99 protein-coding genes, 1 tRNA gene and 1 pseudogene (2 of these 101 cut by a window edge) are annotated in these 114,301 nt (G+C 58.7%); 50 read left to right on the plus strand and 51 right to left on the minus strand.

The genetic code is table 11. From position 1 onward, the window contains the following. From ACQZ5Y_RS11065 to ACQZ5Y_RS11075, 3 genes are all read right to left on the minus strand, one after another. On the minus strand, nucleotides 1-639 hold the 5' portion of the coding sequence (locus ACQZ5Y_RS11065) for a substrate-binding periplasmic protein (protein WP_174049819.1). Its footprint begins 75 nt before the window's first position; the window shows 639 of its 714 coding nt (coding positions 1-639); the start codon lies at nucleotides 637-639; its stop codon lies beyond the left edge, outside the window. Nucleotides 640-655: 16 nt separating this feature from the next. Then, nucleotides 656-3,040, minus strand: a complete 2,385-nt coding sequence (locus ACQZ5Y_RS11070) for an EAL domain-containing protein (protein WP_174049817.1) — start codon at nucleotides 3,038-3,040, stop codon at nucleotides 656-658. 306 nt (nucleotides 3,041-3,346) lie between these two features. After that, nucleotides 3,347-3,958, minus strand: a complete 612-nt coding sequence (locus ACQZ5Y_RS11075; RefSeq protein ID WP_003513485.1) for a 50S ribosomal protein L25/general stress protein Ctc — start codon at nucleotides 3,956-3,958, stop codon at nucleotides 3,347-3,349. 300 nt (nucleotides 3,959-4,258) lie between these two features. Here ACQZ5Y_RS11075 and ACQZ5Y_RS11080 point away from each other — a divergent pair, with 300 nt between their 5' ends. The 3 genes from ACQZ5Y_RS11080 (at nucleotide 4,259) to adh (ending at nucleotide 9,101) form a co-directional block, all read left to right on the plus strand. Continuing rightward, on the plus strand, nucleotides 4,259-6,343 hold the full coding sequence (locus ACQZ5Y_RS11080) for a putative bifunctional diguanylate cyclase/phosphodiesterase (RefSeq protein WP_026330768.1): 2,085 nt from the start codon (nucleotides 4,259-4,261) through the stop codon (nucleotides 6,341-6,343). A gap of 107 nt (nucleotides 6,344-6,450) precedes the next feature. Continuing rightward, on the plus strand, nucleotides 6,451-7,410 hold the full coding sequence (locus ACQZ5Y_RS11085) for a helix-turn-helix domain-containing protein (protein ID WP_080800320.1): 960 nt from the start codon (nucleotides 6,451-6,453) through the stop codon (nucleotides 7,408-7,410). Nucleotides 7,411-7,583: 173 nt separating this feature from the next. Beyond that, entirely contained in the window at nucleotides 7,584-9,101 is a 1,518-nt protein-coding gene (gene adh / locus ACQZ5Y_RS11090; protein WP_174049815.1) for an aldehyde dehydrogenase, read from the plus strand. Between the two features lie 143 nt (nucleotides 9,102-9,244). Here adh and ACQZ5Y_RS11095 read toward each other — a convergent pair whose 3' ends face one another. After that, nucleotides 9,245-11,512 carry a methyl-accepting chemotaxis protein gene (locus ACQZ5Y_RS11095; protein WP_174049813.1) on the minus strand — a complete coding sequence of 756 codons (2,268 nt, stop codon included), beginning with the start codon at nucleotides 11,510-11,512 and terminating at the stop codon, nucleotides 9,245-9,247. A 190-nt stretch (nucleotides 11,513-11,702) separates the two neighbouring features. Between ACQZ5Y_RS11095 and ACQZ5Y_RS11100 the strand changes: the two genes are divergently transcribed. From ACQZ5Y_RS11100 to ACQZ5Y_RS11115, 4 genes are read left to right on the plus strand one after another with little or no spacing between them, the layout of a single operon-like run. Further along, complete coding sequence (locus tag ACQZ5Y_RS11100; RefSeq protein ID WP_025594139.1) at nucleotides 11,703-12,542, plus strand: glycosyltransferase family 2 protein; 840 nt, start codon at nucleotides 11,703-11,705, stop codon at nucleotides 12,540-12,542. Between the two features lie 20 nt (nucleotides 12,543-12,562). Continuing rightward, nucleotides 12,563-12,850 (plus strand): lipid-A-disaccharide synthase N-terminal domain-containing protein, encoded by a 288-nt coding sequence (locus tag ACQZ5Y_RS11105; RefSeq protein ID WP_019565216.1) that lies wholly within the window; start codon nucleotides 12,563-12,565, stop codon nucleotides 12,848-12,850. Next, entirely contained in the window at nucleotides 12,825-14,333 is a 1,509-nt protein-coding gene (locus ACQZ5Y_RS11110) for an ArnT family glycosyltransferase (RefSeq protein WP_174049811.1), read from the plus strand. Before ACQZ5Y_RS11105 ends, ACQZ5Y_RS11110 begins: the two co-directional genes overlap by 26 nt. Further along, a complete protein-coding gene (locus tag ACQZ5Y_RS11115; protein ID WP_065662230.1) occupies nucleotides 14,323-15,171 on the plus strand; it encodes a phosphatase PAP2 family protein in 849 nt (282 codons plus the stop codon). The genes ACQZ5Y_RS11110 and ACQZ5Y_RS11115 overlap by 11 nt, the downstream gene beginning before the upstream one ends. Nucleotides 15,172-15,401: 230 nt before the next feature. On the opposite strand, the gene ACQZ5Y_RS11120 is transcribed toward ACQZ5Y_RS11115, so the two are convergent. From ACQZ5Y_RS11120 to lgt, 6 genes are all read right to left on the minus strand, one after another. Continuing rightward, a complete protein-coding gene (locus ACQZ5Y_RS11120; RefSeq protein ID WP_003513466.1) occupies nucleotides 15,402-16,334 on the minus strand; it encodes a ribose-phosphate pyrophosphokinase in 933 nt (310 codons plus the stop codon). A gap of 220 nt (nucleotides 16,335-16,554) precedes the next feature. Next, nucleotides 16,555-17,331 carry a hypothetical protein gene (locus ACQZ5Y_RS11125; RefSeq protein ID WP_025594133.1) on the minus strand — a complete coding sequence of 259 codons (777 nt, stop codon included), beginning with the start codon at nucleotides 17,329-17,331 and terminating at the stop codon, nucleotides 16,555-16,557. A 90-nt stretch (nucleotides 17,332-17,421) separates the two neighbouring features. Continuing rightward, complete coding sequence (locus ACQZ5Y_RS11130) at nucleotides 17,422-18,573, minus strand: M24 family metallopeptidase (protein WP_025594132.1); 1,152 nt, start codon at nucleotides 18,571-18,573, stop codon at nucleotides 17,422-17,424. Further along, the gene (gene pgeF / locus ACQZ5Y_RS11135; protein ID WP_174049809.1) at nucleotides 18,574-19,368 is read right to left on the minus strand and encodes a peptidoglycan editing factor PgeF; all 795 of its coding nucleotides are present in this window, start codon (nucleotides 19,366-19,368) and stop codon (nucleotides 18,574-18,576) included. A 160-nt stretch (nucleotides 19,369-19,528) separates the two neighbouring features. Continuing rightward, complete coding sequence (locus ACQZ5Y_RS11140; protein ID WP_174049807.1) at nucleotides 19,529-20,629, minus strand: class I SAM-dependent methyltransferase; 1,101 nt, start codon at nucleotides 20,627-20,629, stop codon at nucleotides 19,529-19,531. 15 nt (nucleotides 20,630-20,644) lie between these two features. After that, nucleotides 20,645-21,457 carry a prolipoprotein diacylglyceryl transferase gene (gene lgt / locus ACQZ5Y_RS11145; protein WP_162633723.1) on the minus strand — a complete coding sequence of 271 codons (813 nt, stop codon included), beginning with the start codon at nucleotides 21,455-21,457 and terminating at the stop codon, nucleotides 20,645-20,647. 308 nt (nucleotides 21,458-21,765) lie between these two features. Between lgt and ACQZ5Y_RS11150 the strand changes: the two genes are divergently transcribed. The 4 genes from ACQZ5Y_RS11150 to ACQZ5Y_RS11165 all read left to right on the plus strand — a co-directional run bounded on the left by ACQZ5Y_RS11150 (nucleotide 21,766) and on the right by ACQZ5Y_RS11165 (nucleotide 24,152). After that, nucleotides 21,766-22,029 carry an accessory factor UbiK family protein gene (locus tag ACQZ5Y_RS11150; protein ID WP_003513446.1) on the plus strand — a complete coding sequence of 88 codons (264 nt, stop codon included), beginning with the start codon at nucleotides 21,766-21,768 and terminating at the stop codon, nucleotides 22,027-22,029. Nucleotides 22,030-22,461: 432 nt separating this feature from the next. Further along, nucleotides 22,462-22,962: a type III secretion system chaperone family protein gene (locus ACQZ5Y_RS11155; RefSeq protein ID WP_006311131.1), complete on the plus strand. Its 501-nt coding sequence runs from the start codon at nucleotides 22,462-22,464 to the stop codon at nucleotides 22,960-22,962. A gap of 2 nt (nucleotides 22,963-22,964) precedes the next feature. After that, complete coding sequence (gene proC, locus ACQZ5Y_RS11160) at nucleotides 22,965-23,783, plus strand: pyrroline-5-carboxylate reductase (protein ID WP_013636581.1); 819 nt, start codon at nucleotides 22,965-22,967, stop codon at nucleotides 23,781-23,783. Between the two features lie 27 nt (nucleotides 23,784-23,810). Beyond that, complete coding sequence (locus ACQZ5Y_RS11165; protein ID WP_003513443.1) at nucleotides 23,811-24,152, plus strand: tRNA-binding protein; 342 nt, start codon at nucleotides 23,811-23,813, stop codon at nucleotides 24,150-24,152. Nucleotides 24,153-24,273: 121 nt separating this feature from the next. Here the strand turns inward: ACQZ5Y_RS11165 and ACQZ5Y_RS11170 are convergent, their stop codons facing one another. The 4 genes from ACQZ5Y_RS11170 to ACQZ5Y_RS11185 all read right to left on the minus strand — a co-directional run bounded on the left by ACQZ5Y_RS11170 (nucleotide 24,274) and on the right by ACQZ5Y_RS11185 (nucleotide 27,729). Further along, on the minus strand, nucleotides 24,274-25,653 hold the full coding sequence (locus tag ACQZ5Y_RS11170; protein WP_003513442.1) for an ATP-binding protein: 1,380 nt from the start codon (nucleotides 25,651-25,653) through the stop codon (nucleotides 24,274-24,276). A 30-nt stretch (nucleotides 25,654-25,683) separates the two neighbouring features. Further along, complete coding sequence (locus tag ACQZ5Y_RS11175) at nucleotides 25,684-26,397, minus strand: response regulator (protein WP_019565223.1); 714 nt, start codon at nucleotides 26,395-26,397, stop codon at nucleotides 25,684-25,686. Between the two features lie 2 nt (nucleotides 26,398-26,399). Beyond that, complete coding sequence (locus tag ACQZ5Y_RS11180) at nucleotides 26,400-26,927, minus strand: MarR family winged helix-turn-helix transcriptional regulator (protein WP_003513440.1); 528 nt, start codon at nucleotides 26,925-26,927, stop codon at nucleotides 26,400-26,402. Between the two features lie 202 nt (nucleotides 26,928-27,129). Next, nucleotides 27,130-27,729: a DUF1236 domain-containing protein gene (locus ACQZ5Y_RS11185; protein WP_003513439.1), complete on the minus strand. Its 600-nt coding sequence runs from the start codon at nucleotides 27,727-27,729 to the stop codon at nucleotides 27,130-27,132. Nucleotides 27,730-27,963: 234 nt separating this feature from the next. Here ACQZ5Y_RS11185 and ACQZ5Y_RS11190 point away from each other — a divergent pair, with 234 nt between their 5' ends. Beyond that, on the plus strand, nucleotides 27,964-28,608 hold the full coding sequence (locus tag ACQZ5Y_RS11190; RefSeq protein ID WP_025594124.1) for an MBL fold metallo-hydrolase: 645 nt from the start codon (nucleotides 27,964-27,966) through the stop codon (nucleotides 28,606-28,608). A gap of 92 nt (nucleotides 28,609-28,700) precedes the next feature. On the opposite strand, the gene ACQZ5Y_RS11195 is transcribed toward ACQZ5Y_RS11190, so the two are convergent. From ACQZ5Y_RS11195 to ACQZ5Y_RS11210, 4 genes are all read right to left on the minus strand, one after another. Then, entirely contained in the window at nucleotides 28,701-28,916 is a 216-nt protein-coding gene (locus ACQZ5Y_RS11195; RefSeq protein ID WP_003494703.1) for a cold-shock protein, read from the minus strand. 443 nt (nucleotides 28,917-29,359) lie between these two features. Then, nucleotides 29,360-30,262, minus strand: coding sequence for a DMT family transporter (locus ACQZ5Y_RS11200; protein WP_003513435.1), 903 nt, complete (start codon nucleotides 30,260-30,262; stop codon nucleotides 29,360-29,362). Between the two features lie 141 nt (nucleotides 30,263-30,403). Then, complete coding sequence (locus ACQZ5Y_RS11205) at nucleotides 30,404-30,715, minus strand: hypothetical protein (RefSeq protein ID WP_081307400.1); 312 nt, start codon at nucleotides 30,713-30,715, stop codon at nucleotides 30,404-30,406. A 145-nt stretch (nucleotides 30,716-30,860) separates the two neighbouring features. Continuing rightward, a complete protein-coding gene (locus ACQZ5Y_RS11210; RefSeq protein WP_035198647.1) occupies nucleotides 30,861-31,790 on the minus strand; it encodes an EAL domain-containing protein in 930 nt (309 codons plus the stop codon). Between the two features lie 209 nt (nucleotides 31,791-31,999). Between ACQZ5Y_RS11210 and ACQZ5Y_RS11215 the strand changes: the two genes are divergently transcribed. Beyond that, complete coding sequence (locus ACQZ5Y_RS11215) at nucleotides 32,000-33,202, plus strand: pyridoxal phosphate-dependent aminotransferase (protein WP_003513431.1); 1,203 nt, start codon at nucleotides 32,000-32,002, stop codon at nucleotides 33,200-33,202. Nucleotides 33,203-33,261: 59 nt separating this feature from the next. Here the strand turns inward: ACQZ5Y_RS11215 and ACQZ5Y_RS11220 are convergent, their stop codons facing one another. Next, nucleotides 33,262-34,368, minus strand: a complete 1,107-nt coding sequence (locus ACQZ5Y_RS11220) for a calcium:cation antiporter (protein WP_111783583.1) — start codon at nucleotides 34,366-34,368, stop codon at nucleotides 33,262-33,264. Nucleotides 34,369-34,565: 197 nt separating this feature from the next. Here ACQZ5Y_RS11220 and ACQZ5Y_RS11225 point away from each other — a divergent pair, with 197 nt between their 5' ends. Then, entirely contained in the window at nucleotides 34,566-34,832 is a 267-nt protein-coding gene (locus ACQZ5Y_RS11225; RefSeq protein WP_003513427.1) for a DUF2188 domain-containing protein, read from the plus strand. Between the two features lie 109 nt (nucleotides 34,833-34,941). Here ACQZ5Y_RS11225 and ACQZ5Y_RS11230 read toward each other — a convergent pair whose 3' ends face one another. Next, the gene (locus ACQZ5Y_RS11230; protein ID WP_019565231.1) at nucleotides 34,942-35,913 is read right to left on the minus strand and encodes a LysR family transcriptional regulator; all 972 of its coding nucleotides are present in this window, start codon (nucleotides 35,911-35,913) and stop codon (nucleotides 34,942-34,944) included. A 63-nt stretch (nucleotides 35,914-35,976) separates the two neighbouring features. Between ACQZ5Y_RS11230 and ACQZ5Y_RS11235 the strand changes: the two genes are divergently transcribed. Then, a complete protein-coding gene (locus ACQZ5Y_RS11235) occupies nucleotides 35,977-37,014 on the plus strand; it encodes an NAD-dependent epimerase/dehydratase family protein (RefSeq protein ID WP_065702319.1) in 1,038 nt (345 codons plus the stop codon). Then, nucleotides 37,014-37,403 (plus strand): DUF6220 domain-containing protein, encoded by a 390-nt coding sequence (locus tag ACQZ5Y_RS11240; RefSeq protein WP_174049805.1) that lies wholly within the window; start codon nucleotides 37,014-37,016, stop codon nucleotides 37,401-37,403. The genes ACQZ5Y_RS11235 and ACQZ5Y_RS11240 overlap by 1 nt, the downstream gene beginning before the upstream one ends. A gap of 56 nt (nucleotides 37,404-37,459) precedes the next feature. On the opposite strand, the gene ACQZ5Y_RS11245 is transcribed toward ACQZ5Y_RS11240, so the two are convergent. The 4 genes from ACQZ5Y_RS11245 to trxB form a co-directional block, all read right to left on the minus strand. Next, nucleotides 37,460-38,572 carry an alkene reductase gene (locus ACQZ5Y_RS11245; protein ID WP_174049803.1) on the minus strand — a complete coding sequence of 371 codons (1,113 nt, stop codon included), beginning with the start codon at nucleotides 38,570-38,572 and terminating at the stop codon, nucleotides 37,460-37,462. Nucleotides 38,573-38,699: 127 nt separating this feature from the next. After that, nucleotides 38,700-38,990 (minus strand): ArsR/SmtB family transcription factor, encoded by a 291-nt coding sequence (locus ACQZ5Y_RS11250; RefSeq protein ID WP_003513408.1) that lies wholly within the window; start codon nucleotides 38,988-38,990, stop codon nucleotides 38,700-38,702. A gap of 576 nt (nucleotides 38,991-39,566) precedes the next feature. Continuing rightward, entirely contained in the window at nucleotides 39,567-40,463 is an 897-nt protein-coding gene (locus ACQZ5Y_RS11255; protein WP_003513405.1) for a LysR family transcriptional regulator VtlR, read from the minus strand. Nucleotides 40,464-40,487: 24 nt separating this feature from the next. Next, nucleotides 40,488-41,462: a thioredoxin-disulfide reductase gene (gene trxB, locus ACQZ5Y_RS11260; RefSeq protein WP_003513403.1), complete on the minus strand. Its 975-nt coding sequence runs from the start codon at nucleotides 41,460-41,462 to the stop codon at nucleotides 40,488-40,490. A 254-nt stretch (nucleotides 41,463-41,716) separates the two neighbouring features. Between trxB and ACQZ5Y_RS11265 the strand changes: the two genes are divergently transcribed. Next, nucleotides 41,717-42,184, plus strand: a complete 468-nt coding sequence (locus ACQZ5Y_RS11265) for an Lrp/AsnC family transcriptional regulator (protein WP_003513401.1) — start codon at nucleotides 41,717-41,719, stop codon at nucleotides 42,182-42,184. A gap of 31 nt (nucleotides 42,185-42,215) precedes the next feature. Here ACQZ5Y_RS11265 and ACQZ5Y_RS11270 read toward each other — a convergent pair whose 3' ends face one another. Further along, on the minus strand, nucleotides 42,216-43,271 hold the full coding sequence (locus tag ACQZ5Y_RS11270; RefSeq protein WP_174049800.1) for a glycosyltransferase family 4 protein: 1,056 nt from the start codon (nucleotides 43,269-43,271) through the stop codon (nucleotides 42,216-42,218). Between the two features lie 91 nt (nucleotides 43,272-43,362). Further along, the gene (greA, locus tag ACQZ5Y_RS11275; RefSeq protein WP_003513396.1) at nucleotides 43,363-43,839 is read right to left on the minus strand and encodes a transcription elongation factor GreA; all 477 of its coding nucleotides are present in this window, start codon (nucleotides 43,837-43,839) and stop codon (nucleotides 43,363-43,365) included. A 221-nt stretch (nucleotides 43,840-44,060) separates the two neighbouring features. On the opposite strand from greA, the gene ACQZ5Y_RS11280 reads away from it, so the two are divergent. From ACQZ5Y_RS11280 to ACQZ5Y_RS11290, 3 genes are all read left to right on the plus strand, one after another. Beyond that, nucleotides 44,061-45,293, plus strand: coding sequence for a putative DNA modification/repair radical SAM protein (locus tag ACQZ5Y_RS11280; RefSeq protein ID WP_013636565.1), 1,233 nt, complete (start codon nucleotides 44,061-44,063; stop codon nucleotides 45,291-45,293). Then, the gene (locus ACQZ5Y_RS11285) at nucleotides 45,293-46,738 is read left to right on the plus strand and encodes a UdgX family uracil-DNA binding protein (RefSeq protein ID WP_174049799.1); all 1,446 of its coding nucleotides are present in this window, start codon (nucleotides 45,293-45,295) and stop codon (nucleotides 46,736-46,738) included. The genes ACQZ5Y_RS11280 and ACQZ5Y_RS11285 overlap by 1 nt, the downstream gene beginning before the upstream one ends. 151 nt (nucleotides 46,739-46,889) lie before the next feature. Then, nucleotides 46,890-48,029, plus strand: coding sequence for a GGDEF domain-containing protein (locus ACQZ5Y_RS11290; RefSeq protein ID WP_115062231.1), 1,140 nt, complete (start codon nucleotides 46,890-46,892; stop codon nucleotides 48,027-48,029). An 83-nt stretch (nucleotides 48,030-48,112) separates the two neighbouring features. On the opposite strand, the gene carB is transcribed toward ACQZ5Y_RS11290, so the two are convergent. Next, complete coding sequence (gene carB, locus ACQZ5Y_RS11295) at nucleotides 48,113-51,601, minus strand: carbamoyl-phosphate synthase large subunit (protein ID WP_003513392.1); 3,489 nt, start codon at nucleotides 51,599-51,601, stop codon at nucleotides 48,113-48,115. A 156-nt stretch (nucleotides 51,602-51,757) separates the two neighbouring features. Beyond that, entirely contained in the window at nucleotides 51,758-52,624 is an 867-nt protein-coding gene (locus ACQZ5Y_RS11300) for a LytTR family DNA-binding domain-containing protein (protein WP_174049797.1), read from the minus strand. 48 nt (nucleotides 52,625-52,672) lie between these two features. Here ACQZ5Y_RS11300 and ACQZ5Y_RS11305 point away from each other — a divergent pair, with 48 nt between their 5' ends. Continuing rightward, on the plus strand, nucleotides 52,673-53,161 hold the full coding sequence (locus ACQZ5Y_RS11305) for a DUF2306 domain-containing protein (protein ID WP_174049795.1): 489 nt from the start codon (nucleotides 52,673-52,675) through the stop codon (nucleotides 53,159-53,161). Between the two features lie 95 nt (nucleotides 53,162-53,256). Next, the gene (gene ypfJ, locus ACQZ5Y_RS11310; protein WP_003513383.1) at nucleotides 53,257-54,186 is read left to right on the plus strand and encodes a KPN_02809 family neutral zinc metallopeptidase; all 930 of its coding nucleotides are present in this window, start codon (nucleotides 53,257-53,259) and stop codon (nucleotides 54,184-54,186) included. Nucleotides 54,187-54,226: 40 nt separating this feature from the next. Here the strand turns inward: ypfJ and ACQZ5Y_RS11315 are convergent, their stop codons facing one another. Both ACQZ5Y_RS11315 and mcpU read right to left on the minus strand, forming a co-directional pair. Next, the gene (locus ACQZ5Y_RS11315; protein WP_013636558.1) at nucleotides 54,227-54,706 is read right to left on the minus strand and encodes a DUF2938 domain-containing protein; all 480 of its coding nucleotides are present in this window, start codon (nucleotides 54,704-54,706) and stop codon (nucleotides 54,227-54,229) included. Nucleotides 54,707-54,906: 200 nt separating this feature from the next. After that, complete coding sequence (mcpU, locus tag ACQZ5Y_RS11320; protein WP_112290460.1) at nucleotides 54,907-56,997, minus strand: methyl-accepting chemotaxis protein McpU; 2,091 nt, start codon at nucleotides 56,995-56,997, stop codon at nucleotides 54,907-54,909. 329 nt (nucleotides 56,998-57,326) lie between these two features. On the opposite strand from mcpU, the gene ACQZ5Y_RS11325 reads away from it, so the two are divergent. Further along, nucleotides 57,327-58,724, plus strand: a complete 1,398-nt coding sequence (locus ACQZ5Y_RS11325; protein WP_003513377.1) for an MATE family efflux transporter — start codon at nucleotides 57,327-57,329, stop codon at nucleotides 58,722-58,724. Nucleotides 58,725-58,763: 39 nt separating this feature from the next. Here ACQZ5Y_RS11325 and carA read toward each other — a convergent pair whose 3' ends face one another. Then, entirely contained in the window at nucleotides 58,764-59,969 is a 1,206-nt protein-coding gene (gene carA, locus ACQZ5Y_RS11330) for a glutamine-hydrolyzing carbamoyl-phosphate synthase small subunit (RefSeq protein ID WP_174049793.1), read from the minus strand. A gap of 339 nt (nucleotides 59,970-60,308) precedes the next feature. Here carA and ACQZ5Y_RS11335 point away from each other — a divergent pair, with 339 nt between their 5' ends. From ACQZ5Y_RS11335 to ACQZ5Y_RS11350, 4 genes are all read left to right on the plus strand, one after another. Next, nucleotides 60,309-60,758 carry a GatB/YqeY domain-containing protein gene (locus ACQZ5Y_RS11335; protein WP_026330775.1) on the plus strand — a complete coding sequence of 150 codons (450 nt, stop codon included), beginning with the start codon at nucleotides 60,309-60,311 and terminating at the stop codon, nucleotides 60,756-60,758. Nucleotides 60,759-61,140: 382 nt separating this feature from the next. Then, nucleotides 61,141-63,126, plus strand: a complete 1,986-nt coding sequence (gene dnaG, locus ACQZ5Y_RS11340; protein ID WP_003513370.1) for a DNA primase — start codon at nucleotides 61,141-61,143, stop codon at nucleotides 63,124-63,126. Between the two features lie 394 nt (nucleotides 63,127-63,520). Continuing rightward, nucleotides 63,521-65,575 (plus strand): RNA polymerase sigma factor RpoD, encoded by a 2,055-nt coding sequence (rpoD, locus tag ACQZ5Y_RS11345; RefSeq protein ID WP_003513359.1) that lies wholly within the window; start codon nucleotides 63,521-63,523, stop codon nucleotides 65,573-65,575. 195 nt (nucleotides 65,576-65,770) lie between these two features. After that, nucleotides 65,771-66,691, plus strand: coding sequence for a DUF930 domain-containing protein (locus tag ACQZ5Y_RS11350; RefSeq protein ID WP_174049791.1), 921 nt, complete (start codon nucleotides 65,771-65,773; stop codon nucleotides 66,689-66,691). A 178-nt stretch (nucleotides 66,692-66,869) separates the two neighbouring features. On the opposite strand, the gene ACQZ5Y_RS11355 is transcribed toward ACQZ5Y_RS11350, so the two are convergent. Beyond that, complete coding sequence (locus ACQZ5Y_RS11355) at nucleotides 66,870-69,422, minus strand: HWE histidine kinase domain-containing protein (protein WP_003513355.1); 2,553 nt, start codon at nucleotides 69,420-69,422, stop codon at nucleotides 66,870-66,872. 252 nt (nucleotides 69,423-69,674) lie between these two features. Here ACQZ5Y_RS11355 and ACQZ5Y_RS11360 point away from each other — a divergent pair, with 252 nt between their 5' ends. Then, nucleotides 69,675-70,100 (plus strand): secondary thiamine-phosphate synthase enzyme YjbQ, encoded by a 426-nt coding sequence (locus ACQZ5Y_RS11360; protein WP_038491704.1) that lies wholly within the window; start codon nucleotides 69,675-69,677, stop codon nucleotides 70,098-70,100. A 159-nt stretch (nucleotides 70,101-70,259) separates the two neighbouring features. Beyond that, nucleotides 70,260-70,637, plus strand: a complete 378-nt coding sequence (locus ACQZ5Y_RS11365; protein WP_003513350.1) for a hypothetical protein — start codon at nucleotides 70,260-70,262, stop codon at nucleotides 70,635-70,637. 171 nt (nucleotides 70,638-70,808) lie between these two features. Here the strand turns inward: ACQZ5Y_RS11365 and ACQZ5Y_RS11370 are convergent, their stop codons facing one another. Then, on the minus strand, nucleotides 70,809-71,552 hold the full coding sequence (locus ACQZ5Y_RS11370) for an SIMPL domain-containing protein (protein WP_174049789.1): 744 nt from the start codon (nucleotides 71,550-71,552) through the stop codon (nucleotides 70,809-70,811). Between the two features lie 178 nt (nucleotides 71,553-71,730). Here ACQZ5Y_RS11370 and ACQZ5Y_RS11375 point away from each other — a divergent pair. Next, nucleotides 71,731-71,806: transfer RNA gene (locus ACQZ5Y_RS11375), tRNA-Ile, on the plus strand. 156 nt (nucleotides 71,807-71,962) lie between these two features. Here the strand turns inward: ACQZ5Y_RS11375 and ACQZ5Y_RS11380 are convergent. Continuing rightward, a complete protein-coding gene (locus ACQZ5Y_RS11380; RefSeq protein ID WP_003513347.1) occupies nucleotides 71,963-72,325 on the minus strand; it encodes a hypothetical protein in 363 nt (120 codons plus the stop codon). A gap of 212 nt (nucleotides 72,326-72,537) precedes the next feature. Then, the gene (locus ACQZ5Y_RS11385; protein WP_003513345.1) at nucleotides 72,538-73,170 is read right to left on the minus strand and encodes an outer membrane protein; all 633 of its coding nucleotides are present in this window, start codon (nucleotides 73,168-73,170) and stop codon (nucleotides 72,538-72,540) included. Nucleotides 73,171-73,522: 352 nt separating this feature from the next. Here ACQZ5Y_RS11385 and ACQZ5Y_RS11390 point away from each other — a divergent pair, with 352 nt between their 5' ends. Both ACQZ5Y_RS11390 and ACQZ5Y_RS11395 read left to right on the plus strand, forming a co-directional pair. Continuing rightward, nucleotides 73,523-73,975 carry a hypothetical protein gene (locus ACQZ5Y_RS11390; protein ID WP_003513344.1) on the plus strand — a complete coding sequence of 151 codons (453 nt, stop codon included), beginning with the start codon at nucleotides 73,523-73,525 and terminating at the stop codon, nucleotides 73,973-73,975. 202 nt (nucleotides 73,976-74,177) lie between these two features. Next, nucleotides 74,178-74,738 (plus strand): dual specificity protein phosphatase family protein, encoded by a 561-nt coding sequence (locus ACQZ5Y_RS11395; RefSeq protein ID WP_174049787.1) that lies wholly within the window; start codon nucleotides 74,178-74,180, stop codon nucleotides 74,736-74,738. A 99-nt stretch (nucleotides 74,739-74,837) separates the two neighbouring features. Here ACQZ5Y_RS11395 and ACQZ5Y_RS11400 read toward each other — a convergent pair whose 3' ends face one another. Further along, nucleotides 74,838-76,097 carry an AGE family epimerase/isomerase gene (locus tag ACQZ5Y_RS11400; RefSeq protein WP_174049785.1) on the minus strand — a complete coding sequence of 420 codons (1,260 nt, stop codon included), beginning with the start codon at nucleotides 76,095-76,097 and terminating at the stop codon, nucleotides 74,838-74,840. A 179-nt stretch (nucleotides 76,098-76,276) separates the two neighbouring features. Between ACQZ5Y_RS11400 and metH the strand changes: the two genes are divergently transcribed. After that, nucleotides 76,277-80,050, plus strand: coding sequence for a methionine synthase (gene metH / locus ACQZ5Y_RS11405; protein WP_019565253.1), 3,774 nt, complete (start codon nucleotides 76,277-76,279; stop codon nucleotides 80,048-80,050). A 69-nt stretch (nucleotides 80,051-80,119) separates the two neighbouring features. Here the strand turns inward: metH and ACQZ5Y_RS11410 are convergent, their stop codons facing one another. Further along, nucleotides 80,120-81,451 carry an MFS transporter gene (locus ACQZ5Y_RS11410; protein WP_174049783.1) on the minus strand — a complete coding sequence of 444 codons (1,332 nt, stop codon included), beginning with the start codon at nucleotides 81,449-81,451 and terminating at the stop codon, nucleotides 80,120-80,122. Between the two features lie 79 nt (nucleotides 81,452-81,530). Further along, entirely contained in the window at nucleotides 81,531-82,307 is a 777-nt protein-coding gene (locus ACQZ5Y_RS11415; protein ID WP_115062214.1) for an AAA family ATPase, read from the minus strand. 200 nt (nucleotides 82,308-82,507) lie between these two features. On the opposite strand from ACQZ5Y_RS11415, the gene ACQZ5Y_RS11420 reads away from it, so the two are divergent. Next, nucleotides 82,508-83,152, plus strand: coding sequence for a hypothetical protein (locus ACQZ5Y_RS11420; protein ID WP_174049781.1), 645 nt, complete (start codon nucleotides 82,508-82,510; stop codon nucleotides 83,150-83,152). Nucleotides 83,153-83,199: 47 nt separating this feature from the next. Here the strand turns inward: ACQZ5Y_RS11420 and ACQZ5Y_RS11425 are convergent, their stop codons facing one another. The 6 genes from ACQZ5Y_RS11425 to ACQZ5Y_RS11450 all read right to left on the minus strand — a co-directional run bounded on the left by ACQZ5Y_RS11425 (nucleotide 83,200) and on the right by ACQZ5Y_RS11450 (nucleotide 89,530). Next, the gene (locus ACQZ5Y_RS11425) at nucleotides 83,200-84,243 is read right to left on the minus strand and encodes a zinc-dependent alcohol dehydrogenase family protein (protein WP_003513334.1); all 1,044 of its coding nucleotides are present in this window, start codon (nucleotides 84,241-84,243) and stop codon (nucleotides 83,200-83,202) included. 75 nt (nucleotides 84,244-84,318) lie between these two features. Beyond that, nucleotides 84,319-85,377: an ABC transporter ATP-binding protein gene (locus tag ACQZ5Y_RS11430; protein ID WP_003513332.1), complete on the minus strand. Its 1,059-nt coding sequence runs from the start codon at nucleotides 85,375-85,377 to the stop codon at nucleotides 84,319-84,321. A gap of 13 nt (nucleotides 85,378-85,390) precedes the next feature. Beyond that, nucleotides 85,391-86,173: an ABC transporter permease gene (locus tag ACQZ5Y_RS11435; protein ID WP_003513330.1), complete on the minus strand. Its 783-nt coding sequence runs from the start codon at nucleotides 86,171-86,173 to the stop codon at nucleotides 85,391-85,393. After that, on the minus strand, nucleotides 86,170-87,054 hold the full coding sequence (locus ACQZ5Y_RS11440) for an ABC transporter permease (RefSeq protein WP_003513327.1): 885 nt from the start codon (nucleotides 87,052-87,054) through the stop codon (nucleotides 86,170-86,172). The genes ACQZ5Y_RS11435 and ACQZ5Y_RS11440 overlap by 4 nt, the downstream gene beginning before the upstream one ends. 202 nt (nucleotides 87,055-87,256) lie before the next feature. Beyond that, nucleotides 87,257-88,363: an ABC transporter substrate-binding protein gene (locus ACQZ5Y_RS11445; protein ID WP_003513325.1), complete on the minus strand. Its 1,107-nt coding sequence runs from the start codon at nucleotides 88,361-88,363 to the stop codon at nucleotides 87,257-87,259. A 288-nt stretch (nucleotides 88,364-88,651) separates the two neighbouring features. Beyond that, complete coding sequence (locus ACQZ5Y_RS11450; RefSeq protein WP_003513323.1) at nucleotides 88,652-89,530, minus strand: MurR/RpiR family transcriptional regulator; 879 nt, start codon at nucleotides 89,528-89,530, stop codon at nucleotides 88,652-88,654. 177 nt (nucleotides 89,531-89,707) lie between these two features. Between ACQZ5Y_RS11450 and ACQZ5Y_RS11455 the strand changes: the two genes are divergently transcribed. The 7 genes and pseudogenes from ACQZ5Y_RS11455 to ACQZ5Y_RS11485 all read left to right on the plus strand — a co-directional run. Next, entirely contained in the window at nucleotides 89,708-90,481 is a 774-nt protein-coding gene (locus tag ACQZ5Y_RS11455; RefSeq protein WP_013636542.1) for an N-formylglutamate amidohydrolase, read from the plus strand. A 212-nt stretch (nucleotides 90,482-90,693) separates the two neighbouring features. Next, a complete protein-coding gene (locus ACQZ5Y_RS11460) occupies nucleotides 90,694-92,208 on the plus strand; it encodes an amino acid permease (protein WP_003513319.1) in 1,515 nt (504 codons plus the stop codon). Between the two features lie 64 nt (nucleotides 92,209-92,272). Next, the gene (locus tag ACQZ5Y_RS11465) at nucleotides 92,273-93,637 is read left to right on the plus strand and encodes a glutamine synthetase family protein (protein ID WP_013636540.1); all 1,365 of its coding nucleotides are present in this window, start codon (nucleotides 92,273-92,275) and stop codon (nucleotides 93,635-93,637) included. Between the two features lie 18 nt (nucleotides 93,638-93,655). Beyond that, nucleotides 93,656-95,044 (plus strand): aldehyde dehydrogenase family protein, encoded by a 1,389-nt coding sequence (locus ACQZ5Y_RS11470; protein ID WP_003513315.1) that lies wholly within the window; start codon nucleotides 93,656-93,658, stop codon nucleotides 95,042-95,044. Beyond that, nucleotides 95,041-96,186 carry an iron-containing alcohol dehydrogenase gene (locus ACQZ5Y_RS11475; protein ID WP_003513312.1) on the plus strand — a complete coding sequence of 382 codons (1,146 nt, stop codon included), beginning with the start codon at nucleotides 95,041-95,043 and terminating at the stop codon, nucleotides 96,184-96,186. Before ACQZ5Y_RS11470 ends, ACQZ5Y_RS11475 begins: the two co-directional genes overlap by 4 nt. Nucleotides 96,187-96,204: 18 nt before the next feature. After that, nucleotides 96,205-96,579: a hypothetical protein gene (locus ACQZ5Y_RS11480; protein ID WP_236762896.1), complete on the plus strand. Its 375-nt coding sequence runs from the start codon at nucleotides 96,205-96,207 to the stop codon at nucleotides 96,577-96,579. Nucleotides 96,580-96,740: 161 nt separating this feature from the next. Next, nucleotides 96,741-97,442 (plus strand): annotated as a pseudogene (locus tag ACQZ5Y_RS11485) (AAA family ATPase); the annotation flags it as partial. A gap of 31 nt (nucleotides 97,443-97,473) precedes the next feature. Here the strand turns inward: ACQZ5Y_RS11485 and ACQZ5Y_RS11490 are convergent. Then, nucleotides 97,474-97,992 (minus strand): Spy/CpxP family protein refolding chaperone, encoded by a 519-nt coding sequence (locus tag ACQZ5Y_RS11490; protein WP_174049776.1) that lies wholly within the window; start codon nucleotides 97,990-97,992, stop codon nucleotides 97,474-97,476. 57 nt (nucleotides 97,993-98,049) lie between these two features. Between ACQZ5Y_RS11490 and ACQZ5Y_RS11495 the strand changes: the two genes are divergently transcribed. The 3 genes from ACQZ5Y_RS11495 to ACQZ5Y_RS11505 are packed head-to-tail and all read left to right on the plus strand — an operon-like array spanning nucleotide 98,050 to nucleotide 100,532. Continuing rightward, on the plus strand, nucleotides 98,050-98,604 hold the full coding sequence (locus tag ACQZ5Y_RS11495) for a Crp/Fnr family transcriptional regulator (protein ID WP_174050023.1): 555 nt from the start codon (nucleotides 98,050-98,052) through the stop codon (nucleotides 98,602-98,604). Between the two features lie 28 nt (nucleotides 98,605-98,632). Beyond that, complete coding sequence (locus ACQZ5Y_RS11500; protein WP_174049775.1) at nucleotides 98,633-99,280, plus strand: TetR/AcrR family transcriptional regulator; 648 nt, start codon at nucleotides 98,633-98,635, stop codon at nucleotides 99,278-99,280. Nucleotides 99,281-99,326: 46 nt separating this feature from the next. Further along, nucleotides 99,327-100,532 (plus strand): MFS transporter, encoded by a 1,206-nt coding sequence (locus ACQZ5Y_RS11505; RefSeq protein ID WP_174049773.1) that lies wholly within the window; start codon nucleotides 99,327-99,329, stop codon nucleotides 100,530-100,532. Nucleotides 100,533-100,602: 70 nt separating this feature from the next. Here ACQZ5Y_RS11505 and ACQZ5Y_RS11510 read toward each other — a convergent pair whose 3' ends face one another. Then, complete coding sequence (locus ACQZ5Y_RS11510) at nucleotides 100,603-101,994, minus strand: L,D-transpeptidase family protein (RefSeq protein ID WP_111783570.1); 1,392 nt, start codon at nucleotides 101,992-101,994, stop codon at nucleotides 100,603-100,605. A 156-nt stretch (nucleotides 101,995-102,150) separates the two neighbouring features. Between ACQZ5Y_RS11510 and ACQZ5Y_RS11515 the strand changes: the two genes are divergently transcribed. The 3 genes from ACQZ5Y_RS11515 (at nucleotide 102,151) to ACQZ5Y_RS11525 (ending at nucleotide 103,856) form a co-directional block, all read left to right on the plus strand. After that, nucleotides 102,151-102,984, plus strand: a complete 834-nt coding sequence (locus ACQZ5Y_RS11515) for an aldose 1-epimerase family protein (protein ID WP_112154036.1) — start codon at nucleotides 102,151-102,153, stop codon at nucleotides 102,982-102,984. A gap of 142 nt (nucleotides 102,985-103,126) precedes the next feature. Beyond that, the gene (locus tag ACQZ5Y_RS11520) at nucleotides 103,127-103,465 is read left to right on the plus strand and encodes a protein tyrosine phosphatase family protein (RefSeq protein ID WP_003513297.1); all 339 of its coding nucleotides are present in this window, start codon (nucleotides 103,127-103,129) and stop codon (nucleotides 103,463-103,465) included. A 49-nt stretch (nucleotides 103,466-103,514) separates the two neighbouring features. Next, entirely contained in the window at nucleotides 103,515-103,856 is a 342-nt protein-coding gene (locus ACQZ5Y_RS11525) for a RidA family protein (RefSeq protein ID WP_003513295.1), read from the plus strand. Between the two features lie 211 nt (nucleotides 103,857-104,067). Here ACQZ5Y_RS11525 and ACQZ5Y_RS11530 read toward each other — a convergent pair whose 3' ends face one another. From ACQZ5Y_RS11530 to ACQZ5Y_RS11545, 4 genes are all read right to left on the minus strand, one after another. Next, nucleotides 104,068-104,832, minus strand: coding sequence for a HugZ family pyridoxamine 5'-phosphate oxidase (locus ACQZ5Y_RS11530; protein ID WP_174049771.1), 765 nt, complete (start codon nucleotides 104,830-104,832; stop codon nucleotides 104,068-104,070). 67 nt (nucleotides 104,833-104,899) lie between these two features. Further along, nucleotides 104,900-106,567, minus strand: coding sequence for a thiamine pyrophosphate-binding protein (locus tag ACQZ5Y_RS11535; RefSeq protein WP_174049769.1), 1,668 nt, complete (start codon nucleotides 106,565-106,567; stop codon nucleotides 104,900-104,902). Next, entirely contained in the window at nucleotides 106,564-107,766 is a 1,203-nt protein-coding gene (gene caiB, locus ACQZ5Y_RS11540) for a succinate--glutarate CoA-transferase (RefSeq protein WP_111798747.1), read from the minus strand. The genes ACQZ5Y_RS11535 and caiB overlap by 4 nt, the downstream gene beginning before the upstream one ends. 100 nt (nucleotides 107,767-107,866) lie before the next feature. Next, a complete protein-coding gene (locus ACQZ5Y_RS11545; protein ID WP_174050021.1) occupies nucleotides 107,867-108,838 on the minus strand; it encodes an alpha/beta fold hydrolase in 972 nt (323 codons plus the stop codon). Between the two features lie 127 nt (nucleotides 108,839-108,965). On the opposite strand from ACQZ5Y_RS11545, the gene ettA reads away from it, so the two are divergent. The 3 genes from ettA (at nucleotide 108,966) to metF (ending at nucleotide 112,699) form a co-directional block, all read left to right on the plus strand. Continuing rightward, nucleotides 108,966-110,615, plus strand: coding sequence for an energy-dependent translational throttle protein EttA (ettA, locus tag ACQZ5Y_RS11550; RefSeq protein WP_003513287.1), 1,650 nt, complete (start codon nucleotides 108,966-108,968; stop codon nucleotides 110,613-110,615). A gap of 163 nt (nucleotides 110,616-110,778) precedes the next feature. Further along, nucleotides 110,779-111,792 carry an ArsR/SmtB family transcription factor gene (locus ACQZ5Y_RS11555; protein WP_019565268.1) on the plus strand — a complete coding sequence of 338 codons (1,014 nt, stop codon included), beginning with the start codon at nucleotides 110,779-110,781 and terminating at the stop codon, nucleotides 111,790-111,792. Between the two features lies 1 nt (nucleotide 111,793). Continuing rightward, nucleotides 111,794-112,699 carry a methylenetetrahydrofolate reductase [NAD(P)H] gene (metF, locus tag ACQZ5Y_RS11560; protein ID WP_162803564.1) on the plus strand — a complete coding sequence of 302 codons (906 nt, stop codon included), beginning with the start codon at nucleotides 111,794-111,796 and terminating at the stop codon, nucleotides 112,697-112,699. Between the two features lie 465 nt (nucleotides 112,700-113,164). Here metF and ACQZ5Y_RS11565 read toward each other — a convergent pair whose 3' ends face one another. Beyond that, nucleotides 113,165-114,301: the 3' portion of a lytic murein transglycosylase gene (locus ACQZ5Y_RS11565; protein ID WP_003513276.1), read on the minus strand. Its footprint extends 90 nt past the window's final position; the window shows 1,137 of its 1,227 coding nt (coding positions 91-1,227); the start codon falls outside the window, past its right edge — the gene reads right to left on this strand; it ends in the stop codon at nucleotides 113,165-113,167.

Here is a 114,301-nt window from a genome sequence, read left to right on the forward strand (position 1 = left end):
CTGCAATTTTGCAATGACCTCGTCTGGAACGCTTTTGTTGCAGGCAAGACCCAGCTGTTGCCGCGCCAGCGTTATCACTTCCCTGAACTTGCCTGGGGGTTGGCTTTTGAAAGTGCTTTCCGACATGGGCATCAGGTCGATGCGGCCTGCGTTCAGCTTGTGAAGCGTGATCTGGAAATCAGCACCGACATCCACATGCTCGAAACCGAGGTTGCCAAGAAGGACCTCGGTGTAGTCGCCACGCTGGGTGCCGACCCGGTATTTCCTCGCGTCTTCCAGACTGGAGACGTTGATATCCGCATTCTGGCGCGCCACGAGGATGTTGCGGTCGCTATGGATCGGCGAGACCCATTTGAATAATTTTTCCCGTTCGGACGTTCTTGCCGTGGCAAAGACGCAATGCATGGCCTTCGTTGTGGCCAATGCGATCGCCCGCGCCCAGGGCATGACGGCAACCTCGTAATCGGTGCCGGTATCCTCAAGCACGATCCTGAGCTGGTCGATATAAACACCCGCCACGCTGCCATCGTCGTTTTGCAGATTATAAGGTGGGTAAACCTCGGTGGTCAGGAAAAGCTTGGCTGCGCTGGCCGGGCCGGCAAGAGCAAGAAAGATCAGACAAAAGCGGATCAATCCCATGGTTGCTCCCACCCGTTTACGCCTGTCGCGCCGCGGCGCGGTCTGCGCCGTTATCCGCATTCAATGCAGCGATCAGCCGTTCGATGGGCTGCGGTCGCGCAAAATAATAGCCCTGTCCGTAATCCGCGCCTATCACTGTCAGAAGCTCCTTCTGCTCTTCCGTCTCGACGCCTTCGGCGATGACGGAGCAATTCATCTTGTGTGAGATTGCGGCGATACCCTCGACCAGCATGCGGCTGCGCTGCCTTATCTCCACCGTGTCGTCGCAGATCGAGCGCGTGAAGGACTGATCGATCTTGACGATGTCGACCGGAAAGCGGCTGAGATAGCTTAGCGACGAATAACCCGTGCCGAAATCGTCCAGCGCGATGCGGCAGCCCAGCTGGTGAATGGCATTGAGGATCGCCCGGATTTGCGGATCGTCCTTCATGATGACCGCCTCGGTTATCTCGATAATCAGCCGATTGGGGAGAATGCCGTAGCGGTGAAGGACGCCGGCGATACGGGTCGGCAATCCCGGTTCGAACTGCAGCGGCGAAAAATTCACCGCCACATAGGATTGCTCCATGCCGGGCAGGTGCGACAGTCTGGCCAGATTGGCGATTGACTGGTCGAGGATGACATTGCCGATGCGATGGATGGTACCGTTTTCTTCCGCAAGGCTGATGATCGTGGCGGGAGAAAGCAATCCCTTTTCCGGATGGTTGAGACGCAACAGTGCCTCGAAACCCGCCGTCTGGCCCGTTGCAAGATCTTGAATCGGCTGGAAATAAGCCTCGAACCAATTGTCGGAAAGCGCCTGCGCAATATCCCTTTCCAGTTCCGCATGTTCGCGGGCGCGGTCCATGATCGAGCTGTCGAAGATCTGCGAGCCGTTCTTGCCCGTTCTCTTGCGGGTATACATGGCCATGTCGGCATTCTGCAAAAGTTCGGATGCGCTTGCGGCATGCAGCGGGTAGATCGCCATGCCGATGCTGGCGCTGAGACGGATGCTGTTGCCTTCGATCTCGAAGGGCGTGTCCAGCATTGTGCAGATCCGCTCGCAGAACAGCTGGGCGCGCTCCTCCACCTTGTCGCCGGCAAGCAGGATGGCGAATTCGTCGCCGCCCAGACGCGACGCGCTGTCCAGCGGTGTCAGCAGTGGTTCGATTTTCAGCGTGAATTCCCGCAGAACCGCATCGCCCGCCGCATGGCCGAGATTGTCGTTGATGGCCTTGAACCGGTCGAGGTCTATGAAAAGGCATGCCAGTTCGCTGCCGTTCCTGTCGGCGTCACGGATCTGCACGTCTAGAATGGCCTCGAAACCCTGGCGATTGAAGAGACCGGTCAAATGGTCGGAAATAGCCTGCTGGCGGTTGCGCTTTTCCGACTGGCGCAACTCCGTCACGTCAGTCATGACGCAGAGATATGTGCCCTGATGTGCGTTGCCGGAATCAAGGGCTTTTTCAAGGATGAGGGCGTCCATAACGCTGCCATCCATGCAATGAAAACGCACCGTGATACCCGCATGTGCGGCGTCGGGCGAATGTTGCGCCGCCTTGCGCTGCAGGAAAAGGGACCGGTCATCCGGGTGGATGAGGTCGGCGAAATTCAGGCCGAGTATTCTGGCCCGATCATAACCGGTCGCCTGCACCCAATAGTCGCTGACCGCGGCAATCCGGTCGTATCTGTCAAGCGAGAACAGCATGGCGGGTGTGCGATTGTAGATTTCCGTCTTCCGCTCATGGGCATGCTTGATTTCCAGCTCTTCCTTTTCAAGCTGGGTCTGCATTTCGTTGAAGCTTTTTGCCAGCCTGCCGATCTCGTCCTTCGAGCGCCAGTCGACATGGTGGCGGGAGCCGACGCGGCGTGTCGCTTCTATCGCTGCCGCCAGCCGCATCAGCGGACGGATGACCATGAAGCGGTTGCCGGCGATGGCCGCAAGAACGGTGGTGAGAATGGCGAGAATGAAAATTGTGATGAACGCCAGTTCGGTGCGGCTGAGAGAGGTCAGAAGACCGATATCGTCGTAATAGACTGTCAGTTGCCCGACGGTGACGACACCGTTTGTGGTTTTGTAGGTCACTTCGCGGGTCGTGGAGGCTGCATCCTGAATGATGTCGCTGCCGGCCGTCTGGATGATGTCTAGCTGGCCAGAGGTATCCTTGACCTCGACCATGCGGATCACGGGGTCGGAAACGAGGGTGCCGGTAATCTGATTTATGGTGTCGTCGTCGAGATCCCATAGCGGGCGGGCAAGCGCCTGCGCATTGGTTGACAGCAGGATCTCAAGGTGATTGCGCTGGCTACGGATAGCCTCGTGATAGGAGAGGGTCAGCAAAAGGGTGAAAAGCGGGGCGACCACTGTGAGAAGTGCACCGGAAACAATCGCGATAAAGCGACTTTCGACGGAATGAGCCATGTTCTATTGCAGTACCCTCTACCCCAGATAACTGCGCCCCGTTTCCGCCCCGTCCGGAGAGACATCCTTGAGGTTTTCGGCAACGGCCTTGTATCCTCACTGTATTTCTTCAACCCGTCCGGTGTTTTCACGATAACGCAATGGGCATCGTTTCATGGAATTGTTAATTCACGCTGAAACGGGACCGGCATCCTGCACGCGGCGAGAGGTTTTTGCTTTTAAAGTTCATAAAAACTAAAAGGCCCGTTCCGAAAAACGGAACGGGCCTTTTAGCTCAAATCTATCTGGCCTTATGGCCGCAGATTATTATTCAGAAGCTTCGCCGGCTTCTTCTTCTTCTTCAGCAACGCCGCCAGCCGGAGCAACGATCGTTGCGATCGTGAAGTCACGGTCGGCGATTACAGGCGTGATGTTCTTCGGCAGCTTCACATTCGAAATGTGAACGCTGTCGCCGATCTTCAGACCGGAGAGATCAACCGTGATGAATTCCGGAATGTCGTTGGCCGGGCAGTGGAATTCCACCGTGTGGCGAACGATGTTCAGAACGCCGCCGATCTTGATTTCCGACTTTTCTTCGTTTTCGAAGTGAACCGGAACTTCAACGTTGACGAGCGTGTTGCCCGAAACGCGCAGGAAGTCGACGTGCATGGTGAAGTCGCGGACCGGATCAAGCTGGTAGTCCTTCGGCAGGACCTTGATCTTCTTGCCGTCGACGTCGATTACCGCCACAGTCGTCATGAAGCCGCCAGCGTGGATACGCTTGGTTACTTCGTTGGTCGACAGAGCGATGGAAATGGGGGCCTGCTTGTCACCATAGATGACAGCGGGAATCAAACCGTTGCGGCGAAGTTCACGAGAGGACCCCTTACCAACTCGTTCGCGCGCCTCGGCCTTGAGCTCATACGATTCTTTGCTCATGGCAATTCCTTTCGAGGTTATATGGAGAGTTCATGCCCGCGGGCGCTGAACTGGAGAGGCTAAAAGCCATCTCGCCCGCGTTGCCTCCAAGGGTGTCTACACGGGTGCGGGCGCTATAATACAAACGGAAGACAAAGACAAGAGCGGCCGTTTTCCACGGATGCTATGCTGTGATTTTATTAGACTTGTCTAATTCACTCGTGCATTGCAACTTTTAATATATGCTTATCCATTCATATAAACCGGCTGCAAACTTGGCAAGTGATAAGGCTGCCTGGAATTCCAATTGCGTAGATGACAATGCTTAAAGTTCTCCAGTGCCTTACCGTCGATCATGACTTCCGATACACCACAGCAGCGGTCCTCGTCTGCATGCTGGGGAGCTTCGTCACGATGCGTCTTTTCTCGAGGGCGCGTCAGGCGAGGGGTTGGCAAAAGGTCAACTGGCTGTTTCTGGCTGGTGTCAATGGTGGGTCGGCGATATGGACCACCCATTTCGTGGCGATGCTGGGTTATGTCGCTGCCGGGGAGGTGGGGTACGATCCCTATCTGACCGGGCTTTCGCTTCTCATCGCCATTGCCACAACGACAACCGGCTTTGCCATTTCCGCCTATGGCGGACGCACAGCGCTGGTGGAAGCGGGTGGTGCGACAGTCGGTCTCGGTATTGCGGCCATGCATTATACCGGCATGGCTGCCTATCAGATCCAGGGTATGATTTTCTGGAACCAGACCTACGTCATCGCTTCGCTGGTGCTCGGGGCTGTATTCGGCGCGCTCGCGGTCAATCGCATCGCGCGCCCAGTCAACCGGTTTTGCCAATATAGCTCTGTTGCGTTCCTCATCCTGGCCATCGCCTCCATGCATTACACCGGCATGGCCTCGATGTTGTTCGAGTTCGATCCGCGCATCGTCATTTCGGAAAGTCTGCTGCCGCCCGCCATCATGGGTGGGGGCGCCATCGCCGTGACGCTTCTCCTGCTGGCGCTCGGGCTTTCCACCTATGTCATCGACGCCCAGTCCACCCAGCAGGCGGTCGCCCGCTATCGTCATCTTTCGTTGCACGATCCGCTGACGGGCATTCCGAACCGCGCGGCATTTATCGAACATCTCAACCGCCGCACGCGCCATCTCTCCATGGGCGCACACACGGCGCTTTTGTCCATCGATCTCAACCGCTTCAAGGAAATCAACGACGTTCACGGCCATGCGGCGGGCGATGCCGTGCTGCGCGCCATTGCCGACCGCGCAAGTTCCGTTCTGAAAGCCGGGGAGTTTCTGGCGCGTATGGGCGGGGATGAATTCGTGGCGATGACCCATTCCTATTACACCCGCGCCGATGGTGCGGAATTCGCCCAGCGGCTGATCGAGCAGATCAGCAGGCCGGTCGAATGGAACGGGCAGACATTTTCGGTCGGCGCGAGTGTGGGCATATCGGTGCGCAATACCGGCGCCATCGACGCCGACACGCTGATGGCGCAGGCCGATGTCGCCATGTATAGGGCAAAAGGCGGGAATTCCGACACGATCTGCTTTTACGACAAATCCATGGATGAAGCCGCACGCGAACGCAACGCGCTTGCCGTGGCCATGCGCAGCGGTCTCGCCAACAGCGAGTTCGAGCTTTATTACCAGCAGCAGAATGATACCAAGAGCGGCAGCATCGTCGGTTTCGAGGCACTGTTGCGCTGGAAACATCCGGAACGCGGTATGATCTCGCCCGTCGAATTCATTCCGATCGCGGAGCAGACCGGCTTTATCGTCGAATTGGGCGAATGGGTTCTGCGCGAAGCCTGCGCGCAGGCGGCTCTCTGGAAAAAATCGCTTTCCATCGCCGTCAATGTCGCCCCGCAGCAGCTTGCGGACAATGATTTCCCCGAGAAGGTCGAGAAGATTCTTAGGGAGACGGCGCTTGCGCCTGAGAGGCTTGAGCTTGAAATCACCGAAGGCAGCATCATCGCCGACCACCGCCACGCGCTGATCACGATCCGCAAACTCAAGGCGCTCGGCGTCAAGATCGCCATGGACGATTACGGCACGGGCTATTCCTCCCTGTCGACCCTGCAGAGCTTTCCCTTCGACAAGATCAAGATCGACCGGGCCTTTATCGATGGCCTGTCGACCAATGTGCAGTCGGAGGCGATCGTTCGCTCCACGCTCATTCTGGCGCATAGCCTCAATATTCCGGTGCTTGCGGAAGGTGTCGAGACGAAGGCCCATATCGAGTTCCTTCGCCGCGAAGGCTGCCTGCAGGTGCAGGGCTTCTTCTTCGGCAGGCCCGGTCCCTTGACCTCCATCGCCAATCTCGTCGACGACACGTTCCTCTCGACGGAGGACGAGCCGGAGGTCACCACCACCGGCCAACGCTATTTCAAGGCGGTATGATATCAGGCGCAGCCCGCGGTTGCGCTGACGGATGCGGGTCGCAAAGTTTTTAGTTGAAACGTGAACGCTTCCAGCGCACCATTGCCGAAAAGCTTTGGGAGGAGCGAATGCCGACAGACGTCGCCCATGCGGACCGCGTGTATGAAACAGCGCGCCAACGTTCCGCAGCCGCAAGTTCTCCGATCATCGCCTCATGGCGCCGTTGCATGGTCACGCACCGTCTTGCGCCGGAGGAAAACCGCAAGCCGATCTTTCTCACCGACGTCGAATTCCGCCGCGCACGCGAAAGTGCGGCGGGCCTGATTGCCGAAAGCACGGATGAACTCGACCGCATTTTTCACAGTGTCGGCAAATCCGGCTGCTGCCTGCTTTTGACAGACGCCCAAGGCGTCGCGCTGGAGCGCCGGGGTGCTGCCGGCGACGATCGTGATTTCCGGGCGCTCGGTCTCTGGTCCGGCGCCGTCTGGAGCGAAGCGAGCGTCGGAACCAACGGTATTGGAACGGCACTTGCCGACGAACGTTCGGTGGTGGTCTATCGCGACCAGCATTTCTTCACATCGAACACGGAACTGTGCTGCACCACGGCCCCGATCCGCGACCATACCGGCCGGGTGACGGGCGCTCTCGATATTTCCACGTGCCGCGACGACATCAACGAAATGACGTTTTCTTTCGTCACGCAGGCGGTGCGGGATGCGGCCCAGCGTATCGAGGGCAATCTCTTCCGCCGGGCCTTTCCCGGCGCGCGCATCGTCGTGGTGCCTACGGGTTTCAGTCCGGCACTTTCGTTGCTTGCGGTCGATCAGGACGATCTCGTGCTTGGGGCGACGCGCGCGGCGCGGCTTGCGCTGAAGCTCGATGACCATCGCATTGCGCAGGGGCTGCCCGCCGCCGATGTCTTGCAGGAACAGCGTCACGACGGCGGTTCCGATCTTGAGGAGGCGGAACGTTCGGCTTTGCGCCGGGTTCTGTCGCGCACCAATGGCAATGTCACGCAGGCCGCGTCCCTGCTCGGCATCAGCCGCGCCACGCTTCATCGCAAGATGAAGAAATTCGACGTGCATTGAGGCTACCCGAGAGGATACCCGGTCAATTCAGCGGGATCGGAGCGGGTTTGTCGCAGATGTGAGACAATGTGCGCTGCGGAACCGCGCGGTGCCACTACCCGCCACGATCATCTAGGCCCACCTTCCTGTCATGCGGTCCGTCGCGGATCGTTTTCATCAGGGAGGATGAAATCATGAATATTCAGGTTCAGCACAAAGCTGGCGAAGCGCCCTTCAAGCTGAAATACGGAAATTTCATCGGCGGCAAATGGGTGGAGCCGAAATCCGGCCTCTACATGGACAATCTGTCGCCGGTAACGGGTCACAAGATTTGTGAGGTTCCGCGCTCCGATGCGGCCGATATCGAACTCGCACTGGATGCCGCCCACCAGGCGCGGGAGAAGTGGGGCAAGACGAGCGTTACCGAACGTTCCAACATCCTGCTCAAGATCGCTCAGCGCATCGAGGACAATCTGGATCTCATCGCACGGGCCGAAACCTGGGATAACGGCAAGCCGCTACGCGAGACCACCAATGCGGATATTCCGCTGACGATCGACCATTTCCGCTATTTCGCGGGCTGCATCCGCGCGCAGGAAGGCACGATCGGCGAAATCGACAATGACACGGTCGCTTATCATTTCCATGAGCCTCTCGGCGTCGTCGGCCAGATTATTCCGTGGAACTTCCCGATCCTTATGGCCGCATGGAAACTTGCACCGGCACTCGCCGCGGGCAACTGCGTGGTACTGAAGCCGGCGGAACAGACGCCTGCTTCTATTCTGGTGGTGATGGAGCTTATCGAAGACCTGCTGCCGCCGGGCGTGCTCAACATCGTCAACGGCACTGGTGTTGAAGCGGGCAAGCCGCTGGCGCAGAGCAAGCGCATCGCCAAGATCGCCTTCACCGGCTCCACCCCGGTCGGCAAGGAAATCATGCGTTATGCGGCCGACAATGTCACAAACATCACGCTGGAACTGGGCGGCAAGTCGCCGAACATCTTCTTTGCCGATGTGATGAATGAAGACGACGCTTTCCTTGACAAGGCGCTTGAAGGTTTCGCCTTCTTCGCGCTTAATCAGGGCGAAGTCTGCACATGCCCGTCGCGTGCGCTGGTGCATGAATCGATCTACGACCGCTTTATGGAAAAGGCGATCAAGCGCGTTCAGGCCATCAGCCAGGACGACCCGCTCAATCCGTCGACCATGCTGGGTGCGCAGGCCTCGCAGGAACAGTTCGACAAGATCATGCGCTATCTGGATATCGGCAAGAAGGAAGGCGCAAAGGTTCTGACTGGCGGTGACCGCAAGACGCTCACGGGCGATCTTAAGGACGGTTATTACATTCAGCCGACGGTCTTCGAAGGCAACAACAAGATGCGGGTTTTCCAGGAGGAAATCTTCGGTCCTGTCGTTTCGGTCACCACCTTCAAGACGGTGGAAGAAGCGCTCGAAATCGCCAATGACACGGTTTACGGTCTTGGCGCTGGCGTCTGGAGCCGCGATACCAATATCGCCTATCGCGCTGGCCGTGGCATCGAAGCGGGCCGCGTGTGGACCAATTGCTACCACGTCTATCCGGCCGGTGCCGCTTTTGGTGGTTACAAGCAGTCTGGCATTGGTCGCGAGACCCACAAGATGATGCTCGATCACTATCAGCAGACCAAGAACCTGCTCGTATCCTACAGCCCGAACAAGGTTGGCTTCTTCTGAGTTCCTCCCCGGAAGCCGGCGACGGATCGTCCTGATTTCCGGCCGCCGGCGAGTTCCCAGGGGCTTCGGTCCCTGGGAACCCGGATGAAGTTCAGCAAAATAAAAGGCCGGAGGTTTTGCCTCCGGCCTTTTTTTGCTGCGGACTATGCCGCGTAACGCTGGTCGCGGTTTCGGGTGGCACCTACGGAGAACTGGCCCACCTGTTCGGTCAGGCCATCAGCTTCGCTTGCGAGCGAGAAGGCCGCAGCCGTCGTTTCCTCCACCATCGCCGCGTTCTGCTGCGTCACATGGTCGAGTTCGTTGACGGAGGCGTTGATTTCGCCGAGGCGGCCGGATTGTTCGCGCGAAGCTGTGGCGATTTCACCGATCTGATCGTTGACCGACTGGATGCGTTTCTGGATCTGCTCGAGGCTTTCTCCGGTTTTCAGCACCAGTGCCACGCCGCTTTCCACATCGCCCGCAGAGGTAGCGATGAGCGTCGTGATATCCCGTGCGGCAGCCGCCGATTTCTGCGCGAGTTCCCGCACTTCCTGTGCCACGACCGCAAAGCCCTTTCCGGCCTCACCGGCGCGGGCGGCCTCAACCCCGGCGTTCAGCGCCAGAAGATTGGTCTGGAAGGCAATCTGGTCGATGACGTCGATGATCTGGCGGATCTTTGACGACGACGTCTCGATACGCTCCATGGCGACGATCGCTTCTTTGACGACAGCGGTGGATTTATGGGCATCCTGCATGGTTTCCGCCGTCGTTCCGACTGCGACGTCGCAGCGGGAGAGTGAAACGTTGACGGCCTGCGTCATGTCTCCAAGTGCGGCGGCTGCTTCTTCAAGGGCGGCTGCCTGGCGTTCCGTGCGCCGCGACAGATCTTCCGATGCGCTTTTCAGCTCGCCGGAGCCGGAGCGGATGGCATTGGCGCTTTCGCCGATGCTGGAGATCGTCGCATCCAGCCCCGCTATGGAGTTGTTGAAATCGATGCGCAGATGGTCGAGCGACGGCACGAAGGGTTTTTCAATGCGAAGATCGAGCCTGCCCGCAGCAAGATTGGCAAGGCCGGTCGCAAGCGCATCGACTGCTTCTTCCAGCTCCTTTGCACTTCTTGCCTTTTCCATCTCACGCTGTGCACGTTCCTCGTCCAGTTCCTCGCTTTTGCGATGGGACTCGGTTTCCATGCGCTGCTTGTCGAGAATGCCCTGGCGGAAGGATTCCAGTGCGCGCGCCATGGTGCCGATTTCGTCACCACGGGAAACGGCCTTGATCTCAATATTATGGTCACCACCGTTCAGACGTTCCATCAACCCGGCAAGGCCGGTCAGCGGCTTGGTCAGGCTGGCGGAAACGAAAATGCCGATGAGTGTCATGACGGCAAGCACCGCAAGTGTTGCAAGCGTTGCCCAGAAGGCGAGATCATTGGCCGCTGCCAGCACCTTGCTCTCCTGCTGGCCGATGGCCAGAAGATGCTTCTGTCCGAAAACGGAGACCGGACGATAGGCGTAGAAGATGCTGCCCGCAGGGGTCTTCGCCATGACCGTTCCGGCTTCGCTGGCACCTGTAAGTGCCGCGAGGCTTTCGGAAACGGCGACACCAGCCCCACCGGAGAGCACGCCCGCGCGAAGTTTGCCTTCAGCGCTCAGAAGAACGGCGTCGTCGATGGACTTGCCGGTTTCCTCAGGTGTTACCACCGCACCGATACGGTCTGCGGAAATGCGCATGATGACGGCGCCCTTGCGCTGCAACTGGCCCCAGTTCGAGACCGCAAGCGGCATGCCGATCAGGGCCGAGTCATTGGTGCCGCCATCGCTGAACCCAGTTGTGCTGATGACACCGTCCTTGCCGGCCTCGATGCGGTCGAACAATTCCTTGATCGTGCTGTTTTGCGGTTCCGTCACATTGGTCAGGAAGTTCTTGCCCTTGGTCACGGAATAGATAATGAGGCCTGCCTTGTCGATGACGTAGATGTCGCTGACCCGGGTGTTGCGCCAGACGCTGGCGATGGCCGCGTTGATCGTGGCGTGGCGAATGGCATAGAGCAGCCGCAAACCTTCACCGTTGAAGGAGGCGCGCTCCTCCTCGGATACGCCCTCGCGGCGGAATGCCTGAATGATCGCATCCTTTTCCGTCGGTACGACCGTGGTCATGGTTTCCAGCGCCTGAGCGATCGCAGCGTTCTGCGACAGCTCGGAAATGCTTTGTTCGACGCGCAGCGTATAGGCATCAAGCTGTTTGGACTGGTTTCCCGCAACCGTCTCGAGCCTGATCTTGCTGGCGTCGATCAGGCCGGACTTGCCCATTTCGTATGACAGCAGCCCAACGGCCAGGCACGAAACCAGCGTCGCGCCCGTGACGAGCGCTGCGAATTTGGCCTTGATTGACAATGATTTAGCTTTGACAGCAGTCGGATTTGCACCCGGCATCCTGTTTCCTCCCCCCAAAAGAACGTTGCGGTACCGTCGCAACAATTGTTTACGGTCGCGTTAAGCTTGGCGGGGAATTGTATGATTATTTCCCGCATACCGTGAAAAAATCCAAGGCCCTGGCCGGCCATTCTCCGTAATAAAACTGCAATGGAACGGGCGCATACCGTGCGAAGTTCAACGGCTGTTCATATTCATGCAAGCTTTTCGCGCTCCTGCTCTTGCCACTATCGACGATGTTTGCGGAACACCCGCGGATGGATATGACGGAGCCCCTTTGAGATCGATCCCGGATTTCGCGGTTATCGTACCCATGCACAATGAGGAAGCGAGCGTGGAAACGCTTGTCGCTGAGATCGTTGCTGCCTGCCAGCCGGTCGGTCCGTTCGAGATTATCGTGGTGGACGACGCATCTTCCGATCGCACGGCGGATGTGGCGCTTTCGCTTGCCGGGCGTTATCCGATGCTGCGGCTGGTGCGGCATGACCGGCAGGGCGGGCAATCGGCTGCGATCCACAGCGGTGTGCAGGCAGCGCGCGCGCCGGTTGTCTGTATGCTTGACGGAGACGGGCAGAACCCGCCGGACAATCTGCCGGCGCTTCTTGCGCCGCTTCTTGCCTCGAACGCGCCGAGCCGGCTTGCGCTTGTGGCCGGGCAGCGCGTCGGCCGGCGCGATACGCTTGCAAAACGTCTTTCCTCCCGCTTCGCCAATGGCTTGCGGGCGCGGATATTGAAGGACGGCACGCGGGATACCGGCTGCGGCCTCAAGGCTTTCCGTCGCGACGCCTATCTCGCCTTGCCCTATTTCGATCACCACCACCGTTATTTTCCGGCGCTCTTCAATCGCGACGGCTGGCAGGTTGCCCATGTCGACGTCACGCACCGGGCGCGCCTGCATGGCAATTCCCATTACACCAATATCGGCCGCGCGCTTGTCGGCATCCACGATCTGATCGGCGTTGCCTGGCTGTTGCGGCGGCGCAAGCGGGCAAGTTGGGCCGAAACCTTCAAAACGGAGACATCGCCGTGAACGCACCGGCCTTATGGTCCATGCTGCATGTGAACAGCTGGAAGGAATTTCTCTGGGTCTGCACCGGCTTTATGGGCCAGATGCTGTTCACCATGCGTTTTCTGGTTCAATGGATTTCGTCGGAACGGGCGAACCGCTCGGTCATTCCGGTAGCCTTCTGGTATTTCTCCATCGTCGGCGGCCTTGTGCTGCTATTATACGCGATCTGGCGTCGCGATCCGGTTTTCATTCTGGGACAGGCCTCCGGCCTGTTCATTTATGCCCGAAATCTCTGGTTGATCCATGCAGAACGCCGCCAGCATGCATGAGGCCGCAGCTCTGCCTTACGCGCAGGCGAATGAGCAGCGCCAATGGATGACGTTTGCGCTTGCGGCAATCGTGCTCGTCACCGTGCTGCGCGTCCTCGGGCTTGCTTTCAACCGCACCGATCTTTTCGTTGATGAGGCGCAATATTGGCTGTGGGGCCGGGAGATGGCGTTCGGCGCCTATTCCAAGCCACCGCTGATCGGCTGGATCATTCGCGCCGCCACCACTCTGAGCGGCGGCGAGAGCACCTTCGACGTGCGGCTCGCCGCCCCGGTCATCCATGGCATAGCGGCCGCGGCGATCCTTGCGCTCGGGCGCATGATCTATGATGCGAAGCTCGCCTCGCTTGCCGCTGTCATCTACCTCACGCTGCCCGCCGTGACGCTCGGCAGTCTTCTGATCTCGACCGATACGCCGATGATGCTGTTCATCGTGCTGTCGATGATCTGCGTGCGCAAGCTTGCGGAAGCACGCGCTGCCGGTGTGTCCGCGATGCTCTGGAGCATTGCGCTCGGTCTAAGCTTCGGCCTCGGGCTGATGTCTAAATATGCGATGATCTATTTTCTGCCCTGCTTCATCGCTGCCGGCTGGCTGTGCGTGGGCTGGCGCATCCGTTGGCGTGACGCCGGTATTGCTGTAGTTGTCTGCGCCGCCGTCATCGCTCCCAATCTGTGGTGGAATGCTGCGCATGATTTCATGACCGCGCGCCACACGGCGGACAATGCCAACTGGCATGGCGTTAAGCTGAAAATCGGTCCGGCGCTCGAGTTCTTCTTCTCGCAGGCGGGTGTTGTCGGGCCGTTCGTCTTCATCGGCATGATCGTCGCGACGTTCAGGGCCAAAACCGCTGAAACCCGGGCGCTTGTCGCCCTTTCGGTACCGATCGTGCTTCTGATCACGGCACAGGGGCTGATGTCGCGGGCGCTCGCCAATTGGGCGGTGGGGGCTTATGCCGCGGGCGTGCTTCTGGCGGTGCCTGTCCTGGCATCCCGGCGCTGGCTTACCGTCTCCACCCTTGTGCTCGGCGGCATCGTTGCCATCGCACTGCCGCTGATGACGATTGCCGGAACGGAATTGCGCTTGCCGAATGGCGACCTGGCGATGAAGCGTTATCTCGGCGGCTCGGAGCTTGTGTCGACCGGCCTTTCAAGGGCGCGAGAGGCGGGGGCGGATGCAATCGTCGCTGCAGATCGCTCCATTCTGGCCGAGCTCTTTTATCAGCTGCGGGACGAAAAGCTGCTCATGCCGCGCGCTCTGCCTGAAACCGGCGTTCCTTCCAGCCACTACGCGCTTCTTTACCCGCTGAAAGCCGGAGAGGCGACAAATCCCGTCTATCTTGCGAGGGCGGACAGCCTGCCGGGCTGTCTCAATGGCGAGGCGCCGCTATCGACCTGGGTTGCCGGGCCGGGCTCGTTCGAGGGCAAGGAAATCGGTCTCTGGCGTCTGCCGCCACAATGCATCCCGAGGGTTGCCGATGGACAATGATCTTTCGCATATGCGGATCACGATCTGGGTTACGTTCGCCACATTGGCGCTCGTCATCCTGTTCGCGACCTTCCCGTCCATCGACCTCGAGTTTTCTTCCCTGTTTTTCTCGCCCGAAGCGCGCCTGTGGGCTGGAAGCCTGCCGGTTCCGGAATGGTTTCGCGATACGTTGCGGGAGTTAACGGAACTGGCCGCACTTCTGGCCTTCATCGTTCTGGTCGGCAACATCAGGCTGGGCGCGATGCAGCGCACCGGCTGGCGCGTCTGGGCCTTTCTCTGCGGGCCTGTGGTGCTCTGCGCCGGGCTTCTGGTAAACGGGGTGCTGAAGGCCAATATCGGCCGCGCCCGCCCGTTCAGCGTCAGCGATTTCGGTGGACATCAGCTTTTTACGCCGCCTTTCCAGTTCAGCACGCAATGTTATTCAAACTGTTCGTTTTCCTCCGGGGAAACGGCGCTCATAGCGAGCTTTTTCCTGCCGCTCTGCGCGCTTGTCTGGAACCGCCTGCAATGGGGCGGGCGTCTTTTCATGGGCAGCACTGCCGCCGGCGCCATCATCCTCATGTCCGGTCTGCGTATTGCAGCTGGCGGGCATTTTCTCAGCGATGTGGTGATGTCCGTGCTGTTTTCCGCACTGACGACGCTGTTCCTTTACCGGGCGCTGGCAATTGCCCGTCATCGTCATCTATTTACCGGCGATGCCGTTACGGCCGATGCCATCAGCCTTTGGCGCAATGGCAGCCATGCTGTTCGCACCCGCGCTCGGCGCTGGTGGCCGAAAATCAAGGCCGCCGCCACACGGCTGCAACGACCGCCGGATGCGGGCACGGCATCTTCCTGAGTGGTGCAGATGGAGTGCTGCGATCTCTGCGGATGCTGAGATAGCTGGCAAAATTGATAAGCCTTCTTCTCATCATGCCAATCTTTAACCGGCATCCAGCCACGGCGCGGACGCGCCGTAAGAAAGGATCTTACGCGATCAAAGACTTGATCGCACTGGACCCCGGACTAATCCGGGGTGACAGTATGCGGATGCAGTGATTTTGCAGATGTACGAGAGAAACGATTGCTTCAGTCGAACAGGCCGGAAACCGACTGTTCCTGCGCGGTGCGGTTGATCGCTTCGCCCAGAAGGCCCGCAGTGCTGATCACGCGGATATTGTGCGCGGACTGGACGCTGGTGGTAGGCTGGATGCTGTCGGTGATGACGAGTTCGCGCAGCTTCGATGAGGCCACGCGGGCAACGGCGCCGCCGGAAAGCACGCCGTGCGTGATATAGGCAGTGACGCTGGTTGCGCCCTTTTTCAACAGCGCTTCGGCAGCATTGCAGAGCGTGCCGCCGGAATCGATGATATCGTCGATCAGGATGCAGTCCTTGCCGGATACGTCGCCGATGACGTTCATGACTTCGGATTCACCCGGACGGTCACGGCGTTTGTCGACGATGGCCAGCAGACAGTCCAGACGCTTCGACAGGGCACGGGCGCGCACCACACCGCCAACGTCAGGCGAAACGACCATGACGTTGTTGGTGTCGTAGTGGTCCTTGATATCGCGGGCCAGAATGGGCGCTGCGAAGAGGTTGTCGGTCGGAATATCGAAAAAGCCCTGGATCTGGCCGGCGTGAAGATCGAGCGTCAGAACGCGGTCGGCGCCGGCTTCGGTGATCAGGTTGGCGACGAGCTTGGCGGAAATCGGTGTGCGGGGGCCGGCTTTGCGATCCTGGCGGGCGTAACCGAAATAGGGGAGTACTGCCGTGATGCGTTTTGCCGAGGAGCGGCGCATGGCATCGATCATGATGAGCAGTTCCATCAGATGATCGTTTGCCGGAAACGAAGTGGACTGGACGAGAAAAACGTCCTCCCCGCGTACGTTTTCACTGATTTCTACGAAAATTTCCTGGTCAGCAAACCGCTTTACGGTGGCATTTCCCAAGGGAACGTTGAGATACTTGCAGATCGCTTCGGCAAGGTGCCGGTTCGAATTGCCTGCGAAAACCTTCATTGCGCCCGCCTGTTTCCATGCAATCGCCTTGCGCCACGGGAAAGTGTCTGCCGTAACCAAGCGTCGTTCAAGGGGAGGAACATCCGGCTGAAAAGCCTTTGCCGGATACGCCTTGTTGCCATGCGCGCCTTAATAGCGTTGTTGCTTCCGATTGCAAGAGGACTCCGTGCTTTCGCAATGATTTTCATGAAATCTCTGTGACTTCTCCCGCCGTTTCATCTCATCCCCTTTGAGACTGCTTCCATGACGAATACTCGTTGAGCGTTTTTGCGGCGATATCCTGCATGACCCTGTCGGTCGCGGCGGCCCAGGGATCGCTGCCCTTGGCTGCCACCGTTTCCTGCCCCTGCAGGCGATGGAGCCTGACACCATTGGCATCCAGAACGTCCCAGACGTAGATGATGTTGACCTTGCTGCCATCGGCGAAGGCGGAGAAATATCCCTTGAGGATGTTCTCTGCCGAATTGTCGTTGGAGGCGCGGATTGTCAGCCCCTTTGCCCGCGCCTCGGCGCCCAGTTGCCGCGAAAGCGGCGTAACAGCCTGAACGGGCGCGCCGATGATCGGCAGGAAGCGGATGGTGTTGCCGGAAGCGGCGGGGGCAAGTGCAGCCGTCTGCTGTGGAGGCGGCGGCTGGGTGCTGGCGGGTGAGTGGCCTGCAGATTGTGCGGTAGACTGGGTCTGACCAAGAGGTTCGCCGTACTCATTGCCGTTGGAAAGCGCCTGTGCCTGCGCCTGCAGGGAGTTCTGCGGTGCGTAAGCGGGCACGGAAGAGGCGGTTGCCGGTGCGCCTGCGGGCGCGCGGTCGGCGGCGGCAGCCATCTGGTCGAGATCGCCCTGCGTCACCGGTGTCGATTGCGAGCTATTGTGGCCGACATTCACCTGCGGCGTCAGCGCCTCCGTGGTGTTGCAGGCCGACAGGGTCAACGCCAGCGCCGGAATGACGAGGACCGAAACGACAAACGTCTGGAAAGGGCGGGTAAACCCTGTCCGGCTCATGCGACGTTTCCTCTCATGTTCCGCTCCTTCTTGCCCAAGGTGGCGGCAATGTAGGGCCGGTTTTCCCGCTCTGTCAAACCCGGTGCAGATTTAAGCTGTGAGAAGATCGAGGCTATGGCGCGAGAGCGGTTCCGGCGCGCCTTCCGTGGTGAGGTAGGTCTGGCCGAGGGTCATGGCGGTGCCGGAATCGGAATCCATCACGATCATGTGCACGAACAGGGTCATGTCGCTGGCGATTTCCTGCGAGTTGCCGGCATGGAACATCTGATGCTCCATCCATGACGGTGAGAAACGCGCGCCCAGCGAATAACCGCAGGAGTTCAGGCGATGGCGGGTCAGTCCACGCTCGTCCATGACGCGGGCGTGCACGTCGAAGACATCGCCGAAGGTCTTGCCGGGCCGCAGCACCTCTTCGATGTCGGTGAGGTTTTGCAGGCAGGCGCTGTAAAGCTCCTTCTGGCGGAAGTCCTGTTCGCCGATCACCACCGTGCGCATCATGGCGGCGTGGTAGTGGGCGCTGACACCCGCCCATTCCAGCGTCAACTGATCCTTGTCATCGAGCCTGCGGCGCCCGGCCTTGTAACGGCACAGCAGCGCGTCCGCGCCGGAGCCGATGATGAATTCATTGGCGGGATAGTCACCGCCGCCGGCCAGAACCGCTCCCTGCATTGCCGAGAGGATCGCGGCTTCGTCCGCACCGGGCTTGATGAGTTCCAGTGCAGCGTCCAGAGCCTCGTCCGCAAGTCTGCCTGCCTTCCTCGCATAGGCGATCTCGGCTGGGCTCTTGATGAGCCGCAAGCTGCTGACCAGATAGGAGGCGTCGATCATCTGGCAGAAGCTGGCAAGCTGGTTGTCCAGCAGGCGGGCGACGCGCCCGGTCATGCCGTGGGTGTCGTATTCCACGCCGATCTTGGCGCCAAGGAGATCGAGATCGCTGAGGAGGTTCTTAAGATCGAGCGTCGGGTCGGCATTGGGCCGGTCGACCCAGACGAGAATATTTTCGATCGTCGAAGTATTTCGGGCCTGCCGCATATCCGCCGAACGGGTCAGAAGCATCATGGAGCCGTCCGACTTGACCACCAGCGTCTGGAAGAAGCAGTAGCCGAAGGTGTCATAGCCGGTAAGCCAGTACATGCTTTCCTGGGCGAAAAGCAGAATGGCGTCTAGCTTCTCTTCCGCCATCTTCGCAATCAGCCGTTCGCGGCGGGCATCGAATTCCGAGAGCTCGAAGTGCAGGGCCATTTAGTCCTCCAGAATTGCGATTGCGGAAATCTGCCGCCCGTAGTCGGGCTCGGCACGGTGGGTCGTGCGTCGGTAGGAATAGAAGCGTTCTTCATCAGGATAGGTGCATAGGCCGAGGTTTTCCGCTCTCACGCCCGCATTGACCAGCCGGTCTACTGTAAATTGCTTGAGGTCGAATAGCGCATGGCCGCCTTTGTCCGAAGCGGTGAAATAGGCCGCATAGGCGGGATCGAAATCGGTGAAGCGCGCCACATATTCAGGCCCGACCTCATAATTGGCCTGGCTGATGGAGGGGCCGAGAGAGGCAGAGATGCGCTCGCGGCTGGCGCCCAGCTTCCTCATGGTCTCGATCGTGTTTTCGAGCACGCCGAACAATGCACCCTTCCAGCCGGCATGGGCGGCACCCACAACGCCCGCTTCAGCGTCAGCAAAAAGGATCGGGCCGCAATCGGCGCTCAGAACGCCGAGCACGAAACCCGGTGTCGCCGTCACCATCGCATCGGCCTGCGGGCGGCTGCCGTCATAGCTTTCATCGACCACAAGGACATCAGGAGAATGGACCTGATGCACGGTGGCGAGACGTTCCGGAGACAAGCCGAACCATTGCGTGACGCGCCGGCGGTTTTCCCGCACCAGTTCCGGCTCGTCATTCGAACCGAGGCCGACATTGAGGCCCTGATAAAGCCCCTCGGAGACACCGCCTTGCCGCGTGAAGAAACCGTGACGGACACGGTTTTCACTCAAGGCGGCAAGCAGGGGGCTCTGGATGGGGAGCGGCAGCGTTTCGTTCTGCATGGTGCGGGAGTTCCTTGGAGAATGTCGCTGTTGGCCAATGGGATGCGTTAAGCGAGATGTTTCCTGTTGCCGCGGCGTTGCGCGGCGTTTGTCTGGTGCAGTGTGTCTGCGTTCGCTTGCTTCGTTCTGGGCCGATGTTGGCCCAGAGGTGATTGCACTGTCAATCCACCGCGCGAAACGGCATGAGATGGAGCGCGGGACTTGAAACGGCGATGACCTTGAAAAGTTCCCCCATCCTGCCAGCCCCTTCGCCAGCGAGACGGTTGACCGCTTCGGCGATTTCAAGCGTCTGGTCGGGTGTAGCTTTTGCGGCAAGGGCGGTTGCCCGTTCCTTCAGGCCAAGACCATAAAGAAAGTCGCCCTGCCTGATGCCGCCGTTGACATGAACGCCGTTTGCCTCAGCCGTCCTGATAAGGCTTTCGAAATCGACATGGCTGGTCAGATCGGCTTGCCCGGGATGAGAAAGCGGCGGGTCGAAGGCATGGTTGCGCATGGCCTGCAATGTGTCGCCATACCCGGCGACCAGATGGCCGTAGTCGATCGCGAGTGCGGTGCCGCCATATGCGGACAGGCGCTGGCAGATTGCAGTCATTACGGCTTCGCGGGCGGGTGAGATCTCGAATATGCTGCCAATCGGCTGCCGTTCCGGGCCGGGCGGCAGCAGCGTCGGGTCGATGCCGGCAAGCCCAGTCGAGAAGACCAGTTCACCATCGGTACCAAGACTGACCACCCGTTCGCGGAAACCCTGCGGCGTTTTCACGAATTGCCGGATTGGGATGGCGTCGAAAAGCTCGTTGGCGACGAGGAGCAGGAAACCTTCAGGCACCGCATCGAAACTGTCATGCCATGTCAGCCGTTCGGCATGCGCAGCGAGCGTCTCTTTCTGGATGGCGCAAAGGCGAGGGCTGGTATCCACCAGATGCACCCGCATCGTCTCGTAAAGCGGTGGGGCGATGCGGCGGATGACGCGCAGCATGTCAGACATCATGGTGCCGCGGCCGGGGCCGATTTCCACCAGACGAATATCTGCGGGTGCGCCATGGCGCTGCCAGGCGTGAACCACGAAAACGCCGAGCATTTCGCCGAAAAGCTGACTGACTTCCGGAGCGGTGATGAAATCGCCCAATCGGCCGAAAGGCTCGCGGCTCCGGTAATAACCGTGTTCAGGATCGGCAAGGCAAAGCGAGAAGAAATCGGTGACGCTGAGCGGGCCGTTCAGGCGGATGAGGGATTTGATGCGTTGCGCAAGCGGTGTCGTCATGGCAGGCCATTCCGCTTAAGCGCGTATTTTCGCGCGCCGCGCACGCAAGACGGCCCAGAGGCCAAGAAGGAACATCGGCGTGGAGAGTACCATGCCCATGGTCAGCCAGTTGCCCGCGAGATAACCGATCTGGGCGTCCGGCTCGCGGAAGAATTCCACGAAGATGCGCGACAGCGCGTAACCGCAAACGAAGATGCCGGTTACGATGCCAGGTGTTTTGAGCGCCCTGAAAACGTAGATGGTGACCGCCAGAATGACGAGGAGAACGAGGCCTTCAAGTCCCGCTTCGTAAAGCTGGCTGGGGTGACGCGCAAACGGCCCGCCGGTCGGGAACACGACGGCCCAGGGAACGTCGGCGATACGTCCCCACAATTCGCCATTGATGAAATTGGCGATGCGTCCGAACAGCAGGCCGACAGGTGCGACGGCTGCGATGATATCGAACATGCTCCAGACAGGGATGCCGTTCTTGCGGGCGAAGAGGATCATGGCGATGGTCGTGCCGATCAGGCCGCCATGGAACGACATGCCGCCGTTCCATATCTCAAGTGCTCTTATAGGGTTTGCGGCGACGGCGCCAAGATCGTAAAACAGGATGTAGCCGATGCGCCCGCCAAGCACGATGCCGCCGGCTGCCCACAGGATGAAGTCGTCAAGATGCTGCGCCGAGATTGGCGATGTATCGTTTGGCCACAGGCGAGGCGTAAGCGCAATGCGGCGGGCATAAAACCAGCCGAGCATGATGCCGGCGACATAGGCAATGCCGTACCAATGGATCGCCAGAGGCCCGAGAGACAGGGCAACCGGATCGATATTCGGAAATGGCATGATGGCAAGTTGGGTGGGAGCGGCTAACAATCCGTATATTCCGTCATCGTTGCTGGGCGGACAACAGAATGACCCATTGCCTCAAGGAGCCGGGCGATGATGCTCTCCGGTCTCTTTACGCGAGGAAAATGGCGATTGCCGCAGCGCCGGTCAAGATTATTCTTCAAGAGACGCTTTGCGATGCCGAAGGCCATTGCAAGCCATGCGGATTTTTCGATTTTGCTTGCAAGGCGGCTGTCGAGTGCCTACCTGAAAGGCATCAACAGCAGGGAACGGAACGCTCCCTGAACCGACGAAGGAACAGGGCCATGAGCACGACAGGCACCAATCGTTTTCTGGATGAATTCGCCAAGCTGATGACCGATGCGGCGGGCGCTGCGCAGGGAATGCGCAAAGAGGCCGAGGCTGCCTTGCACGCACAGGCGGATCGCTGGCTGAACAGCCTCGACGTGGTCAAGCGCGAGGAATTCGACGCGGTGCGCGAGATGGCGATCAAGGCGCGCGATGAAAACGATGCGTTGCGCGCTCGCATCGAGGCTCTGGAAGCAAAGCTTTCTGCTGCCAAGGATTGATTCTTTTCGCGCTTTTTCATCAAGAGTTCCCGGATCGCCTGCGATTCCGGGACTTTTTGTTTGCGGGCCATGCAACCCGAAATTATTCCCTGTCGATCCGGACCTGCCTCCATCGTTAATTTTTTGAGGCCTGTGGACACTTCCAAAAAACGCAATTGCCAGAGTCGCTTATGTATCTCGCCTGAGGTGATGGGGGAGAAGATATCCACTGTTCAAAAAGTAAAAATGCTGCCCGAGGGGTGGCAGCAGGACTCGGCCATTATACACTGATTTTAAATGATGATTCGAAACGAACCTGGTAAGCTCCACACAGGGTGAATGTGTAACTCTGTTGGTGTCGGGCAATCGTCTCAAGTGTTGAATCCGGTTTGTGTGTGCGTTTTGTGCCCGGCGTTCAAAACAGAACATCCATACCGGATGAGAAGGTGCCGCATGAGCCTGATAGAATTTGAAATTGAGCGCCAGTCCAATCCCGTGGACATGATCGAGATTGTCGCCGCCTCGAACGACTGGTCGTTCGAACGTTCTGGCGAAGACGAGATCGCCATGACGGTGGCGGGCCACTGGGCCGATTATCACGTTTCCTTTTCCTGGATGGAAGATTTCGAGGCACTGCATCTGGCCTGCGCCTTCGACATCAAGGTGCCCGATCAGCGCGTCAACGAAGTCATTCGCCTGTTGTCTCAGGTCAACGGCCAGGTACTGATGGGTCATTTCGATCTGTGGCGGCAGGAAGATGTTGTGATCTTCCGCCAGTCGCTGCTTCTGGCTGGCGGTGCGGAGCCTAACAACCAGCAGGTGGAAGTGCTGCTTTCCAGCGCGCTTGAGGCATGCGAACAATATTATCAGGCATTCCAGTTCGTCGTATGGTCGGGGCTGGATGCGAAAAGTGCAATTGAAGCGGTCATGTTCGAGACCGTCGGAGAAGCTTGAAAATGGTCTATAGGGCTTCCGGTCCTCTCGTCCTCGTTGGGGCGGGCAATATGGGCGGCGCTTTGCTTTCGGGCTGGCTGAAAAAGGGCGTGCCGGGTTCGCAGGTTATCGTCATCGATCCGCGCCCCTCCGACGCCATGCGCACGACAATTGCGGAAGCGGGCGCCACGCATAGCGAAAGCGTGCCTGACGGCGTGAAGGCGGGCATTCTGTTTGTCGCGGTAAAACCGCAGATGATGGAAGCAGTGCTACCCTCCCTCAAGCCCTTGCTCGGACCCGAGACCGTGGTGGTTTCGATTGCGGCCGGCACCACCATCGGCACTTTCGTTTCGCATTTCGGCTCGGTCGCCGCCGTGCGGGCCATGCCGAACACGCCGGCCATGGTTGGCCGTGGCGTGACGGGCGCCTATGCCAACGAATTGGTGACGCCGGCACTTAAAGCCGTGGTGGATGGATTGCTGAAGGTCAGCGGTCCGGTCGAATGGGTGGAAACCGAAAGCGATATCGACGCGGTTACCGCGGTTTCGGGAAGCGGTCCGGCCTATGTCTTCTATCTGGTTGAATGCATGGCGGAAGCCGGTCGCAAGGCAGGTCTGCCGGCGGATATAGCCATGCGGCTGGCGCGTGAAACCGTGGCCGGTGCTGGCGAACTCCTGCATCAGTCTTCTGACGAGGCGGCGCGCCTGCGCCAGAACGTTACCTCGCCGGGCGGTACAACGGCCGCCGCACTTTCGGTGCTGATGGCCGAAGACGGCATGCAGCCCCTGTTTGACAAGGCGATCGCTGCGGCGAAAAATCGCGCCGAAGAACTGGCTGGTTGAAGACGAGCAGGCTGGCGGGAGCATGGCATGAGCAGTGAAATTTCCTATGCCGATTTCGAGAAGGTCGATATCCGTGTCGGCACGATCGTTGAGGCAGAGCCTTTTCCGGAAGCACGCAAGCCGGCGATCAAGGTGAAGATCGATTTCGGCCCCGAGATCGGCATCAAGAAATCCTCGGCGCAAATCACGGTGCATTATACCCCGGAAAGTCTGATCGGCCGACAGGTGCTGGGTGTGGTGAATTTTCCACCGCGCCAGATTGGCCCGTTCCGCTCCGAAGTTCTGACACTGGGGTTTGCCGATGGCAACGGCGACATCGTGCTTGCCGCGGTGGAGCGGCCGGTGCCGAACGGCGAGAAAATGTGCTGAGAACGCACAACAACACGCAACCAGAAGATTGCGCAGGCTGAACATTCTTTCTCCGTCGTTCCGGTTCAAGGCTGGAATGACGCAAGCGGGCGAGCCGCGTCACATTTTTCTCTCCGCTGCTCTACGCCGGAATTTTGACGATTACCCGCAATCCGCCCATCGGGCTGTCGTCCAGCGATACGTCACCGCCATGGCTGCGGGCGATGTCGCGGACGATGGAGAGGCCGAGCCCGGTGCCAGAGGCGTTGAGGTTGCGTGCCTCGTCCAGCCGGAAGAACGGCTTGAAGACATCCTCCCTTGACGCTTCCGGAATACCCGGCCCGTCATCATCAAACGTCATGATGATGGAGCGTGGAGCCTTGCGGATGTCGATATGGAGCTTGCTGGCATAGCGCCGGGCATTCTCCGCGAGATTGGCGACGAGGCGGGAGAGGGCATTCGGGCGCGCGATGATCTGGTCGATATTATATAGCTCGTAGCTGAATTTCTTGCCGTGCAGCTCGAAATCATAGTCGATTTTTTCCAGAAGTGCCGGAAGCTCCAGCGTGCCGACATCCTCCTCGACATCGGTGCGGGCAAAGGTGAGGTAGGCCTCCAGCATCGACTGCATGTCCTCGACATCCTTGTCCAACCCTTCCAGATCAGGATTGTCGCCGGCAAGCGCGAGTTGCAGCTTGAAACGGGTGAGGATGGTGCGCAGGTCGTGGCTGACACCGTTCAGCATGGCAGTGCGCTGTTCCATCTGCCGCTCGATGCGTTCGCGCATCAATATGAAAGCAAGACCCGCCCGCCGCACCTCGTCTGCGCCGCGTGGGGAATAGGCGCTGATCTTCTGGCCCCTGCCGAAATTTTCGGCCGCCTTGGCAAGCGCTTCGATAGGCTTGATCTGCCCGCGCAGGAACAGGATGGAAATGGCGATCAGAACCAGCGATGCACCGACCATCCAGACAAGGAAGATATGCGTGTTGGAGGCATAGGCGGCGCTGCGACTGGTAAAGACGCGGAGCGTCTTGTCTTCGAGCTGGACACGTATTTCAACCAGGGAACCGTTGCCATAAGTATCGATCCAGAATGGCCGGCCGATTTGCTGGGTCAGCTGATTGGCGAGGATCGTATCCAGAATGGAAAACAACGGTTCTGGTCTCGGGGCCGGCAAATCGGCCTTCGGCTCGATGTAGATGCTGAGACCCAGCTTCTCGCGAGCGATGCGGATGACGCGCTGATAGTCGTCTTCTTCCTCATCAGTTTGCAGAAGCTCGATGATCGCTGCGATATCGCGCGTTACGGCTGAGGAAAGGCGCTCGGTAACCAGCTGCCAGTGACGCTCCATGAAAACGGCCGCGACAACGCCCTGAAGCAGGATCATCGGCAGGATGATGATCAGCAGCGAGCGTGTATAAAGCCCGGTGGGCAGCCAGTGGCGAAGCCATCTGGTAAATGCGCGCCAGGTCTTCGCTACGCCGCTATTCCTGACAGTGATTAGAAAATCGAGGCTCGCCATGGCTGTGCGCCCGCCTTTCGTTTGTCCTTGTCAATCCACGCTCAGGCGGTAGCCGATGCCACGCACCGTTTGCAGGTAGACCGGGTTGGCAGGGTCGTCCTCGATCTTGCGGCGAAGGCGGTTGATCTGCACGTCGATTGTTCTTTCGCCCACTTCGGATTCCGCCTCGACCAGCTCGTGCCGTGGAATGGTATCGCCGGCGCGAAGTGCAAAGAGCAGCATGATCTCCTGTTCGCGATCCGTCAGGCGGATCGTTTCAGGGCCGCGCCGCAATTCCTTCCTGGGGATAGAGAAGCTGTAGGGGCCGAACATGATCTGTTCGATCTTGGGCGTATCCGGCGAAGTGTTGCGCCGCAGGATGTTGTTGATACGAAGGACAAGTTCGCGCGGATCGAAAGGCTTTGCTAGATAATCATCCGCGCCGGCTTCCAGCCCAGCAATTCGGGAATCCGCCTCCGAGCGGGCGGTCAGGAGAATGACCGGCACGGATTTGTTCTCGTTCAGCGACCGGGTGAGCGAAAGCCCGTTTTCCCCCGGCATCATCACGTCGAGAATGAGAAGGTCGAAACGGATGCCGACCATCTTGCGCCGGGCTTCTGCCGCATCGGCTGCGACGGAGATGCGGTATCCCTTGTCGCCGAGGAAACGTTGCAGAAGATTGCGAATGCGGGCGTCGTCATCGACGATCAGAAGGTGGGCCGCATCGTCATCAGCGGGGGGGAGTTTTGTCGTTGCCGTGGCCATCGTCAGTCGCCTTCCCCCGGTGTCGGGCTGCGCATCTGCGCCAGAAACTTGCGAACGCAAGCGCGGGCGTCGGGTCCAAGCCCTTCCAGCGCACGGTCGATCCGGCGCGACTGCGGCTCGCTCAGCGCCAGCGCCAGTTCGCGCCCTGTCAGCGTCGGATAGAGCCTGCGCTGGCGGCGGTCTTCCGGGCCAGCCATCTGACGGATATAACCGTCGTCGATCAATTGCTTGAGCACGCGGGCAAGGCTCTGCTTGGTGATCTGCAGGGTGTCGAGCAGATCCGCCACCGTCATGCCGGGCTGCCTGCTGACGAAATAGACTACCCGGTGATGCGCGCGCCCATATTCCAGTTTCGAAAGAATGACATCTGGATCGGAGACGAAATCGCGATACGCGAAGAACAGCGCCTCTATCGTATCGAAGTCGATCTTGCCGTCGTCAACCTTCGGGAGTGCCGGTGTCTGCCTGGCGGCTGCGGTTTTGAGCGATTGCGGTGGCACTGCGGTTCCTTCATATTCTGCGGCTGACATACGTCGATGCGCCAATATTCTGTAAACATAGCCGAAAATGCGTCCGCTCGGGAGGATGCCGCGATCATTTTCTGTTGCGGTGGATAATATGCTGCGGGTGCCGGTGCAACTGGAATCCTGACTGACCTTTACCGGAAATAGAAAAGAGCGCGGAAAGCCCGCGCTCTTCATTGGTTTCATGCTGCCGGTATCGAGTTCGCGTCTACTGGTAGACGTAGACAATCCGGCGCGTCGATGGCTCCACCAGAACAGGCACGTCGTTCACCTGAACGTAGCGATACTGGTAATCAGGGATTTCCACGAGCCGGGTATCGGAGGGCAGGGTGCTGCCGACCGCTACCTCGCCATCAAAGGTGACAGTGTCCGCAGGGTGCTCGTCAATATAGGAGATGACTGTTTCGGGCGGATTGACTTCACCAACGCGGCCAAGGTTCGGGTCGCCGGGGTTGGGTTCTGCCTGTACGCTCGAGGTCTTCTCGTAAGTCACGACCGGCACGCTGATATCGGAGCGGCGCTGTTCGAGAATGACGGGAGAGCCCTCATACATGACATTCAGATAATCCGCATGTGCCCAGCCGCGCAGGCCGTTGACTTCGATGCGGCACCAGCTGCTGCCGTCCATGCAGCCATCCAGAACCGCGTTGCTGCCACGGGTGGCAAGGCCAAGCTCGGGATAATCCTCGCCTGGGCCCGAGCGAACGGAAACGTCCGATGCTGTTGTGGCGACCATGGCGGCGTTTGCGTAACCGGCCATCAGGGCGAAAGCGCCGCCAGCCATGAGCATTTTAAGCGTCTTGTCCATGTGTCTCACTCCTTTAAAGACTGGACCTACAACGTCGCAGCCTTCAGGGCGTTCCACATTTTTCACAGATACCTCCCGTCTCGAGCGGGAAAATTTCCGATATCTAATTGGATTAACTCATAGTTTTTAGAAGTAGCAAGGTCACTTGAAACCGTTGCTTTTTCCTCCGCCATTGTGCCGGAACCGGCCGCAGGCTATAGGAGGCCGGATTTGTTAGACAGGGAGACACGGGATATGGGAAAGTTGCAGGCGGGCATTATTCCGGTCACGCCGTTCGAGCAGAACTGCACCATTCTCTTCGATGAGGATACGAAGGAAGGCGTTGTCGTCGATCCCGGTGGGGATGTGGATGTCATTCTTCAGGTGGTTTCCGAAAACGGCATCGCGCTCAAGGAAATCTGGCTGACGCACGGCCATCTCGACCATGCCGGCGGCGCCAAGGAACTGCGCGAGAAGCTTTCCCTGCCGGTGATCGGCCCGCATGAGGACGATCGGCCGCTGCTCGAGAGGATCGAGACCCAGGCTGAGAAATACGGCATCAGCGGTCTTCAGAACGTTTTGCCGGACAGGTGGCTGAATGAGGGCGACACGGTATCGTTCGGGGATCATGTCTTTGAAGTCTACCATTGCCCGGGCCACGCTCCAGGTCACGTCATCTACTATAATCGCGACCAGCAATTCGCCCATGTCGGCGATGTGCTGTTTGCGGGGTCGGTGGGGCGTACCGACCTGCCGGGCGGAAACCACGAGCAATTGATGGCGTCCATTCGCGACAAGCTGCTGCCGCTGGGTGATGATGTCGGATTTATCTGCGGCCATGGCCCCGGCGGGCGGCTTGGCGAGGAGCGGCGCACCAACCCCTATCTCAAGGGGATCTGAATTTCCGGGCGCGTATTGACGCCTCCGGATTGGGCATAAAAAAACCCGGCATTCCTGCCGGGCTTCAACTAGAAATGAAAGCCGTTTTAGGGTTAGCCAGCAATCTGCAGATTGACTGCCTTCGGGCCCTTGCCGCGACGATCCGGTTCCGTGTCGAAGCTCACTTTCTGATTTTCTGAAAGTCCGGACAGGCCGGAAGCCTGTACGGCAGAGATGTGAACAAAGATATCAGCGCCACCATTGTCTGGCTTGATGAAGCCGAAGCCTTTGTCTGTGTTGAAGAATTTTACGGTGCCAGTTTCGGCCATGCATCAGGTCCTTTTCGCTCTGCCCGCGTTCAGCTACAGGCAGCATTACAGTTTTGCCCCGCGAGGGCGTTGGCAGGCAGCTCTTGACTATTGAGAAAAAGGACCTTCACAGCGGGAAGTAATGGCGTTCTCATCCAACGTTTTTCGTCCCACCGCCCGAGGTTTATAGCGTCCCCAGTGCGCAAATTTATAGGCCTTCCCATGCTCGCAAATTGCCCGAACCGCAGTAGATTGCTGCGTTTATGGAAAATTGGCAAGCAAAAGTTTTCACGGGCTTTTTGTCGGATAAAAACCTGCGGTAGAATTCCTGCGCGTAGTCGCACATTTTTTCCGCATATTTGATAATTGATGAAATAATTGCCGGTTGCCTTCGGTTTCCGGGCAAAATTTTGAATGCGGTGGTACGATTTTTCCTCGAAACAGAAAAATCAGTTCTTTCTGCGTCAGGCCGTTCCAACGACGGTTTTTTGCCGTTTACGCGTCAGTTCCGGCACCAGTTCGACGATCAATATAGCGGCGAAAATAATCACGCAGCCGATATAACCGGCGTTGGAAATGGTTTCCTTCAGGAAAATCGACGCAAGCAAGGCACCGAAAAGCGCCTCTGAAGACAGAAATATCGCAGCCTGCGGCGCGGTCGTATACCGCTGGGCGACGACCTGCAAAACGAAGGCGAGGCCGGAGGATACGAGGCCGACGTATAGAATTTCCGCCAGCGACCCCTCTATGGACGCCATGCTGATGGGTTCTACCGCAAGGCCGATCATGCAACTCAAGAGAGAGCAAATCGCAAACTGAGTGCATGAGAGCGCAAGCGGCCGTCCGCTTTCGGAAACGAAACGACCTGCAAGCGTAATCTGGATTGCCCAGAAGAAGGCGCAGATGATGCTGAGAATATCGCCCTGAGTCAGCGCCTCGAATGCGCCGCCCGAGAGCAGGAATATTCCACCCAGCATCATCAGGGCGCCGGGCCAGACGATCCAGTGGGGATGGCGCCGGTAAAGAACGACGGCGATCACGGGCACGAAGATGACGTAAAGTCCCGTCAGGAAGCTGGAATTCGTGACGGTCGTAGTCAAAAGCCCGACCTGCTGCGTCGTCGCGCCGCCGAACAGGGCGAGGCCCACAAGGATGAAGCCGCCGATTTCCCTGCGACGTGGCGGCGATTTTTTCGAGCGGTTTTCCATCAGGGCGAATGGCAGCACGGCGATGGCGGCAATGGCGAAGCGTAAACCGACGAACCAGAATGGCCCGATCGAGGCCATGGCGGATGATTGTGCGACGAAACCGCCTCCCCAGATCGCCGCGGCGAGCAGAAGCAGCATGTTGGCCTGAATACGCGTCATTGATGGCACCAGCACAGCAGGGGCCCGAAGATCATTCCGTCGCGGCCTTGGCATTTCGGGGATTTTTGAAACGTCGTTCTGACGACTTCCCCTGTGCTTTAGCAGCAACACGCCGATGCCGCAAGTCGAGGAGAGGGCGGCTTACTTGTGGCGGCGGGCCTCGTCCTTCAGGCTTCGCCGGGTAAGCGCGAGGCCGCCTATGCCGAGGCTGATGAAGGCTGCGGCCGAGAAGATAACCAGCAACAGGTGCCCGCCCGCCCGCGCGGTTGCCGTCACCTGCGGAATAGAGGATGTCTGCAGGGTGTCGATTGCCTGAGGGGCTGCATTGGCCGAGGTTGCGATCCCGGCGGCCATGGTGACGACGACAAGAAAGGCGGCAATGGCCATCCAGAGGGAAAACAGCGTTCTCTGCGCCCTTAACCGTTCAACTGATGTCCTGTCGTTGGTAAACATGGCGATCGCCTCTTGTCCCTGTTCTCAAAGGATAAAAGAGGCTTCGAAATGGACGGCTTGGAGACCGAATTCAGGCGTTCCGCAGTATTTATTGTGGCAATATCGTGGCAAAGCCGATTTCGGGACAATTTCGCTGTCAACCGCCTTAAAGGCCGCGTTTTCCGAAGGTTCTGGTCTGGCGCAGGGTATGCGGCTCGGCGAGGCGGTCTTCACGCGGGAATGCCGGTGTCGCAGTACTTCTATCCGACCTTGGCGAGGGTGAAAAATATCCGCTGCCGAGTTCGGGAAAGCGCGCATCGAAACTCGTCGGCGCGAGTTCGGGTTTTGCCAAAACGTATCCCTGCATCAGCAGGACGCCGAGGTCCTCGCAGATATCCACCTGCCTGCCGGTTTCCAGTCCTTCGAACACCGGCTCTATCCCATCGTCGCGAAACTGGCTGACGATGACGCGCAGAAGGGCGGCGCCTGCCGAATTCTGCATGAAATCACGCACCCAGCCTGCCTCGAATTTCACATAGTCCGGCTTGATGAGTTTCACCCGGTCAATGTCGGAATCGCCCGCGCCATAATCGTCCAGCGCCACACGAAAACCGATGTCGTGCATATGATAGGCGAAGTCGGCGACCATCTGCGTATCGGAGACTTTTTTCTCGGAGATTTCGCAGACGATGCGGTCTGCCGTCATGCCGGCCTCGTGGGCGGTAAGGCGCATGCGCTCCACTTCCTGACGCATCTTGGCCGGGGTCTGGAACAGGCCCGGATGGAAGTTAACGAAAACGCGGGCGCGCGAACGATTGAGCCTGCCGGTATTGAGAATGTGGATCGTGCGCAGAATACTGTCGATATTCTCTATATCTTCCGGCGCCACCAGCGAGAAGAATTCACCCGGTGTCACAGGTTCGCCGTTGCGATGGGGACGCACCAGACCCTCGAAGGAATCGATGTCGAGAGCGCCGTTCATCGTTCGGCGAAAGATGGGCTGCAGGGCGGATTTCAAGTTGAAGGTGCCATAGGCCGTGGACCATGTGCCATCGACCTCGCGGACAAGACTGGAAAAGATGCTTTTGGGCGCCATTTTTCAACCAGCTACAGAGACACGACCTCTAGCCGGAGAATATAGCGCATCAAGCGTTACTTCCGGGTTAAGGAAGGTTTAAATTCTTCCCCGTGTCACATATGCTGCTTTTGACCTTGAAAGAGCGCCTGTCTTTCGACATAGAAAATGCCGCAGAAGACAGGATTTTCCGCCTCTGCCGATGTCAACCACAACAGGACCGATTAAAAATGGCCTTCCTTGCCGACATTCTCTCCCGCGTAAAGCCATCCGCCACCATCGCTGTTACCCAGAAAGCCCGTGAGCTTAAAGCGAAGGGCCGCGATGTGATCAGCCTTGGCGCCGGCGAGCCGGATTTCGATACGCCCGAAAACATCAAGGAAGCCGCCATTGACGCCATCAAGCGCGGCGAAACGAAATACACGCCCGTTTCAGGTATTCCTGAACTGCGCAAGGCGATTGCCGACAAGTTCAAGCGCGAAAACGGTCTGGACTACAAGCCGGAGCAGACCATCGTCGGCACCGGTGGCAAGCAGATCCTTTTCAACGCCTTCATGGCCACCCTCAACCCGGGTGACGAAGTCGTCATTCCTGCACCTTACTGGGTCAGCTATCCGGAAATGGTGGCGATCTGCGGCGGTACGCCTGTCTTCGTCGACACGACGCTCGAAGACAATTTCAAGCTGAAGCCGGAAGCGCTGGAAAAGGCGATCACGCCTAAGACCAAGTGGTTCGTTTTCAACTCGCCGTCCAACCCTTCGGGCGCTGCCTATTCGCATGACGAGCTGAAGGCATTGACGGACGTGCTGGTCAAGCATCCGCACGTCTGGGTGCTGACTGATGACATGTACGAACACCTGACCTATGGCGACTTCAAATTCGTCACGCCGGTTGAGGTGGAGCCTTCGCTCTATGACCGCACGCTTACGATGAACGGCGTCTCCAAGGCCTATGCCATGACCGGCTGGCGTATCGGCTATGCAGCCGGCCCGCTGCCGCTCATCAAGGCCATGGATATGATCCAGGGCCAGCAGACCTCGGGCGCCAGCTCGATTGCTCAGTGGGCGGCTGTCGAAGCGCTGAACGGCACGCAGGATTTCATTCCGGCCAACAAGAAGATTTTTGAAGGCCGCCGCGATCTCGTCGTCTCCATGCTCAACCAGGCGAAAGGCATCAATTGCCCGGCTCCGGAAGGCGCATTCTACGTCTATCCGTCCTGCGCCGGCATGATCGGCAAGACCGCGCCGTCCGGCAAGGTCATCGAGTCGGATGTGGATTTCGTCTCCGAGCTTCTGGAAGCCGAAGGTGTTGCCGTCGTGCAGGGATCGGCGTTCGGCCTCGGCCCGAACTTCCGCATTTCCTACGCCACGTCGGAAGCACTGCTGGAAGAGGCCTGCAAGCGCATCCAGCGCTTCTGCGCCGATTGCCGCTGATCGGTTTGCGATCTTTAACGAAGAAGCCCGGCAGCGATGCCGGGCTTTTTTTGTTGCGGCTAAAGCCCGAGAAACAACAGCATGATGAAGGTGGCGAAGAGGATGAAATGCGTCATTCCCTCGATCGCGTTGGTTTCACCGTCATTGAGGTTGATGGCGGCGGCGATGAGGGTGATGAAGACCATGACCGTCTGAACCGGGGTCATCGCCATGATGAACGGCTGACCGGTGTAGAGTGCGATGCCCTCCATCACGGGGACGGTGAGGATGACCGTCGAAAGCGATGCGCCCATGGCGATATTGACCACGGCCTGCATGCGGTTGCGCAATGCGGACCTGAGCGCGGTCAGGATTTCCGGTGATGCGGAGATCGTCGCGACCACGACGGCCATCAGTGCCGGTGGCGCGCTTGTGCCCTCGAGGCTCTGGCTTAGGAAGGCCGCCATGAATTCCGCCAGCACGCCGATCAGTACGACGCCCGCGATGATGAGACCGATGGAGAGGGACACGCTGCCCTCATCCTCGTCCTCCGTGTGATCGCCGGATGGATGACCGCTGGGATGAGCCTTGCGGGGATAGGCGTAGCTGAAGAAATAGCTGTGCGGACCAACCTGCATTTTCAGGAACAGCGCATAAAGCGCGATCATTGCGAAGATGGTGAAGGCGGAATAGACGTGCCAGCTTTCCTTTGGGATGAATTCCGGCACGATCATCGAGATGCCCATGGCAGTCAGGATCATGACGCCGTAGGTCTTGCCTGAATCGTCATTGTAGGGCTGCTCGCCGTGGCGAAGGCCTCCCAGCAGGGCGGCCAGTCCCAGAATGCCGTTGATGTCGATCATCACGGCGGAATAGATCGTGTCACGCACGAGCGTCGGCGAATTGGATTCGCTCATGATGATGGCAAGGATCAACACTTCCACCGCCACGGCAGACAGCGTCAGTATCATCGTGCCATAGGGGTCGCCGACCTTGGCGGCGAGGATTTCGGCGTGGTGGGCAACCCGCATCGACACCAGAACGATCATCCCGATCAGGGCGATCGCGGCAATCAGCGACGCCGTTTTGCCGGCCTCGAATATCGCATGTTCGGCCATATAGGCGACGGCTGCCACCGGTATTGCCAGCAGCAACATGCGCTCCTGCTTTAAAATAGAACCGGCCATCGATTTCCCTTCCCCTGAGAGTGTGAGGCTGTGACGTATCGTCGTTAAGATCAAGCAGGATTTGCGCTTGAGTGCTTTTGGTAGGATAGTGTTACGGTCGAGGACATGCTGCTCATGCCGTGTTGTCCCCAGTTGGGTGCAATGCTTGAAGCGCGGTTGTGGTTGCGATGTCGCCTACTGAAACAGGAGGAACATGCATGACAAAAGTGGTATATGAAGTCGTGGAACATGATGGTGGCTTCGCCTACCGCATGAACGGCGCTTATTCCGAAACATTTCCTACCTATGCCGATGCGGTCGAGGCCGCGCGCATCGTTGCTGCCGAACAGCAGGTGGGCGGCGATGATGAGGAAATCAGCTATCAGGACGAACGCGGCCAGTGGCATGAGGAATACAGCCAGGGCGGCGACCGGCCGGAGGCGGAAGTGGTCGACAAGATTTCACCGCCGGCCAGACCGTTTTGATGGAGTGCGTCAACATTTCCGGTGAGAACAGCATCACCCTCCATGCTTCGCCGGTCTGTCTTGCGGATTTGCGGGCGCAAGGCCGTGCGGCATCGATGCTGTAATGGCGCTAGCGTCGTTGCGGCGGGGCGCCCGGATCGGTTTCCTTCAGGTGGGCCTTCAGGCCGTCGACAAGGGCGCTGAACACGGCACGGCATCGCGGCGAGGTCTTGAGATTTTCATGCATCGCGACCCATGCGTGCAGCGGGATGTCGGTTTTCGGAAGGACCTGGACAAGCCGCGGATCCTTGCGCGCCAGGCCGATCTGACAGACGCCGATGCCTGCGCTGGCGCGGATCATGGCAAGCTGGGCGAGGTTGCTGTCGGCGCGAATTTCGAAAGAAATTTCTTCGATATCGGGTATTTCCGGATCAAGCGAGCGCATGCGCTGGATCGCCGCCCTGATGAAAGGCGTCTTGCGGTCGAAACCGATCATACGGTGGTTGTTCAGTTCTTCCATGTTTTTCGGGATGCCGGCTCTTGCCAGATAATCGCGTGTGGCATGAAATCCCAGACGGAAATTGCCGATATAGCGCATGACGATGGCATCCTGCTGCGGTTCGGTCATGCGGATGGCGATATCAGCCTCGCGCCGCAAAAGGTCTTCCAGCGTGTCGGAGAGTGAAAGTTCTATTTCAAGCCGGGGGTGAATCTCCTGCATGGCAGCGATGATCGGCGGCAGCATTTCAACGCCGATGATGTCCGATGCGCTGATACGCACGGTTCCTTCGATCTTGCCGACCTCGCCGGAGGCCGCCCGCATAAGGGCCGCAGCCGTCGCCGCCAGATTTTCCGCATAGGGCCGGAGCGCCAGTGCCGCTTCCGTCGGCATCAGCCCGTGCGGCGAGCGGATGAACAGCGGAAAGCCGATGGCCTCTTCCAGCGCTCCGATATGGCGCCCAGCTGTCGGTTGGGTAATGCCGAGTTCGCGGGCGGCGGCGGAAAGCGAGCCGTCGCGCAGCACGCTGAGGAAGGTGCGGTAAAAATCCCAGCTGACATCGCGGCTTCTGATTATAAGGTTTTGTATAGCGGCTCCACTCATTTGGACAATTTCGTATATCGCCTGATGGCCCGATACTCCAGCCCAGAAGAAGGAGTAATGGCAATGATATATGAAATCCACGCAAATACAGCAGAGAACAACCGGCCTCTGGCGCTGATTGTTGGGGCGAATGGTGGCGTCGGCAGCCATGTCTCAAAGATGTTATTGCAGCGCGGCTGGCGGGTGCGGGCGATGACTCGCCGATCGGCACCAGTTGATGCCGTCGATGGCGTCGAGCGCGTGACTGGCGATGCCATGAACCGGGAGGATGTGGTGAAGGCGGCAAAAGGCGCCGGGCTCATCGTCCATGCGGTCAATCCTCCGGGATATCGCAACTGGAACAGCCAAGTGCTGCCGATGCTCGAAAATACCATAGCCGCTGCCGAGGCCTGCGGGGCAAGGATCGTGTTTCCAGGCAGCATCTATAATTTTGGCCCGGATGCCTTTCCGCTTCTGACGGAGGACAGTCCGCAAAAGCCTTTCACCCGCAAGGGCGGCTTGCGCGTTGAAATGGAGCGGCGTTTGAAAATGGCGTCGATGCGCGGCGTGCCGGTCCTGATCGTCCGCACCGGTGATTTCTTTGGTCCTGACGCGAAGAACAACTGGTTTTCGCAGATGCTGGTGCGACCGGGCAAGCCGGTTCGCAGTGTTCAGAATCCAGCAGTACCGAATGCCGGGCATCAATGGGCCTATCTGCCGGATGTTGCGGAGATAATCGGACGGCTGCTCGATCGCTCGGACGAGCTTCAGACGTTTGCCGTCTACCACATGGAGGGTGTCTGGGATTTCGACGGGCTGCAACTGGTTGGGGCAATCGAGCGGGCCGTCGGCCATCCGGTCAAGATGCGGCGGCTTTCGTGGTTAGCCGTCGGGCTGGCTGCACCGTTCGTTCCCCTGTTCCGCGAAGTCATGGAAATGAAATATCTCTGGCAGATGCCGATCCGGATGAGCAACCGCAAGCTTGTCGAATTCCTCGGGGCGGAACCGCGAACGCCGATCGATGCGGCGGTATCGGCAACATTGGCGAGCCTTGGGTGTCTCGCCGAGGTGCAGCAACCGGCGGGCCTTCATCATGCGACCGATGCCGGGGGTAGGGTGTGATGGTCACAGTGGCTAATGGATTTTCCCGGCGGCGCCGTATGTTCGCCGTGATTTCGGCAGGCGTGCCGGTGTTGATTTTCGCGCAGGTGCTGCTGGCCGGGCTGTCGATCTATTATGACGGATCGCTGCTTGTGGTTCACAAAGGGCTTGGCATGCTGATCGCCGTTCCCATTGTATCTCTAGTCGTGCTCGCCCTTCGTCATGATGACCTCCGGCCAAACCTTGGGCGCGCGCTCGTGCTGCTCGCTCTCTACTGCCTTCAGGTGGCGTTGATGAGCATCGGTCGGGAAACGGGCAGTGGCTTTCTGCAGGCGCTGCATGTGGCCAACGCCTTCGTGATGGGCGCATTTTCAGACTTTGCTTCGCGGCAGGCGCGAGGCCTGTCCTGAAACGGCAAAACGCCGCACCGCTGTGGAGCGGTGCGGCGTTTCAAGTTTGGCACTGATCAGCCAAGAGCCGGGTAGTCGGTATAGCCTTCAGCCCCGCCACCATAGAAGGTCGGCTGGTTCGGCTCGTTCAGCGGCGCGTTGTCCTTGAGGCGGCGCACCAGATCCGGGTTGGCGATGAAGGCCTTGCCGAAGGCCACGGCATCAACCTTGCCGCTTTCCACCGCCTCGATGGCGCTCTCACGGTCGTAGCCATTGTTGGCGATCCACAGGCCCTTGCCGCCCGCATTGCGATAAGCGGCCTTGAAGGCTGCGTAATCGAAGGGCTTGTCGCCCTGCTTGAAGTCGCGCGGACCACCGGTCGCACCTTCAACAACATGGATGAAGGCGAGATTGCGTTTGCCGAGTTCTTCCGCAACGTAATTATAGAGCGGCTGCGGGTCGGCCTCGAAAATGTCGTTGGCGGGTGTGACGGGTGACAGGCGAATGCCGGTGCGGCCTGCGCCAATCTCTTCCGCAACCGCATCGACGACTTCGAGAAGGAAGCGGGTGCGGTTTTCGATCGAGCCGCCATATTCGTCGGTGCGCTGGTTGGTGCTGGACTTCAGGAACTGCTCGATCAAATAACCGTTGGCGGCATGGATTTCGACACCGTCGAAACCGGCCTCAAGTGCGGCGCGCGCGCCGGTCCGGTAATCTTCAAGGATAAGACCGATATCGTCGATGGTCAGTGCGCGTGGCTCGGAGGTTTCCGCAAACGCGCCGGTGCCGTCATCATTGATGATATAGGTCTTGGACTTGGCGATAATCGCGGAAGGGGCGACCGGCTGTCCGCCATGCGGCTGGAGCGAGGTGTGGGAAATGCGTCCCACGTGCCAAATCTGCGCGACGATCTTGCCGCCGGCGACATGCACGCCATCCGTGATCTTTTTCCATCCCTCAACCGCTTCCTTCTTATAGAGGCCCGGAACATCCGCGTAACCCTGACCTTGCTGGGAAATCGGCGTGCCTTCGGTCACGATCAGCCCGGCTGTTGCGCGCTGCTCGTAATAGGTGGCGTTGAGATTGTTGGGAATTGCCCCCGGCGAGCGGTTGCGGGTGAGGGGAGCCATGACGATACGGTTGGCGAGTGCGATATCGCCGGCCTGTGCCGGTTCGAAAAGACTTGTCATGCGACTTCACTTTCTGGTCGGTTGGCGAAATTGCGCGGCTGGCGCGCTTTCCTAATGTATGGGCATCGGAGAGAAAACCGCCTTGCAGTTTCCGGTCCGACGCCCCGGTCTTATAAGCTTGGGAGGCTCAAAGATTGGCTTGCAGATAATTGCGGAAGGCGTCGATGGTTTCCTCGTTGCGTTCGAAAAACACCCATTGCCCGACTTTCTTTGACCTTATCAGGCCAGCTGCCTGCAAAACCGCCAGATGTGAGGAGACCGTCGATTGCGACAGGCCGCTGATCTGGAACTGATTGGCGCATACGCCCATGCTGAGCGGATGGTCCTGACAGAAGTGACTTTCAGGGCTCTTCAGCCACTCGAGGAACTTCAGCCTTGCGGGGTGTGAAAGGGCTTTGAGGATTTCCTCCGGGTTCATCTGCGTTTCTCTAATATCTGACATGTTCGATATTTATATCGATAGTTTCCGATATACAATTCACGTCTCTGTGAGGTAGTCACCCGGGCCGAGAACAGCGCGCAAAAAAATGGCCGCCGGATTTCTCCGCGGCCAATGAGTTTGAAGGTTAAAACCTCCAGAGGGGAACAGCTGTCGCGTGCATAGGCAGGCGTAACAGCTGATTGAAATATGGGAGTGGCAAGAATGCAAAACAAGGTTGCATCATGCGATATTTCGCCAAATTGGAGAAAATTCTTGCGGGTAAAAAAAGAGGGCCGCCGGATAAATCCAGGGCCCTTTAAGTGTGAAGGTCAAAAACCTCCAGAGGGGAACAGCTGATGCGGTGGAACTGGGAGGAAAAGCCACCGTGTGCATCAACTGAGAGCGATATGGTGCTTTTTTGTGCACGAAACAACTCTTTTTTGTGCAGGTCAGGCATGCGTGCGATGCAGGTCTGGATATTTCCGGTATAATTTATGTGCAAAGCTGAAGCGCGGCGCGTCTGGCGCGCCGCCATCTTGGTATGATATTTTGTGGCGCTGGCCTATTTAAACGTCAGAAGTTCCAGTTCCGTGCCTTGGCAACGACGAAGTCGCGGAAGGCTTTCAGTTTTGCAGCGTTTTTCATCTCGTCCGGGTAACAGAAGTAGGTGTCGAACGAGGGAATATCGGCGGCAAGCGACAACTGAATCAATCCCGGATCGCGCCCGACGATGTAATCCGGCAAACAGGCGATACCTATTCCCAGCAGGCAGGCGCGCTTGATCGAGGTCTGGCTGTTGATCTGAAGATGCGGAATGCGGGTGTTGTCCGACGAGCGTCCCGCATTTTCCAGCCAGTTGACATCAAGCAGATAGTTTGGTGCCGGTTCGCCGAAGGAGATGATGCGGTGGTTGTCCAGATCCTCGATCGACTGCGGCTCGCCGTGGCGGTTGATGTAGGACGGCGCCGCATAGACGTGCATGTGAACCGTGAACAGCTTGCGCTGGATAAGGTCGGACTGTTGCGGCTGGCGCAGGCGGATGGCGCAATCGGCGTGGCGCATGTTCACATCCAGCTCCTCATTGTCGAGGATGAGCTGGATCGACATTTCCGGATAGAGCTGCAGGAATTCCTGCACCTTGTCCGTGAGCCAGCCCTGGCCGAGACCAACCGTCGTCGTCACGCGCAGCTTGCCGCTCGGCTTCTCCGTCGTTTCGGTCAGTTGCATCTTGACGGTTTCGAGCTTTAGCAAAACGTCATGGGCGGTGCGATACAGCAGTTCGCCCTGCTCGGTGAGGATAAGACCTCTGGCGTGGCGGTGAAACAGCTTCACGCCAACATCCTGTTCCAGCGCGCTGACCTGGCGGCTGATGGCCGACTGGGACAAATGCAGCTTGTCGGCAGCGTGGGTGAAAGACCCCGCTTCGGCTGCGGCATGAAAAATGCGCAGTTTATCCCAGTCCAATGGCATTGCCATGCCTATCCTGCCTTTCGGTTATTCGGCTGCTACCGCAAGCGGCTGCTGCGCGGTGAGGTACCGTTCTGCTTCGAGGGCGGCCATACAGCCCATACCGGCGGCGGTGATGGCCTGACGGTATATGTCATCGGTAACGTCGCCGGCGGCGAAAATACCTTCCACGTCGGTAGCGGTGGAATCGGGAGCGGTCCACATGTAGCCATTGTCCTTGAGCTTCACCTTGCCCTTGAACAGTTCGACGGCCGGCGCGTGGCCGATGGCGACGAAGACGCCGTCGATGGGCGTATCGCTGATCACACCGGTCTTGGTGTCACGCAGTCGCACACCCGAAACAGAGGGTGGCATTGGTGGCTTGGCGGGAGCGCCGGTGATTTCGGCGATTTCCGTGTTCCACAGGATCTTGACGTTTTCCTTGGCGAAGAGCCGTTCCTGAAGGATTTTCTCCGAGCGGAAACTGTCGCGGCGGTGCACGACGGTTACGGACTTGGCGATATGGGCGAGATAGAGCGCTTCCTCCACGGCAGAGTTGCCGCCGCCGACCACGATCACATCCTTGTTGCGATAGAAGAAACCGTCGCAGGTGGCGCAGGCGGAAACGCCGAAGCCCTGAAAGTGCTGCTCACTCTCTATACCGAGCCACTTGGCCTTTGCGCCTGTTGCGATGATCAGCGTGTCGGCGGTCCAGACCTGACCGGAATCGGTCTTGACCACGAAGGGGCGCGTGTTGGTTTCGACTTCGGTCACGAGGTCGCTGACGATTTCCGCACCCACATGCGTCGCCTGCTTCAGCATCTGGTCCATCAGCCAAGGGCCTTGGATCGGATCGGCAAAGCCCGGATAGTTTTCGACGTCGGTGGTGATCATCAGCTGGCCACCCTGTTCCATGCCGGCAATCAGCACGGGTTTCAGCATTGCGCGGGCCGCGTAGATCGCCGCGGTATAACCGGCGGGACCAGAGCCAATGATCAATACCTTGGTATGGCGGGCAGACATGGAAACAATCCTTTTTAAAGTAGCGGGGCCTTTCGGCAGCAGAACATTCCAGCCGAAGCACGGTGGACAGGCCGCAACCCCTTCGTTGCCCGGTATTTAAGGTTGTCTAGTGCCTTTATTCAAGGGCAGCCTTGCGTTACCAACAAGGCAGTTGTGGATGCGCGCGCAATTTTGTGACCGGCCGGCGGCATATTGTTGCGAATCCTGCGCCTGGTAGTACAAGGAAGTTCTCCGGCTTAACGAGGAACCTCTCCGTGACCAGCGTCGAACTCGATGCCATCGATCTGAAAATCCTGCGCGAATTGCAGCGCGACGGGCGCATGACCAACGTGGAGCTGGCCGAAAGGGTCGGTATTTCCGCGCCGCCGTGCCTCAGGCGCGTCCGCAAGCTGGAAGAAGCCGACGTGATCGAGGGTTATCACGCCATGTTGAACGCGCCGAAGCTCGGTTTCGATCTCGTTGCCTTCTGCATGGTCGGCCTCAAGCGCCAGTCGGACAGCAATCTGAAAGCCTTTGCAGCGGCGACGGCCGGATGGTCGCTGGTGCGCCAGGCCTGGATGGTATCCGGCGAAAGCGATTTCCTTCTGCATTGCATCGCCAGAAACCTGACCGAGTTTCAGGACTTCGTCATAGAGGTTCTGACAGCGGACGAAAACGTCGACACCGTGCGCACCATGCTCACCATCCGTCAGGTCAAGCGCGTCGGTCTGGTGGAAATCTGATCGGCGGACCTATGAGTGATTGCGCCGGCGCTTACCCGCGCCGCAACGCGTCGTAGATCGTGCCGAGGCTCGTCGCCTCTTTTTCCAGCGGAAATGCAGTGCGCACATGCGAAAGTCCGGCACGGGCATGGTCCCTGGCGAGAGCAGGATCGGCAAGGTAGGTTTTAATGGCATCCCGCAGGGACGCGTAGTCGCCGGCCTCAACGACCATGCCGGTCTCGCCCTTGACGATCATTTCCTCATAGGCGCCGGCATTGCTGGTAACGACAGCCGTCTCGGACGCCATGGCTTCCAGTGGTGTCAGGCCAAAGCCCTCGTTGCGTGACGGTGCGACATAGAGGGTTAGCCGCCGATACCACGGCTTGATGTCGTCCACCTCGCCCTGAAACGCGATGCGGTCCGCAAGACCGGCTGCTGCGACATCGGCCACGAGCTTGTCGGCGAAGGCCTTGTGCTCTGCGGTCACGCGGCCGGAGATGACGGCCGTCCATTCGGGATAGTCGGGCAGAAGTTCGATCATGGCGCGCACGAAAAGGTCTGTTCCCTTCTGGTGGCGCACCCGTCCGAAACATCCGATGAGAAACTGCCCAGGCAGGCCGGTCGAAGCGATCGTATCCTCCGAGCCGGTTGCGGGATGAAACAGCTCGGTATCGACGCCATGCATGACGACGCTATGTGGTACTTCCAGAAACGAGCCTGAGCGGCCGCTTGTCGCGACGACCGCATCCATTTTTGAAATCAGAAAGCGGGTATAGGCGGAATGTCGCCTTTGCGCCGCCGAGGTGAACATCAGCTTCACCTTCATGCGCAGCACGTCACGCATGAGAATGCCCGGCAACATTTCGAGATTGCGGCGGGCGTGCCAGATGCGCGGACCGCTGAGCGGGCCGTTTTGCCAGAGCCGCCACAGATCACGGAAGCGAACATGTGGCAGATGCTGCGGCAGGCCCGGGCCGATGACGGCCACTTTCTGACCCAGCCGGTTTTGTACCGGAATAAGCTGCACGATGGTGGAGGTAACGCCGGAGAGCCTGCGCTTGAAGTTCGGCGCAAGCACCTGCACATCTTTCAGACTGGCGTGGGACAAGATGGGCTTCCGTCTTTGCGGCTAAGGCAGGATGTTCAGTTCAAGATACCAATGCAATGCGCCCGAGGGGCGCATTGCATGAAAGGGCAGATCAGCCCCACTGTACGGCGAGAATCTCGTAACCCTTGGCGCCGCCCGGTGCGTTGACTTCGATGCTGTCACCGACTTCCTTGCCGATGAGGGCGCGGGCGATGGGCGAGGAAATGGAAATGCGTCCAGCCTTCACATCGGCTTCCTGGTCGCCAACGATCTGATAGATTCTTTCCTCGTCGCTGTCCTCGTCGATCAGCTTGACGGTGGCGCCGAACTTGATCTTGGAACCGGACATCTTGGACAGGTCGATGACTTCCGCGCGTGCGGTCAAGTCTTCGAGTTCAGTGATGCGGCCTTCGTTATGGCTCTGGGCTTCCTTGGCAGCGTGGTATTCGGCATTTTCCGAAAGGTCGCCATGGGCGCGCGCCTCCGCAATTGCCTCGATGATACGGGGACGCTCCTCCTGCTGGCGAAAGCGCAGCTCCTCCTGCAGCTTGATGAATCCACCGTGCGTCATCGGTACTTTTTCTACCATTTTTTTATCCTTCGCAGTCCTGTCGCTTTACTTGCAGACACAAAAAGAAACAGGTTCCGGAGGGGAACTCCGGAACCATGCCAAAATCATAACTAAGCCGACTATATCAGAAGACGACAACGAAATGCCAGCAAATTTGAGACGGGCATTTTCTTGCATTCGTTCAGGGCTTTAACAGATGAGATTGACATTTTTCAATGGAACATATAGTGAACATAACCATGAAGAAGTCAATCAGGCAACGGCTGGCCATTCTTTCCGATGCGGCCAAATACGATGCGTCCTGTGCCTCCAGCGGCACGACGAAACGCAGCTCTGCTGCATCCGGCGGACTTGGCTCCACGGAGGGGTCGGGCATATGCCATGCCTATGCACCGGACGGGCGCTGCATTTCGCTCCTGAAGATTTTGCTCACCAATTTCTGTATCTATGATTGCGCCTATTGCATCAATCGTTCTTCGAGCAATGTCGAGCGGGCGCGGTTTACTGCCGAGGAGGTGGTGTGGCTGACGCTGGAGTTCTATCGGCGCAACTATATCGAGGGGCTGTTTCTCTCTTCCGGCATTATCCGCTCGTCCGATCATACGATGGAAGAGATGGTGCGGGTGGCGCGGGAACTGCGCGTCACGCATGGCTTTCGCGGCTACATCCATCTGAAATCCATTCCCGAAGCATCGCCAAAGCTTATTGAGGAAGCGGGGCTTTACGCCGACCGGCTGTCGATCAACATCGAATTGCCGACTGATAGCGGCGTCAGCCGTTTTGCGCCGGAAAAGCAGCCCGCCAATATTCGCCGCTCGATGGCTGATATCCGTCTGAAGATCGAGGAGGCGGGGGAGCCGACCGTCAGGACGCGAAAGACCAAACGTTTTGCGCCTGCAGGACAGAGCACGCAGATGATCGTTGGGGCGGATGGGGCTGATGACAGCACCATTCTGTCCACGAGCGCTCGGCTTTATGGCAGCTATGGTTTGCGGCGCGTCTATTATTCGGCTTTCAGCCCCATTCCGGATTCGTCGAAGAACCTGCCGCTCATCAAGCCGCCTTTGATGCGGGAACACAGGCTTTATCAGGCCGACTGGCTTTATCGTTTTTATGGGTTCGACATTGGTGAAATAACCGCGATCGGCGGTAACGGAATGCTCGATCTCGATATAGATCCGAAGCTTGCCTGGGCGCTGAAAAATCGCGACCGTTTTCCAGTGGACGTGAACGTGGCGGATCGCGAAATATTGCTGCGCGTGCCCGGCTTCGGTACCAAGACGGTCGCCTCGATCCTGTCTTCACGCCGGTTTCGCCGGTTGCGGCTGGAGGATATCGCCCGCTTCGGCGTTTCCCTGAAAAAGGTGAAGGCCTTCATCGTTGCCGAGGGCTGGACGCCGGGCAAGCTGACTGAACGGCCCGATTTGCGAGCGATGTTTGCTCCGCAGCCCGAACAATTATCGCTGCTGTGATGTACGGCCCGGTTCTGGAAGGGCGGGGCGATTTCGGCGAGTGGCGTGATGCGGCGCGCGCGGCTCTCGCCGCCAATGTGCCGCCGGAGGCGATTGACTGGCGGTTGCGGGATGAGAAAGCCGGGCTTCTCGATTTTGCCGGAGAGCCTTTGCCGGCGGCCCGTGCGGATGACGTGCAGGTGTCCGTTCCAGCCTCCTTCGTGACTTTGGCGCAAGCGATTATCTGTCATAGCGATCCGGGTCGTTTCGCACTGCTTTACCGGTTGCTGTGGCGGCTGAAGCGGGATCGCGCCCTGTTGCAGTTCAAGTCCGATGCGGATGTTTCCGAAGCCCGGCAGCTTGAAAAATCGGTCCGCCGCGATTGTCACAAGATGACGGCCTTTGTTCGCTTCAAGGAATTATCCTTGCCGCAGGGGCAGGGCGGGCGGCGGCGCTTCGTCGCATGGTTCGAGCCGGATCACTTCATCGTCGAGCGCACGGCCCCGTTTTTCCAGCGGCGGTTCACGGATATGGACTGGCTGATCGCGACACCGAACGGCTCCGCGCGGTGGGACGGAAACGTGCTGGAGACATCGCGGCAGGCCGCGTCCAAGCCTGAGCTGACGGATGAAACGGACGAGCTGTGGCGAACCTATTATGCCAACATATTCAATCCGGCGCGTCTGAAGATAAAAGCGATGACGGCAGAGATGCCAAAGAAATACTGGAAAAATTTGCCGGAAGCCGAGCTTATTCCAGGTCTCGTTCTTGGTGCCGAGGCGCGGGTGCTGGAGATGGCGGCAAAGGCTGCGAGCCAGCCGCAACCATTCCATCACCGCCTGCAGGCCGCGGCCTCGGCGCGTGAAGAGCCGCCAGCGGCGCCAGACGGTACGCTCGCTTCATTGGCGCGGGAAGCTGGCCAATGCACGCGCTGCGCCCTGCATTGCAAGGCAACGCAGACAGTATTCGGCATGGGACCTGAAGATGCGAAAGTGATGATCGTCGGGGAACAGCCGGGAGATCACGAGGATCTTGCCGGAAAACCTTTCGTCGGTCCCGCTGGTCAGTTGTTCGACCGGACGTTGGTTGAAGCCGGTATTGACCGCAAAAAGCTTTATGTCACCAACGCCGTCAAACACTTCAAATACGAGGCTCGCGGCAAGCGGCGCATCCACCAGCGACCGGATGCGGGCGAGGTGCAGCAATGCCGCTGGTGGCTTAACAAGGAAATCGAGCTGGTACGGCCGAAGCTTATCGTTGCCATGGGTGCAACTGCGCTTTATGCGCTTACAGGCGGAAAGGAAAAGGTGTCCGAGGTTCGGGGTCGCCCGATACCGATGCAGGAGGAGCGGACGCTTTTTGTCACGGTGCACCCTTCCTATCTTCTTCGCCTTCCCGACTCGCAGCAGAAGGAGGCGGAAATGCAGAATTTCAGGAATGAAATTGATTTTATAAGATTATTCTAATAGACTGCTTTGTGTGTTGCTATGCTATATTGAATGATCATCGATGTCTTCATCGATATGATTAAATTTTTGTTTATTGTTATTTTTATTGAAATTTTATACTTGATACCATAATTCAGATATTTATATTTATTCATTGCGTGGATGTATGATGCTCGGCGAGCTAGATCTTGCAACAGTGATACTGATGCAAAAGTGTTCTTACATTGTTGGAATGCTGAGTTTTATATATCTGAAGCTCACAAATCGTGGTTTGCACGGCCCGACAGCTCTTGCAGCAGGCTTCGCAGCCATGGCTGCCGGCTCCACGCTCGCTGGGTACGGCGAATGGGGAATAATGTCTCCGGCCTTGTGGCAATTCGGCAGCATCGTCTTCGGTATCGTGGGTTATGCGCTGATCTGGCTTGGCCTGAAAATCGTGAGCGATGGACGTACTGCCAGCAGGGGGACAGTATCAGCTGTCTGTTTGATTGCCTTGCTGGCAATTGTCCTTGCACAGCAGGTGGCTGACAATAACGCTTATCGTGCGGCCCTGTTCAACGGCTGTGCGGCTGTGGCCTATCTTGCGGGAGCGGGCGGTCTTTTTGCGCGGTGGCGCAAGGAGCCACTCCTGTCCCGCTTCGCGTTGGGCGCGATTGCGGGTATTTCCGGCCTGATTTCGTTGTCGGTGGCAAAGAGCGTGCTTTTGCCCCAATACGCCGCCATCGATCTGGTCAATGCGTTTTTCTTGATCATCATGTTGAACTTCGCCATTGCGCTGTTCGTGATGATGCTGGTAGCCGAGCGGTCAGAGCGCAAATTGCTGGTTCTCGCCAACACCGATCCTTTGACGGGCGTCAAGAACCGTCGTTTTTTCTTCCAGGCCATGCCGGCGGTGCCGGGTCCCAACGATGCGGCGATGCTGCTCGATATCGACCACTTCAAATCAATCAACGACCGCTTCGGCCACGCCGTCGGCGACAGCGTTCTTCAGGAAGTGGCGAAGCGTATCGGCGGCAGCATACGCGGTGGTGACGTGCTGGCGCGTTACGGTGGCGAGGAGTTCATCATCTTCCTGCCGGGTGCCGGTGTTCAAAAGGCTTGCATGATCGGAGAACGCATTCGCGATGCGATTGCGATAACCGAAGTCGATTGCGGCGGTTTGCGTGTCGGTGTGACGATCAGCATCGGCGTCGCAACCAGCGGAGATGCACGCTGCGATCTTCAGACCCTGGCGGAAATGGCGGACCGCGCCCTTTACCGCGCCAAGACGGATGGGCGCAATTGCGTGCGCGAAGCCTTGGCGGCGTGAGGCTTTTGAGCTTTTTGTGAGACAATGCAAAACGCCGCAGGCATGACCCGCGGCGTTTCCATGATCTTCGTTGGCGCCTGATTTTACAGGAAGTAGCTCTGCAAGGGCTTCACTTCCAGGTTGCCGGCCTTGAGCGCCTTGATGGCAAGGGCTGCTGCTTCGGCACCGGCCATCGTCGTGTAGTAGGGCACCTTCTGCATCAGCGTTGCGCGGCGCAGCGACTTCGAGTCGGAAATCGCCTTGTTGCTGTCGGTGGTGTTGATGACCAGCTGGACCTGCCGGTTGCGGATGGCGTCTTCGATATGCGGACGACCTTCCTGCACCTTGTTGATCTTCTCGGCGTTGATGCCCTGTTCAGCAAGGAAACGCTGGGTGCCGCCGGTTGCCAGTACCCTGAAGCCACTCTCGACCAGAATACGAATTGCGGGCAATACGCGGTCCTTGTCGTCGTCGCGCACCGAGACGAAGACGGTGCCGGAGCGCGGCAGGTCGACGCCGGCGCCGAGCTGGCTCTTGGCGAAGGCGAGTGCGAAATCGGTGTCGAGGCCGATGACTTCGCCGGTCGAGCGCATTTCCGGTCCGAGCAGAATGTCGACGCCGGGGAAGCGGGCGAAGGGGAAAACGGCTTCCTTGACGGCGATGTGCTTCAGGTTGCGCGGGTCGGGTTTCTTGCCGTAAGCGGCAATCGCCGCATCAAGCTTTTCGCCGGCCATGACGCGGGCAGCGATCTTGGCGATCGGCGCACCGATGGTTTTTGCAACGAAGGGTACCGTGCGCGAGGCGCGCGGGTTGACTTCGAGAACGTAGATCGTGCCGTCCTTGATCGCGTACTGAACGTTCATCAGGCCACCGACGTTGAGCGCCTTTGCAAGCGCCGTCGTCTGGCGTTCCAGCTCGTCGAGGGTTTCCTTGCTCAGCGAACGGGAAGGCAGCGAGCAGGCCGAGTCGCCCGAGTGGATACCGGCTTCTTCGATGTGCTCCATGATGCCCGACACGAAGACGTTTTCGCCGTCGCACAGTGCATCGACGTCGACTTCGACGGCGTTGGTCAGGTAGCTGTCGAACAGAAGCGGGTTCTTGCCGAGCAGGGTGTTGATCTGGCCGGTCTTGTCGTTCGGGTAACGCTGCTTGATGTCCTCGGGCACGAGGCCCGGAACCGTGTCGAGCAGATAGGTCTGGAGCTGGCCTTCCGAATGGATGATCTGCATGGCGCGGCCACCCAGAACATAGGAAGGACGCACGACCAGCGGGAAGCCGATTTCCGAAGCGACGAGGCGCGCCTGTTCAACCGAATAGGCGATGCCGTTGTTCGGCTGGGCGAGGTCGAGCTTCATCAGCAGCTTCTGGAAGCGGTCGCGGTCTTCGGCAAGATCGATCATGTCAGGCGCGGTGCCGAGGATCGGGATACCGTTCTTTTCCAGCGCTTCGGCCAGCTTCAGCGGCGTCTGGCCACCGAACTGCACGATGACGCCGACCAACTCGCCCTTTTCCTGTTCGGCGCGCATGATCTCGATCACGTCTTCGGCCGTCAGCGGTTCGAAATAGAGGCGGTCGGAAGTGTCGTAGTCGGTCGAAACCGTTTCCGGGTTGCAGTTGATCATGATCGCTTCGAAGCCTGCATCCTTAAGCGCGAAGGCGGCATGGCAGCAGCAATAGTCGAACTCGATGCCCTGGCCGATACGGTTCGGACCGCCGCCGAGGATGACGACCTTCTTGCGGTCGGAAACCTGCGCTTCAGAGCGGGCGGCGCCGACGAAGGGGATTTCATAGGTCGAATACATGTAGGCGGTGGGCGAGGCGAATTCTGCCGCGCAGGTATCGATGCGCTTGAAGACCGGGCGAACATTGAGGCTGTTGCGCAGCTCGGCCACTTCCTTCGGGCGCTTGCCCGTCAGAATTGCCAGGCGGGCGTCGGAAAAGCCCATGGCTTTGAGCATGCGCAGGTTCTCTGCGTCCTGCGGCAGGCCTTGCTCACGGACACGGGCTTCCATGTCCACAATTGCCTTGAACTGGGCGATGAACCAGGGGTCGATCTTCGAGTTTTCGTGGACTTCCTCTTCCGTCATTCCCATGCGCAGCGCCTGGGCGACCATGCGCAGGCGATCCGGCGTCGGCGTGCCGATGGCGGCGCGGATGGCGTTCTTGGAGCCTTCGCCCTCTTCAAAGCCGGGGATTTCGATTTCATCGAGACCGGTGAGGCCGGTTTCCATGCCGCGCAGCGCCTTCTGCAGCGATTCTGCGAAGGTGCGGCCGATGGCCATGACTTCACCGACGGACTTCATGGCTGTGGTGAGGATCGGCGAGGCGCCCGGGAACTTCTCGAAGGCGAAACGCGGGATCTTGGTGACGACGTAGTCGATCGACGGTTCGAACGAGGCCGGCGTCGCGCCGCCGGTGATATCGTTTTCCAGCTCGTCGAGCGTATAGCCGATGGCGAGCTTGGCGGCGATCTTGGCGATCGGGAAGCCGGTTGCCTTGGAGGCGAGAGCGGACGAGCGCGAAACGCGCGGGTTCATTTCGATGACGACGAGGCGGCCGTCTTTCGGGTTGACGGCGAACTGCACGTTCGAGCCGCCGGTTTCCACGCCGATCTCACGCAGCACCGCAATCGAGGCGTTGCGCATGATCTGGTATTCCTTGTCGGTCAGCGTCAGCGCTGGCGCAACGGTGATGGAATCGCCGGTGTGGACGCCCATCGGATCGATGTTTTCGATGGAGCAGATGATGATGCAATTGTCCGCGGTGTCGCGGACCACTTCCATCTCATATTCCTTCCAGCCGAGAACCGATTCTTCGACCAGCACCTCGGTGGTCGGCGAAGCGTCGAGGCCGCCCGAGACGATGTCGAAGAATTCGGAGCGGTTATAGGCAATGCCGCCGCCGGTGCCGCCGAGCGTGAAGGACGGGCGGATGATGGCGGGCAGGCCGACATGGTCGATCGCCTGGGCGGCGATTGCAATCGCATGCGCCATGTAACGCTGCTTGCGGTCGGTCTCGCCAAGGTTCCACTGGTTTTCCAGATCGTCCAGCGCCTTGTCCAGTTCCGCACCGGAAAGCTTCGCCTTGAGTTCGGCGCGGGCAGCTTCGTGCTTCTTGCGGTCGGCGTCCTTGATTTCAGTGGCGTTGGCCAGCATGGACTTCGGCGTTTCGAGGCCGATGCGAGCCATGGCCTCGCGGAAGAGGGCGCGGTCTTCGGCCATGTCGATGGCTTCGGGCTTGGCGCCGATCATTTCCACATTGTAGCGGTCGAGAACGCCCATGCGCTTCAGGGACAGCGCAGTGTTGAGCGCGGTCTGGCCGCCCATGGTGGGAAGCAGCGCGTCCGGGCGTTCCTTGGCGATGATCTTGGCGACGACTTCCGGGGTGATCGGCTCGACATAGGTTGCGTCGGCGAGGCCCGGATCGGTCATGATGGTGGCCGGGTTGGAGTTGACCAGAATGACCCGGTAACCCTCTTCCTTCAGCGCCTTGCAGGCCTGGGTGCCGGAATAGTCGAATTCACATGCTTGGCCGATGACGATCGGTCCTGCGCCAATGATGAGGATGGACTTGATATCTTGGCGCTTCGGCATGGCTCTCTCGTTCCGCGTTTTGGTTGCGCAAAACACCAGCCAGGGTGAAAGATCACCGGCCGGGGCGCGCAATTCAAAGTTTTCAGGCTAGAAGCGGCTTATAGGCAAATGTTTTTGAGAACGGAACCCCATAAATTCCGGAATCGACAGAAACTCTTAACCCGCCGGTGTATGCGCGGCGAAACGGGCCTGCACGGCCGCGCTATGGGAGCGGCTGACGGGTATTTCCGAGCCGTCTCTTGTAATGACGTGCAGACGGCCAGCCTGTTTACGCAACGAGACGACGTCGGAAATGGCAATCCAGTGGGAACGGTGCACCTGCAAGCCTTCCGTGAGGCCTATTTCTTTCAGCGCATCGGCAAAACGCAGCAGAACGAGCTGATGGCCGCGCGTGGTGACGATTTCGGTATAGTGGTCCTGCACCGACAGCCGCAGCAATTCTCCGCGCTTTTGCGGCGGCAGCCGCTCCAGCAGCGGCGCGATGCTTTTCACCTCACCTTTGGCATCTCCATTCGGGTCCGCAACGGCATCCGTTGCCGTTGCGCGTGACTGGCAGGCCGTGAGGTAGCTCAGCAGGCAAAAGATGGCGCAGAGCGGCAGGGCCGACAGGCTGCTTTTCAGAAAGGCAGCGAAACCCATTTCCCTGCCGGAAAAGATTTGGTTCATGATGGAAAGCAGCAGCCCGATGGGCAGGGCTGCCGACAGCGAGCCGATCATCATGCGTGTCAGCATATTTTCAATGCTGCTGGCAAGGATGGTGTTGGCGAGGATGGAAAAGGATATTGCGAACGTCCATGCGCCAGCCTGAACGATTGTCCAGTAAAGCAGCCGGTCGGCGAAACTCATGGTCTCACTTGTCCCGAAAGGGCCGGTCAGAATGAAGATCGCCAATATGGCAAGGAAGGTCAGCCACAGTCTGCGCGATTGCAGGATGGCGTGCATTTCACGAAGCGTGGACTGCAAAGAGAGGTGATCCACGAAGTTTTCCTGCGGTTGACGCCAATGCGTTTTTCTTTCGCGCATGTTTTGCCGAAGTTAGCGATAATTTCAACCGGGTCAAAACGCTTCACCATGTCACTCCAGCCTTTGCTAGACGCACCGCTTGCCGTGCAATTCCATGTCGCCACCGTTGTTCCGGCCGCGATTCTCGGTGCCTTCGTTTTTCTTCGCCCAAAAGGAACCGCCATCCACCGGCTACTCGGCAGGATTTGGGTGACGCTGATGGTCATGACGTCCGTTTCGACCTTCTTCATTCATGAATTGAGGGTGTTTTACGGTTTCAGCCCGATTCATCTTTTATCGGTTCTCACCATATATGGCTGTCTGCAATCCGTCCTTTTCGCGCGCAGGGGCGAAATCAGGCGCCATATGAGGATCATGCAGAGTGTTTATCTCGGCGGTATCGTCATCGCAGGCGGTTTCACCTTCGTTCCGGGGCGGATCATTCACGAGGTTGCTTTCGGTGACGGTCAGCCGGGTCTTGTGGTGCTTTTCGCGGGTGTGTTCGTGTTTGCCCTGCTGTCTCTGACCGTCTTTACGCAAAGGCGGCGAGCCTCCTGAACGAATGCACCCACCTCCGCTTTCTTCCGGAACAAGATGTATTATAGTGCCGTTATAAGGTTGCCTGTTGAGGCGACGTTTGCGGAGAGAAAAGCATGGAATGGAGAGGGCGCCGCCAGTCGGACAATATCGAGGATCGGCGCGGGATGTCGGCGGGATCGGGGCCATCCGGCAACGATCCTTTTTCGCGTGGCGGAATGCGCGTGCCGATCGGGCGCCGCGGCGGCGGCATCGGCATTGGCGGTCTTCTGCTGATCTTGCTGATAAGCTGGGTGCTTGGCATCAATCCGCTGACGCTGCTTTCGGGCGGAGACATTTCACTGGATGGGGGCGGTACCACGCAGCAATCCGGCCAGCAGGCGGGCACTCGGCCGCAGGGCCAATCGTCCGACGAGACGACGGCTTTCGTGCGCACCGTGCTGGCTGAGACGGAAGATACGTGGAGCGGCATTTTCCAGTCCGCCGGCGAGACCTATCAGAAACCGACCCTTGTGCTGTTTTCCGGGCAGGTTGCGTCTGCCTGCGGTTCTGCCTCTGCGGCCAGCGGCCCGTTTTATTGCCCTGGTGACCGCAAGGTCTATCTTGACACCAGTTTCTTCAGTGAACTGGACAAGCGTTTCGGCGCGTCTGGCGATTTCGCGCAGGCTTATGTGATTGCGCATGAGGTGGGCCACCACGTCCAGAACCTGACCGGTGTCCTGCCGGAGTTCAACCGCCGCCGCCAGTCCATGAGCCAGGTGGATGCCAACAAGATGTCGGTGCGTGTGGAGCTTCAGGCCGATTGTTATGCCGGCATCTGGGGCAAGTTCACCGAACAGAAGGGAATTCTAGAAACCGGTGACCTTGAGGAAGCGCTCAACGCTGCCCACCAGATCGGCGACGACACCCTGCAGAAGCAGACTCAAGGATATGTTGTGCCTGACAGTTTCAACCACGGTACGTCGGCGCAGCGCATGGAATGGTTCAAGCGCGGCTTCCAGAACGGACGCGTCGAGGACTGCGACACCTTTTCGGCGAATATCTGATAATCAAATGAACGAGGGGGCTTTTCAGCCCCCTTTTTATTCAGCGCATCAACAGCGCCACGGCATACATGCCAAGCGCGAAGATCGTATGTGCAACGAGGTTGAGAAAGCGAACCTTGTTCGGGTTCGGCGTCTTCGATGCCGCCCAGCCGATGCCGAGGCCAGGTTGTAGCAGGAACCAGCCCGCGCCGACCGTGACGATGCCCACGATCCAAGGCTGAATGAAGGACGGCTCTGAAAACCACGAGGCCGGCACTATCAGGGCGAGAATGATGCCGTAGAGAATGCCGACGGCATAATGCGAGACCCAGCCGAGCGCCAGTTCATGCTCGTAAGGTGCGGCCGTCGCGATAGAATCGTGGAATATCCTGCCCTTCGGCACATGCCAGAACCAGCGGCCGACCGGTGCCCAGTTCGGGGCGGACTGGCCGAAAAACCGGTGCAGCACAATCGCCCATATATCCATAAACACGGTGCCACCAACCCCCATGGCAATACCGCGCCAAATCAAATCCAGCATAGATCCCTCCGCAAATCATGATCGACCAAGCTCTAGCTGATCGTGTGAGTGGCGTGAACAGGGTTTTTCGCGTGCTGAGGGCGGACAAGAAAAATGGCCGGATCGCTCCGGCCATAATGAAGACTGAAACGTCTCCTCCGTCATGCCGGACTGGATCCGGGGTAAGGGTGCGATTGTCTCACCAGTGAGCTATTCTCGCTCTACGCGGCACGCCCATATTCAGCCTGCCGCCGTGTTGCCGTGGCGAGCTGGAACTGCGCAAGCAATTCGTTGAGTGCCGCCGCTTCCGAGGCGAGGCCGTGGCTTGCCGCAGTCTGTTCTTCGACCATGGCGGCATTCTGCTGGGTGCCCTGATCGATGGTGTTGATGGCGGTGTTGATTTCCTGAAGTCCGGTGGACTGTTCGCGCGACGACGTTACGATGGCGTCGATATGGCGGTTGATCTCCTGGACTTCGCGGACGATGGTTTCCAGCGCCTTGCCGGCATTTCCGACGAGATCGACACCGGATTGCACCTGCGATGTTGAGGCGTTGATCAGCGTCTTGATCTCCTTCGCGGCATTTGCAGAGCGCTGGGCAAGCTCGCGCACTTCCTGTGCGACGACGGCAAAACCCTTGCCTGCCTCACCGGCGCGGGCGGCTTCCACGCCGGCATTCAGCGCAAGCAGGTTAGTCTGGAAGGCGATTTCGTCGATCACACCAATGATGTTGCTGATCTCCGACGACGATTTTTCGATGCCTTCCATGGCGCGAACAGCGTCCTCGACGATGATGCCGGACTGCTCGGCATTGTTGCGCGTGCGGTCTACCAGACGGCCTACCTCTTCGGCACGGCGGGCGGAATCCTTGACCGTCGTGGTTATTTCCTCAAGCGCGGCCGCAGTCTCCTCGACAGAGGCGGCCTGCTGCTCGGTGCGCTTGGCCAGATCGTCGGCAGACTGGCGGATTTCTCCAGCACCGGCATCGATTGCGCGTGCATTCTGGCCGACTGTGCTCAAGGCAACGTTCAGCTTGGCGACGGAGTTGTTGAAGTCGTCGCGCAAGCGGTCGATGCGGGTCACGAAAGGTGTCTCGATCCGGTAGTTGAGGTCGCCATTCGAAAGGTGCGTCAGTCCCTTTGCCAGCGAATCGACTGCGAACTGGATGTCGGCCGCGTCTTTCGCCGCCAGTCGTTCGCGGTCGTTGCGCTCCTGTTCGGAAAGCGTGCGGTTCTGTTCGGCGTCGCCTTCAAGACGCAGACGTTCCGTGGCGTTCGATTTGAATACGGCAACCGCCGCAGCCATCGAGCCGATCTGGTCACTGCGCTCCTGGCCGGGAATGGCGACATCGAGATTGCCGGCGGCAAGCCTTTCCATGGCAGCAGTCATCTGCGTGACGGGGCGAACAATGAAACGGCTGAGAACGGTTGCCAGCAGGGCGATCATGATCGCGGCGGCAAGGATCGTGGCGATGGTTGCCGCGAGGCGAAATTGGCCGATCGCGCTGTAGGCGACGTCGGAATCGACAACGAAACCGAGATACCAATCGACCGAGGGCAGACCGGCGACGGGAATGAAGCTGGTGATCTTGCCCTTGCCGTCGATCTCGGTTTGCGAAATCGCGGAAGAAATTGCCGGTGTATCAACCTTGAAGAGATCGGTCAGCGGCTTGTCGACGAATTTCGCATCGGGATGCATGAGGATCTTGCCGTCCTTGCTGACGAGGAAGGCGTATCCATCCTTGCCGGCATCCACCGACTTGATCATCGTGACCAGCGAATCCAGCGAGAAGTCGCTACCCGTCACGCCGGCCAGCTTGCCGCCGATGGACACGGGAATGGCGGCAGTGATGATAAGGCCGCCGGTCGACGCATCGCTATAGGGCTCGGTCAGTACTGGCTTGCCGGCCTTGACGGCGTCCAGATACCAGGGGCGCTTGCGCGGGTCGTAGCCTTCCGGCAGTGGCAATTTCGGGAAAGTCGTGAAACTGCCGCTTTCGGCATTGCCGAAATAGGTGGACATGAACTGAGCCGTCAGCACGTCGTTCTGGAGGAACTGCAGTTTGGCGTCGTCATCTGGGAGCTTGGCGAGCGTCTTCGCAACCGTTTCGGTCAGCATGATGCGGCCGTTCAGCCAGTTGGCGATGCTTTGCGCTGCCTGCTTGCCGGACGAATCGATATTTTCCGCTACGGCTTGCGTTGTCACCTGGTGCTGAAGACTGTCGATATAGAAGGAAAAGCCGGCAAAAGCGGCGACGACAAGCGATGACGCCGCAAACAGAATGCGCGTCATGAGATTGGTTTTTTTGGGCAAGCTACACGTCCTTGGAACCAGATGTGGCCATTCGGCTCATCTTGGAAAATAATGGGAAAGACATGCCTCAATGGCGGGAATATTCTGCGTCATGCAGCTTATGGTTTGAAAGAACTTCGCGATATTCTAATGCGTAAAGTGAAATGGTAAAATTCGGCTAAATTTGTTTTATGTCACGCCGTTTCGGCCCAAGTGGACGTAAAATTGCCGTTCTGCGTAAATTTTGATCATTGATCCGCAAAGGTTGCGTGCAGGAAGGGAATATTTTATTCATCACCTGCTGCCATTGCGCAATTCGCGGGCAATGGCCAAAATTCAGGTGAATTACAATGTCTTCGTCGGTTGTTGCAGAAACCGTTCCCTCTGGATCGGGGTCGTGGCTTTCGCATTTCAAGGCTACGCTTGCGCTTGGAATTCCGCTTGTCGGTGCGCAGCTCGCGCAGCTTGGCATCCACACTACAGATATGGTCATCGTCGGTCAGCTCGGAGCTGAGAAGCTGGCGGCCATGGTGCTGGCCGGGCAGTTCTTCTTCGTTGTCTTCATTTTCGGCTCGGGATTTTCCGTGGCCGTGGTACCAATGGTGGCGCAGGCTTACGGGCAGGGCGATGCGACGGCTGCCCGCCGCTCGCTGCGCATGGGCATGTGGGTGGCAATCGCGTACTGGATTCTTGCCCTGCCGATATTCTTCAACGCCGAGCGCATTCTGGTCTATCTCGGGCAAAACCCCGAAGTTGCGGCGTTGACCGGCCATTATCTCGCCATCGCCAAGTTCGGCCTTTTGCCGGCGCTGCTTTTTTATGTGCTGCGCGGGCTTGTCAGTGCCATCGGCCGTGCCGGTATCATTCTGTATGTCACCATCATCATGTTGGTGCTGAACGGCTTGATGGCCTATGCGCTGGTCTTCGGCCATTTCGGATTGCCGGTGATGGGCATGAACGGCGCGGCCGTCGTCGCCGTCATCGTCAATGCCTTCAGCTTCATCTTCATCGTCGCTTATGTGCAGACGCGTGAGGAAACCAGGAAATACGAGCTGTTCGTGCGCTTCTGGCGGCCGGACTGGCATGCGCTGTTCGAAGTGCTGCGCCTTGGCCTGCCTATCAGCATCACCATCCTTGCCGAAGTGACGCTGTTTGCGGCGGCTTCGATCCTGATGGGACAGATTGGCACCGTGCAGCTTGCGGCGCATGGAATCGCCCTGCAGCTTGCCTCCATCGCTTTCATGATCCCGCTCGGCCTGTCGCAGGCGGCGACCGTGAGGGTCGGTGTCGCGTTCGGTCAGGGTGATTTCAGGAACCTCGTGCGCGCCGCCATCATGGTTTACGCGATTGCCTGCGGCATTGCCGTTTGCGGCGGCATCCTGTTTGCGGCTGTTCCGGAATTTCTGGCGAAGTGGTTTCTTGACGCGAAGTTGCCGGAAGCGGCGGAAGTGCTTGCCTACGCAAGCAGCCTCGTGGTGATCGCCGGCATCTTCCAGCTGGTCGATGGTATCCAGGCCGTGACAGCAGGTTTGCTGCGCGGATTGAAGGATGCGCGCATTCCGGCGATGCTGGCGCTGATTTCCTATTGGCCGATCGGGCTGGCGCTGGCCTGGACCATGGCCTTTCCGCTCGGCTTTGGCGGACGTGGCGTCTGGTTCGGTTTCGTGATCGGCCTTTCGACGGCGGCCGTTCTCCTGACTATACGTTTCGTCATTCTGGTGAAGCGTGAAATGAAAACGGCCCGCTGAAAGCGGGCCGTATATTTTTCCTGATTTTCCGAAGATGTCTCAGCGCTCGGCGAGCGCTGCCTCACCTTGTCTCTCGCGCAGCAAGTTGACGAAGCGGCGGAAGAGATAGTGGCTGTCCTGCGGGCCGGGCGATGCTTCCGGATGGTGCTGGACGGAGAAGACCGGCTTGCCGACGATGCGCAGGCCGCAATTAGTGCCGTCGAACAGCGACGTGTGGGTTTCTTCGACGCCATCAGGCAGCGACTTGGCGTCAACCGCAAAACCGTGGTTCATGGAAACGATTTCCACCTTGCCGGTGGTGAAGTCCTTGACCGGATGGTTGGCGCCGTGGTGGCCCTGGTGCATCTTTTCAGTCTTGGCGCCGACGGCCAGGCCAAGCATCTGGTGGCCGAGGCAGATGCCGAAGATCGGCAGGTCGCTGTTGATGAGGTTCTGAATGACCGGTACGGCATATTCGCCTGTCGCGGCCGGATCTCCCGGACCGTTGGAAAGAAAAACGCCATCCGGCTTCAATGCCAGAATGTCTTCGGCGGATGTCTGGGCCGGAACCACCGTGACCTTGCAATCGAGACCGGCGAAGAGGCGCAGGATGTTGCGCTTGACGCCGAAATCCACGCAGACGACATGGTACTTCGCATCGGCTTCATTCAGCGTGCCGTAACCCTCGTTCCAAACCCAAGGCGTTTCCGTCCAGGTGGAGGATTGGCCGGATGTGGCTTCGATGGCGAGGTCGAGGCCGACGAGACCGCTCCATACCTTGGCTTCCGCCTTCAGCGCCTCGATGTCGAACACGCCGTTGGGATCATGGGCGATCACCGCGTTCGGTGCACCGTTTTCGCGTATCCATGCCGTCAGCGCGCGCGTGTCGATGCCGCAAAGGCCGATGACGCCGCGGGCTTTCAGCCAGGCATCCAGATGTTTGGCGGCGCGGAAGTTCGAAGGGTCTGTGATGTCGGCCTTGAAGATGACGCCGACTGCGCCACGGCGGGCGGCTGGCGTCAGGTCTTCGATGTCTTCCTCATTGGTGCCGACATTGCCGATATGCGGGAAGGTGAAGGTGACGATCTGGCCGAGATAGGACGGATCGGTCAGGATTTCTTCGTAACCGGTCAGTGCGGTGTTGAAGCAGACTTCGGCCTGTACTTTGCCGGTTGCGCCGATCCCCGTTCCCTCGATCACTGTGCCATCGGCAAGAACAAGCATTGCGGTCGGTTTGCGGGTAGTCCAGGGCGCTGTCTCGGTCATCTCGTTCCGTTTCTGCCGCTTCGCACCCCGCCTCTTGAAAGGCAGGGGGAGAGGGGCCATTTTTTGTCGCAGGCTTCGTGACATAAAGGGGCGCGCGAAAAACTCGCGTTTTGACCCTTCGTTAAAATCTCGTGCAGGTGCCGGAAAATAACGAAAGCTGCTTAAACGGTCAACCGCAGGCTCAAGATTTACGCGGAATTAAACCTTCGCACATTCAAGGGCTTATGCATTTGATTTGCTTGAGCGGGTTTGCTCGGTTATGTCGTTTCGAAAAATAAGGTGGAAAGTTTCCGTGTCGAGAAGCTGCGGAATGCACTTTCCCAAGGAGAAGAAGAAATGATGCGCGACACGTTCGCTAATACTCTGAAAGACGCGCTGAAGGCTCGTGACGCCCGGCGTACATCGACCGTGCGTCTCATCCAGGCGGCCATCAAGGATCGCGATATTGCCAATCGCGGCGTGGGCAAGGACCCCGTCACCGACGACGAGATCATGCAGATCCTGACCAAGATGGTGAAGCAGCGGGAAGAGTCCGCCAGCATCTATGATGGCGCCGGTCGCGCCGAGCTTGCCGCTCAGGAGCGCGAGGAAATCGTCATCATCAAGGAATTCATGCCGGAAGAGATTCCGGCCGAAAAGGTGCGCGAATTGTGCCAGGCCGTCATCAGCGAAACCGGCGCCTCCGGCCTGCGTGACATGGGCAAGTGCATGAATGCGCTCAAGGAGCGTTATCCCGGCCAGATCGACTTCGCGAAAGCCTCCGGCGTCGTCAAGGATTTGCTGAAGTAGGTCTCGCCCGTTCGGAAAAAGTAAAGGCAGGGTAGCCATGGCTACCCTGCCTTTTTGCTGCCGACGAAGGCGCATTTCGGCGGATCAAAATGCGGTCACGCGCAGGCGTTTTTCGGGGGACGTGCCTGCGGGCGTCAGCAGCTTTATGAGAATGTCCGGGCGCTGCCTTTGAATATGTTTTATACCTCGGCGACGGTTGGCTCAAATTACAAAAACATAATTTTTTGTGATGATGCGCTGCCATAAATTTGCCCGAAGCGGGCGACAGCGGCGATGCGGTTTTAGTGCGATGGCCTGTGAATATCGGGTATTCCGGTTCTTTGGGTTTGGTACTGACCCCTTTCTGCGCTTATATGAAAGACTGGCCTCGAACAGGTAACCCATGCGATTTTCCAATTCTTTTCTCGATGAGATACGCGACCGCGTGAACATCTCCGATGTGATCGGCAGACGTGTGTCCTGGGATAAGAAGAAGACCAATACGCCGCGGGGCGATTATTGGGCCTGCTGCCCGTTCCATGGCGAAAAAAGCCCGAGTTTTCATTGCGAGGATCGCAAGGGGCGATACCATTGTTTTGGTTGCGGTGTTTCCGGCGATCATTTCCGGTTTCTCACCGATCTCGAGGGGTTGAGTTTCCCCGAAGCCGTTCAGCAGATCGCCGACATGGCCGGCATCTCCATGCCGCAGCCCGATCCGCAGGCTGAGAAGCGCGAGCGCGAGCGCACCTCGTTGCAGGACGTCATGGAAATGGCGACGCTGTTCTTTCAGGATCAGTTGCAGACCGCGCTTGGTGCGCGGGCGCGGGCTTACCTGCGCGATCGCGGGCTGACTGGGCGCACCATCGAGACATTCAGGCTCGGTTTTGCACCAGATAGCCGCAATGCGCTGAAGGAGCATCTGGCGAGCAAGGGTGTGGCGCGCGAACAGATGGAAGCCTGCGGGCTGGTGGTGCATGAAAACGTGCCGGTTTCCTATGACCGCTTCCGCGACCGCATCATGTTCCCGATCCTGTCGTCGCGCGAAAAGGTGATCGCTTTCGGCGGCCGCGCCATGGCGGCGGATGCAGTGGCCAAATATCTGAACTCCAACGAGACCGAGCTTTTTCACAAGGGCAATGTTCTCTACAATTTCGCCCGCGCGCGGCGCGCCTCGCAGGCTTCCGGTGGGACCGTCATTGCCGTCGAAGGTTATATGGATGTCATTGCGCTTTATCAGGCGGGTGTCGAAAATGCTGTCGCCCCGCTCGGCACGGCGCTGACGGAAAGCCAGCTTGAGCTCCTGTGGAAAATGTCGCCGCAGCCGATCCTCTGCTTTGATGGCGACGGCGCCGGCATTCGTGCCGCCAACCGTGCAGCCGATCTCGCCTTGCCGCATATCAAGCCTGATCGTTCGGTGAGTTTTGCGCTTTTGCCCGACGGAAAAGACCCTGATGATCTCGTGCGGCTGGAGGGGCGTGCGCCTTTTGACCGTGTGCTTTCCGAGGCAAAACCGCTCGCGGCGATGATCTGGAGCCGCGAGACGTCTTCGGTGACTTTCGATACGCCTGAAAAGCGTGCCCAGCTTGAAAGCCGGCTGCGGCAGATCGTTGCCGTCATCGGCGACGAGGCGGTGCGGCGTTTTTACCAGCAGGATATGCGCGACAGGCTCAATGCCTTCTTCCAGCCGCGTTTTCAGCAGGGCGGTTCGCAGGGTGGAAATTTCCGCCGCGATGGCCAGCAGGGTAATGGGCGCGGGTTCCAGAGGAACGCTTCCGGACGGGGTGGAGCCATGGCTGCGCCGGCCAGCAACATTTCCGACCGGCTTACCCAGTCGGGTCTGGTCAGGGGGCACCAGACCAAGCCTTCACTTCGCGAAAGCGTTCTCGCCATCACCATCGTCAACCATCCCGAACTGCTGCTTGAGGAATATGACGAGATCGCCGCGATCGATTACGAGAACCGCGATCTGCAACGCCTGTGGTCGACTGTGCTGACCTTTGCTGCGGAAAGTGCGGCCGAGATTTCGCGGGCAGGGCTGATCGAGCGCCTGTCGCAGCAGGGTTTCGAGGTTCTTTTGAAAACCATGGACCAGCAGGTGCGCAATGCGCGCCTGTGGACGGCCACGGAACAGGCGGCGCTGGAAGATGCGCGTGAGGGATATGTGCAGGCGCTTTCCCTGCACAAGAGGACGAAATCCCTGCTCTGGCAGAAGCGCGAGCTGGAGCGGGAAATAGGCGAGGCGACGGACGACGAACGCGGCACGCTTCTGGTGCGGGCGCTGGCCGAAGTTCAGCTGGAAATCGGCCGAATGGAAAATCAGGAAGCGATCATCGATGGTTTCGGCGTCATGTCCGGCCGGGTAAAGGGTCCGGCTGTCGGCCATGGCTGAGGACTGCGGCCAAGAATAGAAAGACGTGTGGGGTTGCCTTTTGCTGCAAGCGCCCTAAATAGGGGGTAGTCTGGTGATAACTCGCAAAATGCGGCCCTTTTTATGAATTTCCGTGGCTGTCTCGCCCTCAAAGGCTTGACGGGGCGGGAAATAGCGGGAATCACCAATTCAGGAATAGTAAGGTGGAATGAGCCTTGGCGGATAGAAATTGCATGAGCAAGCATTTTCGGGTGCACTGTCTTTGCATTCTGCCTGAGGCTGCCGTGGTTAATCGGCAATTAAAGATCACTCCGTTAGGTGTCTGACAGTGATTCGCTGTTATCAGCCGGATGCTCTCAAGGCGAACGGCGATGCGGCGGAACAGGTGTTAGCGTCAGGGAAAGCGACGAGATAGATGGCAACCAAAGTCAAAGAAAACGAAGAAGCAGAAAACGAACGCGACGGTGCGACGGACGGTCCGCTTCTCGATCTTTCGGATGACGCGGTCAAAAAGATGATCAAGGCCGCCAAGAAGCGCGGCTATGTGACGATGGACGAGCTGAATTCCGTCCTGCCGTCCGAAGAAGTGACGTCCGAGCAGATCGAAGACACGATGGCGATGCTGTCCGATATGGGCATCAACGTTATCGAGGACGAGGATGCCGAGGAAGCACCGGGCGAAGCCGAAAGCGACGATTCCGATAACGAAGAGTCCGAAGGCGGCGAACTGGCACCTTCCGGCGGTACCGCGCTTGCGACCGCGAAGAAAAAAGAACCGACCGACCGTACCGACGATCCTGTGCGCATGTATCTGCGCGAAATGGGTTCCGTAGAGCTTCTGTCGCGCGAAGGCGAAATCGCCATCGCCAAGCGCATCGAGGCCGGCCGCGAAACGATGATCTCCGGCCTTTGCGAAAGCCCGTTGACGTTCCAGGCGCTGATCATCTGGCGCGACGAACTCAACGAAGGCACTACGCTGCTGCGCGAGATTATCGATCTCGAAACCACCTATTCCGGCCCGGAAGCCAAGGCTGCCCCGCAGTTCCAGAGCCCGGAAAAGATCGAGGCGGACCGCAAGGCCGCCGAAGAGAAGGAAAAGACCCGCAGACTGCGTGCGCCCTCCGGTGACGAGGATGTGACTGACGTGGGTGGCGATGGCCTGCCGCCGGAAGAGGAAGAAGAGGACGACGACGAGTCCAACCTTTCGCTCGCCGCGATGGAAGCCGAGCTGCGTCCGCAGGTCATGGAAACGCTCGACACCATTGCCGACACCTACAAGAAGCTGCGCAAGCTTCAGGACCAGCAGGTCGAGGCTCGCCTTGCCTGCACGGGGACCCTGTCCTCCGGTCAGGAGCGCCGCTACAAGGATCTCAAGGACCAGTTGATCACGGCTGTGAAGTCGCTGTCGCTGAACCAGAACCGTGTCGACAGCCTTGTCGAGCAGCTTTACGATATTTCCAAGCGTCTGATGCAGAACGAAGGCCGGCTGCTGCGCCTTGCCGAATCCTATGGCGTAAAGCGCGACAGCTTCCTCGAGCAGTATCACGGTGCGGAACTCGATCCGAACTGGATGAAGTCGATTGCCAATCTGGCCGCCCGCGGCTGGAAGGAATTCGCCCGCGAGGAAAGCAACACGATCCGCGAGATCCGTCAGGAAATCCAGAATCTGTCGACGGAAACCGGTATTTCCATCGCCGAATTCCGCCGCATCGTTTCCATGGTGCAGAAGGGTGAGCGCGAAGCGCGTATCGCCAAGAAGGAGATGGTCGAGGCCAACCTGCGTCTCGTGATCTCCATCGCCAAGAAATACACCAACCGCGGCCTGCAGTTCCTCGATCTCATTCAGGAAGGCAATATTGGCCTGATGAAGGCGGTGGACAAGTTCGAATATCGCCGTGGTTACAAGTTCTCGACCTATGCGACATGGTGGATCAGACAGGCGATCACCCGTTCGATCGCCGACCAGGCGCGCACGATCCGTATTCCGGTTCACATGATCGAGACGATCAACAAGATCGTTCGCACCTCGCGCCAGATGCTGCACGAGATCGGCCGCGAGCCGACCCCGGAAGAGCTGGCGGAAAAGCTTGCCATGCCGCTTGAAAAGGTGCGCAAGGTTCTGAAAATCGCCAAGGAGCCGATTTCGCTCGAAACCCCTGTGGGTGACGAAGAGGATTCGCATCTCGGCGACTTCATCGAGGACAAGAACGCGCTGCTGCCGATCGACGCCGCCATTCAGGCGAACTTGCGCGAGACGACGACCCGCGTTCTCGCCTCGCTGACGCCGCGTGAAGAACGTGTTCTGCGCATGCGTTTCGGCATCGGCATGAACACCGACCATACGCTGGAAGAAGTCGGCCAGCAGTTCTCGGTCACGCGCGAACGTATTCGTCAGATCGAGGCGAAGGCACTTCGCAAGCTGAAGCATCCGAGCCGCTCCAGAAAGCTCAGAAGTTTCCTCGACAGCTAAGCCTCTGCCTGCTTTAAAATTGAACCCGGTCAGTCACCTCTGGCCGGGTTTTTTGTTTCCCGCACTGGCGATCTCTGCGACAAGCCTTATGTGTGAAAACAAAGCGTTCCGCGTTTTCGGAAATGCTCAGGTTCGATTTGGCTCGATAACATGCAACAGGTTTCGGCAAGCAGATGGCGAGGGAAGGGATGGGCGGTGCCCGTCTCCGTGTTGCTGCATTTGGCTGTGGTCGCAATCTTTCTTTTTGAACTGCCCGAACGCATAGTCGAACCGCAGGAGCCGGAAAGCATCAGCGTCGATCTGGTGCCGCCGCCTGAGGAAAAGAAGCCGGAAGAAGCCAAGCCTCCCGCAGCCGAGCAGGCAAAGCAAGAAAAGCCGCAGCCTCCACCGCCGCCGCCCGCTCCGCCGGCAGAGGAGCCGAAACCTTCGCCGCCCTTGCAGGCGACGCTACCGGCTATCGCCATGCGGCCGGAGGAGACGCAGGCGGACCCAGAGGACAAGCCAGGTAAGGCGGAGGAAGCGGACAAGGCCGAGCCTTCCAAGGAGCCTGAAAGCCAGCCTGAAAAGACGCCTGAGGACAAGCCCGCGCCATCTGCCGCCAACGGCGATCTCAAGGCGTCCGCCGAACAGGGAGAAATTGCGGTTTCACCCGTCAAGCAAGAGGCTGAGCCGGAAAAAGCGCCGGTGCCGCAGGAGAAACCGGCTGACGAAAAACCTGCCGAGGTGGCAAAGGAGAAGCCCGCGAAACTTCCGGCCGCCAAACAATTATTGTCTTCGTCGCTGCTTTCTCCGGCCCAAAGACGCCAGATGTTTGGTGATCTGCCGCCCCGCCGCCGCATTGTTCAGCTTTGCAGCACGGAGGCTCTTGCGCAAATTCAGGGCGCGGGTTTTGCCGCCCGTGGCATGATACCCTATTCGGATACGGGCGGGAGGATATCGGGGAATTCGATTGATGCTTCCGGCGGCGCATTCAACACCGGCAATAGCTGGCACGATGTGTCTTTTCAGTGCGAGGTCGATCTGGATAACTACGCCGTAACGGCATTCCGGTTTAAGATTGGGAACGCCTTAACACCGGATGAGGCGAAAAAGCGGGGCTTCACTCGATTTCAATGAAGGCTAGTTTTTTTAAACTTTTGGTTTGCTGACGAAGGTTTCCGTCCGCCACTCCGTCGTCCTCGGGCTTGTCCCGAGGAGATGCAACCGACTGATTTTGTAGACGTGTTTAAATCCTTGGGACAAGCCCAAGGATGACGTCCAGTCTGGACATGTGTCGGTCAGCAGGGCTAGGAGCTTACACCCTCTCCGTATCCCCGACCAACAGCCCGATACCCGCCATCAGCGCATCTTCGTCGTACGGCTTCCTGATAACAGGCACGTTGCCGAAGTCGTCAGGCACCATGCTGGCATCGGCATAGCCGGTGGCGAACAGGAAGGGGATGCCGCGGCGGTGAAGCTCGCGTGCGACGGCGATGGAGGTGTCGGAACCGAGATTGATGTCGAGGATAGCCACATCCGGCACGTAGCTCTTCAGCTTCTCGATGGCCATTGCCGAGGAGGTCGCGGTTTCGATTGTCTTGATGCCGTTGTCTTCCAGCATGTTCTCCACATCCATGGCGATCAGCATCTGGTCTTCTACGAGCAATATTTTCAACGTTTCCTCCCGGTTGGACCGTCTGGGTTGTGGTACGGTGTCATCCTCCGTCTTCATCTCGGAAGCTGTCATGACTGCTGAGATATGGCGGGAGGGCAGGAGAATTTCCGCCTCCAGCCCATCAGGCAAATACCGAATGGTGCTGCGTCCGCCCAGATCGTAGGGGATGCTGCGGCTGATGAGCGCCGTGCCGAACCCGGAGCGTGATGGTGTGGGCAGCTTGGTAGGCAGAGTTTCGCGCCAATGTATCAGGCAATCGCGGTTTTCGTCGACTTCCCAGCGTAGATCCAGTTTTCCGCCGGTCTGAGCAAGCGCGCCGTATTTGGCAGCATTCGTCGCCAGTTCATGCAGTACGAGGGCCATGACGGAAAATGCGCGCGAATCGAGCGTGACCTGTGGTCCGGCGAGATCAACAATCGCCTCGGCTGAACGGTGCGGCGACAATTCGGCGTCCAGTAGGTCGCGCAATGACCCGCCGCCTTCACCGCGAATGATCTGGTCATGGGCAAAGGACAATGCCTGGATACGACCCTTTAGCGCACCGACATATTCCTGCAGGGTTTTACCCTCCTGCGAGGGATTGCCGACCAGCGATTTGATAATGGCGAGAACGTTCTTGACGCGGTGGTTGAGTTCCTCGTTCAGCATGCGCTGGCGCACTTCCGCGCGCTCCCTTTCGCCCGCCATCAGCTCGCTGTGATGGAATGCGACCTCGACCAACGCTATTCTTGCGGCTTCGGCAATTTCCCGGTCCGCATCTGACCATGGCTGCGCCTGCAGGCGCACGGTCTCCTTCCAGATCGCGAAGCTCTTGCGCGGGGTGAGACGATCGCCGAGCGGACCGGTCTCATAGGATTTTTCCGGGTTGCCGGCCCAGTTCAGGTTCTGCACGATCTCCCTGCGGAAAAACAGCAGATAGTCGTTTTTGACCTGCGACAGCGGAATGGCGAGCATTCCGGCAGCGATATCCGCATAAATCTCCGCTTCCGGTATGGCTTGCGAGATGGCATGGGTTGCCCAGACCCTTCCCTCACTGACAGAGGTTACGAAGCGGGCCAGCCTGGGAATGGCATCCGCGGGCGGCGTTGCGCCGTGGCCGTGCCAGTTGTTGTCCACCCAAAGCCCGACGCCGTCGCATGGCATCAGATCGGCAAAATCCTGGAAACTGTCGATCAGCAGTTCCTCGATGTGCGCGTGATGGGCGGCGAGCCGCAGGAAGCGGTCTAGAGCGGCATGGGCGTGGTTGACGGTATCGAGTTTGCGCTTCTGCTTAAGGACCTGCAAATGCATGGAGAAAAACTCTCCAAACATTTCTGCGGCGATCCTGACTGACATCGTCAGAACGCGTGGCGAATAATGGTGGCAGGCGATAAGACCCCACAGGGCGCCATCGACGATCACCGAAATCGACATGGAGGCACCAACGCCCATATTGCGAAGATATTCGCAATGGATGGGAGAAACGCTGCGCAAATGCGCGAATGACAGATCAAGCGGTTCACCAGACACATCGATGGCGGGCAATACGGGAACTCGTATTCCGCTGGCGTCGGAGATGATGCGCAGTGTGTTTTTAAGATAGAGCGTGCGGGCCTGTTGCGGTATATCGCTTGCCGGAAAATATTGTCCGAGAAAGCTTTCCAGTTCCGGCTGCTTTGCCTCCGACACGACCTTGCCTGCACCGTCATCCTCGAAACGGTAGATCATCACCCGGTCGTAACCCAAGGTCGCCTTTACCAGCCGGGTTGTTCTCGAAATCAGGCTTTCGACCGTGTCTGCCTCGCGAATGCGGTCCACCATCTTGCGTGCGGTGCCAAGCGGCTGGGTCTCGCTCCCTGACGGTTCGAATTCGATGATCGTCGTGGATTTATAGCGGTGGAGCGCAATATCGAAGCTGCGACCATCGCGCAGTTCCATATTGGGCAGCATGGCAGGGCGGGTGGTTCTGCCGGTTACCGTGAGTGCGTTGCGAAGGTCATGGACGAGATTTTTACCAAGAACCTCTTCGGCGGTCCTGCCGTTGATATCGCCATCGACGCGCAAAATCTCGCGACAGTTTTCCGAATGCCGCAGCACCATGCGCATGGCGTTATCGCAAGCGATCAGGCAGCCGTGCGATTGAATATAACCTGGAATGTGGATGGGTTCGCGGTCGCAATTTGTCAGGTCGACATTATAATCAGTGGATGCCATGAATCTATCTCTCGCACCCTCTGCCTGTCTTGCACTGAAAATAGTTTAGTCGTCCGCAGACGGGAAAGCCTGAATGGTTCATTCTGATAGTGCCAATCCTTCCCCGTTTTTTGCAACCGTGACGCCGGTATTCCGTTCTATTAAAGGCAGCCGCCATGTCATGGAAGCACGCCTTTTCGCCATCAGTTACAATTCGACATGGTCCAATGTTTGCAGTGCCTAATTTGTTCCGAATTTTCTAAAGGAAATAACGTGCCGCAGAAGAAAATGACCATTACCACCACCCACGGGCAGGGGCTCTACGAATTTACGTCCGAGGCCGAGCGCTTTGTGAAGGAGGCAGGCGTGGACGAAGGCCTTTTGACCGTCTTCGTCAGACACACATCCTGCTCCCTACTTATCCAGGAAAATGCCGATCCGGATGTCCGGCGCGATCTGGCGATATTTTTTTCCCGCCTCGTGCCACCTTCCGACGATGTCTCCATGCGCTGGGTCGTCCACACGCTCGAAGGCCCTGATGACATGCCTGCTCACATCAAATCGGCCCTGACCGCGGTTTCCATCGGAGTACCGATCAGCGATGGCAGGCTTACCCTTGGCACATGGCAGGGCCTTTATCTTTTCGAACATCGCGACCGGCCGCACCGCCGTGAAATCGTTCTGCATATCTCCCCATGATTCCCGTCAAAAGCCCTGCCTTTTCCTTTCGTTTTCCCGTTAATGTCTCTGAACGTCTGCTGAACATGCGGTTCTGTCGGCGTTCAGGCGGGCGGGTCTAGGGTCTCGTCAATCGCCGGGGGACGTCCCTGCCGGCGCAGAAACAAACGGAGTGAGTTCATGTTCAGCACCTTCGCAAAAGCCGGCCTGGCTGCCCTCATCGCCCTTGGCGGAATTTCCGTCACCGCTCCAGCTGCTTCGGCTGGCCCGGATGTTCAGCTCAGAGTTCAGGTTCAGGATGGATACGGTCATGACAGAGGCCGCGGCCCGGGCTGGGGTCGTCCCGATCGTCCTGGTCCGGGTTGGGGCCGTCCTGACCGCCCGCGTTACGGTTGCTCGCCGCGGCTTGCGGAGGAAAAGGCTAGCCGCATGGGTCTTCGCCGCGCGCGCGTTGTCGATGTATCGCCGCGCCGTGTCGTGGTTGCAGGCTTCGACCGTCGCGGCCCTGACCGCATCTTCTTCGCCAATGAGCGTGGTTGCCCGGTGATCCGTCGCTAAACGGCTGATATTGATCCGCGGAAATCCCGCGCCCTTCGCGCGGATCAAAAAAAATGCCCCTCGCTTGTTATGACAGGCGGGGGGCGTTTCTTTTTGTGGCCTCTTGGGTGGCGGTTACGCGCAGCCGTTCGGCAAATGCGGGCGGCGGGCAGTGCCGCCGCTCCGACTGTTTTATTCGCCCAAGGCGAAGGTGACGTTGACCACCACGCTGTAGCTGTTCTCACCCGAAGCGATCGGCACGCTGTCCGCCTCCTTCGCCATCGAAGCGCGCATCATGGTCTGCGGCACCGGCATGGGGCGCTGCATGTTCTCGCTGATCTGGATCACGCGTCCAAGCTTCACGCCCGCCGCTTCCGTCAGCGTTTTCGCTTTGGCCAGCGCATCGGCAACCGCCTGCTTGCGGGCCTCGGTCACGGTTGCTTCCGGCTTGTCATTGGTAAAGGTAATATCGCCGCCCTGGTTGATACCGAGCTTGACGGAGGTATCGAGTATCTCGCCCAGCTTCTTCAGGTCGCGTACGCGCACGGTCAGTCCGTTGGAAACTTGATAGCCGGTAATTTCCGGTGCGACGTAAACGCCGTCTTTCGGCTCATAATGCTTGTAAAGCGGCTGCACGGAGAAATTGCTCGTCTGCAGGTCGCGGTCTTCGATAGCGGACGCCTTCAGCGATTTCAGAACCTCGGCGAGCGCCTTGGAGTTCTCTGTCAAAGCCGCAGCCGCCGTTTCCGCCTGCTTGACGACACTGAATGACAGGATCGCCATATCGGGCGCGATTGCCGACTGGCCTTCGCCGGAAACACTGATGGTTGCTTCGCGCGGGATGGCATCCTGCGCAAGAGCATTACCGGCAAGCGGCATTATTGCTGCTGCGGTCAATGCACTAAGTGCGAAAAGGCGGGCCTTTGTCGTCGTCATGGTGTTTCCTCGTTGATTGTGTCCCTTTGCAGGGTATTGCCTTAGATTGTGAAGCTAATACGGCAACGGCAGCTTGCGATAGCATCAATGGCTTGTCGGGCCGTAAAAATTACGTTAGAGCGTGACCCACCGGATTCGAACCATTGCGAAGCCGGTGTTTCGGATAATTTTTCCGAAAGGGCCTGTAGCTCAATGGTTAGAGCCGGCGGCTCATAACCGCTTGGTTGGGAGTTCGAGTCTCTCCGGGCCCACCATTTTCCTTATATTTTGAACGAGTTGGTGCGATTCCGTATAGCAAGTCGATACATCATCGATCATTGCGCATTCCTTGGATTTTGCTCATCCAACAAAAAATCCGACCAGCCATTAAGACTGGTCGGATTGTTCATTACGGATTTTCAGCTATGGGGTCAGTCGCAGACCCGCATGCTTTCGGTGTGCCAGCCGCCATCATAGGAATTGGGAACGCGGCGGTCTTCGAACCAGCAGCGTGGGCGGGGCGGCGGTGGTGGCTCGTAGTAGCGGGGACCGCTGTTACCGCCGTTGGCGATTGCGCCGCCGATCAGGCCGCCGATAACGCCTGCAGCCAGTCCGCCGGCAATCGCAGCACCATCATTGTGGCGGCGGTGTTCGCGATAGGGCGGTGGAGGCGGGCCGCCACGGTCGTAGCGCGGACGATAGGGATAGTCCTGCGCGGCAGCGGTGCCGTAGGACGCGAAGACGCTGCCGGTGGCAACCAGCGCGGCAAGGGTTGTAAGAATGATCTTTTTCATCGAGGGCTACTCCATAAGCCTGCTTCGGGAGATAGAGGCTCATTATGCCCGCATGATGGCACGCGCCGGCTGAACGGTCCGTGAATATCTCATTTTTGCGATGTTCACATTTTCCACGTTTTTACAGTCTCAGGGCGAAGCTGGTGCGGCGTTCCGATAAAGAAAAAGCCCGGCACTTGGCCGGGCTCTTTTGCTGACGTTTGTCGACGCTATCAGAACTTCACACCAAGGCCGACCTTGACGGTGCTCTGGTCGAAATCGGTGTTGACGCCGAAGATGTCCTTGTCGCCATAGTCATTGTAGCGATATTCAATCCTGCCGAACACATTGTCGGTGAAGGCATAGTCCAGACCAGCGCCGACGGTGTAACCGTTGAACGTGGTGCTATCCTTGCCGGCGCCAGGCGTTTCGATGAAACCGCGCGTCGCTGTCCAGCCGGCGGTACCATAGATCAAGGCACGGTCGAAAGCGTAACCGACACGGCCACGAACAGAACCCTGCCAGTCGGTGCCGATGTTCACGCCGGCATAGTCATTGTCGTTCCAGTTATAATCTACATCGCCTTCGATACCGAGGACGAAATTATTGTCGAACTGGTAATTGTAACCGGCAAAAGCGCCCAGAATGCCGCCATCGAAACTATCCGACGCGACGGGGCCGCCAGCCGAAAAATCGCCGTTCGCCCAGCCTGCGCCGCCTTGAATACCAAGATAGGGACCAGACCAGGTAAATACCGGCAGGGTTTCCTGCGCGACCGGAGGCGCCGGGGTTTCGTAGACGGCATCCGCAGCCATCGCGGTGCTGGCGGACAGGGCCAAGAGTGACGTTACGATCAGCGTTTTCATCGTTTTTCTCCCTGAGCTGATTGACTTCTATAACATATATTAGGTGCATTTAATATGGGTTGGAGATCCGCGGTTCCAAGGGGCAAATTGTTCCCTCGAGTTACCGCCCCGTCATGCTGTTCTGATGCGGCGAACGCCTTCAACGGCGTTTGGTTCCTTTCGCCGCCTTGTCAAAGCAACGGGAGCGGGGTCACGCTTGGTTGTCTTGACAGCGAGGGGCACGACCATAGAGTTGTGCCGGTCTGCGGCAACGCCGGTGGTTCGACACCTGGATAGGGCTGATGTTGCGGGCAGGAATGGGCAAGGGAGGACAGGATCGCATGCGGGTTAGTTTTCATGGGGGAGGGGCGACGTGATTGTCGGAGCCGTTCTCAGTGCCATTCTTCTTCTCACCCTCATCGCGTTTCCGCGGCACCTCAAACCGGTCGTCATCTGCCTGCTGTTGATCTGGGGAACCACTGCCGCCTTTGTCATTTACGACTGGCAGCGCGGCAGCCAGCGGCTCGACCATGTTATTGCGACGGCTAGCTTCGATGCGGCGTGCACGGATGCGGCATTGCCGATCCGCGTCAGCTTCCGCAACGACAATAATGTTGCCGTGCAGCGCCTGACCTATACGCTTGAAGGGTTCGAGCCTGCCTTCCGCGCCTCCGTCGCCTTTGATCCCTATCAGGTGAGTGAAAGGCGGATCGAGGCCGGGGAGACCTTTGCCGCGTGCCGCTCTTTCCGACTGCGCAACAACGAAACGGTAGATCCGCAACGGCTGGAATGGCGCGTCACCATCGTTTCTGCGGAATTCGATTGAACGGCTGTCGCTGCTTCCGACCCTCACGGTTTCTTGAACATTTTCGTGCTGTCGCCTGAACCCCTTGTTTCGCAAGGGGTTCGTAAAGGTGCCCGCGTCGTTGCCGGTCACGCCGAGGCCGCTTTCGCCGTTGCGGGACTTGTTTTCGCCGATTTGCAATGCCACCTGCCCACCCGTCCGATGAATGTTGCGGGTTTAGGTTTTGCGTATACTTCTGAAGTTTCTGAAAATTGCCGCCATTGGCCTGGTGGCTCTGCCGGTTCTGGCCGGCGCGCATATGGGCATTGGCCAGCTGACCGGAAATTTTCACGAGGTCATTCCCGGCGAACTTTATCGTTCGGCCCAGCCTAGCGGCAAGGACATCACGGCCTATGCAAAGGCCTACGGCATCAAGACGATCATCAATCTGCGCGATGAAAAGCGTGAAGGCTGGTATGACGCCGAAAGCCAGGCAGCGAAAAACAACGGCGTCCGGCTGGTCGATTATCCGCTGAGTTCAAGCGAGAAGGTCTCGGTGGAGGAAGCGGAAACGCTCGTCGCCGTGCTGCGCAACGCTGAAAAACCGATCCTCATCCATTGCGAACACGGCGCCAACCGAACCGGGCTCGCCTCCGCGATCTATGTGAGCGCCGTTGCCGGCAAAAGCGAGGCTGCCGCCGAGTTCCAGCTTTCACCCTATTACGGACATGTGCCGATCCCGGGTATCGGCCGTTATGAAATGTACCAGTCCTGGGATGATTTCGAGGAAACTATCGGATTTTGAGGCGCCTCGATATGCCGACACCCCGGATTTGATCCGGGGTCCAGCATGATAACGTCCGGCATGACGCAGCGTGTCAGATGCTTCATTCTTGCAGCGGCCTCAATAGGAGCCGCCGCCTTCCTTGATCACTTTCGTCAAACTTCCCGTTGCCGGAAATAGCGGGATCAGGCAGGCCTGAAGCGCGTGGTAGATGTCGCCCTTGCCGGGGAAAAGCGTGTTGGCTGGAATCAGATTTTCCGTCAGCTCCTCGTGCCAGCCGCCATTGTCGTGGTCGATGAAATTGTTGGCGATCGTGCTCCAGATGCGGCGGTAGCTGTCTTCGTAGAATTCGTCCGCCGGCAGATTTTCGTTAAGGAAGTGGGCTGCACCCGCCGCCTCGCACATGGGCCACCAGAGCTTTGCCGTCTTGTCGGGATTGTCGTGCCAGTCGAGCGTATAAAAGAAGCCGCCTTTTTCGCGGTCCCAGCCAAGCGCCATGGATTGCACAAAGAGCGATTTTGCCGCCACCGGCATCCAGTCATGGCGGCGTTCGCCCAGCACCCACAATTGCAGGATGAGGCGCGCCCATTCCAGCCAGTGGCCGGGAGTGGAGCCGGAGGGGCGGAACATTTCGTTGCCACGATACTCCTTGTCGAGCGTCCAGTTATCGTCAAAATGCTCCGGTACGCGGAAATCCAGCTCACCGGCGCGGCGGCGGATGACGAGATCGGCGATGCGTTCGGCCTTTGTCAGGTAATTGCTGTCGCCGGTCGCCTCATAGGCGGCCATCAGCGCTTCGGTCAGATGCATGTTGGAATTCTGGCCGCGATAATTGTCGATGGGTGACCAGTCGCGGTTGAATTCCTCGGCGATAGCGCCGTGTTTTTCTTCCCAGAAACGGGTTTCCAGAACCTCGGTAATATCGGCCAACATCTTGTCAGCAAGCGGGTGGCCGACAGTTTTGGCGGAGGAGGCGGCCAGAAGCACGAAGGCGTGGCCATAACCCTGTTTGGTGGCGTCCACCGGGCCGCCATCGTTGACCTGCCAGAAATAACCGCCGTGCTCGCTGTCACGATGATTGTTCCAGAGGTAGGTCATACCGTGATCGACGATATCGCCGCAGCCCGGCCGTCCGAGCAGGTGGCCGATGGAGAAGCAATGCACCATGCGTGCCGAGGCATGGATGCCGCGCACAGGATCGTTTTTCTGCAGCGGCGCACCCTTGGCATCGAGATCGAAGAAGCCGCCGGCCGGATTGACGGCGCGGTACTGGAAGAAGTCGAAAAGCCCATCGGCCTGTTTGACCAGCCACTGGCGATGCCATGGCAAGGTGTTCCAGTTCCGGTTGTTGTGGTCGTCCTCGGGCATTTCGTCCTCCATGCGGTTTGCTGCTTCGGCTTATATCCTTGCTGCATAAACCTGTCATCTGTCAGTGAAATTTCGTAGTCTGCCGCAACGACGCAAAGCCATACCTATACCTTGAAGATATATTGACATAAACATATCTTTATGTGACTTGACGGCTTGCGATCTTGCAAATCGAAATGAGGAGTGCGCCCGTGTTTGACGATCTGTTCGGCCCTGAAGGGGCAAAGCGCGACGGCGCGGAAATTTTGCGCGCGCTGCGCCAGGCCGCCAGCGAACGTATCCTCATTCTCGATGGCGCAATGGGCACGCAGATTCAAGGACTGGGGTTTGATGAAGATCATTTTCGCGGTGATCGTTTCATCGGCTGCGCCTGTCACCAGCAGGGCAATAACGACCTTCTGATCCTGACCCAGCCGGATGCCATCGAAGAAATCCACTATCGCTATGCGATGGCGGGCGCGGATATTCTCGAAACCAACACGTTTTCGTCGACGCGCATCGCGCAGGCGGACTACGAGATGGAAAATGCCGTCTACGATCTCAACCGCGAAGGGGCGCAGATCGTCCGCCGTGCTGCCCAGCGGGCTGAGCGCGAAGATGGTCGCCGCCGCTTCGTTGCGGGCGCTATCGGTCCGACCAACCGCACCGCATCGATTTCGCCTGATGTCAACAATCCTGGTTACCGTGCCGTCAGTTTCGACGATCTGCGCATCGCCTATGGCGAGCAGATCGACGGGCTGATCGATGGCGGCGCGGATATCATCCTCATCGAGACGATCTTCGATACGCTGAACGCCAAGGCCGCAATCTTCGCCTGCGAGGAGCGCTTCGAGGCCAAGGGCATCCGTCTGCCGGTGATGATATCAGGCACGATCACCGACCTTTCCGGCCGCACGCTGTCCGGCCAGACGCCGTCTGCTTTCTGGAACTCGGTGCGACACGCCAACCCCTTCACCATCGGCCTCAACTGCGCTCTTGGTGCAGATGCCATGCGTCCGCATCTGCAGGAGCTTTCGGATGTGGCCGACACCTTCGTCTGCGCCTATCCGAATGCCGGCCTGCCGAACGAATTCGGGCAATATGATGAAACACCCGAGATGATGGCGCGCCAGGTACAGGGTTTTGCCCGCGACGGTCTTGTCAACATCGTCGGCGGTTGCTGTGGTTCGACGCCCGAGCATATCCGGGCGATTGCCGAAGCCGTCAAGGACTACAAGCCGCGCCCCATTCCCGAGCACAAGCCCTTCATGTCGCTTTCGGGTCTCGAACCCTTCGTGCTGACCAAGGACATTCCCTTCGTCAACGTGGGCGAACGTACCAACGTCACCGGCTCGGCCCGCTTCCGAAAGCTGATCACCGCCGGCGATTACACGGCGGCGCTGGCTGTTGCCCGCGATCAGGTGGAAAACGGTGCGCAGATCATCGACATCAACATGGATGAGGGCCTGATCGACTCGCAAAAGGCGATGGTGGAGTTCCTGAACCTCATTGCCGCCGAGCCTGATATTGCCCGCGTGCCTGTGATGATCGACTCATCCAAGTTCGAAATCATCGAAGCCGGTCTGAAATGCGTGCAGGGCAAATCGATCGTCAATTCGATTTCGCTGAAGGAAGGCGAGGAGAAGTTTCTCCAGCAGGCGCGGCTCGTCCACAATTACGGTGCTGCGGTCGTGGTCATGGCATTTGACGAGGTCGGGCAGGCGGATACCTATCAGCGCAAGGTGGAGATCTGCACGCGCGCCTACAAGCTTTTGACCGAAAAGGCGGGCCTGTCGCCGGAAGACATCATCTTCGATCCAAACGTGTTTGCGGTGGCCACGGGTATTGAGGAGCACAATAATTACGGCGTGGACTTCATTGAAGCCACCAAGACTATCCGCGAAACCATGCCGCTGACGCATATTTCCGGTGGCGTTTCCAACCTGTCCTTCTCCTTCCGCGGCAATGAGCCGGTGCGTGAGGCGATGCATGCCGTGTTCCTCTACCACGCCATCCAGGTCGGCATGGATATGGGCATCGTCAATGCCGGGCAGCTTGCGGTTTACGACAACATCGATGCGGAACTGCGCGAGGCCTGCGAAGATGTGGTGCTGAACCGCCGCGACGACGCGACGGAGCGGCTGCTTGACGTGGCGGAGCGTTTCCGCGGCACGGGTGAAAAACAGGCGAAGGTGCAGGATCTTTCCTGGCGCGAGCTTTCCGTCGAAAAGCGGCTGCAACACGCGCTGGTCAACGGCATTACCGAATTCATCGAAGCCGATACGGAAGAGGCGCGCCAGCAGGCCGCCCGCCCGCTGCATGTCATCGAAGGGCCGCTGATGGCGGGCATGAACGTGGTCGGTGACCTGTTCGGCTCTGGCAAGATGTTTCTGCCGCAGGTGGTGAAATCCGCCCGCGTGATGAAGCAGGCCGTCGCCGTGCTGCTTCCTTACATGGAAGAGGAAAAGCGCCTGAATGGCGGTGAGCAGAACAAGGCCGCCGGCAAGGTGCTGATGGCGACCGTGAAGGGTGATGTGCACGATATCGGCAAGAACATCGTCGGCGTCGTTCTTGCCTGCAACAATTACGAGATCATCGATCTCGGCGTGATGGTGCCGACGACGAAAATCCTTGAAACGGCGATTGCCGAAAAGGTCGATGTGATCGGTCTTTCCGGTCTCATCACGCCATCGCTTGATGAAATGGTGCATGTGGCGGCGGAAATGGAGCGGCAGGGTTTCAACATCCCGCTGCTGATCGGCGGCGCAACGACGAGCCGCGTGCATACGGCGGTGAAAATCCATCCGCGTTACGAACAGGGCCAGGCGATCTATGTCACCGATGCCTCGCGTGCGGTGGGCGTCGTCTCCGCACTTCTCTCCGCCGAGCAGAAGCCAGCCTATATCGACGGCATCCGGGCTGAATATGCCAAGGTGGCGGAGGCGCACGCCCGCAATGAGCGCGAAAAGCAGCGTCTGCCGCTTTCCCGCGCCCGCGAGAATGCGCACAAGATCGACTGGTCGACCTATAGTGTCGTGAAGCCGCAATTCTTCGGCACCAAGGTGTTCGAGACCTATGACCTTGAGGAACTGTCCCGTTACATCGACTGGACGCCGTTCTTCCAGACCTGGGAGCTGAAGGGTCGTTATCCCGCTATCCTTGAAGACGAGAAGCAGGGTGAGGCTGCGCGGCAGCTTTATGCCGATGCGCAGGCGATGCTGAAGAAGATCATCGAGGAAAAATGGTTCCGGCCGCGGGCTGTTATCGGCTTCTGGCCCGCCAATGCGGTGGGCGACGACATCAGGCTGTTCACGGATGAAAACCGCTCCGAAGAACTGGCGACCTTCTTCACGCTGCGCCAGCAGCTTTCCAAGCGTGACGGACGCCCCAATGTGGCGCTTTCCGATTTTGTCGCGCCTGTCGATAGCGGCGTTGCGGATTATGTCGGCGGCTTCGTCGTCACGGCGGGTATCGAGGAGGTGGCGATTGCTGAACGCTTCGAGCGGGCCAATGACGATTATTCGTCGATTCTCGTCAAGGCGCTGGCCGACCGTTTTGCGGAAGCCTTTGCCGAACGTATGCATGAGCGGGTGCGCAAGGAATTCTGGGGTTATGCGCCCGAAGAAGCTCTTGCCGGCGATGAGCTGATCGGCGAGGCCTATGCCGGTATCCGCCCTGCGCCGGGTTATCCGGCCCAGCCTGATCACACCGAAAAGAAAACCCTGTTCTCCCTGCTCGACGCCACCAACGCGGCGGGCGTGGAGCTGACGGAGAGTTATGCCATGTGGCCCGGCTCCTCCGTCTCCGGCCTCTATATCGGCCATCCCGAGAGCTATTATTTCGGTGTTGCCAAGGTGGAACGCGATCAGGTGCTGGACTATGCGCGTCGCAAGGACATGCCGTTGGTAGAGGTAGAGCGCTGGCTCGGACCGGTGCTCAACTACGTACCGGTAAACGGTGCCGAGGAGATCGACAGCGCGGCCTGACGTTTCGGCCACCGTTGTTGCAATAAAAAGCGCGGGTCCTGCCCGCGCTTTTTTGTGTCGTCGTTGGGCTTACGACCTTAAGGCCGCCAGTTCCTCTATGCCGACATGGCTTTCGATTTCGCTACCGCGCAGATAGAGGTAAACGCCGATGCAGAAGGCGAGGGCGGCGATGAACACCAGATACCACGCATGCGCCATTGGATTGACGGCTAGCGCCATCGTTACGCCAATCGGTGTCAGCCCGCCGAAGATGGCATAGGAGACGTTGTAGGCGAAGGAGAGGCCCGAGAAGCGGACCGAGGCCGGGAAGGCGCGCACCATGACATAGGGCACTGCACCCGCCATGCCAACCGACAGGCCCATGACGCCGTAAAGCACGAACATGGTTTCTAGCGATGTGCCGGCATAGCTGTAGAATGTGAAGGTGGCGATGCCGAAGAAGATGCTGGCGGCCATGAAGAAAATGCCGGAGCCGACACGATCGATCAATGCGCCGGCGATGATGACGCCGAAGATGAGGAATAGCGTGCCGAAGCTGGTGCCTGCCAGCGCCTGCGTCGGTGTGTAGCCATAGAGCTTCTGCAGGAAGGTTGCCGTCATCAGCGTGGTAACGACGATGGCTGCGGACAGAACCCAGGTCAGCAGCGCGGAAATGATCACGCCGCGCATATGGTGCTTCAGCACGAGGCCAAGCGGAAGCTTGTCCGTCAGCGACTTCGACTTTTTCATCTCCATGAAGATCGGCGTCTCTTCCAGCCAGCGGCGCAGATAGACGGCAATCAGGCCGAATATACCGCCGAGCAGGAAGGGAATGCGCCATGCGTAGGCCGCCACATCTTCTGCCGAGAAGAGGGAATTGATGGCAAAGGCAATCAGCGAACCGAGCATGATGCCGAAAGAGAGGCCGGACGTCAGAAAACCGCAGGCGAGCCCGACGCGGCGAAAGGGCACGTGCTCCGCAACGAAGGTCCAGGCACCCGGCACTTCGCCGCCAATCGCCGCACCCTGCAGCATGCGCAGGACGATGAGCAGGATGGGGGCCGCAACGCCGATGGTGGCATAGGTCGGCATCAGCGCCATGCCGAGCGTCGAAAGCGCCATGAGCAGGATGGAGAAGGCGAAGACGCGTTTGCGGCCATAACGATCGCCATAATGCGCGAGAACGATGCCGCCCAGCGGCCGCACCAGATAACCGGCGGCGAAGATGCCGAAGGTCTGGATCATCACCAGCCAATCGGGCATTTCCGGCGGGAAGAACAGATGGCCGATGACGGTGGCGAAAAACACGAAAATGATGAAATCGTAGAACTCCAGCGCGCCGCCGAGGGCCGAAAGGCCGAGAGTTCTGTAGTCCTGCCTGTTCAGGGGCCGGACAGCTGCCGGTGTGGTGGTGGGAGACATAAGCCTGCTTCTTTTTCTAATTCACATGTTGCTAATGGGCATGAGGCAAGCGATGCGCGATTTCAAGCCTTATCAGCTCCTAATCGCTCATGAATTTTGATGGACGATCAAGAAAGCGCCGCAGGAAACTGATGTTTTCCAGCTCGTCATAAAGACGCTCGGTGATGCCGTTCTCGTCGAAGTAATAAATCGTCGCTTCTGGAATGGCCAAGAGCACCGGCGAATGGGTTGCGATGATCAACTGCCCACCACTATCTGCCGTGTGACGGACGAGGGCTGCAAGCTCCAGCTGCTTTTGCGGTGAAAGAGGACTTTCCGGTTCATCGAGAAAATAAAGGCCGGCGCCGTGCAGGCGCTGCTGCATGATATCGAGAAATCCCTCGCCATGCGAACGCCGGTCTATGACGTTGCTTCTAACGATATGCCTGAAAGTGTCCGGTGTTTCCTCGGGAAAATCTTCGCCTCTTTTCAGGGCTTTTTCCCGCTCCCAGCGAAAGTCATCCAGGATCTCTTCATTCTGCTTGCGGATGTAGCCAAGCACGTCTTCGGCGCGCATGAACATGCGGATTTTCGGGTATTTCTTGCGGGCGAAATAGAATGCCTTGGCCACGGTTTCCGCATGCTGAAGATAGAGGTCGCCGGCAACCTGTCCATGATTGCCGATGGCATAGGCCGTCATTCCGGCCGCCAGCCCTTCAAGCAGCGTGGATTTGCCGGAGCCGTTATTGCCGGCGAAAAAGGTGATCGGCGTCTTGAATTCGAGGCGTTCCAGCTGGCGCAGCGCCGGAACGGTAAAGGGGTATTCGTCCCTTCGGTCCGGAGTTTCCTTCATGGTCACGCTGTCGAGAAACAGCATTTTCAATCCTCTTTATCGATGCTTCTTTTTCTGTGCGTCCGTTTGCGGCGGAAGAGGAATATATTATATTGATGTATATTATAAGTATCAAAATTACATCTGTGTATTTTCAAAGTAATTAAATGAATAGTCATCGATTAAATTTTATATTAAGGCGATTGTAGAAATATATCCCGGTATTTTTGTATTGCGGGGAAGATATGAATCAGATTGCGCTGGTTTACGTCGCCATCATATTTTTGTTCGCGTCTGCTGTGGATGCCGATGCCAAGCGTTTTCGGTTTTTTGCGGTGCCTGGCTTCAGTCGCGGTGAGACGATCGACAGGGTCTACGACTTGCCCAATCAAACGACTTTCGTGGTGGAAGGGAAGTTCTTTGACCTCGGCTATCTGAACAGCAGTGGTGGCGACGCTTATGTTCTTTATAATGGCGACCAATACGTGAAGTTGGACGAGGTGGGCCTTAAGGGCATTTCCAGTATGCTTGGATTTGACCCTACCGTCGAGGACCGCAAAAAACGTGCGGCGGCTTCGGAAACGGCTGAGCCTATAGGGAGACTGATAGGTGGGTTTGTGCTGCTCGTGGGCCTGTTCGTGCTCCTGCGCAGGGGTATTCGCTGGTACTATCGGTCGGGTAGCAGAAACGCTCGTCTCGAGCGTGAAGATATCGAGGAGGTCGTCGAATTACCGGAACCCCGTCCGCCGACCATACGTCAGCAACGTGCTCCAGTTACCCAGGATTATACGCCCGCTCTCAATGAGGTTGCACCGCCGACCAGAAGACCGGAGGCCGCGCCAAATCGCGCGGGGATGGCAGCACGGCCATTCGGACGCAGGAATCCCTGATGCCGTCTAGACAAACGGCATTTTCCGGGACGTTCCGGCTGTGACTGTTATTCGAACCGGTCGATGATGCTGATGCCACTTTCCTGGAAACGGTCCATGGCGGGAAGGGCGGTGATCGCATCGGAAAGGGTGATGTGGCGGCCGATCAGTTTTTCGGGCGCGAGCTTACCGCTCTCGATCATCGCCAGCATGTCTTCGTAGCGCCATGCCTGCATGCCGTGGCTGCCGTAAATCTCCAGCTCGTGGGCAATCACCCGGGCCATGGGGATGGCTGGCATGGCGTGATCGGCCAGCATCAGCCCTACCTGAACGTGGCGCCCGCGCCGGCGCAGGTTGCTGATGGAATTGCAGCAGGTCTGCGGGTGGCCAAGCGCGTCGATAGAGACATGCGCGCCGCCGCCGGTCACTTCGCGCACCGCCTCCGTGACGTCGGCAACCGAGCGGCTGTTGATGGTGGCGGTTGCGCCGAGTTGGCGGGCAAGTTCGAGCTTGTCTTCCGCAATGTCGATGGCGACGACCTGAGCGCCGAGGCCTGCGCCAATCATGATGGCGGAGAGGCCGACGCCGCCGCAGCCATGTACCGCCAGCCACTCGCCGCCTTTCAGGCGACCCTGGTCCGTCACAGCCCGGAAGGACGTGGCGAAACGGCAGCCGAGACCGGCGGCAGTGGCGTAGCTCATCGTATCAGGCAGATGAACAAGGTTCTGGTCCGCGTAATCGATGGCGACATATTCGGCGAAAGAACCCCAATGGGTGAAGCCGGGCTGGAACTGCGTCTCACACACCTGTTGATTGCCGGAGCGGCATTCATGGCAACGGCCGCAGCCGGAAACGAAGGGAACGGTGACACGGTCGCCCGTCTTGAACCTGGTAACGTTCTTTCCGACCGCAGCGATAACGCCGGCGAATTCGTGGCCAGGGACATGCGGCAGGCGAATATCCGTATCGTGGCCCATCCAGCCATGCCAGTCGCTGCGGCAGAGGCCCGTCGCCTTCACCTCGATGACCACGCCGCCGTCGGTCGGTTCCGGATCAGGCAAGGATGCCACAATCGGGGTCTCGCCGAACAGTTCGTAAAAAAGCGCGCGCATCCTAGCCTCACATCGTCGGTAAGCAGATTTGAATTATACCTGCTCTATCTGCTTCCGACGCTGGAGAAAAGCCATTTAATCTTTGATCACCATAAGATCACCAGCCGCGAATTTAAGCGTTACTTGTTCGCCAAGGGCGGGCGGTGCGGTGCCGGGATCGTTGAACATGTCGAAAGACAAGGTCGAACCGCCGAGATCAAGACGGGTTCGGATGACCGAACCCAGGAACTGGCTTGAGGTGACGATACCGGAAATAGCCACGTCTCCCTTCGCGTCAGCGCCGAGAGCTCCTGCTTCCGGGCGCAAGGCGAGGGTGATTTTTTCACCGTTTGCAACATCGACCGGCTTGTGGAGCGTCACGTTCTGCTCCCCGACACGGATTGTGCTGGTAGAGGAATCGACGACGGTTGCGTCGATCAGGTTCAGCGTGCCGACGAAGGAGGCGACAAACCGGGTCGCGGGCTTGTTGTAGATATCGAAGGGCGAACCGATCTGGTCGGCGCGGCCGGAATTCATGACAACGATACGGTCGGAGATCGACAGGGCCTCTTCCTGATCGTGGGTCACGAAAATTGTGGTGATGCCGAGCTTTCTCTGGATCTGGCGGATTTCTTCGCGCAGCGATACGCGGATCTTGGCATCGAGCGCGGAAAGCGGCTCGTCCAGCAGAAGCACTTCCGGCTTCGGGGCCAATGCGCGGGCAAGCGCCACGCGCTGCTGCTGGCCGCCTGACATCTGGTAGGGGTAACGATCCGCCAGATGCTCCAGATGGATGAGCTGGAGCATTTCCTTCACGCGTGCATCGATCTCGGCTTTCGGCTTGCCGGCGACTTTGAGGCCGAAGGCGACATTTTCGTAGACGTTCATGTTGGGGAACAGCGCATAGGCCTGAAACACCATGCCGATATTGCGCTGGTTGGGCCTGAGCGTCGTCTGGTCCTTGCCGTTGATGACGATCGAGCCGCCAGTCGGGATTTCGAAACCGGCGATCATGCGCAGCACGGTGGTCTTGCCGCAGCCCGACGGGCCTAGAAAGGAGACGAACTCGCCCTTTTCGATGGCCATGTTGAAATCATGGACGACCTGTACGGAGCCGAAGGATTTCTTGATATTGCTAAGTGTCAAAAAGCTCATGAAAATCTTGTCCTCAGGCCTTGGGAGGCGCGCCCTTCTGGTAGCGTGAAACGAGTTGGATCAACCCAAGGCAACCCCAGGTGATGCCGAAGGAGATCACGGCAAGTGCAGCCGGTTCATAGGCGCGGTTGGCGCCAAGCAGCTGCATATAGGGGCCAAAGGCCGGGCGGTTCAAAAGGGCGGCCATGGTGAATTCACCGATGACGATGGCGAAGGTCAAAAACGCACCTGACAGCACGGCGACCAGAACATTGGGCAGGATGATGCGCGACAGAATGGTCGTCCACCCCGCGCCAAGGCTCTGCGCCGCTTCCGTCAGCGTCGAGACGTCGATGGTCCTCAGACCAGTATCGACTGCGCGGTACATGTAGGGCAAGGCGAGCGTGGCATAACCGAACATCAAAAGCAGGTTGGTGCCGAAGGTCGTGCCGGTCAGCGGAAGCCAGCTGGAGGTGTTGTAAAGCCTGATATAACCGAACACGATGACGATGGCCGGGATGACCAGCGGCAGGAGCGTGATGAATTCGATATAGGGGCGCAGGCCCGGCAGTTTCAGGCGCACCCAATAGGCCGTGGGCACCACCAGCAGCACACCGAAAACGATGGTGAAGAGAGCCATCACCACAGAATAGCTGAAGGTTTCCTGAAAACGCGGGTCGGTGAGCACCTTGCCATAGGCGTCGAAGGAATATTCACCGCGGCGCATTTTCAGCGAGAAGTTGGTCATGCCGATCAGCGGCAGGGCGAAATAGAGCAGGCCGAAGATCAGCGCACCCCAGGCGAAGAACTTCTTCATTTGAGCCACCTTTCGCTACGGGCGCGCAGCCAGATGTAAAGCGCATTGGCGATGCCGGTGACGACGATCATGCCGAAGGCGAGAGCGTAACCGAGATGCGGATTGCCGAGAACGTCGCCGCGGATCTGCGCGAAAAGCAGGATGGGCACGATGTTGAGCGACGAGCCGGTAAGCGCGATCGCGGTGGCCACCGCACCGAAGGCATTGGCAAACAGCAGCGACATGGTGCCAAGCAACGATGGCAGGAGGATGGGGAAGGCCACCATGCGCCAATATTGCACGCCGGTCGCGCCAAGGATTTCCGCAGCTTCGCGCCACTCGCGCTTCAATCCGTCAAGCGCCGGCGTGATGATGAGGATCATCAGCGGAATCTGGAAGAACAGATAGGTGACAGTCAGGCCCCAGAAGGACAGGATGTTGAAGCCGAGGAGTCTCAGATCAATGCCGATCTGCGTCTTCAAAAACACGGTGAGTAGGCCGACCGGGCCGAGTGTGGCGATGAAGGCGAAGGCGAGCGGCACGCCGGCAAATTGCGATGCGACGCCCGAAAATGTCAGGAGTGGTCCGCGAATGCGCTGCGGCAGACCACCCAGAACCACGGCGGCGGCGACGGCAAAACCAATCAGGCAGCCAAGAGCCGCCGAGGCCAGGCTGATCTTGATCGAAATCCAGTAGGCCGCGAGGATGGACGAGGTGAAAAGCCCGGCGACGTTTTCCAGCGTCAGGCTGCCATCGGGACGCTGGAACGCACCGACCACGATTTTCATCGTCGGAAAAATCAGAAACAGCAGAACAAAAACAGCAAAAGGTACGACGCCTAACCAATGAAGCGGCAACTTTCTTCCCGCATCGGATGGTCCGCCGGTGTTGGTTGATGGCATGCCTGGTCCCCAAACGCCGTTTTCAAACGGTCTGTCTATAAAGTTCTTTATTATCGCACGTCCGGTTAAAACGGAATCGTCAGACGCACTTTCGATCTTTGTTTTGTGCAATTTCCAGGGGTAAAACCTAGGGAGTTTTACCTGAAATGCTGTCAAAGAAGCACCCCGGCTTTTTGAAAAGCCGGGGTGCATTTTTCAAAGGTTACTTCACGTTCGCGCCGACGACGCTGTCCCAGCCGCCGGTAACGGCGGCCTTGTTGGCGTCGACGTCTTCGAGCGTCGGGAAGATTGCCTTTTCATAGGCTGCTGCCGGCGGCAGGCTGTCGATCAGTTCCTGCGGAACCTTGCCGGCCTTGACCATCGCGTTGAAGCGGATCGGGTGGCAATAACCCTTCAGCCAGCCAAGCTGACCGTCGTCGGAATAAAGGTGTTCCATCCAGAGCTTGGCAGCGTTCGGATGCGGGGCGTAAGCGGAAATGCCCTGAACGTAAACGCCGGCCAGAACGCCTTTTTCCGGAACCACGACTTCCGTGGGCGGGTTGTCGTTCAGCGTCTTCTTCCAGGAGAGCGCGTTATAGTCCCAGGCGACGATGATCGGGGTAGCACCCTGTGCCAGCGTGCCGGCCTTGCCGATGACTGGCAGGAAGTTGCCAGCCTTGTTGAGCTCGGCGAAATATTTCAGGCCTGCCTCACCGGCTTCCTTGCCGGACTTCGCACCGCTGGCAAGACCGGCGGCGAGAACGCCGAGGATAGCCTGGTTGGAAGCGCGCGGATCGCCGGCAAGTGCTACCTGACCGGAATATTCCGGCTTCTGCAGGTCGGCCCAATCCTTCGGCACGTTCTTGACGAGGTCCTTGTTCACGAAGAAGGACATCACGCCGTAATAGTCGCCGTACCAGTAACCTTCCGGATCCTTGACGTTGTCAGGGATTTCGTCCCAGGTGGAGACCTTGTAAGGCTGCAGCAGGCCTTCGGCCTTCATCTGCGGGCCGAAAGCGAGACCGACGTCGACAACGTCAGGAGCCTGCGGGCCCTTGTTGTCCTTGTTCGCCTTTACCGCTTCAACTTCATCGGCAGAGCCGGCGTCGGGGTTGAGTTCGTTGACGGTGATTTCCGGATATTTCGCCTTGAAAGCGGCGATGACGTCGCCGTAACCACACCAGTCGTGCGGCAGCGCGACGGTGGTCAGCATGCCTTCCTTCTTGGCGGCAGCGATCAGTTCGGCGCTTGGCGCAGCGGCAGCGATCGCGGTGGAGGCCATTACCAGAGCGGTGGTGGCAGCAAGCAGTCGACGGCAATGAGAGATCACTTTTTTCTCCTCTTCGTGTTCTCGTATTACGGACGCTGATACGGATTCTGGATGAAGCTAATGTGACGGCTGGATTGCAATTTATTTATCCGGATTCCGTCACTTTACGCCCATTTTCCGCCATCACCCGGCTTTGTGCCTGCAATCGCGGGGTAATCCCATCATCATTCGTGTTGGACAGATATGTTCCCCAGCTTGTTTTTATCCCGCTTTATCGCGCTGGTAGCGATTTCAGGTATCCAATCAGCCGGCGGTTTCCGCGTCAAGCACTGTGCCGGCTACTAATGTTCATGTCCGGTCCGGCCTGCGGAACAGACGTGTCTGCTCGAACAGGCCTTCCAGCGCGTTCATGCGCTCCTTGGTTTCATCCCAGGTGCTGCTCTGCACTGCTTCGATCAGCGCTTCGACGACAAACAATGTAACGACCGATGAATCCCATGCCGAGGGGGCTTCGATCTTCACACGGAAGGTGTGCAGCGCGTGGCGCGCCACCGGCGATGTCCACTGATCCGTGAAAAGAATGATCTGTACGCCGTTTGCCTTCGCCACCTCGGCAAGCGTCGTCATGTCGTGCTCATAGCGGCGGATGTCGAAGATCACCAGCACATCGCCGGCGCTCATATTCAACATATATTGAGGCCAGGCGCTGGAGTTGGAAGACATCAGCGTCGTCTTCGGCCGGATCACCTGCATATGCGTGAAAAAATATTCGGCAATCGCGCCGGTGATGCGCCCGCCGACGAAATAGATGCTGCGTTTGCGGTCCGAGAGCAGCCTTGCGGCATTGTCGAAGACCGCGGTGTCGAGATCGCTCAAAGTGTCGCGCAGATTGCCCGTTATGGCGTCGGCGAAACGGTTGAGAATATGCAGACCCGGCGCATTGGTTGCCCAGCGGTCATGTTTGGCAACCGGGCCGGAGATCGTCGCTTCCAGTTCCTGGTGCAGATGGGCCTGAAACTCCGGGTAACCTTTGTATCCGAGCTTCTGCACCATGCGCGCCACCGTCGGCGTCGAAACACCGGCATTTTCGGCAATCGTGGTGATGCTGCCGAGGCCCGAGACGGGGTAGTTGCCGAGAAGGCTCTCCGCCAGCCGTTTTTCCGAACGGGTCAGCGCGTCATAGTGGGCATGGATGACATCCGACACGGTGGCCGTCGTACTGCGCAAATCTTTCCCCTTCCGGTCTTTTTGCCGGTGTATTGGCGAATATAAGCATCTGTGCCAGCTATCGAGTCAATGGGGAAAATGAAGAGAAAATTTCAAAATTCCATTTGACACTCGCGATAATGTGAAGAATTCTTTTCGTCATCGGCGGAATGGCAGGTTTCGGGGCGGGATGCGTGCATGACGGTGCGTTCACGGTTTTTCACGGAAGCGGAAGGACAGGCTGTCGGCGTCGAGAACGCCGCAGCAAAGGGCGACGTCGTTCTCGTCTGCGAACATGCTTCAGCCACCATCCCGGAAAAACTCGGTACGCTTGGTCTTTCGCCGGACGTGCTTTCGAGCCATGCGGCCTGGGATCCGGGTGCCTTGGCGGTTGCAAGGCTGCTTTCGCAGAAGCTCGATGCCACGCTCGTCCATCAGCGGTTTTCGCGCCTGGTCTATGATTGCAACCGGCCGCCGGAATCGCCTTCTGCCATGCCGGTCAAAAGCGAGATTTACAATATTCCCGGCAATCTCGATCTGAGCGAGGCGGAACGGTTTGCCCGAACCTCGGCGCTTTACGTGCCGTTTCACGACCGTGTCAGTGAGATTATTGCCGAGCGGCAGGACCGCGGCCGCAAGGTGGTGGTGGTGACCATTCACAGTTTCACGCCGGTCTATCACGGTCAGTTCCGTGAAGTGCAGATCGGCATCCTGCACGATACTGACAGCCGGCTGGCCGATGCGATGCTGGTTGGCGCCGAGGGTTCTGCGCTCACGGTAAAGCGCAACGATCCCTACGGTCCGGAAGACGGTGTAACGCATACATTGCGGCTGCATGCGCTGCCGGACGGACTTTTGAACGTCATGATCGAGATCCGCAACGATCTGATCGCCAATGAAGGAGACCAATCGGCAATTGCCGATTTTCTCCACGAGCTTATGGGGAAGGCGCTCTCATCAATCGATGAGTGAGGGAGCAATGGGGCGGCTTATGGTGAAAACACCGCGGCCGACCGTCAATGAGACTGCCGCAATCGACAAAAGCCGGAACGGCATGAAGCGGCAAGGGAACAGCAGATGCGTGCGGCGCAGTGCGGGAAACCTCCCGGGCGATGCCGGAAACTGGGGGCACAATCGGCCAATAACGGCTGGCTGGCTTTTTTTTCTATTAAGGAGAGAAGGGCATGGACGGTTCATCATCAGGCGTCAGCTACAAGAAGGCTGATGCATCCTATTTCGAAAAACGTGGACTATCCCGATACGCGGGCGTGTGGTCGCTGTGGTCGCTTGGCGTCGGCGCGGTTATATCAGGGCATTTTTCCGGATGGAATTTCGGCTTTTCCACCGGCGGCTGGGGCGGCATGCTGGTGGCGGGCATCATCATCGCCATCATGTATCTCGGGCTGACATTCTCGATTGCGGAAATGAGCCCGGCGCTGCCGCACACGGGTGCCGCCTATTCCTTCGCCCGCACGGCCATGGGCCCGTGGGGCGGTTTCGTCACGGGACTTTGCGAGAATGTCGAATATGTGCTGACGCCGGCGGTCGTCGTTACCTTCATCACCGCCTATGTGAACTCCATTCTCGGCCTCGATCCGGCCTATTCACCTTTCGTGTGGATAGCCTTCTACGCGATCTTCCTTGCTCTCAACGTCTTCGGACTTGAGCTTTCCTTCAAGGTCACCCTGGTCATCACGCTGATTTCACTCGGCGTTCTGGTGTTCTTCTGGGTCAGCGCCATTCCGAACATGGATTTTTCGCGTTACGCGCTTAATATCGGTGTCGGACCCGATGGCAAGGCTGTGGAGCTGCCGGAAGGCAACGGTTCCTTTTTCCCATTTGGTTTTTCGGGCGTTCTTGCCACGCTGCCTTTTGCGGTCTGGCTGTTTCTCGCCATCGAGCAGCTGCCGCTGGCGGCTGAAGAATCCGTTGATCCGAAACGCGATATGCCCAAGGGTATCATTCTCGGCGTCATCACGCTGATGGTTTCGGCCTTCATGATCGTGTTGCTGAACCCGTCACTACCGGGCGTCGGCGCCTTTCATCTCAGCTCGTCCCTTGAACCGCTGCTGGATGGCTTCAAGGCGATCTACGGCGATGGCGGCGTGGTGCTGCTCGGTCTCGTGGCGCTGACCGGCCTGATCGCCAGCTTCCATACGATCCTTTATGCGCAGGGCCGCCAGATCTATTCGCTGTCGCGTGCGGGTTACTTCCCGACCGTGCTGTCGATCACTCATTCGAAATATCGGACGCCATACGTTGCCAATATTGCCGGCGCGCTCGTCGGCCTTGCGGTCATGCTCGTCATCTGGTTCTCGCTGGGTGCGGAACAGGGCGGCAGCATCATCGGCAGCGTGCTTTTGAACATGGCCGTGTTCGGTGCGATGTTCTCCTACATCCTGCAGGCGATTTCCTTCATCCTGCTCAGGAAAAATCTGCCGCATATCGAGCGGCCGTTCCGCTCGCCCTTCGGCATTCCGGGCGCGGTGTTGACAATCATCATCGCCATCGTGACGCTGCTCTATCAGATCCAGGATCCGAACTTCACCAAGGGTGTGCTGTGGGTAGCCGTATGGTTTGCGGTTGCCATTGCCTACTTCGCCTTTGTCGGACGCCATCGCCTCATCCTGTCGCCGGAAGAGGAGTTCGCGCTGGAGCACAAGCAGGCTGCCATGGCAGCGGCGGCTGCAAAGGCCTGATGCTCGAACTGACGGGCGGCCGCATACCGGCCGCCTGCTCGCCACATGAAAAGGGATGGACAAAATGACGAGCTATACATTCGACGCGCTGAAGATGGATGTGGCCGAAGGGCGCATCGACACGGTTCTGGCCTGCCTTGTCGACATGCAGGGGCGTCTGATGGGCAAACGGTTCCAGGCGGAGTTTTTCGTTGAAAGCGCCTTTGAGGAAACCCATAGCTGCAACTATGTGCTTGCCACCGACATGGAGATGGAAACCGTTCCCGGTTACAAATCCTCAAGCTGGGAAAAGGGCTATGGCGACTATACGCTGAAGCCCGACCTTTCGACGCTGCGGAAGGTGCCGTGGCTGGAAGGCACGGCGCTGGTTCTGTGCGATGTGCTCGATCACCACACCCATGAAGAAGTGCCGCATTCGCCGCGCGCGCTGCTGAAAAAGCAGGTGGCGCGGCTGGAGGCGATGGGGCTTAAGGCCTATATGGCCACCGAGCTCGAATTTTTCCTGTTCGACCAGACCTTCGATGCGGCACGCGCCAGCGGCTACAGGGACCTGAACCTCGCCAGCGGCTACAACGAAGACTATCATATCTTCCAGACGACCAAGGAAGAGGACGTCATGCGGGCGCTGCGCAAGGGCCTGCAGGGTGCGGGAATTCCGGTCGAGAATTCCAAGGGCGAGGCGTCTCCCGGTCAGGCGGAAATCAATGTGCGTTATGCCGAGGCGCTGACCATGGCCGACCGGCACGCCATCATCAAGAACGCCACCAAGGAGATCGCCTGGTCGAAGGGTAAGGCGGTGACGTTCCTTGCCAAGTGGAACTACAATGCCGCTGGCAGTTCCTCGCATATCCACCAGTCTCTGTGGAGCCTGGATGGCAAGCCGGCTTTCCTCGACAAGGACGGCGAACACGGCATGTCGGATGTGATGCGGCATTATGTTGCCGGGCTTCTGGCGCATGCCAGCGACATCACCTATTTCCTGGCGCCCTACATCAATTCCTACAAGCGGTTCATGGCTGGCACCTTTGCGCCGACCAAGGCGATATGGAGCCTCGACAACCGCACGGCAGGATATCGCCTTTGCGGCGCGGAAACCAAGGGCATCCGTATCGAGTGTCGTGTCGGCGGGTCGGATCTCAATCCCTATCTCGCCATGGCCGCTCTTCTTGCGGCGGGCATTGACGGCATTGAAAATAAACTCGAACTTGAGCCCGCTTTTGTCGGTGACGCCTATGGCGGGAAGGACGTGCGCGAGATACCCAAGACATTGCGCGACGCGACCGCCTTCCTGGACGGATCGAAAATGCTGCGTGAGGCCTTTGGCGACGACGTGGTCGATCACTACGTGCACGCCGCAAGGTGGGAGCAGGAAGAATACGACCGCCGCGTGACCGACTGGGAAGTGGCGCGCGGTTTCGAGAGAGCCTAATCATTACGGGAAAACATCATGACCATGATCCAGAATATCTCGCCCATCGACGGCTCGGTTTATGCCGAGCGGGAGGCGATGTCGCTGGAAGCGGCGCGCGCCGCCGTTTCGAAAGCGCGCAAGGCGCAGAAGGACTGGGCGCGACGTCCGCTTGAGGACCGCATTCAGCTGGTTCTCAAAGGTGTGGCGCGCCTCAACGAAATGGTGGCCGAGGTGGTGCCGGAACTGGCGCATATGATGGGCCGACCGGTTCGTTATGGCGGCGAGTTCAAGGGCTTCAACGAGCGCTCCAATTATGTCGCCTCCATTGCGGCGGATGCGCTGGCGCCGCTCGTCATCGAGGAAAGCGGCAATTTCGAACGCCGCATCGAGCGCGAAGCACATGGCGTGGTCTTCGTCATCGCGCCGTGGAACTATCCCTACATGACGGCGATCAATACCGTTGCCCCGGCTCTGATGGCCGGCAACACAGTCGTCATCAAACATGCGGCGCAAACGCTTCTCGTCGGCGAGCGGATGGTGCGGGCTTTCGTAGAGGCGGGCGTGCCTGACGACGTCTTCATCAATGTCTTCCTCGATCACGGCACGACCTCGGCGCTGATCTCCGAAGGCCTGTTCAATTTCGTCAACTTCACCGGTTCGGTGGAAGGCGGCCGAGCCATTGAGCGTGCTGCTGCCGGCACCTTCACCGGTCTCGGGCTTGAACTCGGCGGCAAGGACCCCGGCTATGTGATGGAGGATGCTGATCTCGACGCTGCCGTCGATACGCTGATGGATGGCGCGACCTATAACTCCGGGCAATGCTGCTGCGGCATCGAGCGTATCTACGTCAACGAAAACCTCTATGACGCATTCGTCGAGAAGTCCGTGGCGTGGGTGTCCAATTACAAGCTCGGCAATCCGCTGGAACAGGAAACGACACTGGGGCCGATGGCCAACAAGCGTTTCGCCAAGGTGGTGCGCGCACAGATCGCTGATGCCGTCTCAAAGGGCGCCAAGGCTTTGGTCGATCCCAAGCTTTTCCCTGCCGATGACGGCGAGAGCGCTTACGTCGCTCCGCAAGTGCTCGTCAATGTCGATCATTCCATGGAGTTCATGACCGAAGAAACCTTCGGCCCCGCTCTTGGCATCATGAAGGTGAAAAACGACGACGAGGCCATCGCCCTGATGAATGACAGCAAATATGGCCTCACCGCCTCGCTCTGGACGCAGGATGCAGCGCGTGCCGGGCGTATCGGCCGTGAGATCGAAACCGGCACCGTGTTCATGAACCGTGCGGATTATCTCGATCCCGCGCTCTGCTGGACAGGTGTGAAGGAAACGGGCCGTGGCGGCTCGCTCTCCGTTCTCGGTTTCCAGAACCTGACCCGACCGAAATCCTACCATCTGAAGAAAGTCACGAAATGAATATCGTCGCCAACTGGAGCTATCCCACCGCCGTCAAGCTTGGCCGTGGCCGGATCAAGGAACTGGCGGAAGCCTGCAAGACGCTCGGCATCAAGAAGCCGCTTCTCGTCACGGATCGCGGCCTTGCCAATATGGCGATTACCGCGCATGCGCTCGATGTACTGGAAGAGGCTGGGCTCGGCCGGGCGATCTTCGCCGACGTCGATCCGAACCCCAACGAAATCAACATGGAAGCCGGCGTAAAAGCCTATCGCGATGGCGGCCATGACGGCGTCGTCGCCTTCGGCGGTGGTTCCGGCCTCGATCTTGGCAAGACCATCGCATTCATGGCCGGGCAGACGCGCCCGGTCTGGGATTTTGAGGATATCGGTGACTGGTGGACGCGGGCGGACGCCTCGAAGATTGCGCCCATCGTCGCGGTTCCGACGACGGCGGGCACCGGTTCGGAAGTTGGCCGCGCCAGCGTCATCACCAATTCGCAGACCCATGTGAAGAAGATCATCTTCCATCCTAAGCTTTTGCCCGGCGTCGTCATCTGCGATCCGGAACTGACTGTCGGCATGCCGAAGGTCATCACGGCAGGCACGGGCATGGACGCCTTTGCCCATTGCCTCGAAGCCTATTCGTCGCCGTTCTTCCATCCGATGAGCGCCGGCGTTGCGCTTGAAGGCCTGCGTCTGGTCAAGGAATTCCTGCCACGCGCCTATAAGGACGGCACGGATATCGAAGCGCGCACCAATATGATGGCGGCGGCTGCGATGGGGGCGGTTGCCTTCCAGAAGGGTCTCGGCGCCATTCACTCGCTCTCGCATCCGATCGGCGCTGTCTATAACACCCATCACGGCATGACCAATGCCGTGGTCATGCCTGCCGTCCTGCGTTTCAACCGCCCGGCCATCGAAGACAAGATTGCCCGCGCTGCCGCATATCTCGGCATTTCGGGCGGTTTCGATGGTTTCTATGATTATGTGCTGGAGCTTCGCAAGGAACTCGGCGTGCCTGATAACCTGACCGCCATGGGCATTAAGCCTGACCGCATTGACGAACTGGCGGCAGAAGCGATCAAGGATCCGAGCTGCGGCGGCAATCCGGTGCCGATGACGCTGGAGAATACCAGGAAATTGTTTGAGGACTGCTTTTAAAGGGTAGTTTTGGCAGCCATGAGATTTTCAGTTTTTTCGCCATTGCTCGCAGTGGCGTTTCTAAGCCTGCCCCTTGTGGCGCAGGCCGCTTCTTTCAGGGAACTTTCCGGTCAGGGTTACAAAGTCGGAGCTCTGTCGAGCAATAAGGCGGGGATCCGGGGATGGAATTTGTCCAGGGGTTCAGACCGCTATTTCTGTGAAATGCGCGCGACTATGGCGTATTCTGGAAAGAACGGCATGGTGTCCTTCACGAGCGCCGGACGCGTGATTACGCTTGATCGTGCAACCGTTGAGAAAAGGCTGGGCAGTTCCCTGAACTTGCCGAAGTACGAGGATCTAAAAGCCGGCCGCCTGCGCGCGGACGATGTGGGTTCCTGCCGAAAGCTGGCGTGATCAATCAGATGGCAAAAGTCCGCGATTTATCGCGGGCTTTTTGTTGTCCACACAAACGATCTTAGTCTTTTCTTAACCATGTTCGTTAAGGTTATGGAAAGCACCATGATTGGTTCGGTGCATGAATGAGCATGAAACGGCTCTGATCATCAGGGGATATCATGCCTGTCATTACTTTTGCCAACACCAAGGGCGGCGCGGGAAAAACAACTGCCGTATTGCTTCTGGCAACCGAACTTGCCCGCAGCGGCCACCGTGTGACGGTTCTGGATGCCGATCCGCAATTGTGGATTTCCCGCTGGCACGAATTATCAGGCGAGATCGAAAATCTCTCGGTAATTTCGCATGTCACGATGGCGTCCCTCGAGGGGCATATCCGCGAAAACAATGCCAATACCGACTGTTTCATCATCGATCTGCCGGGAGCGAAAAACCCGCTTCTGACCATGGCGCTTGGTATTTCCGACCATGTGCTGATACCGGTGCAGGGCTGCGCCATGGATGCGCGTGGGGCTGCCGAGGTTCTTGACCATATCGAATTCCTGAACCGCAAGATGGGCAAGGCGATCGCCCACTCCATCGTGCTGACGCGGGTCAATGCCATGGTGGCGACCCGCTCGCTGCTGCTCGTCAAAATGCTGCTGGCCGAGAAAAACGTTTCGGTTCTGAATACGCCCATTGTCGAAAGAGCGGCTTATCGCGATATTTTCGATTATGGCGGAACGCTTATCTGTCTCGACAAGGACAAGGTCAGCAATATCGACAAGGCGGTGGAGAATGCGAAAGCATTCGCGAGCGAGGTGCTAGGCCTTTTGCCGAAACGCCTGTCGCGGTTGGGTACCCAACCCGCACGCTTTTTCACCCCGCAAGGCGGCCTGAGCACAATTTCCCCGGCTAGCGTGTGGAGCCGCGCAGTTCGTTGTAACGCGCGATCTGCTCCCTGTTCAGCAGCTTGACCGTTTCGAGATGGGCGGCAAGGTGGAGGTATCTGAGCTTCGCGCGGCTTGCCTCGATAGTATCGAGGCGGACACGCAGTTGATCCGCATCTATCGTGCCATCACGGAAAGCGGCCTCCAATGCCGCTTCTCTGGCGATCAATTGTCTTCCCTCTGTCGCGGCATTGTCTTGCATGGTCTCGAACAGCCGTTGCACCGAGGCCAGCTGCTGCGCCGTCAATGCCAGTTGCTCCGCCATTTTCTGAACATGCGAAGGCCCCGGAATTCCATTGAGATCGGCCGCTTTCGCAAAACCCCATCCGCCACCCTTCTCCAGTTCGGCAATGTCTTCAGCCGAGAGGCTTTTGATGTTTAAGCTATGTCCACTGGCCGGAGCCGAAGGATGCTGATGCTGCTGTTCTGCTGCGGCGGAGAGGGGCAGGAGGGCGACTAGAAGAAGAAGGAGAGTGGATTTCATGGTGGCTACCTGATTGCTTCGATCTCTTGACCTTGCCAGCCGATGCTTTTGCTGGACATGATAGAGATCATGTCCAATCTGATTTTCAACTATCTTCGTCCGAAGGCTGCCGCCTCGAAGTTTTTTGAAAAGGGCGAGACCCTTTTTCATCGAGGCGATGCCATACACATGCTGTTTCTCGTGGCGGAGGGATATGTGCATCTGATGCGGTTTCAGGCCGATGGAAATGGCGCAGTGTTGCAACGTGCAGGACCGATGACGGTTCTTGCCGAAGCCTCGGTGTTCTCGGATCAATATCATTGCGATGCAGTGGCGATGATGGCTGGCCGTGTCCTGCTCGTACCGATGATGACAGTGCGGCAATTGCTGGAGCGGGAGCCGGTATTCGCACACGGATGGATGAGCCATGTTTCCGGCGAGTTGCAGAAGGTCAGGACGCGCGCCGAGATACTGGCGCTGCGCTCGGTCGGGGCGCGGCTCGATGCGTGGACCGCATTCAATGATGGCCAGCTTTCGCCAAAGGGCCAATGGAAGAGCCTGGCTGAGGAAATAGGCGTTTCCCCCGAAGCGCTTTATCGCGAACTTGCCAAACGCTCGGCTTCATCAATCTAGCGGGTTTCATTATTGACTTGATTTGGAAATGATCATTTCCTATATTGCAATCATGACCGATGCCAGCCACACCAATTCCCCGGAACAACGCCATCGCGGCAGGCCGCGCGAGTTCGATATCGACCGCGCGCTTGATGGAGCAATCCGTGTTTTTTCTAGGCGCGGGTATCACGCCACCTCTGTCGGTGATCTTACAGATGCGATGGAACTGGCGCAGGGCAGTCTCTACAAGGCTTTCAAGGACAAGAAATCCATCTTCATCGCGACGATGGAGCGCTACAGGACCTTGCAGACGGAGCGGTTTGAAGCCGCCGTTGCCGGTTATGATACCGGTTACGAGCGTTTGCGAGCCGGCCTGATGTTTTATGCGGAACGGTCGCACGGTGCCACCGGTTCGGATGGATGCCTCGTGGTTGGCGCTGCCGCCGATCTCGCCGCACTGGACGACGATATCGCTGTCGTGGTCGAGCGGGCGGTGAAGGCGAGGGAGCGGATCGTTGCCCGGCTGGTGGCTGAGGGGCAGAGGGATGGTTCCGTGCAGTCGAAGACTGATCCCGATGATCTCGCCAGAGCGATGTTGTGCATGATGTACGGGATGCGGGTGGTGGGAAAGACCGGGCGCAGTCTGGAAGAGATGACGGCCGTGGTGGATATCGCCCTGAAACTTGCCGAATAATTTCGTGGCTATTTAGGAAACATTCGTTTCCATTTTGGAGAAAATGATGACGACGCGTGTAGTTGAAGGGGAGGATGTTTACGAAACATCCATTTCCCCGGCCCTGACTTTTCTGCTGGCTACCGCCTGCGGACTGATTGCGGCTAATCTTTATTATGGCCAGCCCCTTGCCGGCATCATCGGGGCGGAGCTTGGCCTGTCTGCCGGCGCAACCGGTCTGATCGTGACCCTGACGCAGATCGGTTACGGCGTCGGCCTGCTTTTCGTCGTGCCGCTTGGCGATCTGGTCGAGAATCGCAGGCTGGTCGTCAGCACCGTTTCGATGGCGGTGCTTGCGCTCCTCGCGGCGGCTTTTGCCCCGCATGCGGCACCTTTTCTGATTGCGGCCTTTCTGGTCGGTATCAGTTCGGTCGCGGTGCAGGTTATCGTTCCCTATGCGGCGCACATGGCGCCGCACGCTGTTCGAGGGCGGGTGGTCGGCAATGTCATGAGCGGATTGATGGCCGGTATCATGCTGGCGCGCCCGGTTTCCAGCCTCCTGTCGGAAGTGGTCTCCTGGCGCGGTGTGTTCCTGACTTCGGCTGGCGTCATGGCAATTCTCGCCGTTGTGCTCTGTCGCCTTTTGCCCGTTCGTGTGCCTGAGGCAAGGCTGGGTTATGGGGCGTTGATGGCCTCCATGGGCAGGCTTGCCGCCCATACGCCTATCCTGCGGCGGCGGGCGATCTATCACGCCTTCCTGTTTGCTGCCTTCAGCCTGTTCTGGACGACGACGCCGCTTTATCTGAGCGGGCCGCATTTCAATCTCAGCCAGGGCCAGATTGCGCTGTTTGCCCTTGCCGGTGCAGCAGGCACCGTCGCCGCGCCGATTGCGGGGCGCATGGCTGACCGGGGCTGGACCTATGCCGCTACTTTTGCCGCGATGGTGGCAGCGGCGCTGTCATTCGCCGTCACGCATCTTGCGCCGGAAGGATCGCATCTGGCACTCGGCATTCTCGTGGTCGCCGCCATCGTTCTCGATTTCGGCGTCACCACCAATCTGGTGCTGGGTCAGCGCGCCATCTTCACGCTCGGCGCCGAATTCCGCAGCCGTCTGAACGGCGTCTACATGGCGACATTTTTCATGGGCGGTGCGATTGGCTCTGCCGTCGGCGGCTGGGCCTATTCCGTCGGGGAATGGGGTGCTGCGTCCTGGGTTGGCTTTGCTCTGCCAGCGGCGGCGCTGCTTTACTTCCTGACTGAAAAGCGCGGATAACATCAATCAACGAAAAAGCCCGGCGGAATGACACCCGCCGGGCTTTTGCAATTCGTCTTCGCGGTCAAACCTATTCCGCGAACTCAACCACGACGCCGGGGCGTACCATTTTTGCCAGCTCCGTTGCATCCCAGTTGGTGAGGCGGATACAGCCGTGGCTGTTGGTCTTGCCGATCTTCGAGGGTTCCGGCGTGCCGTGGATACCGTAGGTCGGTTTGGACAGGGCAATCCAGACTGTGCCGACAGGGCCGTTTGGACCGGGCGGAATTTGCAGGATCTTGTCGTTCTGGCCCTGCCTGAAGTTGATCTTCGGATTGTAGGTGTAACCCGGATTAAGCGCGACGCGCTCGACGGTGTGCGTGCCGCTTGGCGAAGGCGTGTCGGTAGAACCGATGGTGGCGGGATAAGCGGCGATCAGAGCGCCATCCTCTCCATAGGCGAAGACCTGCTTGATGCCCTTATGCGCGACGATGCGGGCCACCTGTCCCTTTTTGGGTTCCCCGGGATTGACCACCTTGATGATGGTGCCGGGCACGGAGAAATCGATGCCGGGGTTCAGTTCTTTCAGATAGGTCTCGTCCATGTGGAAGCGTTCGGCCAACGCCTCCGACGTGGAGGTGAAGGAGAGGGCGGGTAGCTGCGACTTCTCGGCATAGTCATCCGGAATGGAGGCGACATAGGGGCCGGCTGCATCGGCTGCGGTGATCGTATAATCGACGATCGGCATGCCGCCGGAGGCGCGCAGACGCTCGAGAATGTCCTCGGAATTGTTCGGGTCGAGCTTTTCGCCGGTCATGTCCTGCCAGGCGGCAATCGCCTTGTTGACGTTGTCGCCCATCTTGCCATCGATCACGCCGGGCGAGATGCCTTCGCGGTCGAGGAAAGTCTGAAGTGCCACGATCTCCTGGCGAGACCGGTTGACCGGTGTGGTGACGGGCGTGTGGCGTTCGATCAGGTGCTGCGGCTGCGGAACGGCAGCCGTGGTGCTTTCTTCGGGCATCGGCTGGTTGAGCGGCGCGCTTTCGACAGCGCCCGGGCCCGGAACCGAGCCGGTATAGACATCGTCGCCGGAACCATTGCCGCGATATTCGCGGTAATCGCGCACGCTTCCATTATCCTGATAACCGTAATCGCGCTGCGGCTCACGATATTCACCGCCGGGGGCGGGGGGGTAATAGGTTGTGTCGCGCTGCTGTACCTGTTGCCGCTGCTGATAGCCTGACGGCATTTCAGTGGCCAGCAGGTTGCCGTACCGATCATAAAATACCGTGCGGCCCATATTGTCGCGACTGATGACGATGTCGCCACGTTGGGGCACGAAATCGAGAACACGGCCATCCGGCGTCACCAGAACCGGCTGTTCCTGATAGCCATAACGCTGCTGCGCGCCAGCCTGTATAGGCGCGCAAACCGCCGCCAAGGCAATCGCCAGACCCAGAGCTGCGTTAACAAACTGTTTCACGATTCTGCTATCCCTTACTTCGTTCACCGATAAACACACCGTAATCTTGACCCTATTGTGAAAAAGGTGAATTCACGGTTAAAGCAATCTTAATTTACGTCACGGTTAGTAGCGTTTCCGTGATTATTGCGCTTTTACTGCCACAGGGAGGTTGTCTTGCGTTCGTTTCAGGCCGGCAAATCGCCACGCATTTTCCTCGATGAAACCTCCGTTTTCGATATTGGCGCCTGTGTTGTCGATGGTATCGACATCGCGCCCGGCCGTGCCATTCCAGATGATGGCGATCCGCGCATTGACCATTCGCTGGAAGGCTTTCTGTTCACCTGCGGTCCCGATCATATCCGCCATCCCGAACCGATCGGCGGTGAGGGCGAGGGGCGTCGATATCCTTTGCATGGGTCCTTCTCCGCGCATCCCGCCAAAATAGTTGCCTTCGATGTTCATGAGTCCAATGCATTGGCGCGTGCCGAGGTTCCCGTGAACCTTGCCGATGGCGACACGGCCCTTCTCGAGCGGACATGGCGCATCGATGGCGAAAGCGGAGAAGTGAGCCTCGATGACCGGATCGTCAATACGAGTTCGCGGCCGATCCCGGTCTTTCTGATGTACCACATGAATGTCGGCGCGCGGCTGTTTGACGAGGCCGTTCGGCTGGAAGGTGCCATGTTCGATGGCGGTGGTCATGGCTGGCGCTTTGGCGAGGAGCCGGGCACGGTGTTCTGTGTACCCGCCGGTCAGGACGAATGGGCGGAACTTGCGCTCGGTCCGATTGCCGCAATTGGCGGCAAGACGCTGAAAGTACGTTTCGGCACGGAGACGTTGCCCTATCTGCAGATGTGGCGGAACCAGAAGGATCCGGCCAATGTGCTTGGCATCGAACCGGTTTCGCACCGCTGGGTGGGGCGCGGCGAGCTTGAGGCCGCCGGCGAGTTCAATATGCTGCAGCCGGGCGAAAGCCGCTCCTATGGTCTTCGCTTTTCCATCCTCTGAATAGGGGACTGAATGGTGTACCGAATGAAGGCGCCGCATCATTGACGCAAGAGTTTTGAGCCCTTACATCGGATGCGGATTTCAGACAGTGGCGACAGCGTGCCAGCGGCGCCAAGGCGCCGGTTTAAGCGGAGGCATTAATATGGATATCAGGCGCATAGACGACGAATATTCGGTCACGGGACAGATCAGCGTTGCCGATCTCGACGAGGTCAAGGCACTCGGCTTCAAGTCGATCGTCTGCCACCGCCCGGATGGCGAAGAAGAAGGCCAGCCGCTTTTCGCCGATATCGCCGAGCGTGCCGAACAGCTTGGCCTGACCATCGTGCATGTACCGGTTGGCCGCTACGGCGTCGATGCGGATGCGGTTACCGGCATGGTGGATGCGCTTGACGAATTGCAGCGCCCGATGCTCGGCTATTGCCGTTCCGGCGCGCGCTCGACCGCGATCTACGAAAAGACCCACCACCTGCGCGGCTGATTTTCCGCGGATAATTCGATTTTCTAAAGCCAATCAACAGGAGTTTTCCATGACCATCAAGCGTATCGAACCGGGCAAGCGCATGAGCGGCGCCGTCATCCACGGCAACACCGTTTATCTGGCCGGCCAGGTCGGTGAGGGCGTGTCCGTGACCGATCAGAGCAAGTCGGCGCTGGCTGAAGTCGATCGTCTGCTGGCCGCTGCCGGTTCCGACAAGTCGAAGATCCTGCAGACCATCATCTACCTCTCCGACATGTCCACCTTCGGCGAAATGAACGCCGTCTGGGAAGGGTGGATCGACCCGGCAAACCCGCCGGCCCGCGCCACCAGCGAAGCGGCGCTTGCTACTCCGGACTACAAGGTTGAGTTCATCGTTACCGCTGCTCTCTGACTAACGGTTTGATTTTGAGAAAAGGCCGGGTTGCGGAATGCAGCCCGGCTTTTTTTGTTGGGAAAATTCGAAACGCCCGTTTTGTCATCCTCGGGCTTGCCCCGAGGATCCAATCACGTATCGCAAATTGATAGGTAGCAGATGCTCGGAACAGGCCCGAGCATGACGGAGGAGAGGCGATTGTCCCAGGTTTGTGAATCGCTTGCGCCCATCACTTCACTGGCTGGGCGAGCGCCTTCTCAAGCTGCTTCAACGTCTTCACCCGTTCTGCAAACCACAGCCGTGCCAGGTCGTTGGCTGAGGCGAGGTCGATACCATCAGGGTCTACGGAAGTGATTTTCCAGCGTGCGGTTTTCGCACCCGCAAGAGCGGCCAGCCGTGATGCCTCACCCTTGATGGCGTTGAGGCGCGCGGCCTCGTCCGCTGCCGCAGCCATCAGCTGTTCCGCGCCGGAAAGGTCACTGCGCAGATCGGCAGGTTTGATGTTGCTGGCATTGCGGGCAGGGCCACCATTGATCTGCACGCCCTCTGTCCGCAGCCGGTAGAGCCTTGTATCGGGAAGAGAGAGGTAGAGTTTTGCCTTGGGATAGCGGTCGATGTAGCGCTGTCTGGCAAGCGGGATTTCTTCCGGATCGATCAGTTCCGCCTTGCCTACCAGTGTCAGCCGCGGCAGCGTCAGCGCGTCACCCTTGCCGAAGGGGGCAAGTGTCAACGAGATACGCGGGTCGGCCTCCATGTTTCGGGCATGCAGCGTCAGGCCCGCCGCGAAGAAGAACGGCGTACCATCCGGCTCTATGCCGATATTGGTGGCGGTCGTATAGGGATAACCGCTGACCGGATCGAGGGTCGCGAGCGCCGCTGTGCGGGATGTGTGCAGGACATCGCGTGCCACGCGCACGGCCTCGAATGGCGCACCGGCCGAAGGTTCGATCTTTGCGCCACGTGGGGTGATGACGGGAGGGGCTGCATCCGGCATGTCGTCTCCTAACCTGTATGTTCTAGTCAGGATTTACACCATGCCGGAGCCATGTCCATGCGCAATATCAGGTCCGGCTTCTGATCTGGGTCAGCGTGCGGGTTGGCGTGATCGCTTCGGCATCCAGCTTCACCTCGATGATGGCGGGCTTGCCGCTTGCCCGGGCGTGTTCGAAGGCGGCGGCGAAGTCTTGCGTCTTTTCGACCGTTTCGCCGTGGCCACCATAGGCCTTGGCGAAGGCCGCGAAATCCGGGTTGACGAGATCGGTGCCGCTGACGCGGCCGGGATATTCCCGCTCCTGATGCATGCGGATCGTGCCATAGGTGCCGTTATTGACCAGCACGGTGATGATAGGCAGTCCATACCGCACGGCGGTGATGAATTCCTGCCCATGCATCATGAAGCAGCCATCACCGGCAAAGCAGATCACCTCGCGCTCGGGAAACAGGTGCTTGGCGGCCACGGCCGCCGGCAGGCCGTACCCCATCGAGCCGGAGGTCGGCGCCGATTGAGTGTTGAAGCGGCGGAAGCGGTGGAAGCGGTGCACCCAGGTGGCATAGTTGCCCGCGCCATTGGTGAAGATGGCATCATCCGGCACGTTGGCCTCGATCCAGTCCATTATCGGACCCATCTGCACCGCGCCCGGACCGGTCTGCGGCGGTGTCGACCAGGTGAGGTAAGCCGAATGCATGGTGGCCGTGCGGTCCGCCCAGGCCGCGTTATCGGGGAGCGTTACGGAAGAAAGGGCGGCGACGAAATCATCCGGTGAGGCGCAGATTGGGAGATCGGGGCGATAGACGCGGCCAAGCTCTTCGGCTTCCGGGTAGATGTGGACAAGTTTTTGCGACGGGTAGGGAATGTCGATCAGCGTGTAGCCGGAGGAAGGCATTTCCGAGAGGCGACCGCCGAGCAGCACCACGAGGTCGGCTTCCTTGATTTCCTTCGCCAAGGCCGGGTTGATGCCGATGCCGACATCGCCCGCGTAAGACGGGCTCAAGTGATCGAACAGCATCTGGCGACGGAAGGAACAGCCGACGGGCAGTTTGTTCTTTTCGGAAAAAGCCGTGAAGCTTGCGACGCTTTCTTCGGACCACCGTGTGCCGCCTATGATGAAGATTGGCCGCTTGGCCTCGCTCAGCATTTTTGAGAAAGCGGCGATCTGCGACGGGCCGGGATGCGCTTCGACCGGGGTATAGGGCTTTGCCTCGGGGGCTTCAACCTCTTCAACCAGCATGTCTTCGGGTAACGTCAGCACCACGGGGCCGGGGCGGCCGGAGGTGGCGACGGCAAAGGCGCGGGTGACGAATTCCGGAATGCGGCGCGCATCGTCGATCTCGCCCACCCATTTGGCGAATTCGGTAAAGGCGCGGCGATATTCCACTTCCTGAAACGCCTCACGCTCGCGGGCTTCGCGCTGTACCTGGCCGATGAACAGGATCATCGGAATGGAATCCTGCCTTGCGATATGCAGGCCGGCCGAGGCGTTGGTTGCGCCGGGACCGCGCGTTACCATGCAGATGCCGGGTTCGCCGGTCAGCCTGCCCCAGGTGTCGGCCATCATGGCAGCGCCGCCTTCCTGGCGGCAGACCACGGTTTCGATGCCGCTTTCATAGAGCGCGTCCAGCACCGCCAGATAGCTTTCACCGGGAACGCAGGAAACGCGGGAGACGCCATTGGCTTTCAGCGCTTCGACGATCAGTTGTCCGCCTGTTCTTTTCATTCCGGTTGCTTTCATGGCGTCGTGGTCCTTTCGATGTTTTCCAGTTCGGCCAGCACTTGCGCCTGATGCTCGCCAAGCTTCGGGCTCGGGCGTTCGTAACGCAGCGGCGTCTGTGACATGATAATCGGTGTCCGCACACCGGGGATGACGGTGCCATCCTGCGCCTCGAGATCAACACGCAGGCCGCGTGCCTGAACTTGTGGATCGGCGAACATTTCCTCGATGGAGTTGATTGGCCCGGCCGGTACGGCGTTCTGCTCGCAGGCGGTCAGAAGATCGCGCTTCTGCCATTTCAGCGTTTCGGTGGAAACGATCCGCCGCACCTCGACCTTGTGCGCCACGCGGGCCTTGTTTGTCGCGTAACGCTCGTCATCGGCAATCGCGCCAATGCCGAGAATATTACAGAGGCGGCGGAACTGGCCGTCATTGCCGACCGCGAGGATCAGGAAACCATCAGCCGTCGGCACCACCTCATAGGGGGAAATATTCGGATGGGCGTTGCCGAGCCTGACGGGGGCATTGCCGGAAATCAGGTAATTCATATTCTGGTTGGCGAGCACGGCCGACTGCACGTCCAGAAGCGCCATGTCGATATGCTGGCCTTCACCTGACCGCATGGCGTGGATCAGCGCGGCCTGAATGGCTGACACGGAATAGATGCCGGTGAAGATATCGGCAACGGCAACGCCCGCCTTCATAGGCTGACCGTCGGGTTCGCCGGTGATCGACATGAAACCGGACATGCCCTGCACGATATAGTCGTAACCGGCGAAATCGGCATAGGGTCCGGTCTGGCCGAAGCCGGTGATGGAGCAATAGATCAGCTTCGGATTGAGAACCCTGAGACTCTCATAGTCGAGGCCATATTTGGCAAGCCCGCCGCGTTTGAAATTCTCGATGACAACATCGGCGGTTCGCACGAGCCGCCGCACCAGCGCACAGCCTTCCGCCGTCTTGAGATCGGCGACGATGGAGCGTTTGCCGCGATTGGTGGCATGGTAATAGGCGGCGGAGAGGTTTTCGCCATCGGCGCTTTCGACAAAGGGCGGACCCCATGCGCGGGTATCGTCTCCACCTTCAGGGTTCTCGACCTTGATGACATCCGCACCCATATCGGCCAGCATCTGCCCCGCCCAGGGACCGGCCAGAACACGCGCCAGTTCGATGACGCGAATGCCTGATAGTGGCGGTTTCCTGTTCGGCGTTTCGGTCATTTGTCCCCCGGTGTTTTCTGCTTGCCGGTTTATAGACGTCTCCCCGCATTGCCGCATGTGATTTTATCTCATGGACTTATTCCGTTTCGGCAAAGGCTCGTCAGTTGCCAACGACGCGGCCGCACCAGGCGGCGAAATCCGCAGCTACGGCTTGCCAGCCGATCTCGTTCAGGGTTTCGTGGCGCATGCCCCGATAGATCGTGTGTTCGACATGGCCGAAACCCGCTTCGCGGAAGCGTTCGGCAAGCCAGACGATCTCCTTGCCGTCATTGGTCGCGGCATCCTGATCGCCGCTGACAAGCAAAATCGGCAGCGTCTTCGGCAGGCGTTCGATGAGCCTCGGCGCACGATAGGACAATTCAAAGACGTCCTGCCACAGGGAGACGCTCGCCTCGAACTGGCAAAGCGGATCCTCCACATAAGCGTCCACCGCTACCCTGTCATGGCTCAGCCAGTCCGCATGAGTGCGTTTTTCCGGCATTCTGGCATTCCAGGCACGGAAGGTTGCTTTGGGCAGGATGGCGCTCGGCACATCAGAGCCTTTCAGCATCTTTTCAAGGCGCAGCACGATCTGTGCAAGACGGCCCATGACACCGGGATTGAGGTTGGAATTCCAGATGGACAGACCATCAAAGGCATCCGGATGGCTGACGGCGGTGTTGAGCGCCACAAGGCCGCCCATGGAATGGCCGAACAGGATGACCGGCAGGCCGGGATGTCTTTCGCCGACCATCATGCGCATCGCCATGACATCGGCAACGACCTTGCTGGCTCCGTCCTTCCAAGCGAAGCGGCCAATCGGCGCATCGGCAGCCTTTGTGCGGCCATGGCCACGATGATCGTGGGCATAGACCTCGAAACCCTGCTTTGCCATGACATCGGCAAAACGGCGGTAACGGCCGGCGTGCTCCACCAGGCCGTGGCAGATCATCAGCACGCCGCGCGCCGGAGAAAGGGCAGAGGGCTGGTGGCGAAAGGCGATGGATGCGCCTGATGGAGCGTCGAGCCTCTCAATCCGGCTGAACGTCAAGTCATCCGTCGTCTCATTCATGCTTTCACCCGTGCCTGCCATGGTATCCCTTGTCATAATCATGGGGTCATAATCGTGCCAGAGGTTGCCCCAAGGTCCTATTTACCCTACATAGCGGCAAATTTCCCGATACGTACTCTTTAAAATCCGATGTGGAGCATTCGCTACAATGGCACGTCAATTCATCTATCACATGGCCGGGCTGAACAAGTCCTATGGCGCGAAGAAGGTTCTTGAGAACGTCCATCTCTCCTTCTACCCCGATGCCAAGATCGGTATCCTCGGTCCGAACGGTGCCGGTAAGTCGACCGTTTTGAAGATCATGGCCGGTCTCGACAAGGAATATACCGGTGAGGCCTGGCTCGCTGAGGGTGCGACGCTCGGTTATCTCGAGCAGGAGCCGAAGCTCGACGAAAACAAGACCGTGATGGAAAACGTCATGGAAGGTGTGGCGAGCAAGACGGCAATCGTCGACCGCTACAACGAGCTGATGATGAACTATTCCGACGAAACGGCGGATGAGGGCGCAAAGCTTCAGGACATCATTGACAGCCAGAACCTGTGGGATCTGGAAAATCAGGTCGAAATGGCCATGGATGCGCTGCGTTGCCCGCCTGGCGACTCGGCAGTAACCGGCCTTTCGGGTGGTGAGCGTCGCCGCGTGGCGCTCTGCAAGCTGCTGCTTTCGCAGCCTGACCTGCTGCTGCTCGACGAACCGACCAACCATCTTGACGCTGAAACCATCGCCTGGCTCGAAAAGCACCTGCGCGACTATCCCGGCGCCGTGATGATGATCACCCACGATCGCTACTTCCTCGACAACGTCACCGGCTGGATTCTCGAACTCGACCGTGGCCGTGGTATTCCCTACGAAGGCAACTATTCCGCCTATCTGCAGGCAAAAGCCAAGCGCATGCAGCAGGAATCCCGCGAAGACGCCTCGCGCCAGAAGGCCATCAGCCGCGAACAGGAGTGGATCGCTTCCAGCCCCAAGGCTCGCCAGACGAAGTCCAAGGCGCGTATCCGCGCTTATGACGAACTGGTGGAAGCCGCTGAAAATCGCCGTCCCGGCGACGCGCAGATCGTCATTCCGGTCGCCGAGCGTCTGGGCCGCGTCGTTATCGAGGCGGAAAACCTCACAAAGTCCTATGGTGACCGGGTTCTGATCGAAAACCTCACCTTCAAGCTGCCTCCGGGCGGCATCGTCGGCGTCATCGGCCCGAACGGTGCGGGTAAAACCACGCTGTTTCGCATGATCACCGGTCAGGAAAAGCCCGATAGCGGTTCGGTGACCATTGGTGAGACCGTGCACCTTGGTTACGTCGACCAGAGCCGCGATACGCTGGCGGGTGACAAAACCGTCTGGGAGGAAATCTCCGGCGGCAACGACATCATCAAGCTCGGCAAGTTCGAAACGAACTCCCGCGCTTATTGCGGCGCCTTCAACTTCAAGGGCGGCGATCAGCAGCAGAAGGTCGGCAACCTCTCCGGTGGTCAGCGTAACCGCGTTCACCTTGCCAAGATGCTGAAGGCAGGCGGCAACGTGCTGCTGCTCGATGAACCGACCAACGACCTTGATACGGAAACGCTGGCAGCGCTCGAAGAAGCGCTGGAAGCCTTCGCCGGTTGCGCCGTTATCATCAGCCACGATCGCATGTTCCTCGACCGTCTGGCCACTCACATCCTCGCCTTCGAGGGTGACAGCCACGTGGAATGGTTCGAAGGCAACTTCGAAGACTATGAAAAGGACAAGGTCCGTCGTCTCGGCCCTGAGAGCATCAAGCCCGGCCGCGTCAGCTACAAGCGCCTGACGCGCTAATCCTGTTCTCGGATCACTTCAGAAAGGCCCGCCCAAAAGCGGGCCTTTTTTGATGCAATAAATGGGGCTTGAGGGGAGAGCGTGGCAAATTGCGCTTGCATCTCGCGTCACGCCGACATAAAGATATCTTTATATGTTGATTAGATTGCAAGGTGCGGCAGACGTGGCGTTCGGTTTGGATAAATTGGTGGATCTCTTGAAGGCGGCCGGCGAGCCGACGCGCTTTCGCTTGCTGGCGCTTCTGGCGGCCGGCGATCTGACCGTCACCGATCTCACCGAAATTCTCGGCCAGTCCCAGCCCCGTATTTCCCGTCATCTCAAGCTTTTGACGGAAGAAGGGTTGATCGAGCGCTATCAGGAAGGCGCCTGGGCCTATTTCCGCCTGCGGCAGGATGGCGAGCCCGCCGTTGTTATCAGGCAGCTGCTGGGCGCCGCATCGCCCTCTGACGCCGTTCTCCAGCGCGACAGCGAACGCCTTGCCACCGTCAAGCGGGTGAGGGCGGAGCGGGCGCAGGATTATTTCAGCCGCAATGCCTCCGCCTGGGACGAGCTGCGCCGCCTGCATGTGAGCGACGAGGCCGTGGAAGGGGCGTTGCTGAAGCTGGTCGGAACCACCCCGATCGACTCGCTGCTCGATCTCGGTACCGGCACGGGCCGCATTCTGCAGCTTCTGAGCGGCATCTATCGCCGGGCAATCGGGGTCGATGCCAGCCGCGACATGTTGTCGGTGGCGCGCTCCAATCTGGACAAGGCGGGCGTGGTCAATGCATCCGTTCGCCATGGCGATATTCTCAACCTGCCGCTGGAAGGCCAGGATTTCGATCTGATCGTCATCCATCAGGTTCTGCATTTTCTCGACCAGCCGGAGATCGCGCTTTCCGAAGCCGCCCGCATGTTGCGTCCCGGTGGCCGGCTGATCGTCATCGATCTTGCACCGCATTCCTTCGAGCATCTTCGTGATGAGCATGCACATGTGCGGCTCGGCTTTTCGCATCCGCTTATGGATGAATGGCTGAAAAAGGCCGGGCTCGTGCTCGACCGTGCCGTCGATCTTCATTCTGAACGGGCGTCCGATGAATCCTTGGACGTCACGATATGGGTTGCCCGCGACCAGCGGCTGCTGATGGCAGACGATGTGGTGCAAGAGGCCGTTTTACTTGCTGCCGGGAGGGCATGATATGTTGAGGTCGGAAACCGCGCGCCACAATGGCGAAATCCGGGGCGATATCCGGTTATCTTTCGAGTTTTTCCCGCCCAAGAACCCCGAGATGGAGAACCAGCTCTGGGAAACGGTTGCCGAGCTGAAGAAATGGGATCCGGATTTCGTCTCCGTCACCTATGGCGCGGGCGGTTCCACCAAGGCGCCGACGCTGGATGCGGTGCGCCGGATGATCGGTGACAGTCATCTGCCGACCGCCGCGCACCTGACCTGCGTTGATGCCAGCCGTGACGACGTGCATCAGGTCGTTGAAGAGTTTCGCAATGCTGGCGTTCGCCATTTCGTGGCGCTGCGCGGCGATCCGTCGACCGGTATCGGCACGGATTACAGGCCGCATCCGCAAGGTTACGAGAATGCTGCCGCCCTGGTGAAGGGGCTACGCGATATCGGCGATTTCGAGGTTTCCGTTTCTGCCTATCCCGAAAAGCACCCGGAGAGCGCCAGCGATGCGGTCGATATCGATATGCTGAAGCGCAAGGCGGACAATGGCGCAACGCGGGCGTTGACGCAGTTCTTCTTCGATAATGACGTGTTCGAGCGCTACATGGAGCGGGTTACGGCTGCGGGCATCACCATTCCGGTGGTTCCGGGTATCATGCCGATCCAGAACCTGACCCAGCTCAAGCGTTTCGCCGGCCGCTGCGGTACCAGTGTGCCCAGTTTTCTTGATGAGCGTTTTGCAGGTTATGATGACGATCTCGAGGGACGCGCCCGCGTTGCGGCGGAAGTTGCTGCCGAGCAGATCGCCGATCTTCAACGGCGCGGTGTCAACGAGTTCCATCTCTACACCATGAACCGTGCGCCGCTGGTCGATGCGGTGCTTGAGAACCTCGGTCTTGAGCGTTTGCGCCGCAGCGCCGCCTGATTTCAGATATCCCATTTACGACAGGAAAAAAGCGCAGGCCCGACAGGACCTGCGCTTTTCAAACTCGTGTCATCTACGGTTCTTTTCTGCGTTTGGTCTTCACGTCTCGTCAGATGAAAAGCATCATCGCTACGAACAAAAACGCCAAACCGACTGCCAAGGCATTGAGAGATTTTGTAAGTCCCATGGGTGCCTCCTGTTGTTGACAGGTTCGATAATATGACCGTTTTGTGGCACTTGAAAAGCGGTTTCTGTGATGCGGTGCAGCATGCTTTGTCGCCGCTAAAAAAAGTAACTTCTGTAATTCATTGAAAATAAAAGATTATTTTCTCATCACGCAGTGCTTCATATCTTTAAAAAAAGTAAATGACCGGGGTGTTATCCCCAGTCATCCGGTCGAGATTAACAGTTTAAGCCTTGATTCCGGCCGATAGATTAAAGGCCCGAAGGTGCGATTAACACAGGTTAAAGCGCCTGGAGAAGTGCCTGGGTCGGCCATCCATCCGCAGGGATTCCGAGACGCTGCTGTTCCTTCTGGATGGCGACGCGGGTGCCGGAACCGAGAATTCCATCCACCTTGCCAACATCGTGGCCGCGCGCTTCAAGCTTGGTCTGCAACTCTTTCATCGTCGCGTCATCGAAGCCCGGATCGGGATTGCCCTTGTTATAGACAGGGGCGCCCATCAGACGGTTGGCGAAATAGGCAGCCGAGGTCGTGTAGATGAACGACTGGTTCCATTCCAGATAGATGTTGAAGTTGGGATAGGTGAGGAAGGTCGGTCCCTTGCGGCCCTGCGGCATGATGAGGGCTGCGGGCAGGGAGGCGAAATTTTTGTTACCGTCGCGCGGGGTCACGCCGAGGGTAAACCAGTCACCGGCGGTGAGCGAACCGCCGAGGCCGGATTTCTCCCAGGGCAGGTTTTCCGGTACGGAAACTTCCTGCATCCAGGGTTCGCCCTTCTTGAAACCGAGGTGCTGGATGAATTTCGCCGCCGTGAGGATTGCATCCGGTGCGCTGCTCTTGACGTTGACATGGCCATCGCCATCACCATCGATGCCGAAGGCGATGATGTCCTTGGGCAGCATCTGTACCTGGCCGATTTCACCGGCCCATGCACCCGTGTTGGACGTGGGGTCGAGATCGCCGTGCTGGACCATTTCGATGAGCGCCAGCAATTGCGGACGGAAGAGTTCCGGGCGGCGGCAATCGTGCGAGAGGGTCACCAGCGCGTTACGGGTGTTGAAATCGCCCTGGACGGCACCGAAATCGGTCTCCATGGCCCAGAAAGCGGCAATGACGCCAGCCGGTATGCCGAATTCGTTCTCGGCACGGGCAAAGGTCGATGACAGCTCCTGCAGCTTCTTGCGGCCGATATCGAGACGGGCCTGGCTGACGGTGCGCTGGGAAAATTCGAGGAAGGTCTGGCGGAAGACGCCCTGTGCGCGGTCACGTGAAAGCACTTTGGGGTCTATCTGCGCGCCGGCCAGCGCCTTTTCGATGGCAGCCGCCGGAACACCCTTGGCAGCGGCCTCAGCCTTCACGCCCTCGAGAAATGCGCCGAGATCACCGCCGCAGGCAACCTGCTTTGGATCGTCAGGCGA

The organism is Agrobacterium sp. A3-95, from assembly GCF_053521785.1.

Bases quoted from the DNA above. Each gene is read 5' to 3' on its own strand.
- ACQZ5Y_RS11435 (WP_003513330.1), bottom strand. From the start codon at position 86,173: ATGAAGAAGTTCTTCGCCTGGGGTGCGCTGATCTTCGGCCTGCTCTAT.
- ACQZ5Y_RS11130 (WP_025594132.1), bottom strand. From the start codon at position 18,573: ATGGCCCTGCACTTCGAGCTCTCGGAATTCGATGCCCGCCGCGAACGG.
- ACQZ5Y_RS11415 (WP_115062214.1), bottom strand. From the start codon at position 82,307: ATGCTGTTTCTCGACAGCGTGACCATGAAGGAAACTCCGGACCGAAGG.
- carB (WP_003513392.1), bottom strand. From the start codon at position 51,601: ATGCCGAAGCGCCAAGATATCAAGTCCATCCTCATCATTGGCGCAGGA.
- pgeF (WP_174049809.1), bottom strand. From the start codon at position 19,368: ATGCAGAACGAAACGCTGCCGCTCCCCATCCAGAGCCCCCTGCTTGCC.
- ACQZ5Y_RS11075 (WP_003513485.1), bottom strand. From the start codon at position 3,958: ATGAGCAAAGAATCGTATGAGCTCAAGGCCGAGGCGCGCGAACGAGTT.
- ACQZ5Y_RS11210 (WP_035198647.1), bottom strand. From the start codon at position 31,790: ATGGCGCCCAAAAGCATCTTTTCCAGTCTTGTCCGCGAGGTCGATGGC.
- rpoD (WP_003513359.1), top strand. From the start codon at position 63,521: ATGGCAACCAAAGTCAAAGAAAACGAAGAAGCAGAAAACGAACGCGAC.
- ACQZ5Y_RS11545 (WP_174050021.1), bottom strand. From the start codon at position 108,838: ATGGCAGGCACGGGTGAAAGCATGAATGAGACGACGGATGACTTGACG.
- ACQZ5Y_RS11190 (WP_025594124.1), top strand. From the start codon at position 27,964: ATGGGAAAGTTGCAGGCGGGCATTATTCCGGTCACGCCGTTCGAGCAG.
- ACQZ5Y_RS11420 (WP_174049781.1), top strand. From the start codon at position 82,508: ATGAATCAGATTGCGCTGGTTTACGTCGCCATCATATTTTTGTTCGCG.
- ACQZ5Y_RS11305 (WP_174049795.1), top strand. From the start codon at position 52,673: ATGTCACTCCAGCCTTTGCTAGACGCACCGCTTGCCGTGCAATTCCAT.
- ACQZ5Y_RS11490 (WP_174049776.1), bottom strand. From the start codon at position 97,992: ATGAAATCCACTCTCCTTCTTCTTCTAGTCGCCCTCCTGCCCCTCTCC.
- ACQZ5Y_RS11105 (WP_019565216.1), top strand. From the start codon at position 12,563: ATGCTGCATGTGAACAGCTGGAAGGAATTTCTCTGGGTCTGCACCGGC.
- ACQZ5Y_RS11440 (WP_003513327.1), bottom strand. From the start codon at position 87,054: ATGCCATCAACCAACACCGGCGGACCATCCGATGCGGGAAGAAAGTTG.
- ACQZ5Y_RS11400 (WP_174049785.1), bottom strand. From the start codon at position 76,097: ATGGAGGACGAAATGCCCGAGGACGACCACAACAACCGGAACTGGAAC.
- ACQZ5Y_RS11230 (WP_019565231.1), bottom strand. From the start codon at position 35,913: ATGAGTGGAGCCGCTATACAAAACCTTATAATCAGAAGCCGCGATGTC.
- ACQZ5Y_RS11335 (WP_026330775.1), top strand. From the start codon at position 60,309: ATGCGCGACACGTTCGCTAATACTCTGAAAGACGCGCTGAAGGCTCGT.
- ACQZ5Y_RS11505 (WP_174049773.1), top strand. From the start codon at position 99,327: ATGACGACGCGTGTAGTTGAAGGGGAGGATGTTTACGAAACATCCATT.
- ACQZ5Y_RS11365 (WP_003513350.1), top strand. From the start codon at position 70,260: ATGTTCAGCACCTTCGCAAAAGCCGGCCTGGCTGCCCTCATCGCCCTT.
- ACQZ5Y_RS11200 (WP_003513435.1), bottom strand. From the start codon at position 30,262: ATGACGCGTATTCAGGCCAACATGCTGCTTCTGCTCGCCGCGGCGATC.
- ypfJ (WP_003513383.1), top strand. From the start codon at position 53,257: ATGGAATGGAGAGGGCGCCGCCAGTCGGACAATATCGAGGATCGGCGC.
- ACQZ5Y_RS11530 (WP_174049771.1), bottom strand. From the start codon at position 104,832: ATGCCGGATGCAGCCCCTCCCGTCATCACCCCACGTGGCGCAAAGATC.
- lgt (WP_162633723.1), bottom strand. From the start codon at position 21,457: ATGCCATTTCCGAATATCGATCCGGTTGCCCTGTCTCTCGGGCCTCTG.
- ACQZ5Y_RS11110 (WP_174049811.1), top strand. From the start codon at position 12,825: ATGCAGAACGCCGCCAGCATGCATGAGGCCGCAGCTCTGCCTTACGCG.
- ACQZ5Y_RS11115 (WP_065662230.1), top strand. From the start codon at position 14,323: ATGGACAATGATCTTTCGCATATGCGGATCACGATCTGGGTTACGTTC.
- ACQZ5Y_RS11125 (WP_025594133.1), bottom strand. From the start codon at position 17,331: ATGAGCCGGACAGGGTTTACCCGCCCTTTCCAGACGTTTGTCGTTTCG.
- ACQZ5Y_RS11470 (WP_003513315.1), top strand. From the start codon at position 93,656: ATGACCATGATCCAGAATATCTCGCCCATCGACGGCTCGGTTTATGCC.
- ACQZ5Y_RS11475 (WP_003513312.1), top strand. From the start codon at position 95,041: ATGAATATCGTCGCCAACTGGAGCTATCCCACCGCCGTCAAGCTTGGC.
- ACQZ5Y_RS11205 (WP_081307400.1), bottom strand. From the start codon at position 30,715: ATGTTTACCAACGACAGGACATCAGTTGAACGGTTAAGGGCGCAGAGA.
- ACQZ5Y_RS11070 (WP_174049817.1), bottom strand. From the start codon at position 3,040: ATGGCTCATTCCGTCGAAAGTCGCTTTATCGCGATTGTTTCCGGTGCA.
- ACQZ5Y_RS11370 (WP_174049789.1), bottom strand. From the start codon at position 71,552: ATGACGACGACAAAGGCCCGCCTTTTCGCACTTAGTGCATTGACCGCA.
- ACQZ5Y_RS11220 (WP_111783583.1), bottom strand. From the start codon at position 34,368: ATGGCCGGTTCTATTTTAAAGCAGGAGCGCATGTTGCTGCTGGCAATA.
- ACQZ5Y_RS11120 (WP_003513466.1), bottom strand. From the start codon at position 16,334: ATGAAGGTTTTCGCAGGCAATTCGAACCGGCACCTTGCCGAAGCGATC.
- ACQZ5Y_RS11215 (WP_003513431.1), top strand. From the start codon at position 32,000: ATGGCCTTCCTTGCCGACATTCTCTCCCGCGTAAAGCCATCCGCCACC.
- ACQZ5Y_RS11175 (WP_019565223.1), bottom strand. From the start codon at position 26,397: ATGGCCACGGCAACGACAAAACTCCCCCCCGCTGATGACGATGCGGCC.
- dnaG (WP_003513370.1), top strand. From the start codon at position 61,141: ATGCGATTTTCCAATTCTTTTCTCGATGAGATACGCGACCGCGTGAAC.
- proC (WP_013636581.1), top strand. From the start codon at position 22,965: ATGGTCTATAGGGCTTCCGGTCCTCTCGTCCTCGTTGGGGCGGGCAAT.
- ettA (WP_003513287.1), top strand. From the start codon at position 108,966: ATGGCACGTCAATTCATCTATCACATGGCCGGGCTGAACAAGTCCTAT.
- ACQZ5Y_RS11355 (WP_003513355.1), bottom strand. From the start codon at position 69,422: ATGGCATCCACTGATTATAATGTCGACCTGACAAATTGCGACCGCGAA.
- ACQZ5Y_RS11425 (WP_003513334.1), bottom strand. From the start codon at position 84,243: ATGCGCGCGCTTTTTTACGAACTGTTCGGCGAGACCCCGATTGTGGCA.
- ACQZ5Y_RS11245 (WP_174049803.1), bottom strand. From the start codon at position 38,572: ATGACAAGTCTTTTCGAACCGGCACAGGCCGGCGATATCGCACTCGCC.
- ACQZ5Y_RS11165 (WP_003513443.1), top strand. From the start codon at position 23,811: ATGAGCAGTGAAATTTCCTATGCCGATTTCGAGAAGGTCGATATCCGT.
- greA (WP_003513396.1), bottom strand. From the start codon at position 43,839: ATGGTAGAAAAAGTACCGATGACGCACGGTGGATTCATCAAGCTGCAG.
- ACQZ5Y_RS11525 (WP_003513295.1), top strand. From the start codon at position 103,515: ATGACCATCAAGCGTATCGAACCGGGCAAGCGCATGAGCGGCGCCGTC.
- adh (WP_174049815.1), top strand. From the start codon at position 7,584: ATGAATATTCAGGTTCAGCACAAAGCTGGCGAAGCGCCCTTCAAGCTG.
- ACQZ5Y_RS11235 (WP_065702319.1), top strand. From the start codon at position 35,977: ATGATATATGAAATCCACGCAAATACAGCAGAGAACAACCGGCCTCTG.
- ACQZ5Y_RS11385 (WP_003513345.1), bottom strand. From the start codon at position 73,170: ATGAAAACGCTGATCGTAACGTCACTCTTGGCCCTGTCCGCCAGCACC.
- ACQZ5Y_RS11085 (WP_080800320.1), top strand. From the start codon at position 6,451: ATGCCGACAGACGTCGCCCATGCGGACCGCGTGTATGAAACAGCGCGC.
- ACQZ5Y_RS11495 (WP_174050023.1), top strand. From the start codon at position 98,050: ATGATAGAGATCATGTCCAATCTGATTTTCAACTATCTTCGTCCGAAG.
- ACQZ5Y_RS11240 (WP_174049805.1), top strand. From the start codon at position 37,014: ATGGTCACAGTGGCTAATGGATTTTCCCGGCGGCGCCGTATGTTCGCC.
- ACQZ5Y_RS11080 (WP_026330768.1), top strand. From the start codon at position 4,259: ATGCTTAAAGTTCTCCAGTGCCTTACCGTCGATCATGACTTCCGATAC.
- caiB (WP_111798747.1), bottom strand. From the start codon at position 107,766: ATGACCGAAACGCCGAACAGGAAACCGCCACTATCAGGCATTCGCGTC.
- ACQZ5Y_RS11430 (WP_003513332.1), bottom strand. From the start codon at position 85,377: ATGAGCTTTTTGACACTTAGCAATATCAAGAAATCCTTCGGCTCCGTA.
- ACQZ5Y_RS11150 (WP_003513446.1), top strand. From the start codon at position 21,766: ATGAGCACGACAGGCACCAATCGTTTTCTGGATGAATTCGCCAAGCTG.
- ACQZ5Y_RS11095 (WP_174049813.1), bottom strand. From the start codon at position 11,512: ATGCCGGGTGCAAATCCGACTGCTGTCAAAGCTAAATCATTGTCAATC.
- ACQZ5Y_RS11480 (WP_236762896.1), top strand. From the start codon at position 96,205: ATGAGATTTTCAGTTTTTTCGCCATTGCTCGCAGTGGCGTTTCTAAGC.
- ACQZ5Y_RS11380 (WP_003513347.1), bottom strand. From the start codon at position 72,325: ATGAAAAAGATCATTCTTACAACCCTTGCCGCGCTGGTTGCCACCGGC.
- ACQZ5Y_RS11520 (WP_003513297.1), top strand. From the start codon at position 103,127: ATGGATATCAGGCGCATAGACGACGAATATTCGGTCACGGGACAGATC.
- ACQZ5Y_RS11300 (WP_174049797.1), bottom strand. From the start codon at position 52,624: ATGCGCGAAAGAAAAACGCATTGGCGTCAACCGCAGGAAAACTTCGTG.
- ACQZ5Y_RS11290 (WP_115062231.1), top strand. From the start codon at position 46,890: ATGCTCGGCGAGCTAGATCTTGCAACAGTGATACTGATGCAAAAGTGT.
- ACQZ5Y_RS11465 (WP_013636540.1), top strand. From the start codon at position 92,273: ATGACGAGCTATACATTCGACGCGCTGAAGATGGATGTGGCCGAAGGG.
- ACQZ5Y_RS11535 (WP_174049769.1), bottom strand. From the start codon at position 106,567: ATGAAAGCAACCGGAATGAAAAGAACAGGCGGACAACTGATCGTCGAA.
- ACQZ5Y_RS11180 (WP_003513440.1), bottom strand. From the start codon at position 26,927: ATGTCAGCCGCAGAATATGAAGGAACCGCAGTGCCACCGCAATCGCTC.
- ACQZ5Y_RS11500 (WP_174049775.1), top strand. From the start codon at position 98,633: ATGATCATTTCCTATATTGCAATCATGACCGATGCCAGCCACACCAAT.
- ACQZ5Y_RS11410 (WP_174049783.1), bottom strand. From the start codon at position 81,451: ATGTCTCCCACCACCACACCGGCAGCTGTCCGGCCCCTGAACAGGCAG.
- ACQZ5Y_RS11225 (WP_003513427.1), top strand. From the start codon at position 34,566: ATGACAAAAGTGGTATATGAAGTCGTGGAACATGATGGTGGCTTCGCC.
- ACQZ5Y_RS11155 (WP_006311131.1), top strand. From the start codon at position 22,462: ATGAGCCTGATAGAATTTGAAATTGAGCGCCAGTCCAATCCCGTGGAC.
- trxB (WP_003513403.1), bottom strand. From the start codon at position 41,462: ATGTCTGCCCGCCATACCAAGGTATTGATCATTGGCTCTGGTCCCGCC.
- ACQZ5Y_RS11140 (WP_174049807.1), bottom strand. From the start codon at position 20,629: ATGACGACACCGCTTGCGCAACGCATCAAATCCCTCATCCGCCTGAAC.
- ACQZ5Y_RS11280 (WP_013636565.1), top strand. From the start codon at position 44,061: ATGAAGAAGTCAATCAGGCAACGGCTGGCCATTCTTTCCGATGCGGCC.
- carA (WP_174049793.1), bottom strand. From the start codon at position 59,969: ATGACCGAGACAGCGCCCTGGACTACCCGCAAACCGACCGCAATGCTT.
- ACQZ5Y_RS11170 (WP_003513442.1), bottom strand. From the start codon at position 25,653: ATGGCGAGCCTCGATTTTCTAATCACTGTCAGGAATAGCGGCGTAGCG.
- ACQZ5Y_RS11315 (WP_013636558.1), bottom strand. From the start codon at position 54,706: ATGCTGGATTTGATTTGGCGCGGTATTGCCATGGGGGTTGGTGGCACC.
- ACQZ5Y_RS11255 (WP_003513405.1), bottom strand. From the start codon at position 40,463: ATGCCATTGGACTGGGATAAACTGCGCATTTTTCATGCCGCAGCCGAA.
- ACQZ5Y_RS11460 (WP_003513319.1), top strand. From the start codon at position 90,694: ATGGACGGTTCATCATCAGGCGTCAGCTACAAGAAGGCTGATGCATCC.
- ACQZ5Y_RS11185 (WP_003513439.1), bottom strand. From the start codon at position 27,729: ATGGACAAGACGCTTAAAATGCTCATGGCTGGCGGCGCTTTCGCCCTG.
- ACQZ5Y_RS11250 (WP_003513408.1), bottom strand. From the start codon at position 38,990: ATGAACCCGGAGGAAATCCTCAAAGCCCTTTCACACCCCGCAAGGCTG.
- ACQZ5Y_RS11285 (WP_174049799.1), top strand. From the start codon at position 45,293: ATGTACGGCCCGGTTCTGGAAGGGCGGGGCGATTTCGGCGAGTGGCGT.
- ACQZ5Y_RS11195 (WP_003494703.1), bottom strand. From the start codon at position 28,916: ATGGCCGAAACTGGCACCGTAAAATTCTTCAACACAGACAAAGGCTTC.
- ACQZ5Y_RS11325 (WP_003513377.1), top strand. From the start codon at position 57,327: ATGTCTTCGTCGGTTGTTGCAGAAACCGTTCCCTCTGGATCGGGGTCG.
- ACQZ5Y_RS11455 (WP_013636542.1), top strand. From the start codon at position 89,708: ATGACGGTGCGTTCACGGTTTTTCACGGAAGCGGAAGGACAGGCTGTC.
- metF (WP_162803564.1), top strand. From the start codon at position 111,794: ATGTTGAGGTCGGAAACCGCGCGCCACAATGGCGAAATCCGGGGCGAT.